This is a genomic window from Saccharopolyspora sp. NFXS83, assembly GCF_026241095.1.
In the GTDB taxonomy this organism is placed as follows: domain Bacteria; phylum Actinomycetota; class Actinomycetes; order Mycobacteriales; family Pseudonocardiaceae; genus Saccharopolyspora_C.
In genome coordinates this window covers 2,097-89,685 of record NZ_JAPFGB010000025.1, presented here as the reverse complement: position 1 = coordinate 89,685, position 87,589 = coordinate 2,097, and the positions used below count along the sequence as shown (strand labels likewise).

Below are 87,589 nucleotides of genomic sequence, written 5' to 3'. Positions count from 1 at the left end.
TCTTTTTCCCGAGTGGCTCCGCCACGAGGGAAAAAGCTGTCCTCGCGAGGAAGCCGCTGAGAACCCGCGGGTGGGCGCTTTTCGACGTGGGCTATGCGCTGGCGCGCATCCAGGCACGGCCTTCGGCCGCGAGGCAGGCGTGGCTTCGCCGTCTACTGCACGGCCTTCGGCCGCGAGGCGCGGCTTCGCCGTCTACTGCACGGCCTTCGGCCGCGAGGCAGGCGCGGCTTCGCCGCTTACTGCGCGGCTTCGCCGCAGAGCACGGCTTCGGCGTGAGGCAGGTGGGCGTCGCGTCCTTGCGGCTTCGCTGCTTGCTGCACGGCCTTTGGGCGCGGGGTGGGCGCGGCGTCGTTGGGCGCGCAGGTGGTCTGCGGTCTTCTTGGCTGCTCAGCGGGGGTCCAGGACCCAGGTTCCGGAGATGCCGAAGTCGACTCCGCCTTCGGCGCCCGCGGTGAGGACGGCCGAGTACTGCTGGACTTCGACGTGTTCCAGGCGGGTGCCGTCCTCGGGGACGCGCAGGGTGTAGGAGTGCCGCGTGTCCGGGGTGAACACGGGGGTGCGGCCGTCGATCTCCTCGCCGTTGGCGCCGCGGTAGATGTAGGCGACCTGCCACGGCGTTGCGGCCACGTCGCCGGGCACCGAGATCTGCAGCGGTGCCCTCTCGGGCACGCGCAGTTCGCCCACGGGGTCGGCGGGCGGCGGGGAGCACTGCTCGCCCGTCGCGTCGCAGAACCGGGCGGGGGCGACCTCGACCGCGTCGCCATGCGAGTAGAAGGTGACCTGCGGGTCGGCCGGCGCCGAGCATCCGGCCAGCGCGGCGATGCCCAGCGGAGCCGCGAGCAGCAGCGACTTCAGTCCACGATGCACACCGTGAGCCTACGGCCCGGCCGGAACCCGTTCGGTGCCCGGTCGGGGGGTGTGGCCGCGGCGCGGTCGCGGAACGAGGCTGCCGCCGCGCCCCACGATGATCGTCTGGGTGAGCACGAGCGCGAGGATCGCGGCGGTCGCGGTGAACCCGATCCACCACACCGGCGGCAGCAGCACGCCGAGCGCGCCGCCGAACACCCAGCTCAGCTGCAAGATCGTCTCGGAGCGGCCGAAGGCGGAGGCCCGCGCCCGCTCGGCCACGTCGCGCTGCACCACCGCGTCCAGGCACACCTTGGCCAGCGCGCTCGCCGTCGCCCCGACGAGGCCGACCGCGACCGCCACCGGCACGCCCGCCAGCACCGCCGCGCACACCGTGATCGCGAGCGCGGCGCCCAGGCAGCTCACGATCAGCCGGTCCGGGGCGCTGAACCGCATCCGGGCACCGGCGGCGTTGCCGATGAAGCTGCCCAGCCCGGCCGCGCCGCCGACCGCGCCGAGCAGCACCAGCTGCAGGAACGGGTCCTGCCGGGCGCCTTCCTTGATCACGAACGCGGCGAACAGGGTCAGGAACCCGGTGAGCACCCGGATGCCGCCGTTGCCCCACATCGCGACGACCACGTGCGGGCTCAGCGGGGCGCGCTTGCGCTTCCCGGCCACGTCCCGCTCACCCGCCGAGCTCTCCACCTGAGGCGTGACGCGCAGGCACAGCCAGGCGCCGAACGCGGCGAGGGCAGCCATGAACCACAGCGCCCCCGGCGACCCCAGCAGCCACGCGAATCCGGAGGCCGCGGCGCCGAAGACGCCTCCGGCGGCCAGGCCGAACGTGGTGAGCCGCGAGTTCGCCGTGGTCAGGTTGATCGCCCGCGGCAGCACCCGAGGCGTCATCGCCGCCTTGAGCACGCCGAACGATTTGGACAGCACCATGCAGCCCAGCGCCGCCGGGTACAGCAGCCAGCCGTCGAAGTTCAGCGCCATCACGACCGCCAGCAGCACGCGCACGCCGAAGGACACCGCGAGCGCGGTGCGCCTGCCCTGGCGCAGCCGGTCCAGCGCTGGTCCGATCACCGGGGCGATCACGGCGAACGGGGCCACGGTGATCAGCAGGTACAGCGCCACCTTGTCCTTGCTCTCGCCGGTGGCGGCGGAGAAGAACAGCGTGTTGGCGAGCGCCACCGCCATCGCGGCGTCGACCGCGTAGTTCAGCATCACGGCGTAGGTGAAGCGGGCGAGGCCGGATTCGGCGGCGCCGTCGGCGTGCGCGGCGGAGAAGAACAGCCGCATCGCCCGCCGGGTCAGCTCGCGTCCGCGCCAAGCGGCGACGCGCGTGATGGTGAGCTTGCGCGGCGGGGCGGGGGAGTCCCACCGGCCGCGGGCGGAGCCGGTGTCCTCGGGGTGGTCGCGCGGCGCGGAGTCCTCGGAGGTCCGCTCGCGGGGCTCGTCGCGCACCGCGTGCTCGGTGGTGCCGGTGTGCTCGGCGCTCGCGGCACGTCCGGTGCCGCTCGGCTCGTCGTCGGCCGGGGGGCCGGGCTCGCCGGGGCGAGCCGAGGTTCCGGTGCCCGCAGCGCCGGCCGGGCGGCGAAGAGCGTCCGCGTGATCGTCCGCCCGTCCGTCGCGTGGCCGCTCGACGCCGAAGTCGTGCGGGATCCGGGCGCGCCTGCCGCGGCGTCCGGCTCCCCAGCCGGGCCGTCCGGCCGGTTCCTCGTCGGCGTGCCCGTTGCGTCGGAGCCCCATGTGCTCATCCTGCCCTAGGCGAAACCTCGATCGCGCCCGTTGCTGCGCTGCTCAGCCCACCGGTGGAGAGCGCGGCGTCCGACACGCCGACCGGAGTTGTCCACAGCGAACCCCGCCCTGTGGACAACCTCCGTGATCACGCGAGTTCTCCACAGCTGAGGCGTCGTCACGTCCCCACCGGAACGAGGGTGTGGAGAAGTCCGGCGATTGGTGTGGACCGATCACTCGGGTGTGAAGCGCACCCGGTACGCGTGCGGCCACAACTTGCCGGTGAGCAGGAATTCGTCGGTGCCGGGCACGGCGGCGATGCCGTTGAGCACGTCCGTCCCGGACCGCTCGGTCCACGGCAGCAGCCCCGAAGCGTCCACCACCGCGCCGACCCGACCGGACGCCGGGTCGATGCGCACGAGCCGCTCGCTTCCCCACACGTTCGCCCACACCTGCCCGCCGACGCATTCGAGCTCGTTGAGCTCCGGCACCGGCCGCCCTTCGAGGGTGACGTCGACCGAGCCGGTCGGGGCGAACGTGGCCGGGTCGCGGAACGTGAGCCGCGAGCCGCCGTCGCTCATGATCAGCCGCGTCCCGTCGTGGCAGAGTCCCCAGCCCTCGCCGTCGTAGTCCACTCGGCGCAGTTCCCGCAGGCTCTCCCGATCACGTTCCAGCGCAACCCCTTCCTGCCAGGTGATCTGCCAGATACGGTCTCCGACGACGGTGATGCCCTCGCCGAAGAGCTCCGAGGGGAGACGTTGCTCCCCCAGCACGCGGCCGGTGTCCGGGTCCAGCGCCCGGAGCGCCGAACGCCCGTACTGACCGGTGCCCTCGTAGAGCGTCCCGCCGGACAGTTCGAGGCCCTGGGTGAACGAGGAGCGGTCGTGCGGGAGCACGCGGGTCACCATCGCTCGAAGGTGTGGCACGCTGCGCGCGTGCCCAATGCTCTGATCGGTGTGCTCGCGGTCGTCCTGGCCCTCGTGCTGGGTTGGTACGTCCGTCGCGCACGCAGCCAACCCCAGGCCGCCCAGCAGGCTCGCGATGATCACGCCTGTGGACAGACGGTTGCCCAGCACAGTTCTCCTGGGGAGATCTCCGGTTCGCACCCCGAAAGCCTGACACGGGCGGCGACCGCACCGACCCCGTACGGCACAATCGAGCACGTGACGCCTATGCCTGCTCCGACCACCGACCCGGACGCTCCGCTCGGAGTTCCTGGGGAGCCGAGCGGCGAGTCCACGGGGACCCAGCCTGAACCGGCCCGGCTCGACCCGACGCTGGCCGCGGCCGTCGACACGGCCCGCGCCGCAGCGGAGGGCGAGGCCGGTCCCGCGACCGATCCGAGCGGTTCACCGGTGCTGACGGTGGATTCCGACGACGCCCCGGTCGGGGCGCACGCCGGTGTTGAACCGGAAGGCCCGGACGCGGCCACGCACTACTTCGAGTCGAACTACCCGGGTTACGTCGGCTGGCGCTGGGCGGTGACGGTCGCCATCGCCGGTCCGGGTGAACCCGTCACGGTCAGCGAGGTCGTGCTGCTGCCCGGACAGGACGCGTTGACGGCTCCCGCGTGGGTGCCGTGGAACGAGCGGGTGCGAGCGGGTGATCTCGGCGCGGGCGATCTGCTGCCCAGCGCCCCGGACGATCCGCGGCTGGCGCCCGGCTACCTCTCCGATGACCCGACCGTGGAGTCGGTGGCGTACGAGGTCGGTCTGGGCCGCAAGCGGGTGCTGAGCTTCGAGGGCCGGGTCGCGGCAGCGGAGCGCTGGCACGGCGGCGACTTCGGTCCGGGCAGCGACATCGCGAAGCTCGCCCCCGGCGCGTGCGGCACGTGCGGTTTCTTCCTGCCGCTGGCGGGGTCGATGCAGGCCGCGTTCGGCGTGTGCGGCAACGAGATCGCCCCGGCCGACGGCCGGGTGGTGCACGTGGAGTTCGGCTGCGGCGCGCACTCGGAGGCCGAGGTGGACACCTCGTCGACGGTGCCGATCGCCGAGGTCGTCTACGACGACACCACGCTGGACTTCGAGTCGCGCGGGTGACCGCGAACGACGTGTTCGGGACGGCCGAGCTGCGGCGGGCCGTACTTCAGTCCTGGGAGTCCTCGCCGACGAGGTTCCGGGAGGACGCGAACGCCGAGGAGGACCTGCGCCTCGGCGGGTACCGCGACCGGTTGCTGGTGGAGCTCGCGCAGAACGCCGCGGACGCCGCCGGTGCGGACGGGGTGCTGCGGGTCGGGTTCGAGGACGGTGAGCTGCGGCTCGCGAACACCGGTGCGCCGCTGACCGCGGAGGGCGTGGAGGCGTTGGCCTCGCTGCGCGCTTCGGCGAAGCGCGACGGCGCCACGGTCGGCCGGTTCGGCGTGGGCTTCTCCGCGGTGCTGGCGGTCACGGATCGTCCGCGAGTGGTGTCGACGTCGGGTGCCGTGGAGTTCTCCGCGGAGCGCACCCGCGCGGAGGCCGCGGAACTTCCCGGCCCGGCGAAGGAGATCGAGTCCCGCGAGGGCGGCGTCCCGGTGCTGCGCTTGGCGTGGCCCGCCGAGGAGACCCCGCCGGAGGGCTTCAGCACGGAGGTCCGACTCCCCGTTCTGTCCGATGTGGACGGTGACGCGCTGCTGGCGGGTTTCGCCGAGCACGCGTCGGACCTGCTGCTGGCGCTGCCCGCGCTGCGCGAGATCCGGGTGGGCGCGCAGTCGTGGCGCCGGGAGGACCAGGGCGCGTCGCGGTCCGTCGTGCACGGCCCGCACCGCAGCGATCGCTGGCTGCTGCACCGGGTTTCCGGCCGCTTGGGCGAGTTCGCCCTGGAAGGCCTGGGATCCGAGGCGCGCCAGGGCGCCGAGTGGTGGGCGTGCTGGGCGGTGCCGCTGGACCCCGACGACGTGCCGATCCCGCTGGCCGAGGACATCCTGCACGCCCCGACTCCCACCGAGGAGCGGTTGTCGCTGCCCGCGCGGCTGCTGGCGGGCCTGCCGGTGGAGGCGGACCGCCGCCGGGTGACGAGTTCCCCCGCGGTCGATTCGGTGCTGACGTTCGCCGCCGAGAGTTACCCGGACCTGGTCGCGAAGGTCTCGGCGGAGCACCGCACCGCACTGGTCCCGCTGCCCGGCTTCCCGCTGTCCGATGTTGACGGGAAGCTGCGGCAGGGCGTGCTGGACCGGTTGCGCGTGACGGAGTGGCTGCCCGGCGGCGCGGGCGGTTCCGTCGCCCCGCACGGCGCGGCGGTGCTCGACTACTACTCGCCGGAACTGGTGTCGTTGCTGGCGGACGTGGTGCCCGGCCTGCTGGCCGCGGACCTGTCGGATGCCCGGCAGCGGCGCGCGCTGAGCACGCTGGAGGTGCGGCGGCTCGGTTCGGCGGATCTGGTGCAGGCGGTGTCCGGGCTGGAGCGCCCGGCCTCGTGGTGGCACCGGTTGTACGACGCGCTGGCGCCGATCCAGCGCACCGACCTGCGCGCCCGCGAGGAGTTCGCGGCGCTGCCGGTGCCGCTGGCCGACGGCCGCACCATCACCGGCGTCCGCGACGTGCTGCTCGCCGACGGCGACGGCGATTCCGGCCCCGCCGCGGTGCTGTCCACGCTGGACATCTCAGGCCTGCGCATCGCGCATCCCGACGCGGCGCACCCGCTGCTGGAGCAGCTGGGCGCGCACCGCGCGGGACCGGCGGAGCTGCTGGACGCCCCGCCGTTGGCGGAGGCGGTCCGCGGCAGCGTCGCCGACGCCCAGGCCGGGGCGGACGTGCTCCCGCTGACGGAGTCGGTGCTCGGTCTGGTGCGCGATTCCCACGCGCACGACTGGCTGAGCGCGCTGGCGCTGCCGGACCGCGACGGCGAGATGCGCCGCGCGGACGAGCTGCTGCTGCCCGATGCCGCGCTGCTGTCCGTGCTCGACCCGGACGAGATCGGCCCCGACGCGTCGCTCGGCGTGCTGGACGCGGCGTTCGCCGCCCGCTGGCCGCGTGATCTGCTGCGCTCCATCGGGGTGCTCGACGGTTTCGCCCTGCACGTCGAGGACGACCCCGTCGACCCCGACGACCGGTTCGCCGACAGCGAGCAGTGGTGGCGCGAGCAGGAACTCGCCGCAGACGGCGCCTGGCCGCCGGCCCGGTTCACCGCCGTGCGCGATCTCGACCTGGTCGCCGACGAGGCGTGGCCCGCGGCGATCCGCTTGCTCAGCGCCTCCACCGGCATCGCGCAGGCGCTCGACGACCCGCACGGCCACCCGGCGTGGTGGCTGTCGCGCTTCGCGCTGCTCGCCGGGCACCCGCCGCGTTCCTGGCGGCTGCCGGGCGCGGAGGAGATCGCCGGGATCTACGACCCGGTGCCCGACGTCGGCTTGAGCGAACCGCAGCTGCGGCTCGCGGGCGTGCGCGGCGAACTGCGCGTCGACGACCCCGACGACGCGGCGGACCTGGTCGCCAGGCTCGGAGACCCCGACCGCGCCGTCCGCGCCGGCACGGCGCTGCGCGCCCACCGGGAACTCGCGAACGCGGTCGCCGACGGCGTGATCAGCCCCGGATTCACCGGCCCGCCCGAGTCGGTGCGGTCCATCTCCGGAGCCGTCGTCAGCGCCGAACGGGCCGTGGTGCTCGACGAACCGTGGATGCTGGGAGTGCTCGAAGCGCCCCTGGTCATCGCGGGCGGAGGCCCCGACCAGTTCGACGCCGAAGCCCTCGCGGAACTGCTCGACCTCCCGCTTGCCTCCGAGGAGAGCACCATGCGGGTGCTGGGGGAGGGCCGCGCCCAGAAGTGGGCCGAAGTCGGCCGGGTCCCCGGATCCTGCGAACTGCTGGGAATCGCCGTCCCGCGCGGCGAAGTCACCCTGCACGACGGTCTCCGCGTGAGCACTCGCTCCGGGGAGCAGCGCGTGCACTGGTGGGTCGACGAAGCGGGCGCCGTGCACGCCGAACGCACCCCCGACGGCCTCGCCCGCGCCCTCGCCTGGGCGGCGGGCACCTGGGACACCCGCTTCGCCCTGGCGGCTCTGCTGGCGGACCCGGAAGCGGTCACGCTGCTGCGCTGACGTGGTGAGCGGACCGTTCGCCCAACCCCGTTGGACGAACGGTCCGCTCGCTTCAGCCTCGTAGCGAGCGGATGAAGCGGCGCCATGCTTGGCGCTCAAACACCAACATCCCGCCGTCCCGATCCTTGGTGTCCCGCACGCCGACGACCTCGGGAGAGCCGCCGACCTCGACGCAGCTCCCAGCCTGCCCGCTGTAGCTGGACTTCTTGAAGCCGACTTCCACGCAGTTGCCCTGTCCTGCACTTCGGGTCGACTTCCGGAAGTTCACTTCGAGGCAGCTACCGTTCGCCGCCGAGTAGCTCGACTTGCGCCAGCCGACCTCCACGCAGTTGCCCTGGGGGCCGCTGTAGCTGGACGTCCGCCAATCGACTAACCCGGCAGTCATGTCGCCTCGCTCTCGTACTTGTGTATGTACTTCGCAAGTATCTCGGCTGAGCCGGTTGGCGAGAAGGCCAGCTGTTCGACTCTGGCGACGGCATCGGTGAACAACGCGACGTCATCCGGTTCGTCGATGAACGCACCGGAACTTCGGGCTTCCAGGTAGATCACGTCGCGCGACTTGACGAACTCCAGCAGGACGAAGGTGCCCGCCAAGCCCGCGTGCGCGCCGAGTTCGAGTGGGAGAACTTGAACGGAGATGTTCGGCTCTCGGCCCGCAGCGACGATTCTCCGAAGTTGTTCAGCCATCACTCGTGGCCCACCTATCGGGCGAATCAGGGCTGATTCGTCGATCAAGCAGCGCAACGTGGTCGGATCGCTGCTGCTCAAGATTCCTTGGCGAACTTGGCGTACCGAGATCAGCGCGTCGGCCTCATCCGCTGACATACCGCTGGATTCCATGACTGCGCGCGTGTAAGCACGCGTTTGGAGCAGCCCCGGCACCAGGTTGAGCGTTACGTCGGTGATGCGGACGGCCCGCTGTTCGGCGTCGATCAGCGCGGTCAGCTGTTCAGGCAGTGAGCGCCCGAGCTCCCACCAAGCCGGTTGATCGATTTCCCGCGCCATCTTGAGCAGCCGTTCCCGGTCGACTCCGGTGACCCGCAGGACGGCGAGCATCGCGGACACGTCCGCTTCCTTGATGCCCTGTTTGGCGTTCTCGACGCGACTGACCTTCGCTTCGGACCAACCGAGCTGCTGACCGACGAGTTTCATCGACAGGCCGACATCTTGTCGCGCTGCCCGAAGCTCTTTGGCGAGCGCTCTGGCTCTGGACGTGTTCGACACTTGCACAGCTTATGTGAGCTCAACTCACTGTCCGATTCCCCCAATCGTGGATCTTGCAAGACTTGCAGATTCTGTAACAGACTTACGTTGATCGCATCGGAAGATCCAACGGGAAGGAGCGGACATGTTGGCGAACGGGGCGAAGGTGGGGCTGTGGCAGCCGGTGGGCGGTGGTCGGCACGCCTTCGACCTGGCCGCGCGCAGCTCCGAACCGGGTGAGCTCGTGAAGGCGCTGTGCGGCGTCGTGGTGAGCACCGACGAGTTGCAGCGCATCGCCGACGAGCTCGCGTGGATCCAGGAAGCGACCTGCATGGACTGCTGGCGCGAGCTGGCGAACCGTCCGCGCTGAGCGCGGACCCCTGACGCGGCCCGGTCGTGGTGACCCCCGACTCCACGCCGGTCCGTTCGGGTGGCCGGGCGGGTCCACCTCCCCTCCCGCTCGGCCACCCTCTCAACTCGAGGAGATCCCCGGATGGCAGCAGAGATCGAACAGCCCGAAGGTTGCTGGGCGGCCTTCGGCTACCAGAACCACGTGATCCCGGTCGGCGTGGTCCAAGCCGTCGGCTTGTGCGGAGTGATGGCCGACCCGGCCGACGTCGTTCCCCGCGACGACCGCCCGACCTGCTCGGTCTGCTCCGCCGAAGCCCGCAGTGGTGATCACCGCATCGTCCCGTTCCCGAGTGACGAATGAGTGTTAATAGCGAACCGTCCCGAGGGCGAATGCCCGCGAAATCGGGCATTCGCCCTCGGCAGAGCCTCGCCGCGTGCTGAGCTGATCGACGATCGCCACATCGGAGAATCGGACCCCGCGAGATGACACCGCCTCACCCGCCGAACGGGAACCGGCCGCTACCCGGCCCGCCGCAGAACGGCTGGCCGCCACCCGGCCCGCAATCGCCGCCGAGCTGGCAGCAGCAGAACTGGCAGCAACAGCCCCCGCCCTCCGCGCAACAACCCCGCCGCACGAGCAAAGCGCCGCTGATCATCTCAGTCGCCGCAGGCGCGGTCCTGGTGCTGCTGCTCGGGTTGGGCATGTTCGCCTTCCGCGGTGGAGGCGGTACGGAGGCGGCAGGGGAGGAGCGGGGCGGTGAGCGGTTCCTCCAGCTGACCCCGGGCGGGCCTGCGGCGCGGTACGGGGCGACGCCCGCGTACGACGCTTGCGCGACCGTTCCTCCGGCCGTCCTCGAACAGATCGGTCTGAAGCTCGCGCTGGACCGCCAGCTCGAACACTCCTACGCCAAGGACGACGAGCTCCCGGAGCGTGCGATCGAGGACAGCGAGATGAGCGGCTGCGACTACTTGATCGATTCGACCGCCAGTCCCACGGATCTGGTCTCGCTGAAGGTCTACCAGCAGCCGCGTTCCTCCGAGACCGAACTGGAACTGGTCGCCGAAAGCCCCGCGAGCCAGGACGTTCCAGTCAGCACCAGCACCGACCGTGGATTTCAGGTCGGCTACTGGCAGGACCCGGATCAGCGGGGCGGCTGGCGTGCGACCGTCGCACGGCCTGACGTGGCAGTCGACGTGCTGATCACCTTGAGCGACCCCGAATACGGCGGCCGTCCCGTGGACCAGGTGGTCGGGGAGTTGACCACCCGCATCGTGGACGGTCTCGCGGCGGGCCCGGCGGCGCTGGACATCAGCTACACCGGTCGTTATGCGGACACTCCGAACCCCTGCGACGTGTTGAACGGGGCCGCGCTGGAAGCGTCCTTCCCGGTCCAGGCGAGCAACTGGGTGCGCGACTACTACTTGCCCGGAGAGCTGCGCATGGCTGAGGCCGACGGATATCGAGTCGACACCGGCTGCACCCGCACCGCCGCCGTGGACGGCGACATCTTCGGCCCGGACCCCGACAGCATCAGCGCGGACTTCATGAACTGGGAAGACGTCGAGGTCGGCCGGAAGTACGTCGCCAACAAGTGCGACCACCCCATCCTCGGAAAACCGCCGGTCCGGACCGAGGTTCAGATCGGTGACGGCACGACCTGCCTGACCGACCTCAACGGCGACTGGCGGCTGGAATTCCAGTCGGGGAGGACAACGGTCACCTTGGGAAGTTCGAGCGCGTCGCAGGATCCGCAGGAAGTGGCGCGGATGCTGGAACCGGCCGCGCGGGAAGTCATCCGCAACCTGGGCTGACCACCGGAGAAGAATCGGCCGCGCACCGGAATCCGGTGCGCGGCCGACCTGTCAGCTCACTGCTGCGCTAGCTCACTCCCCGAAGACCGGGGGAGCGGTGCGCGGCATGTCGTTGAGCCAGACGTCGTCCTGCTCCTCGAGCCAGCTCGGGTGCTCGTGCTCGTCGTCCTCGCCGCCCTGGCCACCGCGACCGGCACCAGCGCCGCCGCCCATGCCCATGCCGCCACGACCACCGGCCCCGGCGCCCTTCGCGCCGGCGCCACCGGCACCGGCCATGCCGCCGCCCGGAGTCCCGACGCCCGAACGGCCACCGGCACCAGGCTGGTTCGCGGCACCCGCACCGGCGCCGGCGCGACCACCGGCACCCATGCCGCCCGCACCGGCGCGACCGCCCGCACCGGCACCCGCGCCGCCCGCGCCCATGCCGCCAGGCATCATCCCGAGCCCGGCACCGCCACCGGCGCCAGCACCGCCGCCCGCACCGATCGCACCCGGAGCCGGAGCGGGAGCGGGCATCGTCGAACCGCCACCAGGAGCCCACGACGAGCCGCTGCCAGAAGGCGTGTCCGGGAAGTTCGAGCCACCAGAGCCGAACCCTGAACCGCTGCCAACGCCGCCGATCCCACCGGAACCACCACCGGCACCAGGACTACCGCCCGATCCGACACCCATCGGCGAGTTGATGGCGCCACTGCGGTCGAAGGAGCTCTGCCCCTGATCCCCGCTCTGGTTCGGCGGCGGATCGAACCGCGGCGGGTTCTGAACCTCGGGGCGGATCGTGTTGTCGTAGGTCGAGTAGGTCTGCTTCGCGGCTTGCGCGGCTTCGGTCGCCTCCCGCTCCTGCTGCTGCAGATCCGTTTCACCGCCGACGAGCCAGGCTCCGCCCTTTTCGGCCAGGCTGTCGGTGGCATCGACCTTCTTCGGTTCCGGCATCGAGTTCCGGACCGTGAGGAAGCCGTCCACTTGCCGGTCGACCGAGTCACCGGCGGCCTGAGACGTGGACTGCGCGTTGGTCAGGAAGCTCGTCATCGGCTTCGTCGAGTTCCCGAACTGCTCGGCGGCCTTGCCCTCCCAAGCGACGTTCGCATCGCGGTTCGCCGTTTCGAGTAGCTCTTGCGCTTTCCCGAAGTGGGTCTGGATCGCGCCTTTCAGGTCCTCGGCAGCCTTGGTCATCTCTTCGTGACCGGCGCCTTCGTGGATCTGCTTGTACTTCTCGGGGTGGTTGAAACCCACCTTCTGCATGATGTCGTCAAGGCTGCCGCTGTCCGATGGGCCGAGCACCGCACCGCCGACGACGACCGCGCCGGCGGCTATAAGAGGAACGGGCATTGAAGTCTCCCCAGTGTTCGATGGTCAACCGGCGCAGGAGATCATGCGCTCGGGATGTTCTTGATCACTTCGGTGGTGATCTTCTTGGCGTACCCGCAAGCGTCGTCCATCTCGGGCGTGCCACCTGCGTTCTTCGCGTAGAAAACTTCGATGGACTGGTCATCGGCGATACCGGCGGCCACTGTGCACACGCTGCTGTCAGCGTTGATCTGAGCGGCAGGGTAGCCGGACACTTCGGTCGGGGCGAAGTTGTCGAAGTTGTCCTTTCGCGCGTTGGCTGCCGTCATTCCACCGTTCTTCGTGTTGATGTCAACGGTGATGTCGAAGGCGTCGTTGGAGATGTTGCACGTGGGCTCTTTGTATTGATCGTTGATGGAGGGCTTCAACTCCGAGCCGCTTGCGCCGAGTGCGGAAAGTTGCTCGGAGGTGAGCAACTGGCAGGAGTCGGAGATGCCAGCAAGATTCTTGGGGTTTTTTACCTTCAGCGCGGGGTCGACCGCTTCCGACGCGGGCGGCGCGGGTTGCTGGCCACCTCCGCTTTCTCCTACGGAGCACGCGGAGGCTGCGGTGAGCGTGAGGAGGGAGGCGGTGATCACGCTGGCGCGTCGTAGCACAGAAATATTCCTTACGATTGAGTTGGCGTAGCCGCTTCATCGGCAGATCGGTAGTCCTTCTGGGCAGCCTTTAGCTGATCGATCTGCTCCTGAAGGTGTTCCCTGGCGTCGGTGACGACTTTGGTGATCCCTTGGTCGCTTCCTCCCATGAGATCACCGATCGCCTTGGCTGCGGCCTTGCTGACCTCGTCATTGCCGGGCGGTTTGAGCATCCCCGAACGCCTCGTCAAGTTGAGGATCTCCCCCAGTTGTTCCCGAGCATCCTCGTATTTCGCGATCATCCCCGGAATGGCGTCCGTGTCGACGGAGAACGACGCCCCCGAAGAGGTGCCCCCGTTGTTCACAGTCGTGTTGATGGTGGCCATGTGGTCTTACCCCCTAGTGTCACGTTGATCCGTGATCGGGCCTCAGCTTGCCAGATCACGCCTGTGCAGTGCACCGATACGACGTCACAACGCCGCATCTCGTTCCCGCGCGCGGGCCCGGATCACGCGTTCGGCCCAGCGCGCGGAAGATCACCAGACGGAGCGGCGTTGCGCGGCGGTGGTGAGGTCGCCGAGGACGCGGCGGAAGGTGCCGATGTCGGCTCCGGCGACCATGCGCTGGTTGCCGGAGTTGTAGATGGACACCCGGCCGCCTTCGACGTCGACGACCTGCACGGTGTGGTCGCCGCGGAACTCCTTGCGCTGCGCGTTCCACGCGGTGACACCGATCTGGCCCGCGCCGAGCTTGGTGCCGTCGAGCAGTTCGGTGGCCTTCCGGAAGCTCGTCACGTCGACGCCGCGGCTGCGCAATCCCTGTTCGATGGCGCGCGGGTCGGTGAGGCCTTTCTTCTCCACGTCGGCCATCACGGCGCGCATCTCGGCGAGGTCGATGTTGACCGGCTTCATCTTCACCGGCGGGTGCTCGGGCAGCACCGAGATCAGCGCGGGCACGGCGTCTTCGACGCGGACGCGTTCCAGGACGTAGCGGTCGCCGTGCATGACGGTCCGGACGGCGACCTGCCCGGATTGCGATACGGCGGCCCGCAGCTCGGTGCCTTTCTGCGCGGAGAATCGCAGGTCGTATTCGATGGCGGTGCTGGGGTAGACCGCGAGCAGGTCCCACACCTCGTCGCTGACCTGGTTCGCGCGATTGACCAGCCCCCGCTGGCGGCATCGCGCGTCCGCTGCTTCCAACTCGTTGTCCATGTCCTGGACGGGCGTCCCGTAATGGCTGTACTGGACGACCGGCGGTAACCGCTTCAGACCTGCCCAGCCCGCGAGGATGACGAATTCCAGGCGGTCGACATCAAGCTTCGACGGCACGGCGTGTACTCCCCCAGTTGTCGGTACTTCGCGAGCAGCAGACTAGCGAACGGCCCAGCACCGGAGGAGGGGTTTCCCCTATCGCACTATCCGTCCAGACCGGACAAACCCTTCCACGCCCCTCGGGAGCCGCGGCGCGACGCGTTGCGCTGCCAGCGGAACACCCCGTAGCCGGTCAGGCCCAGGACGAACCCGGCCACGCAGGTCCAGAACTCGAAGCCGCCGGGGGCGGTGACGGCGAACAGCACGAGGCCCGCGAGCCAGAGCCCCGTCCCCGCCAGCACGACCGGCGTGGGCTGGGCCAGCCTGCGTGGCAGCGCGGGCACGGTGCGTGGCGCCTCGGCGGTCGTCGTCGCTGGTGAGGCGGGGGTGCGTGCGCTGTCTTCGGCCACGTCGGGCAGGCTACCCCGGTAGTCGTCAGCAGGGTGAGGTAGTGATGGCGGACAGGAATCCGGACGATCCGCGCACCGGGTCGGACAGCGGCTCCGAGCAACCGGGGGAACGTTCCGGTAAACCCGACGCGCAGCCGGTTGCGGGATCGGATCGCGGTCTCGAAGATCCACGCATGGCGAGTGGGAACGAATCGGAACCGGTGGCCGCTCGCGGCGGAACCGGTGTGCTGGACCGGTACTTCAAGATCACCGAGCGTGGTTCGACGCTGAGCCGGGAACTGCGCGGCGGGCTCGTCACGTTCGTCACCGTCGCCTACATCATCGTGCTCAACCCGCTGATCCTCGGCAGCTACTCGGCGGACTCGCCGACGGCGAAGCGCGACGTGCTCGGGAACATCCTCACCGTGCCGCAGGTCGCGGCGAGCACCGCGCTCGTGGCGGGCGTCATGACACTGCTGTTCGGGCTCGTCGCGAACTACCCGTTCGCCATCGCCGCCGGGCTGGGCATCAACACGCTGCTGGCCGTCACCATCGCCCAGCAGGTGAGCTGGCCGGAGGCGATGGGCCTGGTCGTCGTCGACGGCATCATCATCCTGATCCTCGTCGCCACCGGGTTCCGCACCGCCGTGTTCAACGCCGTGCCGCCCGAGCTGAAAGCGGCCATCGCGGTCGGCATCGGCCTGTTCATCAGCTTCGTCGGCCTCGTCGACGCCGGGTTCGTGCGCCGGTTGCCGGACGCCGCGAACACCACCGTGCCCGTCGGGCTGGGCATCGACGGTTCCATCGCGTCCTGGCCCACCGCGGTGTTCGCGTTCGGCCTGGTGCTCACCTCGATCCTGGTGGCGCGGAAGGTGCGCGGCGGCATCCTGATCGCCATCGTGGTCAACACCCTGGTCGCGATCGCCGTGGAGGCCCTGGTGCACGCGGGACCCTCGGAGGGCACCGACCCGCAGGGCTGGAACCTCGGTTACCCGGCGCCGCCGGAGCAGATCTTCGGCTTCCCCGACCTGTCGCTCGTCGGCGACATCTCCTTCGGCGCGTGGACGCGGCTGCCCGCGCTGGCCGCGGCGATGCTGGTGTTCACGCTGGTCCTGGCGAACTTCTTCGACGCCATGGGCACCATGACCGGCCTCGGCAAGGAAGGCGGGCTCGCCGACCGCAAGGGCAACCTGCCCGGCATCGGCAAGGCGCTGGCCGTCGAAGGCGTCGGCGCCGTCGCGGGCGGTGTCGGCTCGGCGAGCTCCAACACGGTGTTCGTGGAATCGGCCTCCGGCATCGCGGAGGGCGCCCGCACCGGGCTCGCGAACGTGGTCACCGGACTGCTGTTCCTCGCCGCCATGTTCCTCACCCCGCTCTACAGCGTGATCCCCGTCGAAGCCGCCGCGCCCGCGCTGGTCGTGGTGGGCGCGATGATGCTGGCCCAGATCCGCGACATCGACCTGTCCGACTTCACCATCGCGCTGCCCGCGTTCCTGACGATCGTGGTCATGCCGTTCACCTACTCCATCGCGAACGGCATCGGAGTCGGCTTCATCAGCTACGTGCTGATCCAGTCGGCGACGGGGCGGGTGCGGTCCGTGCACCCGCTGATGTGGGTCGTGTCGGCCGCGTTCGTGCTGTACTTCGTCGCCGACCCGGTCTCCGCGCTGTTCTCCGGCTGACGATCGGGTACGAATCGGCCACCTCGGGTGATCGTCGGACGTCGGGTCCCCTAAGCTCCGCGCATCGCGCCCGACCATGGGTCGATCGTCCGATTTGTCGTCAAATAGTTTGGTAGACTAACGACGTGTCCGAGATCGCTGAACGTGAGCGCACGCTGGCCACTCGGCTGCGGATGGCCTCCGTCCGACTCAACCGCAGGTTGCGGGCGCAGAGCACCGACTCCGTCGTCACGCTCTCCCAGTTGTCCGCGCTGTCCTGCCTGCACAAGGCCGGAGCCATGACACCGGGTGTGCTCGCCGCGAAGGAAGGCGTGCAGCCGCCCTCGATGACCAGGGTCATCGCCGCCCTCGAAGGCCTCGGCCTGGTGGTGCGCACTCCGCACCCGACCGACGGGCGGCAGGCCGTCGTCGACCTCACCGACGCGGGCCGGGCCCGCATCGACGAGGAGATCTCCGCTCGGGAGCGCTGGCTCGACATCCAGCTCGCCGAGCTGACCAAGGAAGAACGCGCGGCGCTGAGCCGCGCCGCCGAGATCATGGAACGGATCTCGGAGCGCTAGAGGGGAGCTGAGCACGTCGGCGGTGCCAGGTGAATCGCTGCACCCGTCAGGGCACGACCCGGACGGTGCGAATCGCACATCCACCACCGGCGGGATCGCCGCTCCGCCAGGCCGGGAGGGCTCCGGAAGCGGCGGCATGTTCGGCTCGCTGCGGGTGCGCAACTACCGCTACTACGCCTCCGGCCAGGTCGTCTCGCTCACCGGCACCTGGATGCAGCGGGCCGCGCAGGACTGGCTGGTGCTGGAGCTCTCCGGCGGCAGCGCCGGCGCGCTCGGCGTGGCGGTGGCGCTGCAGTTCCTGCCGACGCTGCTGCTCACGCTGTGGGCGGGCACCGCGGCCGACCGGTTCGACAAGCGGCGCCTGCTGATCGCGACGCAGATCGCGCTGGGAGCCTGCGGGCTGCTGCTCGGCCTGCTCGACGTCTCCGGGGTCGTGCGGCTCTGGCACGTGTACGCGTTGTGCGCCGTGCTCGGCGCGTTCGCGGCGATCGACGCCCCGGTGCGCCAGTCGTTCGTGGTGGAGATGGTGGGGCCTTCGCAGCTCACCAATGCCGTCGCGCTGAACTCGATGACCTTCAACCTGGCGCGGATCGTGGGTCCCGCCATCGCGGGCGTGCTCATCACCGCCGTCGGCACCGGCTGGGTGTTCCTCGCCAACGGCATCAGCTCCGCCGCCGTGGTGGGCGGGCTGCTGCTGATGGACGTGGCGCTGCTGCACCGCCCGGACCGGGTGCCGAAGGAGCGCGGCCAGGTGCGCGCCGGGCTGCGCTACGTGCGGCGGCGGCCCGACCTGGTCGCGGTGATGGTGCTGGTGTTCTGCGTGGGCACCTTCGGCATGAACTTCGAGAGCACCTTCGCGGTCATCGCCCGCAACGTGTTCGGTCGCGACGCCGACGGCTACGGGCTGCTGATCACGATGCTCGCCGTCGGGACGCTGTCCGGCGCCACCCTCGCCGCTCGCCGCAGCGGCAAGGCTGGTTCGCGGCTGCGGCTGATGGTGCTCGGCGCCGCCGCGTTCGGGCTGCTGGAGGCGGTGGGCGCGCTGATGCCGGGCTACTGGTCGTTCGCGGTGATGCTGATCCCGGTCGGGGTGGCGGTGATGACGTTCACGACCAGCGCGAACTCGACCGTGCAGCTGGGTGTCGATCCGTCGATGCGCGGGCGCGTGATGGGCCTGTACATGCTGCTGTTCCTGGGCGGGAAACCGCTGGGCGGGCTGGCCTCGGGCTGGCTCGCGGAGGTGCTGGGCCCGCGGTCGCCGGTGCTGCTGGGCGGGCTCGCCTCGTTGCTGGCCGCGGTGGGCTGCGGACTGCTGCTGTGGCGGGCGCGGAGATCGGGGTTGCAGAGCCTGGGAGGTTAGGCTAACCTAATACATGTCCGCTTCGTGGTGGGAGCGGCAGTCAGTTCGGGAACAGAGCGAACCCCGCTTCCTCCGGGAGGCGGGGTTCGCTCGCGTTCGGACCCGCGTCCGCCGGAGCACTACGCGCGGTGCTCCGGCACCACCCCGGACAGCACTTCGGGGCCTTCCCGCAGGAAGGCCCCGAAGTGTCGAGCGTCCGCGATCGCGCCGGTCGTCCGGCGCGGCGGGATCAAGCGGTGGGCAGACGCAGGCCGTTGTACCCCGCGCGAGCGTCGGCGAAGCGCTTGCCGACCTCGTCCCAGTTCACGACGTTCCACAGCTGCTTGACGTAGTCCGCCTTCACGTTCTTGTACTGCAGGTAGTACGCGTGCTCCCAGATGTCGAACACCAGCAGCGGCGTCGTGGCGATCGACAGGTTCGAGTGGTGGTCGCGCAGCTGCTGCGTGATCAACCGCTGACCCACCGGGTCCCACGCCAGCACGCCCCAGCCGTTGCCCTGGATCGTGGTCGACACCGCCTCCATCTGAGCGCGGAACTTGTCGAACGAACCGAAGTCCTGATCGATCGCCGCCGCCAGCTCACCGGTCGGCTTGTCGCCCCCGTTCGGCGAGAGGATCTTCCACCACACCAAGTGCAGCGAGTGCCCCGCCAGGTTGAACGCCAGAGTCGTCTCCAACCCCACGATCGACCCGAAGTCGCCCTTGTCCCGCGCCTCCGCGATCTTCTCGATCGTGTCGTTGGCGCCCTTCACGTAAGTCGCGTGGTGCTTGCTGTGGTGCAGCTCGTTGATCTCACCCGAGATCGCGGGCTCCAGCGCCGCGTAGTCGTAATCCAACTCGGGCAGCACGTACTGAGCCATTGAGCGTCTCCCTGTGCGCGTATCGCTGACAGTCCCTAGCAATGGCAATCTAGTAGCAACTGTCCGGCCGCCGCAGTCCGGGCGGGGTTGATCTCAGTCACCGGGACCTCAGGCCCGCGCACAGGGGTTTCCGCGCCTCACTCCACGGGCCAGCCGTGCACCGGTTCGCCGGAGTCGGTGAGCTCCACGTAGCGCCGCAGCATCCCGGTCAGCGCCGCCCGCCGGTCGTGGCCGCGCTGCTCCAGCCGCGCCACCACGTCCCGCTGCCACGACGAGCCGGTCTGCTTGCGCAGGCAGCGCGCTTCGATGATGCCGAGCGTGCGTTCCCGCGCGGCATCGGACACCCCGCACAGCCGCAGGCCCTCGTGCGCCATCGGCAGCAGGCGGCGCAGGACCAGCTCATCGGGGGTGATCCAGCCCGCCCCCGGCCAGTACAGGTGCGAGTCCATGCCGTGCCGGGCACCGGTGTAGAAGTTCTCCTCCGCCGCGGCGAACGACATTTGAGTCCACACTGGACGGTCCTGTTCGGTCAGCGCGCGCTGCACGCCGTAGAAGAACGCGGCGTTCGCCATCACGTCCGGCACGCTCGGTCCCGACGGGAGCACCCGGTTCTCCACCCGCAGGTGCGGAACGCCGTCCACCAGGTCGTACACCGGGCGGTTCCACCGCCAGATGGTGCCGTTGTGCAGCCGCAGCTCCGCCAGCGTCGGTGCCCGCCCGGCCTGCAGCGCGGCCACCGGGTCCTCCTCCTCGGGTTCCGGCAGCAGGGCGGGGAAGTAGCGGACGTTCTCCTCGAACAGGTCGAAGATCGAGGTGATCCAGCGTTCCCCGAACCACACCCGCGGGCGCACGCCCTGGTTCTTGAGCTCCTGCGGCCGGGTGTCGGTGGCCTGCTGGAACAACGGCACCCGCGTCTCGTGCCAGAGCGCTTTGCCGAGCAGGAACGGGGAGTTCGCGCCGATCGCCAGCTGCACGCCGGCCAGGCATTGCGCGGCGTTCCAGTGCGCGGCGAAGTCCTCGGGCGCCACTTGCAGGTGTAGTTGCACTGATGTGCACGCGGATTCGGGAACGATGGAGTCCGCGTAGCACCGGAGCTGTTCCGGGCCGCCGTCGCCGAGCGGGGCGCCCTCCATGTCCAGCAGCATCTCCTCGCCCTTGGCGGTGAAGATCTGCTCGTTGAGCTGCGAGTACCGCGGGTTGTGCGAGAGCCAGGCCGGGTCGAAGTGCCCGCGCTGCAAGGTGGGCAGCGTGCCGATCAGCACCAGCTTCGCGTTCGCGTCCTGCGCCTTGCCGTCCGCGCGCAGCAACGCCTTGCGCAGCTCGCGCTCCAGCTCCAGCGCGCCGTCCCCGGCGAGCGCGCGGGGCAGCACGTTGAGCTCGATGTTGTGCTGGCCCAACTCGGTGGTGAAGGAGGGATCGTTGATCTTCTCCAGCACCACCGAGTTCGACATCGACGGCTCCATCCGCTCGTCGACGAGGCTCAGCTCCATTTCCAGCCCCATCTGCTGGTGCGGGAAGGAGAAGTTGCCCTCGGCGAGCATCCGGGCCAACGCGTCGAGACCGCGCTGCATCTTGTCTCGATAGCGTTGCCGGTCCACAGGAGTGAAAGCCCGACTGGTCACGTGCTTTCCCATGCCGTCTCCCCGCTCGGTCGGCCAGCACGCCGGCTAGGTGGACACCAACCGTGACACATCGGTACCCGGCGGACCAGCGTCCAAAACGGTGTTCGAGCGGGCACTCGAATACCGCATTTGACCAGCGGGAAAAGTGACTTTCCGGACCTCAGCCGGAGGCCGTGGTGAGCCGTTCCAGCTCCGCTCCGGTCAGCTCCAGCTCGGCCGCTACCAGCAGCGCCGCGAGCTGATCGGTGTTGCGGGCGCTGGCGATCGGGGCCGCGACCGACGGGCGGGCGCGCAACCAGGCCAGCGCCACCGATGCCTCCGGCACTCCACGCAGCGTTGCGATCTCCTCCAATGCGGTGAGGATCTTGACCCCCCGCTCGTCCAGGTAACTACGCGCGGCATCCGCGCGCGGGCTGTCGGAGAACGTGTCGCCCGGCCGGTACTTGCCGGTGAGGAATCCCCGCGCCAGCGCGAAGTACGGCAGCACCGGCAGCTTCTCCCGCGCCACCAGCTCGGCCAGGTCGGTTTCGTACCCGGCGCGCTCGACGAGGTTGTAGTGCGGCTGCACCGCCCGGTAGCGGGCGAGGCCCTCGCGGTCGGAGGTCGCCAGCGCCGACGCGAGCCGGTCGCCGGTGAAGTTGGAGGCCGCGAGGTGGCGCACCTTGCCTTCGCGCACCAACCCGTCGAACGCCGCCAGCGCCTCGGCCTGCGGCACCGACTCGTCGTCCTCGTGCGCGTAGTACAGGTCGATGTGGTCGACGCCGAGGCGGCGCAGCGAATCCTCGGCTGCGGCGCGGATGTTGCCGGGGGACAGGCCGCGGCGACCCGGCAGCTTCGCGACCTTGGTGGCGATGACGACCTGGTCGCGGTTGCCGCGAGCCCGCAGCCACTCGCCGATGATCGTCTCGGACTCGCCGCCGGAATTGCCGGGAGCGGAGGCCATGTAGAGGTCGGCGGTGTCGATGAAGTTGCCGCCCGCGGCGACGTACGCGTCAAGCACGGCGAACGAGTCGTCGCGGTCGGCGGTCCAGCCGAAGACGTTGCCGCCCAGGCAGATCGGGTGGACGTCGAGGTCGGTGGTGCCCAGTGGGGCCATGGAAACCCTGCCTTCGGTCGTCGTGTCCTCGCCGGGAGCGCCCGGCGCTCACCCGGCCCGGAGCTCGCCGGGGCGGGGTGCGGCGTGCGGTCGGAGTTCAGCGGCGCGAGCCGCCCGGTCCCGAGCCGGGCGTGAACGCGACTCCGAGCCGCACGATATTTCCTCGTCCGCGCGCGTCGTCCACCTGAGTGCGGTGCACGACGCGCGCGGAGCGGACGAGGAGGTCAGCGACCGGAACCGGTCCGGCCGGGCTCCGCGGGGGCCTCGACCGGAGTGCTCCGGCGCACCTCGGCGGAGCTGGCGACGACCTCCGGGCGCTTCAGCCCGCGCCGCCCCAGCGTCAGGAACATGACGGTCGCGGCCACCACGACGCCGAACATCACCATCGTCATCGGCACCGCGGACCCGGTGCCGCCCAGCCCGACCAGCGGAGCGGCCAGCGCGCCGACGATGAACTGGCACACGCCCAGCAGCGCCGAAGCGCTCCCGGAGACCTCGCGGTTGTCGGCCAGCGCCAGCATCGTCGTGTTCGGCATGACGAAGCCCAGCGCCGAGACCATCACGAACAGCGGTCCCAGCAGGAACGGCAGCGGCAGGTTCAGCAGCGCCGCCGTCAGCAGCACCGCGCCCGCCACCGAGGAGGTCAGCAGCGCGCCGACCAGCAGCTGGGCCTCCGAGGCCACCCGGCCGACCAGCCGCGCGTTGATCTGCCCGGCCAGCACCAGGCCGATCGCGTTCGCCCCGAACGCGATGCTGTAGGTCTGCGGCGACATCGCGTAGATGTTCTGCAGCACGAACGACGAACCGGAGATGTAGGCGAACATCGCCGCCATGCCCAGGCCGCCGGTCAGCGCGTTGCCCAGGAACGACGGCGCCGACAGCAGCGCGCCGAACGTCCGGAACGTGCTGCCCAGGTGCGCGGGCTGGCGCCACTGCTTCGGCTTCGTCTCCGGCAGCAGGAACGCCGCCACCAGCAGCAGCACCGTGCCGAACGCGGTCAGCACGACGAACACGCCGCGCCAAGTGGTGTGCGCCAGGACCTGCCCGCCCACGACCGGCGCCAAGATCGGCGCCAGCCCGGTCACCAGCATCAGCGACGAGAAGAACCGGGCGGCCTCCACGCCGGAGTACAGGTCGCGGACCGCCGCGCGGGCGATCACCATGCCCGCCGCGGCCCCCGCGCCCTGCAGCAGGCGCAGGCCCGCCAGCGCGTAGATCGACCCGGACAGCGCGCACAGCACCGACGCGACGATGTACACGGTGAGCCCGACCAGCAGCGGGCGCCGCCTGCCGACGGAGTCGCTGATCGGCCCGGCGAGCAGCTGGCCCAGCGCGAGGCCCAGCAGGACCGCCGTCAGCGTCAGCTGCGCCTGCGACTCGGTGGCCCCCAGCTCCGTGGTCAGCTGCGGCAGCGCGGGCAGGTACATGTCGATGGACAGCGGCCCGAAAGCCGTCATCCCACCGAGGATGAGGGCGAATTTGGTCTTGCTCCCCAACCTGCGTTGGGCCCCATCGATCGTGGTGTCCTCGGGGGTGGACATGGGTCTCCTCATCGGGTTGCCGCCGGACGTGCTCCTGTCCGGCGGAATCGGTGTGAGTGCGGTCGGTGGTGCCCCCCTGGCACGCCACCCGCGGACCGCCTCAGCGCGTCGCGACCGCCGCTCGCGGGCGGACCGCGCGAACCGGGCGCCTCGGAATTCCGGCGTCCAGGCTCTGGTCGTCCGAGTCCCTGGAGCGCGGTGGGCGACGACGACAGTTTGCTCTCTGCAACTAACAACCCAGGAGTCCCCGTTATGCCCAGCGCGCACACCCGGTCGTTGTGAGGTCGATCATCACGGGCGCCGCGGGCCCGGCAAGATCGCGACACCGTTCCGGCCGGGGCGATGCGGAATGCGAAAATGCACGCGTGGCACGCGTGCACGAGGTGACCGACGTCGGCGACCCGAGGGTCGACGACTTCCGGGATCTCGCCACCGCCGACCGCCGCCCGGACCGCCCCGGCGGTCGCGGCCTGGTCATCGCCGAAGGCACCGTGGTCGTCGAACGGCTGCTCGACTCCCCGTACCCGGTGCGCGCGCTGCTCGGCGTCCGCAAGCGCCTCGACGCGCTCGCCGACCGGCTCGCCGGCGTCGACGTGCCCGCGTACGAGGTGTCCGCGGACGTGATGAGCCAGATCGTCGGCTTCCACCTCAACCGGGGTGTGCTCGCCGTCGCCGACCGCGCGCACACCGTCGACGCGGACGAGCTGATCAGCGGCTCCCGCAGGCTCGCGGTGCTGGAAGGGGTCGGCGACCACGAGAACCTGGGCGCGCTGTTCCGCAACGCCGCCGCGCTCGGCATCGACGGGATCCTGCTCGGCGGGGGCTGCGCGGACCCGCTGTACCGGCGCAGCATCCGGGTGTCCATGGGCCACGTGCTGCGCGTCCCGTTCGCGCACCTCGACGCTTGGCCCGACGGGCTGCGGACGCTCACCGCGCACGGCTACCGGATCGCCGCGCTGACCCCGCGCGCCACGGCCTCCTCGCTGCGGGACGCCGGGCTCGACCGAGGGCGCGTCGCGGTGCTGCTCGGCTCGGAAGGGCCCGGCCTGGCGGAGGACACCATCTCCGCCGCGGACCTGCCGGTGCGCATCCCGATGAACCCCGAAGTGGACTCGCTCAACGTCGCCACCGCCGGTGCGATCGTGTTCCACGCGATGAGCGGAGCACGATGACCCGAGCAGCGCAGCGCTCGCGGTGGGAACTGCGGGTGCGTCGAGGACGCGCCGTGCTCGTCAACCGCGCCGACCCCGCCGACCAGGAACGGCGAGCCGTCCACGAGTACGACCCGGCGCGGCTCGCGCTGCCCTCGACGCTGGTCGAGGACCTGCACGAGTGGGCGCACGTGGTGCACACGGTGCCGCCGGACCAGGACATCTCCGGGGAGACCTCCGCGGTCCTGATGTCGCGCCGCGGCCGTCAGCTCGCGGCGCGGCTCGCCGCCGAGACGGGCGGCGAGGTCGGCTACTGGGACCCTTCCCGCGGCCGGATGAGCCGGGTCCGCCGGGCCTCGCCCGCGGACGGGCCTCCGGAACCGGCGCCGTGGGCCACCGGGATCACGATCAGCGTGGTGATCGCCGCGATCGTGACGGTTTCGCTGGTGGTGGTGAGCCGCGGCCTGGCCGAGGTGAGCCTGGTGCTGGCGTTGCTGGTCAACGCGGTGGTGGTCGGCGGATTCGCCCCGTCGATCTGGCTGGGCAGGCGAGTTCCCGTCTGGCGCTGGGTCGCGTTCGGCGTGGCAGGCGGAGTCGCCCTCGCCTGGCTGGCGTTGTTGCTCTCGCTGCTCGGCTGATCGAGATCGGATCTTCGACTCGGCTTGCTAGGTGGGTCGGGTGGCGGAACCTCACCGGTTTCCTCGCTGCGGGATCTTTTTCCCTGGTGGCTCCGCCACGAAGGAAAAAGCTGTCCTCGCGAGGAAACCGCTGCGAACCCGCCGGTGGTCGACCTGCGCAGGTGGTCGATGCTCAGCGGCTTCGCCGCCGACAGGACACGGATCAAGAACGCTGCTCGGCTGGAACGACGAGACCAAGGGCAGGCTCCCGGGCCGGGAGGCCCTGACGGCTCACCGCAGCGGGATGTCCCGGCCGTGCTGATCGGCTGGGCGCGGGCCGAACCAGCGGCGTTCGTCCGCGCTGATGCGGACGTCGTTGATGCTGGCTTCGCGGCGGTGCATCAGGCCCGTGTCGGTGAACTCCCACAGCTCGTTGCCGTAGCTGCGCCACCACTGGCCGTCGTGATCGCGGCACTCGTACTGGAACCGGACCGCGATGCGATCGCCGCGGAAGCTCCACAGGCTCTTGCGCAGCGCGTAGTCCAGCTCGCGCTCCCACTTGGCGGTGAGGAACGCGACGATCTCCTCGCGGCCGGTGACGAAGGTGTCCCGGTTCCGCCAGGCGGAGTCGGCCGTGTACGCGAGGCTGACCCGGTGCGGATCGCGGGTGTTCCAGGCGTCCTCCGCGGCCTGGACCTTCCGCAGCGCCGCCTCCTCGTCGAAGGGCGGGAACGGCGGGCGAGGTTCGGACAAGGCGATCTCCTCCAGGTCGTCGCGCCGGTCGAGCATTCGCGGCGCACGCGAAAGGCCCCTTCGGACGGCACGCCGCCGGTGAAGGGGCCTTTCACACGTGCGTCGAGGTCAGCGGTGGGAGCGCACTCCCAGCAGGACGTCCTCCCAGGACGGGACCATCGGGTGGTTCTTGCGCCGCCGTGCCGGTTCGGTCTTGCGCGCGGCCTCGTCCTCCACCGCTTCCAGGTCGTCCTCACCGGCCTGCTCGGCCAGCGGCGCCGACTGCGACTGCTCCGGCTCCGGTTCGGGCGCGGCGGGGGTCGGTTCCAGGTCCAAGGACGGGATCACCGGGCTCGCCTGCTTCGGCGGCGCGGGCGGAGGCGGGGTGGTGGCCTCGTCCTCGACCGCGTCCTCCTCGGACTCGTCCAGTTCCAGGGCCTCGCGGGCCAGCGCCGTCACCGGCCGGACCGTCCGCAGCGGGCGGTTCGGCGACGGGTCCAGCAGGTCCACCGCGTGGTCGTCGAGCGGAGCGACGGTGCCGCCGTGCGCACCCGGGTGGAACACCCAGTGCGCGTGGTTCTCGGAACGACCGGCCTGCCAGTGCAGCCGGACGACCCACTTGCCGTCCTCGCCGCGCCACGCGTCCCAGTTCGCGTCGGTGAAGTCGTGCCCGCGCATCCCGAAGGTGTGCGCGACTACCTCGCCGAGGGTCTGCACGTCGGGACCGTCCTCGCGGACGGGGTGGGCGCGCTGCGAGCGCTCGGCGATCTGCGCGCGCTCGAGCAGCACCGGGTAGGCGTAGCGCTCCACCCGCTGCTCGGGGATTCCGGCGGCGGTGGCGACGTCCTCGACCGAGGCGCCCGCGCGCACCCGGGCCTGGATCTCGCGGGGGCGCATCTGCGCCTCCATCTCGATCTGCACCTGGCCGAGACGGGTCAGGTCACCGCGCGCGGCGGCACGTAGCCGTTCGTCGGCGGGCACCGAAAAACGGTCGCCGTTCTCGGGGTCCTCGCAGATGACGGTCTCACCGTCCTCATCAAGCCCGACAACCCGCAGCGCGCGCATACGCCAGCCTCCCCGGTCGTTGTCACCAAGCTGTGACCGTAACCCGGCGTGCCCTCTTGACGGAGGAGCCACGCCGGGTTCGGTGTCGCTTCGTGACCATCCTCTCCCTACCCGATCTTGCCTGAATAGCGGTCGACATGCGAACACTTGGCGAAATCCGACCACTATTCCGATCACAGCAAGTGATCAACAGCCAGTTCGGGTGACACGGATGTGTCGGTCGCCATGGTGAGGGGGCGACCTCGTGAGACAGGCGCGCCGCGCTCAGGAAAGCTGCGAGACCACCCAGTCGATGGACTTCGTCAGCGCCGTGACGTCGTCCGGCTCGATCGCGGGGAAGGTGCCGACCCGCAGCTGGTTGCGGCCCAGCTTGCGGTACGGCTCGGTGTCCACGATGCCGTTCGCGCGCAGCGCCTTGGCGATCGCGGCGGCGTCGATCGAGTCGTCGAAGTCGAGCGTGACCACGACCTGCGAGCGCTTCGCCGGGTCCTGCACGAACGGCGTGGCGTAGCTGGAGGCCTCCGCCCACTGGTACAGCCGCTGCGAGGACTCGCGGGTCCGCGCCGAGCACCAGTCCAGGCCGCCCTGGGAGTTCATCCAGTCGATCTGGTCGGCGAGCAGGAACAGCGTCGCCACCGAGGGCGTGTTGTAGGTCTGGTCCTTGCGGGAGTTGTCCAGCGCGGTCGGCAGCGACAGGAACTCCGGGACCCAGCGGTCCGAGGCGCCGATCTCGCCGATCCGCTCGATGGCGGCCGGGCTCATCGCGGCCAGCCACAGCCCGCCGTCGGAGGCGAAGGACTTCTGCGGCGCGAAGTAGTAGACGTCCACGTCGGCGGCGTTGAACGGCAGCCCGCCCGCGCCCGAGGTCGCGTCGACCGCGATCAGCGCCTGCTCCGAGCCCGCGGGGCGGGTCGGCGGCACCATCACGCCAGTGGAGGTCTCGTTGTGCGCCCAGCCGATCAGGTCGACGCTCGGGTCGGAGACCGGAGCCGGGGCGTCACCGGGGTCGGCGGACACGACGATCGGGTCGGCCAGGAACGGCGCGCCCTTGGTGGCCTTGGCGAACTTCTGGGAGAACTCGCCGTAGGTCAGGTGCAGCGACTTCTCCCGCACCAGGCCGAACGTCGCGGCGTCCCAGAACGCGGTGGTGCCGCCGACGCCGAGCACGACCTCGTAGCCCTCGGGCAGCGAGAACAGCTGGCCCAAGCCTTCGCGGACCCGCCCGACCAGCGCCTTGACCGGCTTCTGCCGGTGCGAGGTGCCCATCACGGCGGCGCCGTCGGAGGCGAGCCGGGCGAGCTGCTCGTCGCGGACCTTCGACGGGCCGCAGCCGAAGCGGCCGTCGGACGGGCTGAGCTCGCTGGGCAGCTTCAAGGTGGTCGGGTCGGTTTCGGCCTGCGTCATTCCGGCGCCTCCGGGTGTTGTCGAGTCGGCTTGTCGCACGGGTGCCCCGTTTACGGGGAACGCCTGCGTGGGGACGATGGGGTTCGGCGGACCCCCGGTCGCCTCGGTGACCGGCGCCGTTGCCGGTTCAGGGCTCGGTGCGTGTTGCGGCTACGGGTCGGAAAGGTGAATTTCCGGGTGCGCCGCAGGTGCCTGAGCCGCTTGGCAACTTACTGCGCGGGAGGCGCTTTGGCCAGCAACCGGACCTTCAGGTGATCGAACCTAGGCCGTGTGACCAGGCACTTCAGGCATCGGTACGGCCGGGTGCGCCGCAGCACTTCTTGTACTTGCGCTCCGATCCGCACCAGCACGGCGCGTTGCGCTCCGGTGGCCAGCTGCGCCATTCGCCGCGCAGCAGCAGATCGGTCCGGTACTGCTCCAGGGAGCCCGCGTCGCCGTTGGGCAGGTCGACCTCGGCGCAGAACGCGGCGTAGCCGTCGGCGGAGCCCGTCACGACGGTCGTGCGCTTGCCGTCGCGGTCGGCGAGCAGCATCTCGCGCTGCAGCTCCAGCCGGTGCGCGCCGTGGTCCCGGTCGAGGGGCAGCTCCGGTTCGCGGCGGCGGAGTTCGGCGAGGTCGCCCGCCGGCCAGTGCAGCACGACCACGTCGTGCCGGTTCGCCACCTCCTCGGAGAACGCCTCGGAGAGGCCCCGGTCGAAAGCCGCGTCGGAGATCATGTCCAGCGCGCGGTCGAGGTCGTCCGGCTGCTCGCCGAGGTCGGTGCGGATCTCGCGCCGCACACGCAGCAGCTCCACGCCCTTGTCGTCGACGGTGAACTCGGAATCGGGATCGGCCGCGTCCGGGATCAGGCGGCCGATGCCGACGTCGAGCCAGCGCAACGCCGCCGCCGTGTTTCCGGCGTGCTGGTAGGCGGCGGAGGCGGCGATGTAGGTGTGCTCGCGGGCGTCGAGGTCGCCCATGAGCTCGTCGAGCAGCTCGTCCGCCGCGGTGCGTTCCCCGCGCCGCATGAGCATCTCGGCGTAGGTGGCGCGCGGGTCGAACAGCGACTCGCCGGTGTCGGCGTCGATCGCGGCCAGCAGCGCGGCGCGTTCCCGTTCCGGTTCGTGCGCGTTGCGCCAGTAGCTCGCGGCTTCGACCAGGTCGTCGGTGCGTTCACCGCTGTGCTCGGCGTCCGCTTCGAGTTCCTCGGCCCGCGCGATGGCGGCCTCGCGGCTGCTGTCCCCGCTCATGCCGCCACTGTACCGAGATCGACACCCGCGGTGACGAGGCGTCGACGTTGCGTCACGACTCGTTCCCGTCGGGCGCGGCTCGGGCGCGAACAGGCTCGTGCGGAGATCGAACTCCGCACGAGCCTCCCGCGGCGGAAGGCGAGGTCAGACCGCCACCGGCAGGGACTTGACCGAGTTCCAGCCCTGGACCTGCTGCGGCGAGCGCGGTTCCGGGCCGACGTACTGCGCGGACGGGCGCACCAGGCGGCCGGTGCGCTGCTGCTCCAGCACGTGCGCGGACCAGCCCGCGGTGCGGGCGCAGGTGAACATCGCGGGCATCATCTCGGTCGGCACCTGGGCGAAGTCCAGGATCACCGCCGCCCAGAACTCCACGTTCGTCTCGATCGGCCGGTCCGGGCGCCGCTCGCGCAGCACCGACAGCGCGGCGCGCTCCAGCTCGGCGGCGGCCTCGTAGCGCGGGGCGGAGAGCTGCTCGCAGGTGTTGCGCAGCACCCGCGCCCGCGGGTCCTCCGCGCGGTACACGCGGTGGCCGAAGCCCATCAGCCGCTCGCCGCGGTCCAAGATGGACTCGACGACCTTGCGGGCGTCTCCGGTGCGCTCGGCCTCGGCCAGCATCGGCAGCACCCGCGCCGGCGCCCCGCCGTGCAGCGGGCCGGACATGGCGCCGACCGCGCCGGACAGGCTGGCCGCCACGTCGGCGCCGGTGGAGGCGATGACGCGGGCGGTGAAGGTGGAGGCGTTGAGGCCGTGCTCGGCCGCCGACACCCAGTAGGCGTCCAGCGCCTGCACGTGGGCCGGGTCCGGTTCGCCGCGCCACCGGGTGAGGAACGCTTCGGTGAGGGTCGCGGCCTCGGCGACGCGTTCCGCCGGGACGGCGGGCAGGTCGGTGCCACGAGCGGACTGGGCCACGTAGGACAGTCCGAGCGTCGTGGTGAGCGCGAGCTGGTCGCGGGCGGTGTCCTCGGTGATGTCCAGCAGCGGCTCGAACCCGTGCGCGGGCGCGAGCATCGCGATCGCGGCCTGCGCGTCGGCGCGCACGTCGCCAGTGCGCACCGGCAGCTCGGCGGTACCGGCGTCCGGCAGGCCCCGGCCGAAGCGGCCGTCGACCAGCAGCTGCCACACGTCGCCGAAGGAGACCTTGCCCGCCAGGTCCTCGATGTCGACGCCGCGGTAGCGCAGCGCGCCGCCGTCCCGATCCGGTTCGGCGATCTCGGTCTGGAACGCGACGACGCCTTCCAGGCCGGGGCGGAAGTCGGAGCCGCCTGTGCTGGTGCCCATGATTGCCTCGTCTCCTCGTTGAGTCGTTCAGGTGGCCGGGCGCTCGGGAGCGCTCGGCGGGACGTGGCGGGGTGCATGAGCACGAATGCGATCGGTCGCAGCCTGTGCCGTGCCGGTAACACTGCACCCGGCGTGCGGGCGGAGGCAATCGGTGCGGACGGTCCCGATGGCGAAGATCACACGGCCTCCGGTGCGGGGCGGTTGTGACAATCCCGCGAAAAGGGTGTTAACCAGGATCAATTCCGGTGCCGGTCGGTCGTCGGCGATCGGGTCACCGTGCTACAGAGATGTCATGCACCTTGCCCCGCACGAGCGAGACAAGCTCCTCGTCCACGTGGCCGCGCGGCTCGCGCGGGAACGCCTGGACCGGGGGTTGCGGCTGAACCACCCGGAAGCCGTCGCGCTGATCACCGATCACGTCGTGGAGGGCGCGCGGGACGGGCGCGGCGTCGCCGAGCTGATGCGGTCCGGCCGCGACGTGCTCCGCGCCGACCAGGTGCTCGACGGGATTCCGGAGATGCTGCTCGACGTGCAGGTCGAGGCCACCTTCCCCGACGGCACCAAGCTGGTCACCGTCCACGACCCGATCTCCTAGGCCATGTCGGATCCCGTGATTCCGGGCGAGGTGCTCCCCGGTGCCGAGCCGGTGCCGCTGCATCCCGGCCGTCCGCGCGTGCGGCTGATCGTGGTGAACACCGCGGACCGGGCCGTGCAGGTCGGCTCGCACTACCACTTCGCCGCGGTCAACTCCGCTTTGGCGTTCGACCGGGAGGCCGCGTGGGGGCACCGGCTGGACGTGCCCGCGGGCACCGCCGTGCGGTTCGAGCCCGGCGTCGACCGGGAGGTCGACCTGGTGCCGATCGGTGGCGCGCGGGTCGTGCGCGGGCTGCGCAAGGAGTACGCGGGGGAGTTGGACGCGCGGGACGCCGCGCCCGGTGCACCCGGCTACGGCGGCGTCGGGGAGGGGAACGCATGAGCACTCCGTCCGTGGATCGCGCCCGGTACGTGGAGCTGTTCGGGCCCACCACCGGCGACCGGATCCGGCTCGCCGACACGAACCTGCTGGTGGAGGTCACCGAAGACCGCAGCACGGGTCCCGGCGGATCCGGCGAGGAAGCCGTGTTCGGCGGCGGCAAGGTGATCCGCGAGTCGATGGGCCAATCCGCGGCCACCCGAGCCGAAGGCACCCCGGACCTGGTGATCACCGGAGTCGTGGTGCTGGACCACTGGGGCGTGGTCAAGGCCGACGTGGGCGTGCGCGACGGGCGCATCGTCGGCATCGGCAAAGCGGGCAACCCGGACGTCACCGACGGGGTGGATCCGGCGCTGGTCATCGGACCGTCCACGGAGATCGTGGGCGGCGGCGGCAAGATCCTCACCGCCGGTGGGGTGGACTGCCACGTGCACTTCATCTGCCCGCAGGAGATCGACACCGCCATCGCCTCCGGGCTGACCACGCTCATCGGCGGCGGCACCGGGCCGGTCGAGGGCAGCAAGGCCACCACGGTCACGCCGGGCTCGTGGAACCTCGGCCGGATGCTCACCGCGCTGGAGCAGGCGCCGGTGAACCTGCTGCTGCTCGGCAAGGGCAACACCGTGCGCGGCGAAGCCCTCGACGAGCAGCTGCGCGCCGGGGCGGGCGGGCTGAAGCTGCACGAGGACTGGGGCTGCACGCCCGCGGTGATCGATGCCGCGCTGCGCTGCGCCGAACGCTCCGGGGTGCAGGTGGCGATCCACACCGACACGCTCAACGAGACCGGGTTCCTGGAGTCCACGCTGGCCGCGATCAACGGCCGCTCCATCAACGCCTACCACGCCGAAGGCGCCGGTGGCGGGCACGCGCCGGACATCATCGAGGTCGCCGCCGCGGCGAACGTGCTGCCGTCCTCGACGAATCCGACCCGGCCGCACACGGTGAACACCATCGACGAGCACCTGGACATGCTGATGGTGTGCCACCACCTGAACCCGGCGGTGCCCGAGGACCTGGCGTTCGCGGAGAGCCGGATCCGGCCGAGCACCATCGCCGCCGAGGACGTGCTGCACGACCTCGGCGCCATCTCCATGATCAGTTCGGACGCGCAGGCGATGGGCCGCGTCGGCGAAGTGATCACGCGGACCTGGCAGACGGCGCACGTGATGAAGGACCGGCGCGGCGCGCTGCCCGGCGACGGCGCGGCCGACAACCTGCGCGCCCGCCGCTACCTCGCGAAGTACACGATCAACCCGGCGCGGGCGCACGGCATCGACCACCTGGTGGGTTCGGTGGAAGTGGGCAAGCTCGCCGACCTCGTGCTGTGGGAGCCGAAGTTCTTCGGCGTCCGGCCGGACGTGGTGTTCAAAGGCGGATTCCCCGCATGGGCGCAGCTGGGCGACGCGAACGCGTCGATCCCCACGCCGCAGCCCGTGCTCGGGCGGCCCATGTTCGGAGCGGCGGGGCGGGCCGCGGCTCGCGGTGGCGTGCACTTCGTGGCGCCGGAGGCGGTGGACGCCGGGCTCGGTGACCGGCTCGGGCTGGAGCGGGAGCTCGTCGCGGTGCGCGGCACGCGGCAGGTGGCGAAGGCGTCGATGCTGCTCAACGACGCCACTCCGCACATCGAGGTGGACCCGGACAGCTTCGCGGTGCGCATCGACGGTGACCTCGTGGAACCGCAGCCGGTGCGCGAACTCCCCATGGCCCAGCGGTACTTCCTGTTCTGACCTGATCGGAGGCGGCGGATGACGGGGCTCGCGGTGCTGGCGCTCGCCGACGCGCGGTTCCCCGGTGGCGGCCACGTGCACTCCGGCGGCGTGGAGGAGGCCGCCGCGCGCGGACTGCTCACCGATGTGGCGAGCCTGCGCGAGTTCCTGTTCGGCAGGCTGCGCGGCGCGGGCGCGGTGCAGGCGGTGTTCGCCGCGGCCGCGGCCCACGCCGCGCGCCGGACCGCCCGTTGTGGACATTGGGCGGAGCTGGACGCGGAGCTCGACGCGCGCACCCCCTCGCCCGCGCAGCGCGCGGCCTCCCGCGCGCAGGGGCGGGGCACGGTGCGGTCCGGGAAGGTGGCGTGGCCGTCAGCGGCCCTCGACGACCTGATCGCCACGACACCGCGCCCGCACCACCCGATCGTGCTGGGCGTGCTGGCGGCCACCGCCGGAGCCGCGCCCCGCGAGGCGGCGCTGACCGCCGGGTACCTCGCCATCAGCGGACCGTCCTCGGCGGCCGTGCGGCTGCTGGGCCTGGACCCGATGGCCGTGAACGCCGTCGTCGCCGACTTCGCCGCCGATCTCGGCGAGATCGCCGACACCGCGGCGTCGACCGCCGGCGCAGACCCGGCCGACCTGCCCGCGCCGGGCGCGCCCGCGCTGGACCTGCTCGCCGAATCGCACGACCGCCACCACCAGGAAGAGGTGCGTCTCTTTGCCACCTGACCACGGCCACGGGCACACCCACGAGGTCAACTTCGACCCGGCCGCCGCCGAACCCGACCCGCACGCCGCGGTGAGCCGCCTCGGCAGGCCGTTCCGGCTCGGCATCGGCGGACCCGTCGGCAGCGGCAAGACCGCGCTGACCGCCGCGCTGTGCCGGGCCCTCGGCGCCGAAGTGCGGCTCGCGGTGGTCACCAACGACATCTACACCACCGAGGACGCCGACTTCCTGCGCGCCGCCGGAGTGCTCGACCCGGACCGCATCGAGGCCGTGCAGACCGGGGCGTGCCCCCACACCGCGATCCGCGACGACATCACCGCGAACCTGGACGCGGTGGAACGCCTGGAAGAACGGCATCCGGGGCTGGAACTGGTCATCGTGGAAAGCGGCGGGGACAACCTCACCGCCGTGTTCAGCAGGGGGCTCGCCGACGACCAGATCTTCGTCGTGGACGTCGCGGGCGGGGACAAGGTGCCGCGCAAGGGCGGACCCGGCGTCACCACCGCCGACCTGCTCGTGATCAACAAGGTGGACCTGGCCGAGCGGGTCGGCGCGGACATGGCGGTGATGCTCGCCGACGCGCACCGGATGCGCGGCGAGCTGCCGGTGATCGCGCAATCGCTCACCGAAACCCCGAACGCCCCGGACGTCTCCGCCTGGGTGCGGGCGCGGCTCGGCAGCCCGGAGGCCGCGGCGCCGGACCCGGGCTCCCGGTGATGCGGGCCCGGCGATGAAGGCCTCGGCGGTGCTGCGAGTGGAGCTCGACGCGCACGGCCGCAGCGTCGTGCGGGAACTCCGCTGCGCGGCTCCGCTGACGCTGGTGCACCGGCGCGCGGCGGTCGCAGGCGCGGGCGGAGCGATCGTGCACCTGGTGAGCTCGGCGGCCACCCCGCTCGGCGGCGACGAACTGCGGCTGCGCGTCCACATCGGACCCGGCGCGCGGCTGCTGCTGCGCGGCACCGCCGCGACCGTCGCGCTGCCGGGGCAGCGCGGAGGGACCGGCCGCACCACGGTGCGGATGGAGATCGGCCCCGGAGGCAGCGTGGACTACCGGCCCGAAGCGACCGTCGTGACGGCCCGCGCCGAGCACCGCTCCGAATTCCACGCCGACCTCGCCGCCGACGCCCGGCTGCGCTGCCGGGAAGTGCTGGTGCTCGGCAGGCACGGCGAACCGCCAGGAACGCTGCGCACCACCACCGACCTGGTGCGCGACGGCGTGCCGCTGCTGCGCCAGCACCTCGACCTCGGGCCGGGACGGCTCGCGGCCGGCGCCAGCCACCTCGCGGGCGCCCGCGTGCTCGGCACCGAAACCCTGGTCGGCGGCACCGATCCGGCCGCCCCGAGCAGCGGCCCGTGGTGGTCCCTGGTGCCGCTGGCGGCAGGGGGAGCGCTCGCCACCGCGCTCGCCGCCGACGTCGTCACCGCGCAGCGCAGACTCAGCCGAGCGCTCCAACACCACCCGGAAGCAGCAGTGCAACCCCCGGAAGCGTCGGATGACAACCCGGACGGCGACACCGCGGGCAGCGCACCCGGACGGAACCGGACGAACCGGCCCTGAACCTGCTGCCATTCGAGTGTGCTCGCCGTCACTGCATCGTTTGCGGGATCGATCGTGACGTTTCGGCCGGTTCGGCGTGCGTTCCCAAGCCGTTTACCGTCATAGCGGTGCCCGTGGCGCACCGCGGTTGCCGCGCCGACCGGTTCGGCTCGTATCCTCCGGCGCCGCCGATCAACAGGCACACCAGTCGGGTCAGGGAGGAAATGACGGATGTCCGAAAGCACCGTGAGCACCGGCACTTTGTCGTCCATGCGGGTGTCCTACGAGGCGGGCTCCCTGCAGGAGGGCCTGCTCGCCGACACCTGGCACGAGCAGCTGCGGATCTGGTTCGACGAGGCCGTCCGGGCGGAGGTGCCGGAGCCCAACGCGATGGTGCTGGCGACGGCGGACGCCGACGGATTCCCCTCCTCGCGCACCGTGCTGTGCAAGGGATTCGACGAGCGCGGAATCGTCTTCTTCACCAACTACACCTCGTCGAAGAGCCACGACCTCACCGCGACCCGCGTCGCCGCCGCGACCTTCCCCTGGCTCTCGCTGCAACGCCAGGTCAACGTGCGCGGCACCGTGGAAAAGGTCAGCAGCGACGAGACCGCGGAGTACTGGGCGGTGCGCCCGCGAGGGTCCCAGCTCGGCGCGTGGGCCTCGCCGCAGTCCCGCGTGGTGACCGGGCGGGAGGCGTTGCAGTCCTCGCTCAACGGCATCGAACGCCGCTTCGCCGACGCGGAGAAGGTGCCGGTGCCGCCGCACTGGGGCGGCTGGCGGATCCGGCCCGAAGCCGTGGAATTCTGGCAGGGACGGCCCGACCGGTTGCACGACCGACTCCGCTTCCGCCGCAACGACGAGCGCTGGACCGTGGAGCGGCTCGCTCCCTGACGCTGTCGCCGGCTTCGGAGTCGGGTTCGGCTTGTGGTTGCGGGGCTTGGAGTCGGGTTCGGCTTGGCGTGTGGGGTCGGGTTTTAGGGCCTTCCCCGGTTTGGGTGTGTGGTTGCTGTGGTGCGGTGGAAGGTCTTCTTTACTGATTGCTTCCACGGCTCGTGTTGCTTTGGTGGTCGGGTAGCGGAACCTCAGCGGCTTCCTCGCTGCGGGATCTTTTTCCCGAGTGGCTCCGCCACGAGGGAAAAAGCTGTCCTCGCGAGGAAGCCGCTGAGAACCCGCGGGTGGGCGGCTTTTCGACGTGGGTTATGCGCTGGCGCGCATCCAGGCACGGCCTTCGGCCGCAAGGCAGGCGGGCTTCGCCGCCCACTGCACGGCTTCGGCCGCCAAGCACGGCTACGCCGCAAGGCAAGCATCGCTTCGCTCGCCTACTGCACGGCTTCGCCGCGAGGCACGGCTTCGCCGTGAGGCACGGCTTCGCCGTGAGGCACGGCTTCGCCGTGAGGCAGGTGGGCTTTGCCGCCTAGTGCGCGGCCTTCGGTCGCCAGGCATGGCTTTGCCGCCTGCTGCGCGGCCTTTGGCCGCCCGGCACGGGCCTTCGGCTGTCAGGGAGGCTGGTTTCGGCGCCGGAGGCAGGGCTTCGTCGTGGGGTTCGGTGTCGCTGCCGGGGTGAAGGTGGGTGTCGGGGTGTTCACCTGGACGGCGGTGCGGGGGCGTCGGGTGGGTCACAACGAATGGTTTCTTTAGCGAGGCTCATGGCTAGGGTGGCCCTTCGTGGACGACGACAGCGGGCGCGCTACGGAAACCCGGCGATCTTGGCGATCGTTGCTCGGCAAGGTCGTCCTCGACACCCGGCCGCTGAAGTACCCGGCGTACCGGCGGCTGTGGACCTCCAGCATCGTCACCTCCGTCGGGGCGCAGTTCAGCGCCGTCGCGGTGCCCAAGCAGCTCTACGACCTCACCGGCAACTCCGCCTACGTGGGCCTCGCCGGGATCTTCGGCCTGATGCCGCTGCTGGTGTTCGGCCTCTGGGGTGGTGCCGTCGCCGACATCGTGGACCGCCGGAAGCTGCTGCTGGTCACCAACAGCGGGCTCGCCGCGACCGCGATCCTGCTGTGGCTGGTGGCCGCCGGCGGCGTCGGGTCGGTGTGGCTGGTGCTGGTGCTGTTCGCGCTGCAGCAGACCTGCTTCGCGGTGAACATGCCGACGCGCAGCGCCGCCATCGCCCGGATCATCCCGGCCCCGCTGCTGCCCTCGGCGCAGGCGCTGGGCTCCACCGTGTTCCAGCTCGGCTCCGTCGTCGGGCCGCTGCTGGCCGGCGTGCTGCTGCCGCTGCTCGGGCTGTCGGTGCTGTACCTGGTGGACGCGCTCGCGCTCACCGTCGCGGTGTGGGCGGTGTTCCGGCTGCCCGCGCTGCCGCCGCTAGCGGGAGCGCCGACGACGGCCGGGCTGCGCTCCGTCATCGACGGCTTCCGCTACCTCGCCACGCATCCGGTGCTGCTCACGTCGTTCCTGATGGACATCATCGCGATGGTGTTCGGGATGCCGCGCGCCCTGTTCCCCGAACTGGCCGAGCGCGTCTACGGCGACCCGCCGGGCGGCGGCGCGGCGCTGGGCTGGCTGTACGCGGCGATCCCGCTGGGCGCCTTCGTGTTCGGGGTGCTGTCCGGCTGGCTGCACCGCATCCTCCGCCACGGCGTCGGCGTCACCATCGGCGTCCTCGTGTGGGGCGTGGCGATCATCGGCTTCGGGCTGGCGGACTCGCTGTGGCTCGGCGTGCTGTTCCTCGCCATCGGCGGCGGAGCGGACCTGGTGAGCATGGTCTACCGGAGCTCGATGCTGCAGGCGGCGGCGACCGACGAGATGCGCGGTCGCATCCAAGGCGTTTTCACCGTCGTCGTCGCGGGCGGCCCGCGGCTCGCGGACGTGCTGCACGGCAGCGGCGGCGCCGCGATCGGCGCGCAGGCCACCATCGCCGCGGGCGGCGTGCTCGTGGTGGTGTGCGCGCTCGCCGCGGCGCTGCTGACCCCCGCGTTCTGGCGGTACCGGGCGCCGACCGCCTGATCCGCCCCCGGTGCGGTGTCCGTCGCGGAGCGGTCCGCGATCTCACCGGATCGGAGCAGTGAACGCGCGGTGCAGCGGGAGGCGGTGACGGTCCGGTTTCGATCCGGTTGCGGACTCGGCCGATCGGGTCCCCCTCCGGTCACCGCGAGGCGGGAAAAGCGCAGGCCACGACGTGCTGTTGCGGCATTCGGCCGCAGCCGCTGAGCCTGGTGGCGCAGGCGTTCTACCAGGGGTGCCCCAAGATCGTCCCAGGCGAACCGGCACACTCTCCTGCCATGGCCAACGACACGACCATGGACAACGAGGCGCACGACGGTGCGCAGCCCGGCCTGAAGAAGGTCATGGGGCCGAAACTGCTCCTGTTCTTCGTGGTGGGAGACATCCTCGGCACCACGGTGTACTCCCTGACCGGCAAGGTCGCGGGCAAGGTCGGCGGCGCGCTGTGGATCCCGTTCGTGGTCGCATTCGTGGTCGCGTTCCTCACCGCGTGCAGCTACCTGGAGCTGGTGGGCAAGTACCCGAAGGCCGGTGGCGCGCCGCTGTACGTGCACCGCGCGTTCGGCATCCACTTCATCACCTTCATCATCGCGTTCGCCGTGATGTGCTCCGGCATCACCTCCGCGGCCTCCGCGGCGCAGGCGTTCAGCGGCAACTACCTGGAGGAGATCTTCCCCAGCGTGGGTCCGGCCGCGATCGTCGTCGCGCTGGCCTTCCTCGTCGTCCTGGCTCTGATCAACTTCAGGGGCGTGGGCGAGTCGGTGAAGATGAACGTGGTGCTGACCTGCGTGGAGCTCGGCGGGCTGCTGCTGGTCATCCTCTTCGGCGCCTACGCGCTGATCAGCGGCTCCAGCGACCCGACGGTCGCGCCGGATCCGGGCAGGCTGCTGGAGTTCAACCCCGAGTCCAGCCCGCTGCTGGCCGTCACCTCGGCGACCGCGCTGGCGTTCTTCGCGATGGTCGGCTTCGAGGACTCGGTGAACATGGCCGAGGAGACCCGCAACCCGGCGAAGGTCTTCCCGCGCGCGCTGCTGCTGGGACTGTCGATCACCGCCGCCATCTACCTGGTCATCGCGGTGATCACCTCGACGCTGGTGCCCACCGCCGAGCTGGCCGAGACCGACGCGCCGCTGCTGCTGGTCGTCAAGGCCGCCGCGCCGTGGTTCCCGCCGATCCTGTTCTCCATCATCGCGCTGTTCGCGGTCACCAACACCGCCCTGATCAACATGCTGATGGCCAGCCGCCTCGTCTACGGCATGTCGAACGAGCGGATCATCCCGTCGGTGTTCGGCCGCGTGCACCGCTCCCGGCAGACGCCGTGGGTCGCGATCCTGTTCACCAGCATCCTGGCCGTGGTCCTGGTGAGCCTGCTGGAGATCGAAGACCTGGGCAGCACCACCTCGCTGCTGCTGCTGGTCGTGTTCGCCATCGTCAACGTCGCGGTGCTGGTGCTGCGCAAGGACGTCGTGGAGCACAAGCACTTCAAGGCCCCGACCTGGATTCCGGTGCTGGGCGCCGTGCTGTGCCTGTTCTTCGCGAGCCCGCTGTCGGGCCGTCCCGTCGCCGAATACCTGGTCGCCGGGGGCCTGCTGCTCATCGGCGTCGTGTTCTGGGGCGTCAACCGGCTGATCACCGGTCGCGTCGACTTCGACGCGGACAAGCTGGCCAAGTAACCGGTCTCGCCGAAGCCCCGTTCCGCGGTGAAACATCCGCGGGGCGGGGCTTTTTCGCGTCGCCGACGGTCGCGGCGCGCACGTTCTAGAGTGGTCGGTGTGAATGATCCAGTCGCGGCCACCGGCAGGCAGTTCGAGATCGTGCACGGCGCCGCGCGCGCCGTGGTCACCGAGGTCGGCGCCGCGCTGCGCTCCTTCGAAGTGGACGGGGTGGCGTACTCCGAGACCTACGACGCCGACCAGCGCCCGCCGGGCGGCGCCGGTGCGGTGCTGGTGCCGTGGCCGAACCGGGTCGCCGACGGCGCGTGGACCCTGGAGCGGGAGCCGCAGCAGCTGGCGCTCACCGAACCGGAGCGGCACAACGCCATCCACGGCCTGCTCCGGCACACCGCTTGGACGGTGGTGGAGCACGCCGAGTCGACGATCGTGCTGCACGCGATGGTCCCGGTGCAGCCGGGCTGGCCGGTGCCGCTGCTCACCTCCATCGGCTACGCCCTGGACGACTCCGGGCTGACCGTCACGCACACCGTGGAGAACCTGGGCAAGCGCGCGGTCCCGTTCGGCGTGGGCGTGCACCCGTACCCGCGCGCCGGGCTGGCCGAGACCGACGAGTGCACGCTGCGGCTGGCGGCGGCGACGGTGCTGCCGGTGGACCCGGAGCGGCTGCTGCCGGTGCGCCCGCCGCGCGCCCTGGAAGGCGACGAGCAGGACTTCCGCCGCGGTCGCCGGTTGGCGGGCGTGCTGCTGGACACCGCGTTCGGCGGCGCCGCGCCCGATCCCGGCGATTCCCTGGTCCGGCACTCGCTGACCGGCCCTGCGGGGCACGGCGTGGAGCTGTGGGCGGACCCGGTGTTCAAGTGGGTGCAGGTGTACACGAACGACGAGTTCCCCGGCCGCGGCCGAGCCGTCGCCATCGAACCCATGACCTGCCCGCCGGACGCCCTGAACTCCGGCACCGACCTCATCACCCTGGCCCCCGGCGAGGACTGGATCGCCCAATGGGGCCTGCGCCCGTTCTGAGCGGCAGCGCAGCAAGGCGACGTGGTGGCCGCTGAGCTGAATGAGTGCCGCAGGGACGTGCGGGATCGCGGTGCCGGACTCGACCCCGGCGGGGACGAATACTGGACATTGGTCGCCGAAGTCGCAGTGGAAGCGGTGCTGCACGACATCGCGCACCTGGCGAAAGAGGATGGGGCCGTGTTCAGCCGCGACACCTTCTTGATCGCCGAAGACCCGGACGCGTAGTCGCCGGTCGCTCAGCTCTTGTCGAGGGTGCGGGCGATGAGCATGCGCTGGATCTGGTTGGTGCCTTCGAAGATCTGCAGGACCTTGGCCTCGCGCATGTAGCGCTCGGCGGGGAAGTCGCGCGTGTAGCCCGCGCCGCCGAGGACCTGCACCGCGTCGGTGGTCACCTTCATCGCGGCGTCGGTGGCGACCAGCTTCGCCACCGAGGCCTGCATCGCGAACGGCCTGCCCGCGTCGCGCCGCCGCGCCCCGTCCAAGTAGGCGGCGCGGGCGGTCTGCACGGCGGCGGCCATGTCGGCGAGCAGGAACTCGACGCCCTGGAACTCGATGATCGCCTTCCCGAACTGCCTGCGCTGCCGCGCGTAGTCCACGGCGAGGTCCAGCGCGCCCTGGGCGAGCCCGACGGCGCAGGCCGCGATGCCGAGCCGCCCGGAATTCAGCGCGTCCAGCGCGATGGACAGCCCCTGACCAGGCTCGCCGATGAGCCGTTCCGCCGGTACTCGGGCGCCCTCGAACCGCAGCTCCGTGGTGGGGGAGCCGGTGAGGCCCATCTTGCGTTCCGGCGGTGCCGCCGACAGCCCCGGCGTGCCGCCGTCGACAAGCAGGCAGCTGATGCCGCGCGGCCCGTCGTCGGAGGTCCGCGCCATCAGCGCGTAGAAGTCCGCCACACCGCCGTGCGTGATCCACGACTTGCTGCCGGTGACGACGTAGTCGTCGGCGTCGCGCTCGGCGCGGGTGCTCAGCGCGGCGGCGTCGGAACCCGCGTGCGCCTCGGACAGCGCGTAGCCGCCGAGCAGCTCGCCGCCGATCATCTCCGGCAGCCACCGCTCCCGCTGCTCAGCGGTGCCGTGGTGGGCGAGCGGGTAGCAGGACATGGTGTGCACGGACAGGCCGACGCCGACGGTCATCCAGGCGCTGCTGAGCTCTTCGAGCACCTGGAGGTAGACCTCGTAGGGCTGGGCGCCGCCGCCGTGCTCCTCCGCGTAGGGCAGGCCGAGCAGGCCGGACGCGCCGAGCAGCCGGAACGCCTTGCGCGGGAAGTGCGCCTGCTCCTCGGCGCTCGCGGCGGCGGGGGCGAGCTCGTCGCGGGCGATCTCCGCGGTCAGCTCGAGCAGGTCGGTGGCTTCCTGGCTGGGCAAGAGGCGGTCGACGGCCATGGTGGCGCTCCTTGGGCGGAACCGGGGCGGGATCGGGTGCTCGCGAGCCGGGGTGGTGGATCGCGGCGGACGGGTCCACGAGTTCGCGAACGCCGGGACAGATCGACGGTACTGAAATCAGTACTGCAGGACTTGTCAGAGTACTGACGGTGTCCGTTTCGCGCCAGGCCCGGCGGACCACCGAGGTCCCGCGCTGTGGCAGTCTCGTGCGCATGAACGCCCCTGACCCGGCCGTGCGCGCCGACCAGGCGACCGCCGGAGCGGTCCGCCGCGGCACCGTGCGAACCCAGGAGCAACGCCGCGCCGACCTGCTCGACCGGTTGTGCGCGCTGTTCCTGGAGGAGGGGTTCGCCCGCTTCACCCTCGACGACCTGGCCGCCCGCCTGCACTGCTCGAAGTCGACGCTCTACACGCTCGCGGGCAGCAAGGAGCAGCTCGCGGTGCGGGTCGTCGGGCAGTTCTTCAAGAACGCCACCGCCGGGATCGAACGCTCCGTCGCCGAGGTCACCGACGTGCGCGCCCGGATGCGCGCCTACCTCGACGCCGCCGCCGAACAGCTGCGCCCGGCGTCGCGGCGGTTCATCGCCGACATGGCCGCCAACGCGGCCACCAGCGCGACCTACCAGGCCAACGCCCGCGCCGCCGCCGAGAACATGCGCCGCTACATCCGCGACGGCGTCCGCGAAGGCGTGTTCCGCGAGGTCCACGCCGCGTTCGTCGCCGAGATGGTCAGCGGCACCATCGGCGCCATCCAGCGCGGCGAGATCGCCGAACGCACCGGCCTGACCGACGCGGAGGCCTTCGCCGAACTGTCCCAGTTCCTGATGGGCGGCCTGTTCGAACCGGCGGCCGACGATTCACGGATCACCCCACTTGTCGCGGAGCACACTGGTCCGTGACACCCGACCGGCCGGCGGTGATGCCGCGGGCGCGGTGTCCGGCCCCGGCCGGACCGGAAGTTCAGCACGTCAGCATCCAGCACGGAGGAATCGTGATCGTCATCGGTGGAGAGGCCCTCGTCGACCTCGTCCCGGACTCCGCCACGGCAGGCGGCGAACTAGGGCCGTTGCACCCCCGGCTCGGGGGCGGCCCGTACAACGTGGCGATCGCCCTGGGCAGGCTCGACGTGCCCGCCGGTTTCCACGCCACCCTGTCCACCGACCAGTTCGGCGACAAGCTCCTGGAGCGGCTGGTCGACTCCGGGGTGAGCACGGACCTGGTCCGGCGCGGACCGGAGCCGACGACGCTGGCCGTGGTGGGCCTGAGCGAGGACGGATCCGCGCGCTACAGCTTCCACACCGAGGGGACCGCCGCCCGCTTCGTGGCCGACCCCGGACCGCTGTCCGACGAGGTCACCGCGGTCTCGTTCGGCACGCTCGGCATGGTGCTGGAACCGGGCGCGACGACCTACGAGGCGGTGCTGTTCCGGGAGGCCGAGCGCGGCCGGTTTGTGGCGCTGGACCCGAACATCCGCGCCGACCTGATCGCCGACCCGGCCGCCTACCGCAAGCGCTTCGAGAGCTGGCTGCCGTCGGTGCACCTGCTGAAGCTGTCCGTGGAGGACGCGGAGTGGCTGGCGGGGGACGCGGACCTGCGGTCGGCGCTGCGCCGCTGGCAGCAGGCCGGGCCGGCGGGCCTGGTGCTCACCCGGGGTGCTGACGGGCTCGCGGCGCTGGTCGGGGACGGTGAGCTCGTCGAGGTGCCCGGCGTGCGCGCGCAGGTCGCCGACACCATCGGCGCCGGCGACACGGTGCACGCGGCGCTGCTCGCCTGGCTGCACCGCGCCGACGCGCTCTCCCCGGAGGCGGTGCGCGGCCTGACCCACGACCAGTGGCGCGAGGCGCTCGGCTTCGCCGCCCGCGCGGCGGCCATCACCGTCTCCCGCCCCGGAGCCGAACCCCCCACCTCCGCCGAACTCGCCTGACGCTCGCGATCCCGCGACGAATCGTTCGCGGTCGCCCGCGGGTCGCCCCGGCGTTCTCCGAGCGCAACGCGGTTCGCCGTGTGCTCGGGGGCGCCGGGGCCCGCGCACTTCCTCCCGGCGTCGCAGTGGTGACGCTTCGCGCGCCGGTGCTGAGCTGGGGCGGAGTTCATTTCCGGGATGTCGACGTCGCCCGCCTGAAGTGGCGTCGCCCGCGAGGTGCGGGGAGCGGCGCGCAGTTCGGGCATACCGGGCGGAGGAGCAGTGCCGGAGGGCCGGTTGCGGCAGTCGGGTGCCGGGTGCCCGGCGTCCGGGCTGATCGGTGATGTGATCGTGGTCCCACCTGCCCAAAAGGGCTAACACGATTGCTGCGCGAGGGGCCTGGAGCGGTCTAGCGTGGCACGTGACAGGACCCCAACGGGGTGGTGCTGCGGCGGTCCGGAAACCCCGACCGGCGCACGCGCGCGACCGACCACGCTGCCCGAGCACTGCGGTGCCGGGAAGTGCGCAGTCGTCGGCGAAGCGCCGCCCCCATCACGAGCGCGAGAGGTTCCCGAATGCCCGACGACGCGACCGCCAAACGTACCGTCGCGCTGCGCTACGACGGTGGCGAGCACGAAATGCAGGTGACGGAGCCGACCGAAGGCTCCGCCGGTGTTGATCTCGGGAAGCTGCTGTCGCAGACCGGTTTGGTGACGCTCGATCCGGGTTTCGTCAACACCGCGGCCTGCAAGTCCGACATCACCTACATCGACGGTGACGCGGGCATCCTGCGCTACCGCGGCTACCCGATCGAAGAGCTGGCCGCCAAGTCGAACTTCATCGAGGTCAGCTACCTGCTGATCTACGGTGAGCTGCCCACGCAGGCGCAGTACGACGAGTTCGCCGACCGCATCCAGCGGCACACCCTGCTGCACGAGGACCTCAAGCAGTTCTTCGACGGCTTCCCCCGCGACGCGCACCCGATGCCGGTGCTGTCGTCGGCGGTCTCCGCCTTGTCGACCTTCTACCAGGACAGCCTGGACCCGTTCGACCAGAACCAGGTCGAGCTCTCCACGGTGCGCCTGCTGGCGAAGCTGCCCACCATCGCGGCCTACGCCTACAAGAAGTCCGTCGGCCAGCCGTTCCTGTACCCGGACAACTCGCTGGGCCTGGTGGAGAACTTCCTGCGGATGACCTTCGGGTTCCCCGCCGAGCCCTACGAGGTCGACCCGGCGCTGACCCGCGCCCTCGACCTGCTGTTCATCCTGCACGCCGACCACGAGCAGAACTGCTCCACGTCGACGGTGCGCATGGTGGGCTCCTCGGAGGCGAACCTGTTCGCCTCGATCTCCGCGGGCATCAACGCCCTGTTCGGCCCGCTGCACGGCGGTGCGAACAGCGCGGTGCTGGAGATGCTGGAAGGCATCCACGCCAACGGCGGCGACGTCGACTCGTTCGTCGAGCGCGTGAAGAACAAGGAGCCCGGCGTCAAGCTGATGGGCTTCGGGCACCGGGTCTACAAGAACTACGACCCGCGCGCCGCGATCATCAAGAAGACCGCGGACGAGGTGCTGGGCAAGCTCGGCGCGAACGACCCGCTGCTGGAGATCGCGCTCAAGCTGGAGGAGAAGGCGCTGGCCGACGACTACTTCGTCGAGCGCAAGCTCTACCCGAACGTCGACTTCTACACCGGCCTGATCTACAAGGCGATGGGCTTCCCGACGAAGTACTTCACCGTCCTGTTCGCGCTCGGCCGCCTTCCCGGCTGGATCGCGCACTGGCGGGAGATGCTGGAGGACCCGGCCCGCAAGATCAGCCGTCCGCGCCAGGTCTACACGGGTGAGGCGGAACGCTCCTACCGGTCCATCGGCGAGCGCTGAGCCCGCGCCGCCGGAGGCGCGCCCGGTGAGCTGTGCGGGCTCGACGGGACTCGTCTTCGGCGGAGCTGAATCGAAAGCTGAATCGTCCTAGCGGCTCCGGCCGCGGCGGGTATCGGCCCGCTCATCCCGTCCAGGCCCCGGTGCCCGGCTACCCAGCCGGTCCCGGGGCCGACTCGTGCCCGGCCACGTCCCGGTGCGGTGCGTAGGGTCGGAGGGCATGAGCGCACCCGCGATCCTGTGGTTCCGGCGCGACCTGCGCGTCCGCGACCATCCGGCGTTGGCGGCGGCCGGGGACGGCGGTCGCCGGGTGATCGGGGTGTTCGTGCTCGACGAGGCGCTGCTCGCGCCGGCCGGTCCGGTTCGGCGCACCTTCCTGTACCGCTGCCTGCGGGAGCTCGACGCGAGCCTCGGCGGCCGGTTGCTGGTGCTGCGCGGAGATCCGGCGGAGGCGCTGGCGGAGCTGGTCGCGGAGGTCGGCGCCGATTCCGTGCACGTCTCGGCGGACGCCGGGCCCTACGGCAGGGAACGCGACGAGCGGGTCCGGGCCGCGTTGGGGGAGCGGGTCGAGTGGGTCGCGACCGGATCGCCGTACGCGGTCACCCCGGGGCGGATCACCAAGCGGGACGGCACCGCCTACAAGGTGTTCACCCCGTTCCGGCGCGCCTGGGAGGAGCACGGCAGGCCCGCTCCCGCGGAGACCGACGAGTCCACGGCGGACTGGTGGCTGCCGCGGAAGGTGCGCGCCGCCGGGATACCCGAGGACGAGGACCTGGACGGGACCGTGCTGCCGCCGGCGGGGGAGCGGGCCGCGCTGGAGCGTTGGGACGACTTCCGCGACTTCTCGCTCACCGGCTATGACGGGGACCGGGACCGCCCGGACCGCGCGGGCACCAGCCGCATGTCGCCGTACTTGAGGTGGGGCTGCGTGCACCCGCGCACCCTGCTCGCCGACCTGGACGGCGGCACCGGCGACGGCGCGCGCAGTTATCGCAACGAGCTGGTGTTCCGCGAGTTCTACGCCGACGTGCTGTGGCACTGGCCGGACAGCGCCCGGTACAACTTCGACTCCCGGTTCGACCGGATCCGCCTGGACACCGGCGGGGACGCCCGGGAGCGGTTCGAGGACTGGTGCGCGGGCCGCACCGGTTTCCCGATCGTCGACGCGGGGATGCGGCAGCTGCTCGCGGTGGGCTGGATGCACAACCGGGTGCGGATGGTGGTGGCGAGCTTCCTGGTCAAGGACCTGCACCTGCCGTGGTGGTGGGGTGCGCGGCACTTCATGCGGCACCTGGTCGACGGGGACCTCGCGTCGAACCAGCACGGCTGGCAGTGGTCGGCCGGTTCGGGCACCGACGCCTCCCCGTACTTCCGGATCTTCAACCCGATCACGCAGGGAACCAAGTTCGACCCGGACGGCAGCTACGTCCGCGAGCACGTCCCGGAGCTGCGCGGTCTCGGCGCGAAGCAGGCCCACCAGCCGTGGACCCTGCCGGACGGCCCGCCGAACGGATACCCGCCGCCGATGGTCGAGCACGGCGTCGAACGACAGGAAGCCCTCGCCCGCTACGGCGAGATTAAGAACTCGACGCCGACTTCGTGAGGAGCCCCTCGGGACGGCTTGCTCCGCGGGACGGGTAGCGGGACCGCGCCGACAGGGCGCGGAGCACGAGCCGTTTCCCCGCAACGAGAACGGCCCGCGCCTCCGTGGTGGAGGCGCGGGCCGTTCGTGCGGTGCGGAGTCAGTCGCCCCGGCGGATGGGGCCGAGGATCTCGCGTTCCTTGGCGCCGCTGACCAGGGTGATCGGTCGCCACATCATGTCGCCGAGAGCGATCACGCCGTCGTCCGGCAGTTGGGTGAGCTGCTGGATCTGCGCCTGCCGCCGCTGCGGGTCGAAGTACCAGAACCGGGCCGCCAGCTGCGCCTGCTGCAACGGCAACCGCTGCAGCAGGATCAGGTCGGCGGCGTTCACGGCGGTGCCGCTGCCCGCTTGCGGGTGCAGGTAGGGCAGCACGTACATCGTGGTCTGCCACGCGGTCCGCGGTGCGAACATTTCCTGCGGCACCGCGCCGCCGTCGTGGATGACCAGCAGCGGTGCGTCCTCGCTGCCGCGCGGCAGGTCGTAGGGGGCGAGCCTGCGGAAGCTGAACACCGGTGCGGGCTTGCCGTCGGGGGTGCGGCCGGCGGCCTGCTCCACCGCCCGCCACGCCGCGGGCCGCCCCGTCGCCACGTGCACCCAGGCGCCGGCGGCGATCGCGCGCAGCGCGATCTGCCGGGCCAGGTACAGGCCGCCGACGGTGACCAGGCGGGTCGGTTCGGGCCGCAGGATCGAAGTCGTCATCGGCTCGCGGTTCGGGCCCGCACCGATGATCATGCCGCCGCGGTCCCCGGGCGGAGCGACCAGGTCGAGCATGTCGGGCCGCACCAGGAATTCCGGCGCGGTACCCGTGCTGTTGCCCGGAGTGTCGAGCGTGCGCGTCCGGCTCATGCCGCACCTCCCAGCGGAAGCGTTCCGGTCAGCCCGGCCAGCTGCATCCCGCGCAGCGGCGTGAGCGTGAGGTTGAGCTTGTTGCTGATGTTGCGCAGCTGGTGGTCTGCGGTGCTCAGCGCCTCCGGGTTCCGCGCGCTGATGCGGACCAAGCCGCGCAGTCCGACCTCGCCGTCCTCACCGGACGGTGCGATGGACAGCGCGATGCTGGTGGACCGCCCCCGGACGCCGGTGAGCGCGTTGATGCTGTCGCTCATGTGGTTCGGCCAGCCGGTGATCGCGTAGCTGGAGTGGCTGAAGCGGTCCGCGGTGACGCCGCTCCACCGTTCCTTCAGGCCGATGGGGCGCTGGGTGCCGAGCGCGTCCTGCAGCTCGGCCGAGGCGACTCCGGCCTGCAGCAGCTCGTCCGGGTCCAGCGGGCGGGTCACGATGCCCTGCCCCGCGAGCGCGTTGCGCACTCGGGACAGCGCGCCGATCAGAGCCCGGTGCGCGCCGACGATGCCGCCGCCGCGTTCCCCGATCGCCTTCGCGCAGGTCTGCGGGTCCAGCCGCACGGCGACCCAGGTGGTGCGTCGCGCGGCGGCGGACGAATTGCCCATCAACTCCAGGTAGGAGTTCAGCGCGGGTGAGTCGGGCATCAGGGCGGTGCTGCCCGGGTAGCAGTGCCAGATCACCTGGATGGCGTCGAGCACCACGCCCCGGTCCTCCAAGCACGGAGTGAGCACTCCGAGCGGCAGGTTCGGCGCGGAGTTGGCGGGGTTGAGCAGCGGCGGCGTCGGGTCGACCATCAGCACCGCGGTCCACTTGCCGTTGTGCCAGGACAATCCGACGGGATTGCGGTCGTGGTCCTGGCCGCGGGCGACGACGAGGTCCTCCACGAGGATGCGCAGCAGCGCCACCCGGTGGTTCTCATCGGGACCGATGATGCCGTCGCCGTTCTTGTCCTCGGCGAACTCGCTGACGTCGTCCGACGGCGGCACGGAGCGGCGGGTGTGGGTTCGGGTGCGGTAATCCATGACGAGGCCGAACCACTGGGTGAACCAGCGTCCGCGCCTGCGCAGCAGCGCGATGATCAGCGCGAGCGCGGCGACGCCCACGGACACCGGCCACAGCATCTCGTTGAGCAACACGAGGATCAGGCCGAGCGCCAGACCGACCTCGATGACGACGATGTTGGCCACCGGCATCGCCCCGAGGCTGGCCCCGACGGTGCGCCGACGCGCTCGGATGCGCGTGCGAGCACCGCCGGTACCGGAGGCGTTCGGCTGGGCCGGATGTTGCGTACTGACGGACATCCGTTCGGTCTCTTCCCCTCGCAGGTAGTGCGCACGCGGTAGGTGCGCCAACCAGGTCATTCGGCAGCCGTTCTCAGAGAATGCGGAAGGGTTCCATCGAACCGGACCCGTGCGGCGCCTCTCTACGGCTATCCTGCGGAACCGTACCTCGGACGGGAGAGCTGTAGGCGAAGAATGGCATCAACACCCACAACGAAGTCACAGGTTCAGGCGTATCAGTTCGTCCTTCGCCGCATGGAATCGGCGCTGGTGCGCAAAGACGCGGTGATGCTGCACGATCCGATGGGCTCGCATAAGCGCGCGACCGTCGCCGGCGCCATCCTCGCCTGTATCGGGCTGATCGGGTTCCTGGTCTGGGGCCTGTTCGGCGGGAAGGGCTCGGTTCCGGAACCGGGGTCGATCGTCGTCGGCAAGGACAGCGGCAGCGTGTACGTCGTCACCGCCGACGACGCGGCGCAGAAGCGACTGATCCCGATGCTGAACATGGCATCGGCGAAGCTCCTGGTGATGGCGCAAGGCGGCGGCCAAGGCGGCCAGGCCGTGCAGGCGACCACGGTGAAGGAGTCGGCGCTGGCCGACTTCCCGCGCGGTCCCCGCACCGGCATGGTCAACGCCCCCAACTACCTGCCGGATCCCGGCAACATCGCCGAGCCCGCGTGGGCGATCTGCGATGTCGGCCAGGTCCGGGACAACCTCGACGAAGCGCAGACGCAGCGCTCGACCAAGGTGGAGACCACGGTCATCGGCGGCGACGCCAACCACGGCACCGAACTGGCGCCGGACGAGTCGCTGTTCGTGCAGGACGCCAGTTCCGGGCAGGAGTACTTGATCTACCGGGTCGAGAACCTGCCGGGCCGTCCGCACACGAAGGCGGTCAAGGCCCAGGTGGACCGCTCCGAGCAGGCCGTGATGGACATCTACGGCCTCAACGGGCAGACCCCGCGCACGATCAGCACGAACATGCTGAACTCCGTGCCGGACGCGCCCGCGCTGCAGATCCCCGACGCTCCGAGCGGTTCGGTGGACTACATGCAGAACCCGTACGACTCGGGCGACGTGGTCAAGCAGACCGTGGCCGGTGCGCCGGAGAAGTTCTACGCGCTGCTGCCCGAAGGCAAGCAGGAGATCAGCCCTGGTGCGGCGGCGGTGCTGCACGCCAGCAAGCGCGGCAGCCAGGAGATCCCGAACTCGACGGGCACCATCACGCAGGCGCCGACGGCGGAATCGCAGAAGCTCGACATGGACGCGTTCCCGACCGTGGTCCCGAAGCCGCTGAACTTCCAGCAGGCGGCCACGTCCTGCGTGAGCTGGCGCAACATCAACGGGCAGCACCACATCACGGTCACCACGGGCGAGAAGTCGCCCGCGAAGACCGCCCCGGTGAAGCTGGCCCAGCACGACGGGACCGGGCCGAAGGTGGACTACTTCTACATGCCCGCGGGCAAGGCCGCGGTTGTGCGGGGAGCGTCCAACGAGTCCGGGTCCGACTCGGGCCCGCTGTACCTGGTCTCCGACCAGGGCGTGATCTACGGCATCAAGGACGCCGCGACCGCGCAGGGACTCGGCGTGATCAACAGTCCGGTGGGGCTCCAAGCGGGACCGTCGGGAATCCTGCGCACGTTGCCCAAGGGCGACCTGCTCGACCCGGCGCAGGCGAGCTACGTCTACGACTCCGTCCCGGTGCCGCCGGGCGGGGTGAACCGCCCGCCGCCGAATCCTCAGGCCCAGCAGCAGTCCGGGAGTTCCGCGACCGGTGGCTGATTCGTAGAGGGAACCGTTGCGCCTCGGTTCCCGTCCCAGGGATGGTGCGTCCGCCCGCAGGTCCACTCCGGATCTGCGGGCGGACCGCTTTCCGGCCCTCGGGGGCGGGGACGACTTGGCCGAGGACGACTGGGAGGTGCCGGATGGCGGGGATCCGGATCGAGACCGAGGAGCTGGCGCGGCACGCGGAAGCGTTGCGGGCGGCCGGATCCGCGGTCGGGGAAGCAGGACGGGAACGGGGCGCGGCGCCGACCGGTGCCGATTTCGGTGCCTGGGGCGCGGAAGCCGCGGAACCCTACGACCGGTTGGTCGGGGCGCTGCGGCAGCGGATCTTCGGGACCGGGCACGCCGTCGCGGACGCGGGCGACGAGCTCGCCGCGGTGCTCGCGCGGCACGCGGCCGACGACGAGGACCACGCCGCGGAACTGGGCCGCGAGGAGGACTCGTGATGGCGCCGGCGGATTCGGGGGACTCCGGGATGTTGCAGTCGAACGACTTGTGGACGGTTCGCGCGGCGGTGGAACAGACGCCCGCGGTGGAGAACGCGGAAGGCGGCTCCGCGTCGGCGGTTCCGGCCGAGCCGCCGGGCGCTGAAGCCGAGACCGCGACGCCGCCCGCTGAGCCCGCGTTCGAGATCGACCGGCAGGACGTGGTGGTGCAGCTGGAATTCCTGCGCCAGGCCATCGGAATCCTCGAAGTGCCCGATCCGTTCGGCCCCGAGTTCGCCGTCGCCACCGGCTCGGGGGAGGAACTGCGGCCCGCGGCCGAATCCTGGCGCGCGGCGGCGTCCGTCCTGCACCCGAGCATGTCCCTGGTGTCCGATCAGGTCAGCGGCATCGACGGCTGCTGGGACGGGGCGGACTCCGACGCGTTCGTCGCGCAGGTGCGCCGGATCGGCGCGCGCGGCGGCGAGCTGGCGGACGCCGTGACCGCGCTGGCCGACGCGCTGGACGCCACGGCCGAGTCGTTGCGGGTGCTGGGCCGGGAGATGCGGGAGCTCATCGCTTCGGTGGCCGGGCCGGTGCACGTGGCGCTGCGCGAACCGGACTCCGACCTGCCTGCGGCCCGCGAACAGCTCATGCGGATCCGGCGTCCCGCGGCCGGGCTGGCGGAGTCCGTCAACGAGACGATGGCCGCCTTCGGCAGGTTCTGCGCCGAGCAGGAGGAGGCGCTGCCGTCCGCGCCCGGCCTCGCCGCGGTGACAGGTGGTCCTTTGTGGACGGATCTCGCCGGGGCGTCGTCATCCCCCGGGACCTCGGAACCGGTCGCACCGGCGCACTCCGCCCCGGCCGTCGCGGAATCCCGGCCGTCGGTGGAAGCGGTGCCGGACGCTGAAGGGGCTCCCGGCCCCGCCGCCACGACCGCCGCGCAGGCCGACGATCCGGACGCCACGAACGGCGCCGACGCGGTCCCCGCAGCCGGTCCCACGGCGGCGGCCACCGGCGGCGCGATGGCCGGGGGCGGCATGGTCGGCGGCATGATGCCGATGGCGGGCATGGCCGGAGCGGGAGCGGGCGGGCGGCGCCGCCCGAAACGCCCCCGCGCCAAAGCGGACCCGGCCGAACTGTTCGGCGCCCCGGCGCCCGCGGTCGAACCGGTCCTCGGCGACACCAAGAAGAAGCAGCAGGAGTAGCGGCTCGGGTTTCCGCCTGAGCGCGCGAAAAGGCCCGGGGGAGTCCGAGGGGACTCCACCGGGCCTTCGTCGTTCGCGGCCTCAGTCCTCGTCGTCACCCGCGCGGCGAGCGCGGACGGTGCGGACGGCGTTGAGCAGGAACGCGGTGAACAGGACCGCGCCGATGCCGCCGAGCGAGCCGCCGACCGCGATCGTCATCGCGGCCCAGTCGGTCTGCGGGATGGCGTCCGCGCCGAGCCGGGCCGGTTTCGCCGGCGCGGGCTGCTTGCCGTGCTCGGCGGGCACGATGTCGCTCAGCGCCGCCATCGGATCGATCATGCCGTACCCGACGATGTCGTTGCGCCCGTTCGGGCCGCCGGGGCTCAGCGTGGTCTTCTCGATCCGATCCATGACCTCCTTGGCCGACAGCTCGGGGAACTTCTCCTTGATCAGCACTGCCAGCCCGGACACGTAGGGCGCGGCGAAGCTGGTCCCCTGGATCGGCCCCGGCTCGCCCTGGGGGCCGGTGGCGAGCTGGTTGATCACGCCGCTGCCGCCCCGGCCGGGGTCGAGCGCGGCGAGGTCCTCGCCCGGTGCCGCGACGTCCACCCACGGGCCGGGAACGGTGAACTCCGACGGCTGCCCCTGCTGCCCGATCGAACCGACCGTCAGCACGTACTCGTCGAACCACGCGGGCAGCACGGCCGTCGTCGGGTTGCCGCTGGGGTTCTTCTGGCAGCTGTCCTGCGTGTTGCCCGCCGCCGCGACGATGACGATGTTCTTGTCGTAGGCGTTCTTGACGGCGTTGTACAGCAGGTTGTTGTAGCCACCGCCGTCGGCCATGGCCGCGGCCATCGACTGGCACGACGACTGCGAGATGTTGATGACGTCGACATTCTGATCAGCCGCGTACTGGATGGCCTGCGCCATCGTCCGGGTGTCGCCGATCGTCTTGTTCTGCGCCTTGTCCTGGAACAGCGCCGACGACTGGCGCAGCGACATGATCGCCGACTGCGGGGCCACCCCGACGAAACCGGTGCTGGGATCCTCCGAGGCCGCGATGATCCCGGCCACCACGGTGCCGTGGCCGTCGCAGTCCGAGTTCGCCCCGCCGTCCGGCACGGCGCTGCCGCCTCCGCCGCTGAGGTTGAGCCGAGGATGCGGGTTCACCCCGGTGTCGATCACACCGACCGTCTTGCCCGCGCCGGTCAACCCCTCCTCGTGCGCCTGCTCGAAGCCGAGCACGAGCTGGCTCCACGGCTTCTCCTCGACGGAGGCACCGCTGGTGTTGGCCTGCATGCACCCCTGGGTCGGCTCGAAGTTGCCGCTCACCGACAGCGGTCCGGACGGCGGAGTCGCCGGGGACAGCGGCGGCGGCTGGAACTCCACTTCGTCGGCCAGGGCCGGCTGGGCGGGGCCCAGCGCGGTCAGGCCGAGCACGGAGATCAACGCCAGGCCGCACCGCAGCTTCCCGCCACGCGAGTTGAAGCGCATCGAATTCGCCCTCAGAGAGAGATGTTGAGGTCGCGGATGGTCATGTACAGATCCATGACGCCGAGCGCGAGCGGCAGCACCAATGCGATCAGCACCGCCTCCAGGATGTCCACCATGCGGCGCTGCACCGGGGAGAACCGGCGGTTCGGGAACACCACGCCGAACACCAGCGCCAGCACGCCGAGCAGCACCAGCGGCGGGAACACCCACGCCACGGCGACCGGCACCAGCGCGGTCTGCACCAGCAGCCCGGCGGCGACGCCGACGGCGGCGAGCAGACCGTTGAGCAGCAGTGCCACGGCCTGGCTGCCGTTGGCGTAGTTGCGTCCGCGCAGCAGCAGCACCGCGGCGACGACGATCGCGTACAGCGCGCCCCAGACTCCGCCGCCGGGGACGGTCACGGCGAGGATCGCGCCGAGCGCGGCGGTGAGGCCGCAGCCGATGATCAGGCCGGTCATGTACTGGTGGGCGAGGCCGGTGCGGCGCTCGATCATGCGGTAGTCCGGGAAGCCCTCGTCCTCCTTGAGGTCGTCGGCGTTGCCCGGCACGTGCGGCAGCGGCAGCTTCGCGAGCTGGATGGTCAGCCTGGGCAGCAGCGAGATCCCGGCGAGCCCGACGGCTCCCGCGCCCGCCGCGACACCGGCGGCGCTGGCACCGCTGGGCAGCAGGAGGGTGGCGATGAACGCGAGCACCGCGAACGCCGACACGGTGGCCGCGGCGATGAACGTCACGATGCCGGTGCCGATCACCATCAGCGAGATCGCGGCGAAGATCAGGACCAGCGCGCTGGCCAGCAGCAGCGCCGGGCGCAGGTTGTTGCCGGGGACCGCGTTGAGCCCGGCCACGAAGGCCATCGGCAACGCGCCCGCCCCGGCGATCACGGTGCCGGTCGTCGCGGCGCCGTAGGCGCGCGTCACGACCGAGCCGATGCCGGTGGCGAACACCGCCACCACGACCGCCACGATCGCGGTGACGATGTGGAACAGGATGCCGCCGAACTGACCGGCGAGTCCTAACGAAGCCGCCGCCGCGACGAGCCCGAGCACACCCGCGGTGTGCCCGATCTTGGCCGCGGTCTCCTTCGTCCAAGGCCGGTAGCTGCCCGGCTCGGCCTCCGCGAGCGCGTCCACGACGTCGTCGTACAGCGGCGGGGGCGGATTGTCCGAACGACGCCGCAGCTGGAGCAGATCACCGTCCACGATGCCCAGCGACGCCAGCGTCTGGCTGTTGTCCAACGGCTCGTCGCCGAGCTTCGCCAGGCACCAGCCGCCGTGTCGCGAACCGCCGTCGACGCTGCCCTCGCGGGCCATGTCCAGCAGCATCGGCAGCAAGTCCGCCACCGCGACGTCGGCGGGCAGCGCCAAGTCGATGCGAGTATTCGGCGCCACCACTGTCACGCGGCTGAACACCGTGGTCCCGGTCGCCACTGAGGCCCCCTACTTCCTAGGTCCTTGCATTTGGGTCCTTCTGCGCCTCGATCCGGCCAAGTGCGGCTTTTCTCGCCGAAAGCGGCCCGCCCGGCCGAAGAGCGCCCCTAGTATGGCCGCACCGACCACGCAGGGGTGAAGGGTTTGGTCGAACTCGTGCCATCGGGTTCATATCCGGTTGGTCACGGACGAGCCGGAACGCCCTGGGTCCTGCTGAAGTCAGTGCCGTGGACGGTACAGAATGCCGCCTGCGGCAGTAGGGGCGTCGCTACTGAGCCCGCCGCTCCACATTGCTACGACTTGAAAGGTTGCTGCCTCCGGTGAGCACGCTGCAGTTCAAGCGAACGCCACGCATGGCCGCTCCGAGGCCTCCGGGCGGCGAGGTGCACCTCGAACCGCCACCCGAGATCCCCCGGGTGATTCCGGGCAACATCGTCCAGAAGGTGCTTCCGGGCGTCATGATCGTGGCATCCCTCGGGATGATGGTCTTCATGCTTCAGCGGGCGAAGGACAACCCGATGATGATGATGATGCCGATGATGATGCTCGTGTCGACCTTCGGGATGATCGCGGGCGGCGGCAAGGACGGCGGCCAGAAGAAGGCCGAGATGAACGAGGACCGCAAGGACTACCTGCGCTACCTCGGTCAGATGCGCGACCGCGCCCGCGAAGCGGCCGACGAGCAGCGGCTCGCGCGCGAGTGGGTGCACCCCGACCCGCAGACGCTGTGGTCCGTCGCCAACGGCACGCGGCGGATGTGGGAGCGGCGTCCGAACGACAACGACTTCTGCCAGGTCCGCGTGGGCCGCGGTTCGCAGCGGCTGGAGACGCGCCTGGTGCCGCCGCAGACCGGCCCGGTCGACGAGCTGGAGCCGATCACCACGCTGGCGCTGCGCCGCTTCGTGCGCGCCCACTCGCTGGTGTCGGAACTGCCGATCGCCACCTCGCTGCGCGGTTTCGCCGCCGTCGGCCTGCAGGGGGAGCGCGCGCTCACCCGCGGGCTCGCGCGGGCGATGCTGACCCAGCTGGCCACCTTCCACTCGCCGAACGACGTGATCATCGCGATCGCCTCCAGCGGACGGTCCCGCACCGAGTGGGACTGGGTGAAGTGGCTGCCGCACGCCCAGCACCCCACCGAGACCGACGGCATCGGCCCGATGCGCCTGATGGCCGGTTCGCTGTGGGGCATCGAGGAGATGCTCGCCGAGCAGCTCGCCGAGCGCGCCCGGTTCCAGCGCAACGCGGCCCCGCCGGAGGGCCAGCCGCACATCGTGATCCTGCTGGACGACGCCGAGATCAGCCGCGAGGAGCAGCTGATCGTCGAAGGTGGACTCGCCGGCGTCACGATGATCGACCTGTCCGATGTGCTCGGTCAGATCACCCAGCGCCGCGGCATGCGCATCGTGGTGGAGGCCGACCGCATCGGCGCCCGCGGTCCGGGCAGCGTGGAGTGGTTCGGCGAGCCGGACTCGCTGACCATGGAGGAGGCCACCGCGGTGGCCCGCCTGATGTCGCCGTACCGCATCGCGGCCGGTGCCTCGGCCGTCGAGGACAGCGGAGCCGTCGAGCCGCTGACCACCCAGCTCAACTACATCGAGCAGCTCGGCCTCGCCGGTGACCCGGTCACCTTCGACCTCAACGAGGCCTGGCGCCCGCGGCCGAAGGAGGACCTGTACCGGGTCGCGATCGGCCCCGGCGAGCAGGGCGAGATCGTGCACCTGGACATCAAGGAGACGGCCTCCGACGGCATGGGCCCGCACGGCCTGTGCATCGGTGCGACCGGTTCCGGCAAGTCCGAGTTCCTGCGCACCATCGTGCTGGGCCTGCTGGCCACGCACTCCTCCGAGTCGCTGAACTTCGTGCTCGTCGACTTCAAGGGCGGTGCGACGTTCAACGGTTTCGAGACCGCCCCGCACGTGTCGGCGAGCATCTCGAACCTCGGTGACGACTCCACGCTGGTCGACCGCATGCAGGACGCGCTGGCGGGGGAGACCAACCGCAGGCAGGAAGTGCTGGACAAGGCGAAGGCCAAGAACGTCTGGGACTACCGGAAGCTCTACGAGGCCGGTGACGCCAACGCCCAGGAACCGCTGCCCGCGCTGTTCGTGGTCATCGACGAGTTCGGCGAGCTGCTGCAGGCGAAGCCGGAGTTCGCGGACCTGTTCGCGAAGATCGGTCGTGTGGGTCGTTCGCTGCAGGTCCACCTGCTGCTGGCCTCCCAGCGGCTGGAGGAGGGCAAGCTGCGCGGCCTGGACGCGCACCTGTCCTACCGGATCGGTCTGAAGACGTTCAACGCCTCCGAATCCCGCGCCGCGATCGGCATCCCGGACGCGGCGGACCTGCCCGCCTCCGGTGGGCACGGCTACCTCAAGCACCCGGAGGGCATGGAGCGCTTCCGCGCCTCCTACGTGTCCGGCCACATGCACCAGACCAGCGGTCGGCGCCCGATGGGGCAGGCCGCGTCGCCGGTGACGGGGGAGAAGCGCCCGCGCTTCTTCATCCCGGACTTCGTCGAGAAGCCCCCGGAACCCGAGACGCCGGTGGTCGAGGAGGAGCCGAAGGAGAAGAAGGACGACCTCGCTCCCACCGACTTCCAGCTGGTGATCAAGAAGGTCGAGGGCCAGGGGCCGCCCGCGCACTCGGTGTGGCTGCCGCCGCTGGACGCGCCGCCCACGCTGGACGGTCTGCTGCCGCCGCTGCAGGCCACCGACGACCGCGGTTACACCGCGGCCGGATCGGCGGGCGCCGGCAAGCTGGAGGTGCCGATCGGCCTGGTCGACGTGCCCTACAACCAGCGCCAGGACCACCTGATCCTCAAGTTCGCCAACGGTTCCGAGGGCAACGGGGCCGTCGTCGGCGGGCCGCAGACCGGCAAGTCGAACCTGCTGCGGACCCTGATCACCTCGATGGCGCTCTCGCACACGCCGCAGGAGGTGCAGTTCTACTGCATCGACCTCGGTGGCGGGTCGCTCTCGGCGCTGCGGAACCTGCCGCACGTCGGTGCTTACGGCAACCGTCGTGACCTGGACACGGTGCGTCGCACCATCGCCGAGGTCAAGTCGCTGGTGGCGGCGCGCGAAGGCCGGTTCCAGGAGGCGGGCATCGACTCGATGGCCGACTTCCGCAACCGCAAGCGCCGCGGCGAGATCACCAACGACCCGTACGGCGACGTCTTCCTGATCATCGACGGCTGGGAGGCGTTCCGCGCCGAGTCCGAACTGGAATCGCTGGAGCCGGAGATCAACAACCTGGTCCAGCAGGGCTTGGCGTTCGGCGTCCACGTGTTCCTCGCGGCGAACCGGTGGGCGGGCATCCGCCCCCAGCTCAAGGACGCGCTGGGCACCCGGATGGAGCTGCGGCTCGGTGACCCCGGCGAGTCCGAGTTCGACCGCAAGATCGCCAAGATCGTGCCGGTCGGCCGTCCCGGCCGCGGCCTGCACCCGTCGGGGCTGCACTTCCTCATCGCGCTGCCCCGAGTGGACAGCGAGCAGCTCAGCGAGCGCGTCAAGGCCGAGGCCGCGCGCGTCGAGGAGCACGAGCGCGCCGCCAAGGAAGGACGCCCCGCTGAGGGCTCGCCGACCCCGCGGCCCGCGTGGGAGCTCTACAACGAGGACCTCGCCGACGGCGTCGCCGACCTGGTCAACAGGGTCAAGAGCTCCTGGAAGGGGCGGCCCGCGCCGCAGGTCCGGCTGCTGCCGGAACTGCTGCCCTACGAGCAGCTGCCCGCCAAGGAGCAGCAGCCCCGGCCGCACCTGGTGCCGATCGGCATCAACGAGGACGGGCTCAACCCGGTCTACCTGGACTTCAAGGCGGAGCCGCACTTCTACGCGTTCGGCGAGCGCGAGTCGGGCAAGACCTCGTTGCTGCGCACCATCGTGCAAGGCATCACGACCCGCTACACGCCGCAGGAGGCGATGATCCTCCTGGTCGACGTGCGGCGGACGATGCTGGGCGTCGTGCAGACCCCGCACCTGATGGAGTACGCGGTCAGCGTCGACCAGCTCAAGAACAACGTGCGCGACGTGGGCGCCGCGCTGAAGAAGCGGATGCCCGGCCCGGACGTCACCCAGGACCAGCTGCGCAACCGCTCCTGGTGGAAGGGGCCGGACCTGTTCATCGTGGTCGACGACTACGAGCTCATCTCGCCCCAGGGCAACAACCCGCTGGCGCCGCTGGCGGAGTACGTCGCGCAGGCCTCCGACGTGGGTCTGCACATGGTGATCGCCCGCAACTCGGGCAACGCCAGCCGTGCGCTGTTCGAGCCGATCATCGGCAAGATGCGGGAGGTCTCGGCGCCCGGTCTCGCCATGAGCGCGAACAAGGACGACGGCCAGCTCGTCGGCAACGTCAAGTCGCGGCAGCTGCCGACGGGCCGCGGCATGATGGTCAGCCGCACCTTGCGCGGCGGTCCGCAGTTGATTCAGACGGCGCACATCCAGCCGGAGTGATCGGCGGGTGAACACGTGGAACCTCCCCCATCCGCGCGGTGGGGGAGGTTCTTTGTCGCTCTCGGTGAATGACACGATCGAGCGAAGATCTTCGCCGGTCGTCGCGCCTAGGGTGTGGGCCATGCCGGATACCCCCCGAGCCCGAGCGCTAGGAAAGGAATTGCGCGTCGCCCGCGAACAATCCGGTCTGACCTTGCGCCAGCTCGGCGATCTGATCGGTTGTTCGGAGGCGAAGGTCAGCCGGATGGAGACGGCGCGCCGCCGCCTCGCGCCGAATTCCGTGCGAGCATTCCTGGATGCGGTCGACGTGCGCGGCGCGAACCGGGACCGACTGCTGCGGCTCGCGTACGACATCGACGAGCCGGTGTGGTGGGAATCCGGTATCGGACTGCCCACGCAGCTCACCGAACTCATCGATGCGGAAAAGCGCGCGGTGCGCATCACCGAAGTTTCCGAAGTCCTCATTCCGGGCCTGCTGCAGATTCCCGATTACGCTCGCGCCTTGTTCGCCGCCACCGATGTCGCCGTCGAACAGCTGGACCGCCTCATCGCGGTGCGCCTGTCCCGCCAGCGAATACTGAACCGCGGGGATCCGGTGCGTTACCTGGTTCTGCTGGACGAGGCCGCGCTGTGCCGCGCGGTAGGAGGGCCCGCGGTGATGGGCGCCCAGCTGCGCGCCGTGCTGCACGCCTGCGAAGCACCGAACGTCACCGTGCAGGTGGTGCCGTTCACGGCGGGCGCGCACACCGGGATGGACGGCCCTTTCCTGCTGCTGGAGTTCCTCCGGAGCAGACCGATCGTACATCTGGAACAGCGCCGCTGCGGGGCTTTCCTGGATGACCCGGAAGACGTAACGCCCTTCCAGCACGCTCGTTCTAGGCTGTGCCGGACGGCGCTGAGCCCGAATTGTTCAATAGAGCTCGTCGCGGCTTATGCGCGCAGGTACGAGTGCTGGGAGGGCGCTGCACATGGGGACGGGACGTTGGCGGAAATCGAGCTACAGCGGTAGTCAATCGGCATGCGTAGAGGTGGGGTCCCTCGCGATGCGGGTGGATGTGCGGGATTCGAAGGACCAGACCGAGGTGTTGTGCTTCCGACGCGAGCAATGGCGCACTTTCCTGGCTGAGCTCAAGTATTCCGATTGAGTCCGCGGTAGCGGACGAAGCGCGTCCGGAATTCACCGCGCAGCGCGCGTCCGGACGCGCGAACCGCCTCATCGATGCCGGTCGCAGCGGTTGGTCTCCCGCTCCGACCGGCATCGCCGCCTCCGGCGGCCGGTAGCCTGCGAACCAACCCGACGGCAGGCGAATCCGCGCCGCACCGCTCCGGCGAAAATCGGGGCATCGCGTCAAGAGCCGGTCGCGAAAGCCACCCGATCGAGGGCAGACTGTTGAACCGTGCGCACCCTCGGCCTCTAGGGTGCTCGGTGGATTCGGGATCGGAGCCCGACTCGCGCGAACCGTTCGGGGGAATCTGGGTGCGCGCACGGTTCGTCCCGCCGCGAGAGCGGCCCGGCGAAGACACCGCCACGACCACGCGGCGGTGCGCGAAGGAGTAGTGGGTGTCCCTGCACGTCTCGGTCGACTTCGGCACCTCAAGCACGTGCACCGTGGTCTCCGTCGGCGGTGGTGAACCGCAGGTGGTCGTCGTCGACGGCCAGCCGCTGGTGCCGTCGGCGGTGTTCGCCGCGGCCGACGGCACCCTGTTCGTCGGCCACGAGGCGGAGCGGCAGGCGGCCGTCGACCCGTCCCGGTTCGAACCGCACCCCAAGCGCCGCATCGACGAAGGCGAGCTGCTGCTCGGCAGCAGCGTGCTGCGCGTCGGCGACGTGGTGCGCTCCGTGCTGCGGCGCGCGGTGGGCGAGGCCCGCCGCTTCGCGGGCGGCGCAGGCATCGACCTGCTCGTGCTCACCCATCCCGCCGACTGGGGTGCCGTCCGCGCGGGCGTGCTGCGCCAAGCCGCCGCCGGATTGGCGAAGGAACTGGTGCTGGTCCCCGAACCGGTGGCCGCCGCGGTGTTCCACTCCGCCGGGCACGGCCTGCCCGACGGGGGCGCGCTGGCCGTGCTCGACCTCGGCGGCGGCACCGTCGACGCGAGCGTCGTGTGCAAGCAGGGCCAGGCGTTCCGGGTGCTGGCGACCAAGGGCGACCCGAACTTCGGCGGCGCCGACATCGATCAGGCGTTGCTGGAGCACATCGGAGCCGTCGTGTCCGGAATGGACCCGGCCGCGTGGCACAAGCTCGTCGACGGCAGGGAGATGGCCGACCGGCGCCGGCGTCGCGTGCTGCGCCAGGACGTGCGCGGCGCGAAGGAGACGCTGTCCCGGCACACCTACACCGACGTGCCCATGCCGCCGCCGTTCTCCGATGCGCACGTCACCCGCGCCGACCTGGAACGGCTGGTGGCCGCGCCGCTGGCGAAGGCCGCGGACCTGGTGACGGCCACGCTCCACGACGGGCAGGTGCCGAGGGAGCGGCTCGCGGGCGTGTTCCTCGTCGGCGGCTCCAGCCGGATCCCGCTGGTGGCCAGGCTGATCCACGAACGCACCGGCATCCTGCCGACCACCCTGGACCAACCGGAGACGGTGGTGGCGCGGGGCGCGTTGCGCGCGGTGCGGCTCGACCCGGAGCGCACCGGCGGGCTCGCTCCCGCGGGCGGGCACCGGGGCACGAACATGCCGACCGTGCGCCGCCCCGTGGCGGGCGGGCCGCAGCAGACCTGGGCCCGCCAACCCGCGGCGGCCCCGGCGGACGACTCGCTGAGCCGGGCCTCGACCGTCGTCATCGGCGGCAGCGACCGGACCCGCCCGGTGTTCCACACCCCCGCCCCGCCACCGCGGTCGGCGCGGCCGTGGGTGCTGGCCGGTGGAGCGGTGGTCGCGCTCGCCGTGGTGATCGTGGCGGTGCTGCTGGTCGTCCAGGCCGTCGGCGGGCAGGCCGAGCAGCCGACCCGCCACGTCGCGCAGTACGAGTACGCCTTCGACTACCCCGGCGACTGGCAGCAGACCGGCGGCGATCCGGCGCTGTGGCAGACGGTGATCGCGCCGCCGACCGGGGGCGACGACCTGATCCTGGTGCAGCAGGGCGATCTCGGTTACGACACGGAGGACGGCCGCTCCCGCGCCGTCGCCGATCTGCGCGCCCAGTACGACCGGTTGAACGCGGAGGGCGGCCGGTTCTCGGACTTCGACGAGCGGCTCCCGTACGCGGGCGAGGACGTCGTGTACTACCGGGAGGCGCTGCCGAGGGCGACGGTGGAGTGGTTCGTGCTGCACCGGGGGCACTTCCAGGTCAGCGTCGGGTGCCGCTACACCGGCGCGGGCAAGCAGCAGGTCGAGTCCGCCTGCGAGCAGGTCATCTCTTCGCTCGCCGTCGGAGGCTGAACCCGGCGCGCCGGTGCGTGCCCTTTTCGCGGCGGAGTCCCGCGGGCGGGAAACGAAGAATCGATAGCGGGTGCAAATCGCTTTTGCGAATCGAGTTCGCCGAGCTCGCCCATGCGCGTTGTTCGCGTTCGTTTCGCATTCGCTAATGGCTTTTGACCAGCGAGTTCCGCGATTTTCGTTCACAGGCGCAACCGTTTGCGGAAAAGCCGGGACAGGGCGGAACCGAACGTGGCAATGTCTGCGTCGTAGGTTCATCGATCTTCGAGCAACGAATGAAGGGGGCCACCTATGAGCGGGATGGGTACCGACGCGGACCTGATGGCGAAGGCCGCAGGCCAGGTCGAAGAGGTTCGGGGCAACGTCGAGACCGCGGTGAGCACGCTGGAGGGCCAGATCTCTCCGGTCCTGGGGACCTGGAAGGGCGGCGCGTCCGACGTCTTCCGCCGCCTGATGGACGCGTTCAACGAGAACGCCAAGACCATCAACCAGAAGCTGGGCGAGATCAGCGAGAACATCCAGTCCTCGGGTCAGGCGTACACCCAGAACGAAGAGGAGCAGGCTCAGGAGATCTCCAAGATCGAGGGCATGCTCGGCGGCTGAGCTCGCCTCCGACGTTCTTTCTCCACCTTCTTCCGACCACTTCACGTGAGGGGACTTCACCATGGAAATTCGGGTTGATTTCGGCCAGCTGAGCCAGGCCGCCGACGACCTGGGCGGCGCCGCCACCAAGATCCAGGCCGAGCTGGACGAGCTGGAGAACATGCTCAAGCCGCTGGTCAGCACTTGGGAAGGCCAGGCGCAGGAGGCGTACCGCGCCGCGCAGGAAGAGTGGGACAAGGCCGCCCAGAACATGATCGAGATCGCCGCGAAGATGGGCATGGCCGTCAACGCCGCGAACGAGTCCTACCAGGCCGGTGAGGCGAAGAACGCCGGCCGCTTCGGTGGCTGATCTTCCCGCCGTGCTCGTCGCCGACCCCGTGCGCCTCCGTGGCCCGGGGTCGGTGGTGTTCCGGTGGGCGGGTGTCCGGCGCGTCCGAGGCGCCCGGTAGCATCCACTCGGCGACTAGACACGTCGACGGCGTTTCCCGGCGAGGGGGACCCCGTATCGGTGGGTCTTTTCGCCAGCGAGTACCCTGATTGTTTGTTGTGCGGTGCGCGACTGCGGTGTTGGAGCGGTGACCGGCCCAACGGAACGCCCGGCGAGAGCCGAGGCCGAACCGGGGCCACAGGTCTCTGGTGACACCCAGGACGTGCCGGTTCCCCGGCCAGATCGGGGCTTCCGACCCGGCACGGTTCCGATGGGCTCCCCAGAGGAACACACGGGGTCCGCACCGAGATTCCGACGCGAACGACGACGAGGTAGATCCGTGCGCACGTACAGCCCTAAGGCCGGCGAGGTGACCCGCGCCTGGCATGTCATCGACGCCGAGGACGTGGTGCTCGGTCGGCTGTCCACCCAGGCCGCCCTGCTGCTGCGCGGCAAGCACAAGCCGACTTACGCCCCGCACCTCGACACCGGCGACTTCGTCGTCATCGTCAACGCTGAGAAGGTGGCGCTGACCGGCAAGAAGCGCGACCAGGCGTTCCACTACCGGCACAGCGGCTTCCCGGGCGGTCTGCGCAAGCAGTCCCTGGGGCAGGTTCTGGACTCCCAGCACCCCGAGCGGGTGCTGGAGAAGGCCATCAAGGGCATGCTGCCGAAGACCAAGCTCGGCCGGGCCATGGGCAAGAAGCTCAAGGTCTACGCCGGCCCGGAGCACCCGCACGAGGCCCAGAACCCGCAGCCGTACCAGATCAACGCGAAGGTCGAGAAGTGACCGAGGGACCCGAGGACCAGCCAGTGACCACTCCTGCGCCGGAGGAGACTCCGGTTATCGAGACCGTCGGCGAGGACGTCGTCGAGAACATCGGCGAGAACTTCGCCGAGACCGCTGAGGCGGACGTCGAGACCGCTGAGGCAGACGTCGAGACCGAGGTCGAAGACGCTCCTCAGGAGTTCGCGCCGATCCCGTCCGGCCGCGCCGTGCAGACCGTCGGCCGCCGCAAGGAGGCCATCGTCCGCGTGCGCCTGACCTCCGGCAGCGGTGGGTTCAAGCTCAACGGCAAGGCGCTGGAAGACTACTTCCCGAACAAGGTGCACCAGCAGATCGTGAAGGAACCGCTGGTCCTCGTGGAGCGCGCCGAAGGCTTCGACGTGCACGCGAACCTCAACGGCGGTGGCCCCTCCGGTCAGGCCGGTGCGCTGCGCATGGCCATCGCGCGTGCGCTCATCGAGCTCGACGCCGATGACCGCCCGGCGCTGAAGAAGGCCGGCATGCTCACCCGCGACCCGCGGGAGAAGGAGCGCAAGAAGTACGGCCTCAAGAAGGCCCGCAAGGCTCCGCAGTACAGCAAGCGCTGACCTTTCGTACGATTCACGGGAGCAGCCGTGGCGTCCGCGCGACGCCGGGGCTGCTCCCGTGGTCTTTTTGTATGCCGGGTTCGGGCCTGGCATGGCTCTGCCGTCGATCCAGGAGGATTCGCTGCACATGTCCCGGCTGTTCGGCACCGACGGAGTGCGTGGCCTCGCGAACTCGGACCTGACGCCGGAACTGGCGTTGTCCGTGGCGGCTGCGGCGGCCCGCGTCCTCTACGACCGGGACGACTCGCGTCGCAGGGTGGCGCTGGTGGGCCGCGACCCGCGGGCCAGCGGCGAGATGCTGGAGGCGGCGGTCACGGCGGGCCTGACCTCGGCGGGCATGGACGTGCTGCGGGTCGGCGTGCTGCCCACGCCCGCGGTGGCCTACCTGGTGGGCGAGCTGGGTGCCGACATCGGCGTGATGATCTCCGCCTCGCACAACCCGATGCCCGACAACGGGATCAAGCTGTTCGCCGCCGGTGGTCACAAGCTGCCGGACGCGGTGGAGGACGAGATCGCCGCGCGGCTCCACGAGGACGTGCAGCGGCCCACCGGGTCGCACGTCGGCAGGGTGCGGGACGTGCCGGATTCGGTGCAGCGCTACGTGGACCACCTGCTGGTGGCGACGCCGCAGCGGCTGGACGGCATCCGGGTCGTGGTGGACTGCGCGAACGGCGCGGCCTCCGGCGCCGGTCCGGAGGCGTACCGCAGGGCGGGCGCCGACGTGGTGGCGCTGCACGCCGACCCGGACGGGCTCAACATCAACGACGGCGTGGGATCGACCCACCTCGACAAGGTGCGGGCGGCGGTGCTGGAGCACGGCGCCGACCTGGGCATCGCGCACGACGGCGACGCGGACCGCTGCCTGGCGGTGGACGCGGCGGGCGAGGTCGTCGACGGGGACCAGATCCTGGCGATCCTGGCCGTGGCGATGAAGGAGACCGGTGAGCTCGCCGACGAGACCTTGGTCGCGACGGTGATGAGCAACCTGGGCCTGCACCTGGCGATGCGCGACCACGGCGTGAAGCTGCGCACCACGAAGGTCGGGGACCGCTACGTGCTGGAGGAGCTGCGCGCCGGCGGGTTCTCGCTGGGCGGCGAGCAGTCCGGTCACGTGGTGCTGCCCGGCCACGCCACCACCGGGGACGGCGTGCTCACGGCGCTGCGCCTGATGGGGCGGATGGCCGCGACGGGCGAGACGCTCGCAGCGCTCGCCACCACGATGGTCCGGCTGCCGCAGGTGCTGGTGAACGTGAAGGTCGTGGACCGCTCGCTGGCCGTGGCGGCGCCGGAGGTGTCCGAGGCTGTCGCCGCGGCCGAGGCCGAGCTGGGTGAGCAGGGCCGTGTGCTGCTGCGCCCGTCCGGTACCGAGCAGCTGGTGCGGGTGATGGTGGAGGCGCCCAGCGAAGAGGTCGCCGACGCCACGGCGCGGCGTCTGGCCGAAGTCGTTGCTGCCATCCGGTGATCTTGTGATCTGAATCTCCCTTGATCGGCCAAAGTGTGAGACGGTGCTCACATGGGTGCCATCGTTGTCGCCGTTCTCGTCGGGCTTGTCGCCATCGGCCTGGTCGCTGCCGTCCTCGTGCTCTCCGCTCTCGGCATAGCCGGGACGAAGGCCCTCAACGCCGTGCACGACGGCGGCCAGTGGTGGGTCAACCGCCGTTCCCGCAGGCACGGCTGAGCGGGGGCCGGAGATGCGCGGGGAGCGGTTCGCGGATCTGTTCGTCATCGTGCTGCTGCCGCTGGCCGGGATGGCGCTGGCGGTGATCCTCACGATGCTGATCATCTCGATCTGAGCCGGAACCTCCTGCCACCGGCGATTCCGCGGGTCCTGAGCTCGCGTTGAGCCGCCGGTGGTCCGTGTGCGCCCTCCGATACGTTGTGCGCGGCGAAGGCGGGGACTCATGAACGTGTTCACGTTGCTGGCGAGCCTGCTCGTCGGTGGGGTGCCGGCGCTGTGACCGCCGCGCTGGTCGTCAAGGTCAAGCTCGGCGGAGCCGCCGCGCAGTACGGGCCGCCGCCCGGATATCCGCGGGGGCCGGGCGGTCCGCCGTTCCCGCAGCAGCAGATGCCGCAGCCCTACCCGCCGCAGGGCCCGTATCGGCCGCGCTGAACCTTCGCGTATGCAAGGAGATCATCGGATTCGGCCCGTTCGCCGCGCTCAGCTGCCAGGGTGAGGAACCTGGCGTTGCCACCTGACGTCGCAACGTTGCGATCCGGTGGGGGCGTGTAGTGCGCGAGGAGGGGCAACGATGGCAGGTTTCGGGACGAACTCGGGGGAGTTGGTCGCCGCCGCGAGCAGCATCAGGGGTACGGCGGATCCGGTCCGCGACGAGCACGCCAAGAAGATCGCCGACCTGGGCTTGGGGGCCGGGGACTTCGGCCGGGTGCACCAGCAGGCGTTCGGCGGGTACCAGGACGCGATGGCCAAGCTGGCGAAGTGCGTGACGTCGATGGCCGACGCGATGGACGACTTCTCGCAGAAGCTGGAGCAGACCGGTCAGGGCTATGACTGGTCCGACGCGGACGCCGCCGACACCGTCGGCAAGTCGGGGAGCAACTGATGGCGGACGAGAAGGTTCCGTCGGTCGACGAGGTCAAGGCCATCATGGCCAACGGCGACGTCTCCGACGAGGCGAAGCGCAACCTGATGTTGATCTACCGCCAGCGCGGGCACGACCCGGACGGCGAACTTGACCAGTACATGGACAAGTACGACGACAGCGGCTGGCGCGTCGCCGGTGAAGGCTTCACCGCGTGGGACATGGATGATCACCTCACCGAGTCCTACGAGGAAGCGAAGAAGCAGGCCGACGCCGCTGGGGAGAAGGATCGCAAGCACGACGAGGCGATCAAGGGCGGTCAGGCCACGATCGACGGCACCCAGCGCGCAGCCGACAACGGCGAGAAGGGCGGCGCGGGCGCCGACTCCTCGGATGAGCTGCTGGACGCGGGCAACGCCGGGTTGCGCTTCTTCCGCGATCTGCTGCCGGTGTACCACCGGATCGGGGCGATCAAGAACGACAAAGCCGGGGTCGGCCAGGTCGAACAAGCCGAAGATCGCTTCCACGAGCAGCGCGGCATCCAGTTCGCGAAGTTCGCCCGGGGCACCGAGGACCTCAACGCCGCCGAGCAGGGCATGCGCAAGGCGCACGAGGAGATGTCGACGCGCCTCGGTCAGCTGTGGGGCGGCTGGAGCGGGGCGGCATCGGACAGCTCACAGCAGTTCTTCGCGGGCAAGTTCACCCCCACGGTCAACGAGCGCGTGATCAACAAGGTGAGCACGGCGGCGCAGAGCACCACCGCGGCGATGAAGGGCCTCGGCGACCTCTGCCGGGAGAAGTCCCGCTACGTGCTGGAGCTGGAGAAGCGGCGCGAGCAGGTCACCTGCGGCAAGAGCACCAAGGACTGGGACACCACGATCGACCTGGCCAACGGCAACCAGGACGACGAAGTGCTGCGCAAGGTCGCCGCCATCTGGGGAATCGAGATCGGCGAGTGCAACTGGGGTGACGTCGACGATCGCACCAAGAAGGAAGCGATCGCCAAGGCGCAGGAGATGACCGATTCCTTCGCCGAGGCGATGGAGGCGGAGTGGGAGAACTTCGACAAGAAGTGCACCGACACCAAGACCGCGGTCGATGAGACCTGGAAGAAGCTGAACGAGGAACTCGGCAAGGCCGAGGAGAACCCGTTCAGCAACCCCGGACCGGCGCAGGACGGGGCCGGGCCGCAGGGGCCGGGCCAGCAAGGTCCTGGTCAGCAGGGTCCTGGAGGCGCTCCGTCCGGCGGCTCACCGGGAGGTTCTCCGGGTGGCTCGCCCGGTGGTTCTCCGGGGGGCTCCCCTGGCGGTTCTCCCGGTGGGCCGCCGGGTGGGGCGGCGGCGATGCCGGAAACCCCGGCAATGCCGGAAGCGCCGAAGATGCCCGAAGCCCCCGAGATGCCCGAGGTACCGGGGATGCCGCAACCCGGCATGGCCGGTCCCGGCGCGCCGGAGATCGAGACGATCGGCGACGGCCAGGACGCCGTTCAGATCCAGGAGCCGGACCAGCAGGGCACCTCGCAGGTCACGGTCATCGGCGAGGACGGCAAGCCCAAGACCTACGACGTGCGGTTCGGTCCGGAAGGCGGAATGCCGGGTGTCGGGGCGAACCCGACGCCGGGTGCGGTGCCGGGCCAGCCGGGAATGCCGGGTGTCGGGACGAACCCGGCGCCGGGTGCGGTGCCGGGCCAGCCGGGAATGCCGGGTGTCGGGGCGAACCCGACGCCGGGTGCGATGCCCGGTCAGGAGGGGGCCCCGCTCGGTCCGGGCGCCGCGGTCCCGGGAGGTCAGCCCCCGCAGCCGGGCATCCCGGTGGTGCCGGGCGAGGACGGCAAGGCCGTGATCCACGAGGGCGACCGCACGATCACCCTGGAGCGCGCTCCGGACGGTTCGATCAAGGTCGACGTGGACAACGGCGGTGGTCGGCCGCCGATCCAGGAGACCGTGGAGTTCGGCTCGGACGACCGGCCCGGAGCCGACGCCCGCCCCGCCGCTCCCGGTGCCGTGCCGGGCGCTCCGCTCGCACCGCACGCGATGCCCGGCGCGGAGCCGATCGGTCAGGACGCCGTGGGGGCTCCGGTCGGACGCGACCCCGGCGCGATCTTCGATCCGTCCGCGCCGGTGGGAACTCCGCCGCAGGTCGGCGGGTTCGACGCCCCGGCGTCGGGCGGCACCGAGCCGGTGTTTCCGGCGGCGTCGGCGATGAGCGCCCCGGAGGTCGCCGAGGTTCCCGACGGCCCGGCACCGACGAGCTCGCAGTCGGCGGGCTTGGCGAGCGCGTTCACCAGCGAGGGCGTGTCCGGCTCGTTCGCGAGCATGTCCGGGCAGCTGTTCGCCGGTGACCTCGGCGCCGAACCTCCCGCGCAGCACCCGTCACCGTTCGGCGGCCCGCCGCCGCAGGCGGGCGCGACGGGGCTGGCCAGCGCGGACGACGCGGCCTCGGGCAGCCCGCAGGGCGCGACCGGGATGGGCACGATGTCCGACCCGGCCGCAGCGCAGGGCGGTCAGCAGCAGTCCGGTGGCGGCGCCATGGGCGGCGGCATGATGGGTGGCATGGGAGCCACGGGCGGCGGCCAGCAGGGCGGTGGCGGTGAGCAGGAGCGGACGAACTCCAGCCCGTGGCGCACCCAGGGCCAGCTGTTCGACGACGTGGTGGACGACTCCGGCGCCCGGCATCGGGCGGTGCTCGGTGAGGACCGGCAGGGATGAGCGTGACGCGGGGAAGGACCGTCTGAGATGAGCACCGAGACGCCGGAGGCACGCGCGTTCCGGGAGTCGATGAACCGGCTGGTCAGCGACGACGTGAACCGCAGCCACGAGCTCACCAAGAGCTCCAGGGAGAGCGCGGAGAAGGCCACGGCCTCCATCGAGAGCACGGTCGCCACGGCGAAGAAGATGGCCGAGCGGATCCGGGAGCGGACCGAGAAGGAGAACGCCGAGCGCAACCGGGTCGCGGAGATCGACGTCGGCATCGAGGACGACGAGGAGGAGTACACCGACCCGCCACCCCGAGCCGTGCCTGCGGGCAGGCCGGAACCGGTCGCGGAGACCAGGCCGGAACCGCCGCAGCAGAGCCGTCCGGAACCGCCGCAGCAGGGCTGGCAGCAGCCGCCGCCGCGTCCCGCTCCGCGCCCGGCGGCCCGGCGGCGGCCGGTCCTCGACGACGATGACGACGACTTCTCGAACCGCACCTGGCTGAGGTGAGCCGCCCGCCGCGTCAGCGGTACTGCGGCGGGTAGCCCTGCGGCATCGGCGGTCGCGCGGCGGGACCGCCGTTGAACGCGGGGACGAACGAGAGGCCCGCGATGATCGAGCCGAGCACCAGGACGATCACGAATCGCGTGTCGACGATGTCGTCGAAGTTGAACCGCAGGTGCGTCGTCGCGACGGTGTGCAGCTCGTAGCAGGCGTTGAGCAGGAAGCCGAGCACCGTCGCGCCGCCCGCGATCACGGCGAACACCCGGGCGGCGCGTGCCCGGGCGAAGTAGAGGATCGCCGCCGTGAGCGCGAACGCACCCGCGAGCACGATCCCGGCGCCGCGCAGGACCGACAGCGCGATGTTCAAACCGACCTGCGTCTGCCCGTCGAGGACGATGCTCGACGCGGCGGCGCTGCCCAGGATCGACGCGATCCCCTCTTCGGCGAAGAAGAGCGCGAGCACGCAGAGCACGACGGCGAAGGTGATGCGCGGGCCGTTCGACGCGGGTTTCGCCGGTCCGCCAAGCTGCTGCGGCGCCGGGAACCCGGGCTGCTGCGGGGAGGTCCACTGCTGGTGCCCCGGAGCCTGCGGAAATCCCGGCTGCGACGGGTACCCGTGCGGCGGGTGGCCCTGCGGGGGCGGGGCGGCGTGCGGGGAACCGTGGGGTCCGGGCTGCGGTGGTGGTTGCGGCGCGCTCATGCCGGTGATTGTGGCCGACATGATCGCCGCGCAGGGCGGCTTTGCCGCGCCCGTGCGAAATTCGACCGGAGCCGCCGCCCGGTCAGGCCGTGAGCTGCTTCGCCGTTCGGCTGTGCTCCTGGTCGATGGCGGCGCCGGAGACGTCCCCGTCGAGCAGCGCGTCCCACCGCTTGTCGGCGTTGAGGTGGCGCAGCAGGAACGCGGTGATCAAGGCGCGGGTGGTGCGCTGGGTGCGGTACTCGGCCTTGCCGTGCAGCACCAGTTCCGTCCAGTGCCTGCCTTCGGTGATCCCGAGGTGGCTGGCCTTGGGCAGGTCGCGCAGCTGCACCGGTCCGCCCCACGCCGCGGCGATCGGTTCGGCGTTCGCGACGGACGGGGCCAGCAGGTCCTTCCCGCCGGTGAGGTGCAGTCCGGGTGCCGTGACGCGGTGCGCGGCGGCCAGCGCCGACGGCATCGTCTCGGTCACCGCGAACGTCGCCACGGCGCGGACCCGCGGGTCGTCGGCGGCGGCGAGCACGGCGCTCCCGCCGCCCAGCGCGTGCCCCGCGACGCCCAGCTTGCCCTGGTCCACGCTGATGTCGCCCTGCCCGAGGCGCACGCCGGTGCAGATGTCGAGGGCGGTGCGCAGGTCGGAGGCCAGCATCCGGTGCGAGGCCAGCGGGCCGCGCTGGGTGCCGGGAGCGGCGGCGACGATGCCCCAGGACGCGAGGTGCCGCAGCAACCCGGTGTACCGGCGGGCCGATTGCAACCACCCGTGGCCGAACGCGACGGCGGGCAGCCCGCGACCGCTGCGCGGCGTGCACACGATGCCGGGCAGGCCGACCAGCGCGAGGTCGCCGTGCAGCACCTCGTGCGGTCCGCGGTGGGACAGTTCTTCCAACGCCTTCTTGGCATTCCGCGCCATGGTGGGTCACGGTAGCCGACGCGGCAGTGGGCTCGCCCACGCGAGGCGGACCGCCCGTGACGTGGCGGACGCCTCGGGTGAGATTCACCGGTGGTTCCGGGCCGCCGGACCGTCCTCGTTCGGGTACCGGTGCGGTGATCGATCCGCCGCGCTCACCACGTCGAATCCCGCCTCGATCCGCTGACCAGCGCCGATGATCGCGCGAGGACGATCGCTGCGCACCGGGGGCGCCGGGTCGCACCGTCAGGTGCGGGCGCCGTGCCCGTTCTGAGGGGTTCGGCGGCGGTGGCTACGCTGACTCGGGTGTGCGGCATCGTGGGTTACGTAGGACATCGTCAGGCGCTGGACGTGGTGCTGGACGGGCTCAGGCGGCTGGAGTACCGGGGATATGACTCGGCGGGCGTCGCGATGCTCGACGGCGCCGGTGGTCTCGCGGTCGAACGCGCCGCGGGCGCGCTGTCGAACCTGGAGGGCAAGCTCGCCGGGCAGGACGGCTCCCGGTTCACGGCGACCAGCGGCATGGGCCACACCAGGTGGGCCACGCACGGCGCGCCGACCGACCGCAACGCGCACCCGCACCGGGACGCGGCGGGCAAGGTCGCGGTCGTGCACAACGGCATCATCGAGAACTTCGCCGCGCTGCGCGCCGAGCTGGAGACCTCCGGTGTCGAGATGGCCAGCGAGACCGACACCGAGACCGCGGCGCACCTGGTGGCCGCGGCCTACGCCTCCGGTCCGACCGCGGGCGAGCTGACCGCGAGCGTGTGCGCCGTGGCGCGTCGCCTGGAAGGCGCGTTCACGCTGCTGGTCACGCACGCCGACGAACCCGACAAGATCGTCGCCGCGCGCCGGTCCTCCCCGCTGGTGGTGGGCGTCGGCGACGGCGAGAACTTCCTCGCCTCCGACGTCGCGGCGTTCATCGAGCACACCCGCGACGCAGTGGAGCTCGGCCAGGACCAGGTCGTCACGATCGACCGCGGCGGCTACCGGGTCACCGACTTCGACGGCGCCGAGGTGCAGGCGAAGCCGTTCACCGTGGACTGGGACCTCTCGGCCGCCGAGAAGGGCGGCCACGACTACTTCATGCTCAAGGAGATCGAAGAGCAGCCCGAGGCGCTGGAGAACACGCTGCGCGGGCACTTCGTCAACGGCGGCATCGTCCTCGACGAGCAGCGGATGACCGAGCAGGACCTGCGCGACATCGACAAGGTCTTCGTGGTCGCCTGCGGCACCGCCTACCACTCGGGCCTGCTCGCGAAGTACGCCATCGAGCACTGGTGCCGCATCCCCGTCGAGGTCGAGCTGGCCAGCGAGTTCCGCTACCGCGACCCGGTGCTGGGCCGCGACACGCTGGTCGTGGCGATCTCGCAGTCCGGGGAGACCGCGGACACCCTGGAGGCGGTGCGGCACGCGCGCACCCAGCGGGCCAGGGTGCTGGCGATCTGCAACACCAACGGCGCGCAGATCCCGCGCGAGTCCGACGCGGTGCTCTACACGCACGCGGGCCCCGAGATCGGGGTGGCGGCGACGAAGACGTTCCTGGCGCAGATCACCGCGAACTACCTGGTGGGACTGGCCTTGGCGCAGGCGCGGGGCACGAAGTACTCCGACGAGGTGGCGCGCGAGTTCGAGGAGCTCGCCGCGATGCCGCAGGCGGTGCGCCAAACGCTGTCCACCGTGGATCAGGTGCGCACGCTCGGGCGCGAGCTCGCCGATTCGAAGGCGGTGCTGTTCCTGGGGCGCCACGTGGGCTACCCGGTGGCGCTGGAGGGCGCGCTCAAGCTCAAGGAGCTCGCCTACATGCACGCGGAGGGCTTCGCCGCGGGCGAGCTCAAGCACGGGCCGATCGCGCTGATCGAGGACCGGTTGCCGGTCGTCGTGGTGATGCCGTCGGCGAAGGGCCGGGCGCTGCTGCACTCGAAGATGCTGTCCAACATCCGCGAGATCCAGGCGCGCGGTGCCCGCACCGTCGTCATCGCGGAGGAGGGCGACGAGGCGGTGCGCCCGTTCGCGGACGAGCTGATCGAGATCCCGGCGGTCGCCACGCTGTTGCAGCCGCTGGTGTCGACGGTGCCGCTGCAGGTGCTCGCCGCGGAGATCGCCCGCGCCCGCGGCTACGACGTGGACAAGCCTCGCAACCTGGCCAAATCCGTCACGGTGGAGTGATCACCGCCGCTGCACCGCACCTCTGAACGGGCCGTTCGACCACCGCGTCGAACGGCCCGTTCTCTCATGCGGAGCCGAGGGAACCCGCCCCGGGTGAACGCCCCGTTCGTCCAACGGGATTGGGCGAACGGTCCGTTGACGCGGAATCACTGCGCTCTCCGGATGGAGTGAGCGGCCTGTTCGTCCAACGGGATTGGGTGAACGGTCCGTTCACTCGGAAACGGTGTCGCTCCGTTCGGTGCGGTGGGTGGCGCGACAGGGGCGCGGTGATCGGGTATGACGGCAGCAACCGCGAGTGGGAGGTCTCCGTGCAGGGAGTGTGGACGCCGGATCAGATCCGGGCCGCCGAGCGCAGCGTGTTCGCCCGGACCCCGGAGCCGGTGGTGATGCGCCGCGCAGCGTTCGCCGTCGCCGCGCACGGCGCGCGGCTGCTGGCCGAGACGACGGGCGCGACCGCGGGCCAGCACGTGACGTTGCTGGTCGGCGCGGGCAACAACGGCGGGGACGCGCTGTGGGCCGGTGCCGAGCTGCGCCGCCGAGGAGCCGGGGTCACCGCGATCCTGCTGGCTCCGGACAAGGCGCATCCGGCCGGGCTGGCGGCGTTGCGCCGCGCGGGCGGCCGGGTCGTGGAGGCATCGGGGCCGGGTGCGGACACCGCCGGCATCGGGGCCGCGGCGACGGACGCGGTGCAGCGCGCGGACCTGGTGATCGACGGCATCATCGGTCTCTCGGCGCGGGGGAGCCTGCGTCCGGTGGCTGCCGAGCTGGTGGCTCGGGTCGATGCGCCGATCGTGGCGGTCGACCTGCCCAGCGGCGTCGACCCGATCACGGGTGCGGTGGACGGGCCCGCGGTCGACGCGGATCTGACGGTCACCTTCGGCGGGCGCAAACCGTGCCACGTGCTGGGGGCGGGCGCGGTGCTGTCGGGTTCGGTCGTGGTGGCCGACATCGGCCTGGGCGATGATCTTCCGGAGCCTGATCTGCTCGTGCTGGAGCCGGCGGACGTCGGTGCGGGGTGGCCGGTGCCGGGGGCGTCGGACGACAAGTACTCGCAGGGCGTCGCGGGCGTCGCGGCGGGGTCGGCGACGTATCCGGGCGCGGCGGTGCTGGCCGCGGGCTCGGCTGTGCAGGCGACGTCGGGCATGGTCCGCTACGCCGGGCCCGCCGCGGACGTGGTGCGGTCCCGATGGCCGGAGGTGGTGGCGACCGGGTCCGTCGCCGATGCGGGACGGGTGCAGTCCTGGGCGGTCGGGCCGGGCATCGGCACCGGGGCGAGCGGGCGCGAGGTGCTGCGGCACGTGCTGGAGTCGGGGCGCCCGGTGTGCGCCGACGCGGACTCGATCACGTTGTTCGCCCAGGATCCGACGCTGTGGGACGCGCGGGATCCGGACGCGGCGGTGGTGCTGACGCCGCACGCCGGTGAGTTCGAGCGGCTCGCGGGCGAGGTCGGCCCGGACCGGGTCGCCGCGGCGCGCGAGGTGGCGCGGCGGAACGACGCGGTGCTGCTGCTGAAGGGCAACACCACGGTGATCGCCGCTCCGGACGGCCGGGTGCTGGTCAACCCGTCGACGCACGCGTGGCCTGCGACAGCAGGGTCGGGCGATGTGCTCACCGGGCTGATCGGGGCGCTGTTGGCCACGGGGATGGATCCGTGGCTGGCCTGCGGTTTCGCCGCGCACGCGCACTCCCTCGCCGCCGAGCTCGCCGCCCTCGGGGGTGCAGGGGAGGAGACCGAGGCCGGTGCGCCGATCGGGGCTTCCGCGCTGCTCGCGGCGCTCCCGGCGGCGATCCGCACCCTCCGCTCGACCTGATCGCACCGCCCGCGCTTCGCGGCATCGCCCCACGGCGCCGCTGGAACGGAGTGAGCGGACCGCTTGTCCAACGGGTTTGGGCGAACGGTCCGTTCACTCGGAACCTGAGCCGGCGCAAGCCGGGGTGCTGTGGTGCCTCGTGGACACGAAGCGTGATCGGTTGATCTCGAAGGGTGGTATACAAGGAACGTGATGAGGGGTCTGCTTCACAACCAGGCGGTGATCGGCAATGCGTGTGCGACGATGTCGGCGCCATGACTGAGCAGCCCGCGCACCGCGCCGACCTGCGCATTGACGTCGATGCGCTCCGCCACAACGTCGCCTTGCTGGCTGAACGGGCTCAGCGCTCGGGCGCCCGCACGATGGTGGTGGTGAAGTCCGACGGTTATGGCCACGGTGCCGAGGTGGTGGCCCGCGCCGCGCTGGACGCGGGTGCCTCCGCCTTGGGCGTGGCGGCCATCGGTGAGGCCTTGCGGCTGCGGGCTGCGGGCATCGCGGCGCCGCTGCTGTGCTGGCTGCACGTTCCGGGCGACGACTTCGCCGCGGCCGTCGAGGCCGATGTGGAGCTCGCCGCGTCGTCGGCCGCCGAGCTGGACGCCATCGCGACCGCCGCGCACGCCCGGTCCCAGGTCGCCAAGGTGCACCTCAAGATCGACACCGGGTTGAGCCGCAACGGCTGCCCGCCGGAGCTGTGGCCGGCGCTGGTGGAGCGCGCGGCGAAGGCGCAGGCGTCGGGTGTGCTGGAGGTCGTCGCGGTCTGGTCGCACCTGGCGTGCGCGGACGAGCCGGGCCACCCGTCGATCGACGCGCAGGCCGCCCGCTTCCAGGACGCCTACGAGCAGGCGCGCGCGGCCGGGCTCACCCCGATCCGGCACCTGGCGAATTCGGCGGCGCTGCTGACCCGCCCCGACCTGCACTTCGAACTGGTCCGCCCGGGGATCGCCGCCTACGGGCTGGACCCGGTGCCGCACGCGGGCGACCACGGGCTGATCCCGGCCATGACGTTCCGCTCCGAGGTGGTCCTGACCAAGCGCGTCGGCCCCGGCGAGAGCGTGTCCTACGGCCACCTGTGGACGGCCGACCGCGAGTGCACGTTGGCGCTGGTGCCGGTGGGCTACGCCGACGGCGTGCCGCGCAGCCTGTCCGGCCGGATGGACGTGTGGCTGGCCGGGCGCCGCAGGCCCGTCGTGGGCCGGGTGTGCATGGATCAGCTGGTGGTGTGCTGCGACGACGATCCGGTCGCGGTGGGCGATGAGGTCGTCCTGTTCGGCCCTGGTGAGCAGGGTGCGCCGACCGCCGCGGAGTGGGCGGACAAGCTGGGCACGATCCACTACGAGATCGTCACCGGCATGTTCCGGCCGCGGGTGACGCGCACCCCTACGGAGGTGGCGACATGAGACCGGTGTGGCAGGCGCTCGCCTGGACCAGCGGGGTGCTGGGCGCGGCGGTGACGGGTGCGGCCGTCGGCGTCGCCGCGCACAGCTCTCGGATCGCCACCCGGCGCCACGACGAGGACGACCTGTACGCGCAGGAGAGCCTGGGGCGGCTGCGTCCTGATCGGCAGTCCACGGTGGCCGCGGACGACGGCGTGCCGCTGGCGGTGCAGGAGATCAAGCCCGCCGACGGCGGTCACGCCGATCTCACGGTGGTGCTGGTGCACGGCTATGCGCTGGATTCGCGATGTTGGCACTTCCAGCGCCGCGACCTGCCGTCGATGACGGATCCGCGGGTGCGGGTGGTGCAGTACGACCAGCGCAGCCACGGCCGGTCCGGGCATTCGTCGCGGCGCAACAGCACGATCGAGCAGCTCGGCAAGGATTTGGACGCGGTGGTGCGGGCGACCGCGCGGCGCGGGCCGGTGGTGCTGGTGGGGCATTCGATGGGCGGCATGGCGATCATGGCGCTGGCCGAGCAGCAGCCGAAGTTGTTCCGCGACCGGGTGTGCGCGGTCGCGTTCATGAGCACCTCGGCGGGGGAGATCGGCGCGTCCGGCCTGCCGAAGCCGTGGCTGGCCCGCAACAACCCGCTCACCCGCGGCCTGGGCGTGCTGGCGGGCCTGCAGCCGGAGCTGGTGGAGCGGGTGCGCCGCACCGGCGGGCAGCTGACGTGGAGCATCGTGCGGGCGCTGTCGTTCGGTGATCGCGAGGTCAGCCCGTCGCTGGTGGACCTGATGAACAAGATGATCTCCGCGACGACGGTCGAGGTCGTCACGGATTTCCTGGAGACGCTCGGGTCGCACGACCGCAAGGCCGCGCTCGCCGGGCTGCGCCACACCGAGGTGCTGGTGCTCAGCGGTGATCTGGACCGGATGACGCCGTTCTCGCACTCCGAGGTGATCGCCGGCGAGTTGCCGGAGGCGGAGCTGGTGCGGGTCGAGGGCGCCGGGCACATGGCGATGCTGGAGCAGCACGAGCTGGTCACCGGGCACCTGGTGGGCCTGGTGGAGCGCGCGGCGCAGCGGATTTCGGGCGGGGAGAAGAAAGTGAGCGGCCGGTCATGAGCGCGGATGTGGCGTCCACCGCCGAGTTGGCGACTCCGGAGGAGGCGCTGGACTTCGGCCGCCGCCTGGGCTCCGGGCTGCGAGCCGGTGATCTGGTCGTGCTGGACGGCCCGCTGGGGGCGGGCAAGACGGTGCTGGCGAAGGGGATCGCCGCGGGCATGGGCGTGACGGGTCAGGTCACGTCGCCGACGTTCGTCATCGCCAGGGTGCACCGCCCGACGGGGGACGGTCCGGCGCTGGTGCACGTCGACGCGTACCGGCTGGGCGGGCTGGAGGACATCGACGACCTGGACTTGGACACCGATCTCACCGACGCGGTCGTGGTCGTGGAGTGGGGTGCCGAGGTCGCGGCGCGGTTGGCCGACGAGTACCTGATGGTCCGGTTGCACCGCCGGGCCGATGACGTGCGCGAGGTCGTCTTGGAGCCCCACGGCGAGCGCTGGCACGCCTGGTCCCGCTCCTAAGCCGCGTTCACCCTCCCGAGGTACCCCCGAGCAGCCGGGGACGAACTCCCCACCTACGGGCGATTCGCGCGATCTCGCGGGGAAGTGCGAGCCCTCGAAGTGACTGCTTCACCAGCTACTTGGCTTGACCTGGGGTCATTGCCGGGTTCCGGGTTGCTGTGGGGGCTCGATTTCTCGCGCGATTCCGGGGTGGCTGTGGGTGGTGAGGTCGCTCGTTCGGGGTGGGGCGGACTGGCCTCGTGGGCGGGGTGTGGTGACCGCCGGTAATCCTGGGGTCATGATCCGGCCGTACGCTGAGCACGCACATCGCTCGTGGCGCGGAAGGGCACATCGGTGATCGAGTTCTTGTCGGGGTTGCCGGTGCACGGGCTGTTCGTGGTGGCCGTGGTGGTGCTGGCGATGGAGTCCGGTTCGCCGATCGGCCTGTTCCTGCCCGGTTCGCCGACGCTGCTCGCGCTGGGGCTGCTGTCGCGGCAGGGCGTCACGAACCCGTGGGCGGCGGTGCTGGTGGCGGGCGCGGCTTCGGCGCTGGGCTGCCAGTGGGGTTTCCTGCGAGCCCGTCGGCTCCGGTTGCTGGACCGGGAGGCGGGTTCGGCGGATCTGCTCGACCCGCCGAACCGCTTGGAGCGCAAGCTGATCCGGCGCATCGGGACGGAACGGGTGCGCCGGTTGCTGACGTTCCTGGATCGACGTGCGGCGGCGACCGTGGTGTCCGGCCAGTTCTTCAGCGTGGTGCGCACCCTGATGCCCCGCCTGGCCGGGCGGGCGGGCGTCTCGCACCGCAGGTTCAGCTTCGTGAACGTCCCGGCGGCGTTCGTCTGGGCCGCGTTGCTGGTCACGCTCGGCCGGATCGCGGGCGCCGCGTTCGACCAGGTCTCGTCCGCGGTCGGGTTGGCCGGGCTGCCGGTGGTGCTGGTCGCCGCGGTGGTCGGGTCGATCGTGCTCGTGGTGCGGCGGCGCCGGTCCCGCGCGGACGCGCGGCCCGGCGCGGAGACCTCACGCGCTGTGTGAGGTGGTCCGCAGCTCGGCGCTGAGGTCCTTGGCGAGCCGCCGCATCAGCGGGATGATCGTGTCCGTCGCGATCCGCGTCATGCGCCCTTCGGGCCCGCTGATCGAGATGCCCGCTCCGGCGGGGGCGCCGGGCACCGCCACGGCGTAGCAGCGCACGCCCACTTCCTGCTCGCCGTCGTCGATGGCGAAGCCCTGTTCGCGCACCCGCCCCAGCTCGTCCTGCATGGCGTTGACGGTGGTGATGGTGCGTTCGGTCTGCGCCCGCATCCCGGACCGGCCGAGCAGTTGCGCGACGGTGTCGGTGGCCAAGTCGGCCAGCACGGCCTTGCCGACGGCGGTGGCGTGCACGTCGACCCGGCGGCCGACCTCGGTGAACATCCGCATCGAGTGCTGCGACGGGACCTGCGCGACGTAGACGATCTGGTCGCCGTCGAGCACCGCCATGTTCGAGGTCTCGCCGGTGGCTTCGGTGAGTTCCGCCAGGTAGGGCCGCGCCCAGGAGCCGAGGGAGCGACTCGCGGTCTCGCCGAGCCGGATGAGCCGCGGCCCGAGCGAGTACCGCCGCGATGGCTGCTGCCGGGCGTATCCGCTGGTCACAAGGGTTCGCATGATGCGGTGGATGGTCGGCAGCGGCAGCCCGGAGGCTTCGGCGAGTTCGGAGAGCGCGACTTCGCCACCCGCGTCCGCCATCAGTTCCAGCAGGTCGAAGGCGCGCTCGATGGACTGCACCCCTCCGCCTTGGTTGGCACGGCGTGGCCCGGTCATCGCTGCGGTCCCTTCGTCGGCCTCGGAGGTCGGCCTGGTGATCGATTCTAGTCGGCGGTGCCCGAGCTCATGTTGCCTCGGGCCATACGTGGAAACTAACATCCACGATGCAGAAAAGCACTGAAGCGTTGTGGCGCTGCCGGGCGTGACCCGGCGCGGCGGCGAGCGCAGGTACCCGAGAGAAGGTGGGCTTCCATGTCCGACACGACCCCAGCGACGAGCGTGCAGGTGCTCGGCGGCTCCGTGGAGCGGGGCGACGAGATCCTCACGAAGGAGGCTCTCGACTTCGTCGCCGGTCTGCAGCGGAAGTTTGGCGCTCGCCGGGACGAGCTGCTGGCCCGCCGCGTGCAGCGCCGGGACGAGGCCACCCGCAACGGCCGCCTCGACTTCCTGCCGGAGACCGAGGAGATCCGCGAGTCCGACTGGCAGGTCGCCACGCCCCCGGCCGACATCGCCGACCGGCGCGTGGAGATCACCGGACCGACCGACCGCAAGATGTCGGTGAACGCGCTCAACTCCGGTGCCCGCATCTGGCTGGCCGACCTGGAGGACGCGAACACCCCGCACTGGGAGAACGTGGTCAGCGGCCAGGTCAACCTCTACGACGTGGTGCGCAAGCAGGTCGAGCTCACCACCCCGGAGGGCAAGCAGTACAAGCTGCGCGACGACGTGCAGCACGCGGTGCCGCTGGTGCGCCCGCGCGGCTGGCACTTCGACGACAAGCACGTGCTGGTCGACGGCACGCCGATCGTCGGTGCGCTGCTGGACTTCGGGCTGTACTTCTTCCACAACGCCCAGGAGCTGGTGAACCGGGGCAGCGGCCCGTACTTCTACCTGCCGAAGATGGAGAGCCACCTCGAGGCGCGGTTGTGGAACGACGTGTTCACCCACGCCCAGCAGGAGCTCGGCATCCCGCACGGCACGATCCGCGGCACGGTGCTGATCGAGACCTTCCCGGCGGCGTTCGAGATGGAGGAGATCCTCTACGAGCTGCGCGACCACTCCGCTGGCCTCAACGCGGGTCGCTGGGACTACCTGTTCAGCGTCATCAAGACCTTCCGCGACTCCGACAAGTACATCCTGCCGGACCGCAACACGGTCGGGATGACGGCGCCGTTCATGCGCGCCTACACCGAGCTGCTGGTGCGCACCTGCCACAAGCGCGGCGCGTTCGCGATCGGCGGCATGGCCGCGTTCATCCCGAACAAGAAGGACCCGGAGGCCAACGACAAGGCGATGGCCAAGGTCCACGACGACAAGAACCGCGAGGCCGGCGACGGTTTCGACGGTTCCTGGGTCGCGCACCCCGGCCTGGTGGAGATCTGCTTCGAGGAGTTCGACGGCGTCCTCGGCGACAAGCCGAACCAGATCGACCGCAAGCGCGAGGACGTCTCGGTCACCGCCGACGACCTGCTGGCCGTGAACCAGACCCCGGGTGAGAAGACCATCCAGGGCCTGCGCGCGGCGGTGGACGTCGGCGTCCGCTACATCGTGTCCTGGCTGGGCGGCAACGGTGCCGCGGCGATCCACAACCTGATGGAGGACGCCGCGACCGCCGAGATCTCGCGTTCGCAGATCTGGCAGTGGCTGCACAACGACGTGGTCCTCGCCGGTGGCGAGCAGGTCACGGTCGACCTGGTGCGCCAGGTGCTGGCCGACACGGAGAAGGCGCTGCGCGCCGAGAACGGCTTCCCGACGGACAACCTGGGCCCGGCCGTCGAGCTGTTCGAGCAGGTCGCGGTCGCGGACGAGTTCGTGGACTTCCTGACGCTGCCCGCGTACGAGCGGATCTGATCCAGTTCTTCCCAGAGGGGGCGGTGCGTCGTGCCGCCCCCTCTTCCTTCTCACCGGAGGTGCGTGTGCGGACGTCGTTGGACGCTGAGCAGGTCGGAGCGCGGTTGGCCCGGTTGTCGGCTGTGGACGAGGACATGGCGCGGCGGTATCCGGGGGCCGGTGCCGCGCGGCAACCGGTGCACACCTGCTACGTGCCCGCGGGTGCGGTCGACGCCGGCACTTCGCGGCACTGGGCGGACGCGGCGCTGAGCACGTTCGACGAGCACCTGCCCGAGCCCGCCTCGCTGACGTTCCTGCTGGGGCTGGACGGTCCGGTGGCCGACGCGGTGCATCCGCGGGTGCGGCAGAAGCTGGCCGGGGCGGCCGTGGAGGACCTGCGGATCGACTTCGAGGACGGCTACGGCGCACCTGGTGACGAGGCGGAGGACGCCGACGCCGAGCGCACGGCGGGTGTCGTCGCGGGCTGGTTGCGCGACGGGCAGCAGCCCGCGGCCTTCGGGCTCCGCGTGAAGTCCTTCGACGACCCGCAGTTGCGCGCGCGTTCGGTGCGCACCCTGGACGTGTTCCTGACGTCGTTGTTGCAGCGGTGGGGGAGCCTGCCGAGCGGGTTCGTGCTGACCTTCCCGAAGGTCGTCGACGTCGCGCAGGTGGAGGTGTTCGTCGAGCTGCTGGAGCTGTTCGAGCAGCAGCTGGGCTTGGCGGCGGGATCGCTGCGCTTCGAGATCCAGGTGGAGACCACTCAGTCCATCGTGGACGGTGGGGGCCGGTTCGCGTTGCCGCGCTTCATCGAGGCCGGTTCCGGGCGGGTCAGCGGCCTGCACTTCGGCACCTACGACTACACCGCGAGCTGCGGCCTCACCGCGACCCACCAGCACTTGGCGCACGGTGCCTGCGATTTCGCCCGGCACGCCATGCAGGTGGCGGCGGCGGGCACCGGGATCTTCCTGTCCGACGGGTCGACGAACGTGCTGCCCGTCGGCGACCAGCGGGACTACGGCTGGCGCAACCATTACGAGCTCGTGCGGCGTTCGCTGGCGCACGGCTTCTACCAGGGCTGGGACCTGCATCCGGCGCAGCTGGTGAGCCGGTACGCGGCGGTGTTCGCCGCGTTCCGCGAGACCGCGCCCGCGCAGGCGGAGCGGCTCGCCGCCTACGTCGGTTCCGGCAACGGCGCGGTCCTGGACGAGCCCGCCACTGCCCGCGCGATGGCGTCGGCGTTCGTCCGCGCGCTGGACAACGGGGCCATCGACGCCGCCGAGGCGCAGGTGATGACCACGATCGACGAACCCGGTCTCCGGGCTCTCGCCCGCCTCTGACCTGACGCGACCTGGCGGGCGGATCGTTCGCCGGGGCGGAGGCCGACTCCGCTCGTTCCGGTGCGCTGTTGCGCCGGGCGGGCGGATTTTTTGCGCGTCCTGCCCGGATCGGCGCCTGTTTGACGAAGCGGAACACTGCTCCGTATATTTAACGGAACAGTGATCCGCTTTGGTGTGCTGAAGCGGCCGGCGCCGACCCGCGAAGCGGGGCGCGGCGGCCATCGAAGGGACAACGCGCACCATGAACGACTCGACCCACGCGGCCGACGCCGCCACGCCCGTCCTCTCGGTCCGCCCGGTGGTGCTGCCCGTACCGGGCCGCGCAGTGGACCTGGAAGTGCGGGTCTCCGCGCCCGTCACCGGAACCGGCCTGCCGGTGATCCTCCTGTCGCACGGGCAGGGCCACTCCCACCACCTCTCCTCGCTCGACGGCTACGCGCCGCTCGTCGACCACTGGGCCGCGCACGGCTTCGTCGTGATCCAGCCGACCCACCTGAGCTCGGCGACGCTGCGGTTGAACTCCGACGCCCCCGACGCGCCGCTGCACTGGAGGTCGCGGGTGCTGGACGTGAAGGCCGTCCTCGACCGGTTCGACGAGATCGAAGCGGCCGTCCCGCAGCTGAGCGGACGGCTGGACCGGACCAAGGTCACCGTGGCCGGGCACTCGATGGGCGGGCACACCGCGAGCATGCTGCTGGGTTCGCGGCTGACCGACCCGGACGACGGCGCGGTGATCGACCTGGCGGACTCGCGGATCAAGGCGGGCGTGCTGCTCGCCGCGCCCGGTCGGGGCGGCCAGGCCGTGACCGAGTTCGTGGCCGAGCACTACTCGTTCTTCCTGGGGAGCGACTTCGCCGAGATGACCACGCCCGCGCTGGTGGTCGCCGGGGACGCGGACGCCTCCGAGCACCTGACCGTTCGAGGCCCGGAGTGGCACGCCGACCCGTACTTCCTCGCGCCAGGCCCGAAATCGCTGCTCACCCTGTTCGGCGCCGGGCACGGGCTCGGCGGTGTCTCCGGGTACGACGTCGCCGAGACCACCGACGAGAACCCCGAGCGGGTGGAGGCGGTGCGGCGGCTCACCACGGCGTACCTCCGCTCGGCGCTGCACCCCGGCGACTCCTCCTGGCAGGAGGCGTGCGCCGAACTGGCCACCGCCCCGAACCCGCTCGGCCGAGTCGAGACGAAGTAGCCCGAACGCCCGCACCCGAGGGGAGTGAGCGGACCGTTTGCCCAATGGGTTGGACGAACGGTCCGTTCGCTCGGACTGGAAGTGCGCGTCGGGGGTCGTGGGTGGGGTGAGCGGACCGTTTGCCCAATGGGTTTGGACGAACGGTCCGTTCGCTCGGACTCGGAGCCCGCGTCGGGGCGGCCGTGTGCGGAGTGAGCGGCCTGTTTGACCAATGGGATTGGATGAACGGTCCGTTCGTGCGGACTGGAAGTGCGCGTCGGTGCGGGCGGTGTGTGGGGTGAGCGGCCTGTTTGACCAACGGGGTTGGTCGAACGGTCCGTTCGCTCGGACTCGGAGCCCGCGTCGGGGCGGCCGTGTGCGGAGTGAGCGGCCTGTTTGACCAATG

77 protein-coding genes and 1 pseudogene are annotated in these 87,589 nt (G+C 71.1%); 51 read left to right on the top strand and 27 right to left on the bottom strand.

The window, feature by feature from the left end; translation table 11 throughout:
- Positions 1 to 387: 387 nt before the first annotated feature.
- The 3 genes from OOZ19_RS23560 to OOZ19_RS23550 form a co-directional block, all read right to left on the bottom strand.
- Positions 388 to 867: a DUF2771 family protein gene (locus OOZ19_RS23560; RefSeq protein ID WP_266092330.1), complete on the bottom strand. Its 480-nt coding sequence runs from the start codon at positions 865 to 867 to the stop codon at positions 388 to 390.
- 9 nt (positions 868 to 876) lie between these two features.
- Entirely contained in the window at positions 877 to 2,598 is a 1,722-nt protein-coding gene (locus tag OOZ19_RS23555; protein WP_266092329.1) for an MFS transporter, read from the bottom strand.
- Positions 2,599 to 2,819: 221 nt separating this feature from the next.
- Positions 2,820 to 3,659, bottom strand: coding sequence for a glutaminyl-peptide cyclotransferase (locus OOZ19_RS23550; RefSeq protein ID WP_416309488.1), 840 nt, complete (start codon positions 3,657 to 3,659; stop codon positions 2,820 to 2,822).
- A 99-nt stretch (positions 3,660 to 3,758) separates the two neighbouring features.
- Between OOZ19_RS23550 and OOZ19_RS23545 the strand changes: the two genes are divergently transcribed.
- The gene (locus OOZ19_RS23545) at positions 3,759 to 4,625 is read left to right on the top strand and encodes a DUF3027 domain-containing protein (RefSeq protein WP_266092337.1); all 867 of its coding nucleotides are present in this window, start codon (positions 3,759 to 3,761) and stop codon (positions 4,623 to 4,625) included.
- Entirely contained in the window at positions 4,622 to 7,600 is a 2,979-nt protein-coding gene (locus tag OOZ19_RS23540) for a sacsin N-terminal ATP-binding-like domain-containing protein (RefSeq protein ID WP_266092328.1), read from the top strand. The genes OOZ19_RS23545 and OOZ19_RS23540 overlap by 4 nt, the downstream gene beginning before the upstream one ends.
- A gap of 52 nt (positions 7,601 to 7,652) precedes the next feature.
- Here the strand turns inward: OOZ19_RS23540 and OOZ19_RS23535 are convergent, their stop codons facing one another.
- Both OOZ19_RS23535 and OOZ19_RS23530 read right to left on the bottom strand, forming a co-directional pair.
- Complete coding sequence (locus tag OOZ19_RS23535) at positions 7,653 to 7,985, bottom strand: DUF397 domain-containing protein (RefSeq protein ID WP_266092327.1); 333 nt, start codon at positions 7,983 to 7,985, stop codon at positions 7,653 to 7,655.
- Positions 7,982 to 8,824 carry a helix-turn-helix domain-containing protein gene (locus OOZ19_RS23530; RefSeq protein WP_266092326.1) on the bottom strand — a complete coding sequence of 281 codons (843 nt, stop codon included), beginning with the start codon at positions 8,822 to 8,824 and terminating at the stop codon, positions 7,982 to 7,984. The genes OOZ19_RS23535 and OOZ19_RS23530 overlap by 4 nt, the downstream gene beginning before the upstream one ends.
- A 124-nt stretch (positions 8,825 to 8,948) precedes the next feature.
- Here OOZ19_RS23530 and OOZ19_RS23525 point away from each other — a divergent pair, with 124 nt between their 5' ends.
- The 3 genes from OOZ19_RS23525 (at position 8,949) to OOZ19_RS23515 (ending at position 10,966) form a co-directional block, all read left to right on the top strand.
- Positions 8,949 to 9,173 (top strand): HC3 family zinc finger protein, encoded by a 225-nt coding sequence (locus OOZ19_RS23525; protein ID WP_266092325.1) that lies wholly within the window; start codon positions 8,949 to 8,951, stop codon positions 9,171 to 9,173.
- Between the two features lie 123 nt (positions 9,174 to 9,296).
- Entirely contained in the window at positions 9,297 to 9,515 is a 219-nt protein-coding gene (locus OOZ19_RS23520) for a hypothetical protein (protein WP_266092324.1), read from the top strand.
- A gap of 122 nt (positions 9,516 to 9,637) precedes the next feature.
- A complete protein-coding gene (locus tag OOZ19_RS23515) occupies positions 9,638 to 10,966 on the top strand; it encodes a hypothetical protein (protein WP_266092323.1) in 1,329 nt (442 codons plus the stop codon).
- A gap of 72 nt (positions 10,967 to 11,038) precedes the next feature.
- Here OOZ19_RS23515 and OOZ19_RS23510 read toward each other — a convergent pair whose 3' ends face one another.
- From OOZ19_RS23510 to OOZ19_RS23490, 5 genes are all read right to left on the bottom strand, one after another.
- A complete protein-coding gene (locus tag OOZ19_RS23510) occupies positions 11,039 to 12,295 on the bottom strand; it encodes a PPE domain-containing protein (protein WP_266092322.1) in 1,257 nt (418 codons plus the stop codon).
- A 41-nt stretch (positions 12,296 to 12,336) separates the two neighbouring features.
- Positions 12,337 to 12,891, bottom strand: coding sequence for a DUF3558 domain-containing protein (locus OOZ19_RS23505; RefSeq protein ID WP_266092321.1), 555 nt, complete (start codon positions 12,889 to 12,891; stop codon positions 12,337 to 12,339).
- A 29-nt stretch (positions 12,892 to 12,920) separates the two neighbouring features.
- Entirely contained in the window at positions 12,921 to 13,274 is a 354-nt protein-coding gene (locus OOZ19_RS23500) for a PE domain-containing protein (protein ID WP_266092320.1), read from the bottom strand.
- Between the two features lie 150 nt (positions 13,275 to 13,424).
- On the bottom strand, positions 13,425 to 14,216 hold the full coding sequence (locus OOZ19_RS23495; RefSeq protein ID WP_266092319.1) for an ESX secretion-associated protein EspG: 792 nt from the start codon (positions 14,214 to 14,216) through the stop codon (positions 13,425 to 13,427).
- Between the two features lie 86 nt (positions 14,217 to 14,302).
- The gene (locus OOZ19_RS23490) at positions 14,303 to 14,608 is read right to left on the bottom strand and encodes a DUF2530 domain-containing protein (protein WP_323055173.1); all 306 of its coding nucleotides are present in this window, start codon (positions 14,606 to 14,608) and stop codon (positions 14,303 to 14,305) included.
- 173 nt (positions 14,609 to 14,781) lie between these two features.
- Between OOZ19_RS23490 and OOZ19_RS23485 the strand changes: the two genes are divergently transcribed.
- From OOZ19_RS23485 to OOZ19_RS23475, 3 genes are all read left to right on the top strand, one after another.
- Positions 14,782 to 16,269 carry an NCS2 family permease gene (locus tag OOZ19_RS23485; RefSeq protein WP_266092318.1) on the top strand — a complete coding sequence of 496 codons (1,488 nt, stop codon included), beginning with the start codon at positions 14,782 to 14,784 and terminating at the stop codon, positions 16,267 to 16,269.
- Between the two features lie 173 nt (positions 16,270 to 16,442).
- Complete coding sequence (locus tag OOZ19_RS23480; protein ID WP_266092335.1) at positions 16,443 to 16,829, top strand: MarR family winged helix-turn-helix transcriptional regulator; 387 nt, start codon at positions 16,443 to 16,445, stop codon at positions 16,827 to 16,829.
- A 136-nt stretch (positions 16,830 to 16,965) separates the two neighbouring features.
- Positions 16,966 to 18,189, top strand: coding sequence for an MFS transporter (locus OOZ19_RS23475; protein ID WP_266092317.1), 1,224 nt, complete (start codon positions 16,966 to 16,968; stop codon positions 18,187 to 18,189).
- Positions 18,190 to 18,418: 229 nt separating this feature from the next.
- On the opposite strand, the gene OOZ19_RS23470 is transcribed toward OOZ19_RS23475, so the two are convergent.
- The 4 genes from OOZ19_RS23470 to OOZ19_RS23455 all read right to left on the bottom strand — a co-directional run bounded on the left by OOZ19_RS23470 (position 18,419) and on the right by OOZ19_RS23455 (position 23,307).
- Positions 18,419 to 19,048, bottom strand: a complete 630-nt coding sequence (locus OOZ19_RS23470) for a superoxide dismutase (RefSeq protein WP_266092316.1) — start codon at positions 19,046 to 19,048, stop codon at positions 18,419 to 18,421.
- A 137-nt stretch (positions 19,049 to 19,185) separates the two neighbouring features.
- Positions 19,186 to 20,682: a glutamate-cysteine ligase family protein gene (locus OOZ19_RS23465; RefSeq protein ID WP_266092315.1), complete on the bottom strand. Its 1,497-nt coding sequence runs from the start codon at positions 20,680 to 20,682 to the stop codon at positions 19,186 to 19,188.
- 148 nt (positions 20,683 to 20,830) lie between these two features.
- Positions 20,831 to 21,766 carry an aldo/keto reductase gene (locus OOZ19_RS23460; RefSeq protein ID WP_266092314.1) on the bottom strand — a complete coding sequence of 312 codons (936 nt, stop codon included), beginning with the start codon at positions 21,764 to 21,766 and terminating at the stop codon, positions 20,831 to 20,833.
- Positions 21,767 to 21,990: 224 nt separating this feature from the next.
- The gene (locus OOZ19_RS23455; protein ID WP_266092313.1) at positions 21,991 to 23,307 is read right to left on the bottom strand and encodes a multidrug effflux MFS transporter; all 1,317 of its coding nucleotides are present in this window, start codon (positions 23,305 to 23,307) and stop codon (positions 21,991 to 21,993) included.
- A 365-nt stretch (positions 23,308 to 23,672) separates the two neighbouring features.
- Between OOZ19_RS23455 and OOZ19_RS23450 the strand changes: the two genes are divergently transcribed.
- The gene (locus OOZ19_RS23450) at positions 23,673 to 24,479 is read left to right on the top strand and encodes a TrmH family RNA methyltransferase (RefSeq protein WP_266092312.1); all 807 of its coding nucleotides are present in this window, start codon (positions 23,673 to 23,675) and stop codon (positions 24,477 to 24,479) included.
- On the top strand, positions 24,476 to 25,096 hold the full coding sequence (locus tag OOZ19_RS23445) for a DUF2537 domain-containing protein (RefSeq protein ID WP_266092311.1): 621 nt from the start codon (positions 24,476 to 24,478) through the stop codon (positions 25,094 to 25,096). Before OOZ19_RS23450 ends, OOZ19_RS23445 begins: the two co-directional genes overlap by 4 nt.
- 270 nt (positions 25,097 to 25,366) lie before the next feature.
- Here OOZ19_RS23445 and OOZ19_RS23440 read toward each other — a convergent pair whose 3' ends face one another.
- From OOZ19_RS23440 to OOZ19_RS23420, 5 genes are all read right to left on the bottom strand, one after another.
- Positions 25,367 to 25,864: a nuclear transport factor 2 family protein gene (locus OOZ19_RS23440; RefSeq protein WP_266092310.1), complete on the bottom strand. Its 498-nt coding sequence runs from the start codon at positions 25,862 to 25,864 to the stop codon at positions 25,367 to 25,369.
- Between the two features lie 72 nt (positions 25,865 to 25,936).
- On the bottom strand, positions 25,937 to 26,872 hold the full coding sequence (sepH, locus tag OOZ19_RS23435) for a septation protein SepH (RefSeq protein WP_266092309.1): 936 nt from the start codon (positions 26,870 to 26,872) through the stop codon (positions 25,937 to 25,939).
- 264 nt (positions 26,873 to 27,136) lie between these two features.
- A complete protein-coding gene (gene serC, locus OOZ19_RS23430) occupies positions 27,137 to 28,276 on the bottom strand; it encodes a phosphoserine transaminase (RefSeq protein ID WP_266092308.1) in 1,140 nt (379 codons plus the stop codon).
- Between the two features lie 283 nt (positions 28,277 to 28,559).
- The gene (locus tag OOZ19_RS23425) at positions 28,560 to 29,504 is read right to left on the bottom strand and encodes an SEC-C domain-containing protein (protein ID WP_266092307.1); all 945 of its coding nucleotides are present in this window, start codon (positions 29,502 to 29,504) and stop codon (positions 28,560 to 28,562) included.
- 144 nt (positions 29,505 to 29,648) lie between these two features.
- Positions 29,649 to 30,782 (bottom strand): citrate synthase 2, encoded by a 1,134-nt coding sequence (locus OOZ19_RS23420; RefSeq protein WP_266092306.1) that lies wholly within the window; start codon positions 30,780 to 30,782, stop codon positions 29,649 to 29,651.
- A 292-nt stretch (positions 30,783 to 31,074) separates the two neighbouring features.
- Here OOZ19_RS23420 and OOZ19_RS23415 point away from each other — a divergent pair, with 292 nt between their 5' ends.
- The 11 genes and pseudogenes from OOZ19_RS23415 to OOZ19_RS23365 all read left to right on the top strand — a co-directional run bounded on the left by OOZ19_RS23415 (position 31,075) and on the right by OOZ19_RS23365 (position 41,598).
- Positions 31,075 to 31,377 carry an urease subunit gamma gene (locus tag OOZ19_RS23415; protein ID WP_266092305.1) on the top strand — a complete coding sequence of 101 codons (303 nt, stop codon included), beginning with the start codon at positions 31,075 to 31,077 and terminating at the stop codon, positions 31,375 to 31,377.
- 15 nt (positions 31,378 to 31,392) lie between these two features.
- Positions 31,393 to 31,758 (top strand): urease subunit beta, encoded by a 366-nt coding sequence (locus tag OOZ19_RS23410; protein ID WP_266092334.1) that lies wholly within the window; start codon positions 31,393 to 31,395, stop codon positions 31,756 to 31,758.
- Complete coding sequence (locus tag OOZ19_RS23405) at positions 31,755 to 33,482, top strand: urease subunit alpha (RefSeq protein ID WP_266092304.1); 1,728 nt, start codon at positions 31,755 to 31,757, stop codon at positions 33,480 to 33,482. Before OOZ19_RS23410 ends, OOZ19_RS23405 begins: the two co-directional genes overlap by 4 nt.
- Positions 33,483 to 33,500: 18 nt before the next feature.
- On the top strand, positions 33,501 to 34,190 hold the full coding sequence (locus OOZ19_RS23400; RefSeq protein ID WP_266092303.1) for an urease accessory protein UreF: 690 nt from the start codon (positions 33,501 to 33,503) through the stop codon (positions 34,188 to 34,190).
- Positions 34,180 to 34,905 (top strand): urease accessory protein UreG, encoded by a 726-nt coding sequence (ureG, locus tag OOZ19_RS23395; protein ID WP_266092302.1) that lies wholly within the window; start codon positions 34,180 to 34,182, stop codon positions 34,903 to 34,905. The genes OOZ19_RS23400 and ureG overlap by 11 nt, the downstream gene beginning before the upstream one ends.
- 13 nt (positions 34,906 to 34,918) lie before the next feature.
- Positions 34,919 to 35,656: pseudogene (locus OOZ19_RS23390) on the top strand (urease accessory protein UreD); the annotation flags it as partial.
- Between the two features lie 300 nt (positions 35,657 to 35,956).
- Positions 35,957 to 36,619, top strand: coding sequence for a pyridoxamine 5'-phosphate oxidase (gene pdxH, locus OOZ19_RS23385; RefSeq protein WP_266092301.1), 663 nt, complete (start codon positions 35,957 to 35,959; stop codon positions 36,617 to 36,619).
- Positions 36,620 to 37,393: 774 nt separating this feature from the next.
- Positions 37,394 to 38,683, top strand: coding sequence for an MFS transporter (locus OOZ19_RS23380; RefSeq protein WP_266092300.1), 1,290 nt, complete (start codon positions 37,394 to 37,396; stop codon positions 38,681 to 38,683).
- 275 nt (positions 38,684 to 38,958) lie between these two features.
- Positions 38,959 to 40,353 carry an APC family permease gene (locus tag OOZ19_RS23375; RefSeq protein ID WP_266092299.1) on the top strand — a complete coding sequence of 465 codons (1,395 nt, stop codon included), beginning with the start codon at positions 38,959 to 38,961 and terminating at the stop codon, positions 40,351 to 40,353.
- 99 nt (positions 40,354 to 40,452) lie between these two features.
- Positions 40,453 to 41,373: an aldose 1-epimerase family protein gene (locus tag OOZ19_RS23370; RefSeq protein WP_266092298.1), complete on the top strand. Its 921-nt coding sequence runs from the start codon at positions 40,453 to 40,455 to the stop codon at positions 41,371 to 41,373.
- 24 nt (positions 41,374 to 41,397) lie between these two features.
- Positions 41,398 to 41,598: a hypothetical protein gene (locus tag OOZ19_RS23365; protein WP_266092297.1), complete on the top strand. Its 201-nt coding sequence runs from the start codon at positions 41,398 to 41,400 to the stop codon at positions 41,596 to 41,598.
- Between the two features lie 11 nt (positions 41,599 to 41,609).
- Here the strand turns inward: OOZ19_RS23365 and OOZ19_RS23360 are convergent, their stop codons facing one another.
- Positions 41,610 to 42,755, bottom strand: a complete 1,146-nt coding sequence (locus OOZ19_RS23360) for an acyl-CoA dehydrogenase family protein (protein WP_266092296.1) — start codon at positions 42,753 to 42,755, stop codon at positions 41,610 to 41,612.
- Positions 42,756 to 42,967: 212 nt separating this feature from the next.
- Between OOZ19_RS23360 and OOZ19_RS23355 the strand changes: the two genes are divergently transcribed.
- The 4 genes from OOZ19_RS23355 to OOZ19_RS23340 all read left to right on the top strand — a co-directional run bounded on the left by OOZ19_RS23355 (position 42,968) and on the right by OOZ19_RS23340 (position 48,138).
- Complete coding sequence (locus tag OOZ19_RS23355) at positions 42,968 to 43,654, top strand: TetR/AcrR family transcriptional regulator (protein ID WP_266092295.1); 687 nt, start codon at positions 42,968 to 42,970, stop codon at positions 43,652 to 43,654.
- A gap of 92 nt (positions 43,655 to 43,746) precedes the next feature.
- Positions 43,747 to 44,679, top strand: a complete 933-nt coding sequence (locus tag OOZ19_RS23350; protein ID WP_266092294.1) for a carbohydrate kinase family protein — start codon at positions 43,747 to 43,749, stop codon at positions 44,677 to 44,679.
- Between the two features lie 554 nt (positions 44,680 to 45,233).
- A complete protein-coding gene (locus OOZ19_RS23345; protein WP_184483173.1) occupies positions 45,234 to 46,538 on the top strand; it encodes a citrate synthase in 1,305 nt (434 codons plus the stop codon).
- Positions 46,539 to 46,755: 217 nt separating this feature from the next.
- Positions 46,756 to 48,138 (top strand): cryptochrome/photolyase family protein, encoded by a 1,383-nt coding sequence (locus tag OOZ19_RS23340; protein ID WP_266092293.1) that lies wholly within the window; start codon positions 46,756 to 46,758, stop codon positions 48,136 to 48,138.
- A gap of 139 nt (positions 48,139 to 48,277) precedes the next feature.
- On the opposite strand, the gene OOZ19_RS23335 is transcribed toward OOZ19_RS23340, so the two are convergent.
- The gene (locus tag OOZ19_RS23335; RefSeq protein ID WP_266092292.1) at positions 48,278 to 49,024 is read right to left on the bottom strand and encodes a hypothetical protein; all 747 of its coding nucleotides are present in this window, start codon (positions 49,022 to 49,024) and stop codon (positions 48,278 to 48,280) included.
- Positions 49,021 to 50,319: a type VII secretion protein EccE gene (gene eccE / locus OOZ19_RS23330; protein ID WP_266092291.1), complete on the bottom strand. Its 1,299-nt coding sequence runs from the start codon at positions 50,317 to 50,319 to the stop codon at positions 49,021 to 49,023. Before eccE ends, OOZ19_RS23335 begins: the two co-directional genes overlap by 4 nt.
- A gap of 174 nt (positions 50,320 to 50,493) precedes the next feature.
- On the opposite strand from eccE, the gene eccB reads away from it, so the two are divergent.
- The 3 genes from eccB (at position 50,494) to OOZ19_RS23315 (ending at position 53,713) form a co-directional block, all read left to right on the top strand.
- Complete coding sequence (gene eccB, locus OOZ19_RS23325) at positions 50,494 to 52,080, top strand: type VII secretion protein EccB (RefSeq protein WP_266092290.1); 1,587 nt, start codon at positions 50,494 to 50,496, stop codon at positions 52,078 to 52,080.
- A 143-nt stretch (positions 52,081 to 52,223) separates the two neighbouring features.
- Positions 52,224 to 52,529: a hypothetical protein gene (locus OOZ19_RS23320; RefSeq protein ID WP_266092289.1), complete on the top strand. Its 306-nt coding sequence runs from the start codon at positions 52,224 to 52,226 to the stop codon at positions 52,527 to 52,529.
- Positions 52,529 to 53,713, top strand: a complete 1,185-nt coding sequence (locus OOZ19_RS23315; RefSeq protein WP_266092288.1) for a hypothetical protein — start codon at positions 52,529 to 52,531, stop codon at positions 53,711 to 53,713. Before OOZ19_RS23320 ends, OOZ19_RS23315 begins: the two co-directional genes overlap by 1 nt.
- An 81-nt stretch (positions 53,714 to 53,794) precedes the next feature.
- Here the strand turns inward: OOZ19_RS23315 and mycP are convergent, their stop codons facing one another.
- Together mycP and eccD are read right to left on the bottom strand one after the other, a co-directional pair.
- Entirely contained in the window at positions 53,795 to 55,186 is a 1,392-nt protein-coding gene (mycP, locus tag OOZ19_RS23310) for a type VII secretion-associated serine protease mycosin (RefSeq protein WP_266092287.1), read from the bottom strand.
- 11 nt (positions 55,187 to 55,197) lie between these two features.
- Positions 55,198 to 56,613, bottom strand: a complete 1,416-nt coding sequence (gene eccD / locus OOZ19_RS23305) for a type VII secretion integral membrane protein EccD (protein ID WP_266092286.1) — start codon at positions 56,611 to 56,613, stop codon at positions 55,198 to 55,200.
- A gap of 320 nt (positions 56,614 to 56,933) precedes the next feature.
- Here eccD and eccCa point away from each other — a divergent pair, with 320 nt between their 5' ends.
- The 14 genes from eccCa to OOZ19_RS23235 all read left to right on the top strand — a co-directional run bounded on the left by eccCa (position 56,934) and on the right by OOZ19_RS23235 (position 72,587).
- The gene (gene eccCa / locus OOZ19_RS23300) at positions 56,934 to 61,061 is read left to right on the top strand and encodes a type VII secretion protein EccCa (protein WP_266092285.1); all 4,128 of its coding nucleotides are present in this window, start codon (positions 56,934 to 56,936) and stop codon (positions 61,059 to 61,061) included.
- 64 nt (positions 61,062 to 61,125) lie between these two features.
- On the top strand, positions 61,126 to 62,070 hold the full coding sequence (locus OOZ19_RS23295) for a helix-turn-helix domain-containing protein (protein WP_266092284.1): 945 nt from the start codon (positions 61,126 to 61,128) through the stop codon (positions 62,068 to 62,070).
- Positions 61,994 to 62,206 (top strand): DUF397 domain-containing protein, encoded by a 213-nt coding sequence (locus tag OOZ19_RS23290; protein WP_323055172.1) that lies wholly within the window; start codon positions 61,994 to 61,996, stop codon positions 62,204 to 62,206. The genes OOZ19_RS23295 and OOZ19_RS23290 overlap by 77 nt, the downstream gene beginning before the upstream one ends.
- Positions 62,207 to 62,622: 416 nt before the next feature.
- A complete protein-coding gene (locus OOZ19_RS23285; protein WP_266092282.1) occupies positions 62,623 to 64,443 on the top strand; it encodes a type VII secretion-associated protein in 1,821 nt (606 codons plus the stop codon).
- A 288-nt stretch (positions 64,444 to 64,731) separates the two neighbouring features.
- Positions 64,732 to 65,043: a WXG100 family type VII secretion target gene (locus OOZ19_RS23280; protein ID WP_266092281.1), complete on the top strand. Its 312-nt coding sequence runs from the start codon at positions 64,732 to 64,734 to the stop codon at positions 65,041 to 65,043.
- Positions 65,044 to 65,104: 61 nt separating this feature from the next.
- Complete coding sequence (locus OOZ19_RS23275; protein WP_266092280.1) at positions 65,105 to 65,392, top strand: WXG100 family type VII secretion target; 288 nt, start codon at positions 65,105 to 65,107, stop codon at positions 65,390 to 65,392.
- A gap of 418 nt (positions 65,393 to 65,810) precedes the next feature.
- A complete protein-coding gene (gene rplM / locus OOZ19_RS23270; RefSeq protein ID WP_184483143.1) occupies positions 65,811 to 66,260 on the top strand; it encodes a 50S ribosomal protein L13 in 450 nt (149 codons plus the stop codon).
- 89 nt (positions 66,261 to 66,349) lie between these two features.
- Positions 66,350 to 66,844, top strand: a complete 495-nt coding sequence (gene rpsI, locus OOZ19_RS23265; RefSeq protein WP_416309487.1) for a 30S ribosomal protein S9 — start codon at positions 66,350 to 66,352, stop codon at positions 66,842 to 66,844.
- A gap of 127 nt (positions 66,845 to 66,971) precedes the next feature.
- A complete protein-coding gene (gene glmM / locus OOZ19_RS23260; RefSeq protein ID WP_266092333.1) occupies positions 66,972 to 68,306 on the top strand; it encodes a phosphoglucosamine mutase in 1,335 nt (444 codons plus the stop codon).
- Positions 68,307 to 68,357: 51 nt separating this feature from the next.
- Positions 68,358 to 68,522, top strand: a complete 165-nt coding sequence (locus OOZ19_RS23255) for a hypothetical protein (protein WP_184483141.1) — start codon at positions 68,358 to 68,360, stop codon at positions 68,520 to 68,522.
- A 276-nt stretch (positions 68,523 to 68,798) separates the two neighbouring features.
- Positions 68,799 to 68,954, top strand: a complete 156-nt coding sequence (locus OOZ19_RS23250; RefSeq protein WP_266092278.1) for a hypothetical protein — start codon at positions 68,799 to 68,801, stop codon at positions 68,952 to 68,954.
- A gap of 139 nt (positions 68,955 to 69,093) precedes the next feature.
- Complete coding sequence (locus OOZ19_RS23245) at positions 69,094 to 69,405, top strand: type VII secretion target (RefSeq protein ID WP_266092277.1); 312 nt, start codon at positions 69,094 to 69,096, stop codon at positions 69,403 to 69,405.
- Positions 69,405 to 72,092, top strand: coding sequence for a hypothetical protein (locus OOZ19_RS23240; protein WP_266092276.1), 2,688 nt, complete (start codon positions 69,405 to 69,407; stop codon positions 72,090 to 72,092). The genes OOZ19_RS23245 and OOZ19_RS23240 overlap by 1 nt, the downstream gene beginning before the upstream one ends.
- Positions 72,093 to 72,119: 27 nt before the next feature.
- Positions 72,120 to 72,587: a hypothetical protein gene (locus OOZ19_RS23235; RefSeq protein WP_266092275.1), complete on the top strand. Its 468-nt coding sequence runs from the start codon at positions 72,120 to 72,122 to the stop codon at positions 72,585 to 72,587.
- Between the two features lie 13 nt (positions 72,588 to 72,600).
- Here the strand turns inward: OOZ19_RS23235 and OOZ19_RS23230 are convergent, their stop codons facing one another.
- Complete coding sequence (locus OOZ19_RS23230; protein WP_266092274.1) at positions 72,601 to 73,281, bottom strand: hypothetical protein; 681 nt, start codon at positions 73,279 to 73,281, stop codon at positions 72,601 to 72,603.
- An 82-nt stretch (positions 73,282 to 73,363) separates the two neighbouring features.
- Complete coding sequence (locus OOZ19_RS23225; RefSeq protein WP_266092273.1) at positions 73,364 to 74,185, bottom strand: dienelactone hydrolase family protein; 822 nt, start codon at positions 74,183 to 74,185, stop codon at positions 73,364 to 73,366.
- Between the two features lie 303 nt (positions 74,186 to 74,488).
- Here OOZ19_RS23225 and glmS point away from each other — a divergent pair, with 303 nt between their 5' ends.
- The 6 genes from glmS (at position 74,489) to OOZ19_RS23195 (ending at position 82,137) form a co-directional block, all read left to right on the top strand.
- Positions 74,489 to 76,351, top strand: coding sequence for a glutamine--fructose-6-phosphate transaminase (isomerizing) (gene glmS, locus OOZ19_RS23220; protein WP_266092332.1), 1,863 nt, complete (start codon positions 74,489 to 74,491; stop codon positions 76,349 to 76,351).
- Positions 76,352 to 76,659: 308 nt separating this feature from the next.
- Positions 76,660 to 78,162, top strand: a complete 1,503-nt coding sequence (locus tag OOZ19_RS23215) for an NAD(P)H-hydrate dehydratase (RefSeq protein ID WP_266092331.1) — start codon at positions 76,660 to 76,662, stop codon at positions 78,160 to 78,162.
- A gap of 254 nt (positions 78,163 to 78,416) precedes the next feature.
- Positions 78,417 to 79,559, top strand: coding sequence for an alanine racemase (alr, locus tag OOZ19_RS23210; protein WP_266092272.1), 1,143 nt, complete (start codon positions 78,417 to 78,419; stop codon positions 79,557 to 79,559).
- Positions 79,556 to 80,662, top strand: coding sequence for an alpha/beta fold hydrolase (locus OOZ19_RS23205; RefSeq protein WP_266092271.1), 1,107 nt, complete (start codon positions 79,556 to 79,558; stop codon positions 80,660 to 80,662). Before alr ends, OOZ19_RS23205 begins: the two co-directional genes overlap by 4 nt.
- Positions 80,659 to 81,126, top strand: coding sequence for a tRNA (adenosine(37)-N6)-threonylcarbamoyltransferase complex ATPase subunit type 1 TsaE (gene tsaE / locus OOZ19_RS23200; protein ID WP_266092270.1), 468 nt, complete (start codon positions 80,659 to 80,661; stop codon positions 81,124 to 81,126). The genes OOZ19_RS23205 and tsaE overlap by 4 nt, the downstream gene beginning before the upstream one ends.
- A 333-nt stretch (positions 81,127 to 81,459) precedes the next feature.
- On the top strand, positions 81,460 to 82,137 hold the full coding sequence (locus tag OOZ19_RS23195) for a DedA family protein (protein ID WP_266092269.1): 678 nt from the start codon (positions 81,460 to 81,462) through the stop codon (positions 82,135 to 82,137).
- Here the strand turns inward: OOZ19_RS23195 and OOZ19_RS23190 are convergent.
- The gene (locus OOZ19_RS23190) at positions 82,123 to 82,902 is read right to left on the bottom strand and encodes an IclR family transcriptional regulator (protein ID WP_266092268.1); all 780 of its coding nucleotides are present in this window, start codon (positions 82,900 to 82,902) and stop codon (positions 82,123 to 82,125) included. The two genes, OOZ19_RS23195 and OOZ19_RS23190, sit on opposite strands and share 15 nt — an antisense overlap.
- A gap of 195 nt (positions 82,903 to 83,097) precedes the next feature.
- Here OOZ19_RS23190 and aceB point away from each other — a divergent pair, with 195 nt between their 5' ends.
- The 3 genes from aceB to OOZ19_RS23175 all read left to right on the top strand — a co-directional run bounded on the left by aceB (position 83,098) and on the right by OOZ19_RS23175 (position 87,204).
- Positions 83,098 to 84,696: a malate synthase A gene (gene aceB / locus OOZ19_RS23185; protein ID WP_266092267.1), complete on the top strand. Its 1,599-nt coding sequence runs from the start codon at positions 83,098 to 83,100 to the stop codon at positions 84,694 to 84,696.
- A gap of 65 nt (positions 84,697 to 84,761) precedes the next feature.
- Positions 84,762 to 86,012: a DUF6986 family protein gene (locus tag OOZ19_RS23180; RefSeq protein ID WP_266092266.1), complete on the top strand. Its 1,251-nt coding sequence runs from the start codon at positions 84,762 to 84,764 to the stop codon at positions 86,010 to 86,012.
- Positions 86,013 to 86,253: 241 nt separating this feature from the next.
- A complete protein-coding gene (locus tag OOZ19_RS23175) occupies positions 86,254 to 87,204 on the top strand; it encodes an alpha/beta hydrolase family protein (protein ID WP_266092265.1) in 951 nt (316 codons plus the stop codon).
- Positions 87,205 to 87,589 lie beyond the last annotated feature (385 nt).

Bases quoted from the DNA above. Each gene is read 5' to 3' on its own strand.
- OOZ19_RS23455 (WP_266092313.1), bottom strand. From the start codon at position 23,307: ATGTCCACCCCCGAGGACACCACGATCGATGGGGCCCAACGCAGGTTG.
- OOZ19_RS23345 (WP_184483173.1), top strand. From the start codon at position 45,234: ATGCCCGACGACGCGACCGCCAAACGTACCGTCGCGCTGCGCTACGAC.
- OOZ19_RS23405 (WP_266092304.1), top strand. From the start codon at position 31,755: ATGAGCACTCCGTCCGTGGATCGCGCCCGGTACGTGGAGCTGTTCGGG.
- OOZ19_RS23225 (WP_266092273.1), bottom strand. From the start codon at position 74,185: ATGGCGCGGAATGCCAAGAAGGCGTTGGAAGAACTGTCCCACCGCGGA.
- OOZ19_RS23230 (WP_266092274.1), bottom strand. From the start codon at position 73,281: ATGAGCGCGCCGCAACCACCACCGCAGCCCGGACCCCACGGTTCCCCG.
- OOZ19_RS23525 (WP_266092325.1), top strand. From the start codon at position 8,949: ATGTTGGCGAACGGGGCGAAGGTGGGGCTGTGGCAGCCGGTGGGCGGT.
- eccE (WP_266092291.1), bottom strand. From the start codon at position 50,319: ATGTCCGTCAGTACGCAACATCCGGCCCAGCCGAACGCCTCCGGTACC.
- OOZ19_RS23275 (WP_266092280.1), top strand. From the start codon at position 65,105: ATGGAAATTCGGGTTGATTTCGGCCAGCTGAGCCAGGCCGCCGACGAC.
- OOZ19_RS23340 (WP_266092293.1), top strand. From the start codon at position 46,756: ATGAGCGCACCCGCGATCCTGTGGTTCCGGCGCGACCTGCGCGTCCGC.
- OOZ19_RS23475 (WP_266092317.1), top strand. From the start codon at position 16,966: ATGTTCGGCTCGCTGCGGGTGCGCAACTACCGCTACTACGCCTCCGGC.
- OOZ19_RS23415 (WP_266092305.1), top strand. From the start codon at position 31,075: ATGCACCTTGCCCCGCACGAGCGAGACAAGCTCCTCGTCCACGTGGCC.
- OOZ19_RS23500 (WP_266092320.1), bottom strand. From the start codon at position 13,274: ATGGCCACCATCAACACGACTGTGAACAACGGGGGCACCTCTTCGGGG.
- eccB (WP_266092290.1), top strand. From the start codon at position 50,494: ATGGCATCAACACCCACAACGAAGTCACAGGTTCAGGCGTATCAGTTC.
- OOZ19_RS23535 (WP_266092327.1), bottom strand. From the start codon at position 7,985: ATGACTGCCGGGTTAGTCGATTGGCGGACGTCCAGCTACAGCGGCCCC.
- alr (WP_266092272.1), top strand. From the start codon at position 78,417: ATGACTGAGCAGCCCGCGCACCGCGCCGACCTGCGCATTGACGTCGAT.
- OOZ19_RS23480 (WP_266092335.1), top strand. From the start codon at position 16,443: ATGGCCTCCGTCCGACTCAACCGCAGGTTGCGGGCGCAGAGCACCGAC.
- OOZ19_RS23470 (WP_266092316.1), bottom strand. From the start codon at position 19,048: ATGGCTCAGTACGTGCTGCCCGAGTTGGATTACGACTACGCGGCGCTG.
- serC (WP_266092308.1), bottom strand. From the start codon at position 28,276: ATGACGCAGGCCGAAACCGACCCGACCACCTTGAAGCTGCCCAGCGAG.
- OOZ19_RS23425 (WP_266092307.1), bottom strand. From the start codon at position 29,504: ATGAGCGGGGACAGCAGCCGCGAGGCCGCCATCGCGCGGGCCGAGGAA.
- glmM (WP_266092333.1), top strand. From the start codon at position 66,972: ATGTCCCGGCTGTTCGGCACCGACGGAGTGCGTGGCCTCGCGAACTCG.
- OOZ19_RS23190 (WP_266092268.1), bottom strand. From the start codon at position 82,902: ATGACCGGGCCACGCCGTGCCAACCAAGGCGGAGGGGTGCAGTCCATC.
- OOZ19_RS23255 (WP_184483141.1), top strand. From the start codon at position 68,358: ATGGGTGCCATCGTTGTCGCCGTTCTCGTCGGGCTTGTCGCCATCGGC.
- OOZ19_RS23205 (WP_266092271.1), top strand. From the start codon at position 79,556: ATGAGACCGGTGTGGCAGGCGCTCGCCTGGACCAGCGGGGTGCTGGGC.
- OOZ19_RS23515 (WP_266092323.1), top strand. From the start codon at position 9,638: ATGACACCGCCTCACCCGCCGAACGGGAACCGGCCGCTACCCGGCCCG.
- OOZ19_RS23245 (WP_266092277.1), top strand. From the start codon at position 69,094: ATGGCAGGTTTCGGGACGAACTCGGGGGAGTTGGTCGCCGCCGCGAGC.
- OOZ19_RS23445 (WP_266092311.1), top strand. From the start codon at position 24,476: ATGACCCGAGCAGCGCAGCGCTCGCGGTGGGAACTGCGGGTGCGTCGA.
- OOZ19_RS23555 (WP_266092329.1), bottom strand. From the start codon at position 2,598: ATGGGGCTCCGACGCAACGGGCACGCCGACGAGGAACCGGCCGGACGG.
- mycP (WP_266092287.1), bottom strand. From the start codon at position 55,186: ATGCGCTTCAACTCGCGTGGCGGGAAGCTGCGGTGCGGCCTGGCGTTG.
- OOZ19_RS23375 (WP_266092299.1), top strand. From the start codon at position 38,959: ATGGCCAACGACACGACCATGGACAACGAGGCGCACGACGGTGCGCAG.
- OOZ19_RS23520 (WP_266092324.1), top strand. From the start codon at position 9,297: ATGGCAGCAGAGATCGAACAGCCCGAAGGTTGCTGGGCGGCCTTCGGC.
- tsaE (WP_266092270.1), top strand. From the start codon at position 80,659: ATGAGCGCGGATGTGGCGTCCACCGCCGAGTTGGCGACTCCGGAGGAG.
- OOZ19_RS23420 (WP_266092306.1), bottom strand. From the start codon at position 30,782: ATGGGCACCAGCACAGGCGGCTCCGACTTCCGCCCCGGCCTGGAAGGC.
- OOZ19_RS23510 (WP_266092322.1), bottom strand. From the start codon at position 12,295: ATGCCCGTTCCTCTTATAGCCGCCGGCGCGGTCGTCGTCGGCGGTGCG.
- OOZ19_RS23360 (WP_266092296.1), bottom strand. From the start codon at position 42,755: ATGGCCGTCGACCGCCTCTTGCCCAGCCAGGAAGCCACCGACCTGCTC.
- OOZ19_RS23485 (WP_266092318.1), top strand. From the start codon at position 14,782: ATGGCGAGTGGGAACGAATCGGAACCGGTGGCCGCTCGCGGCGGAACC.
- OOZ19_RS23355 (WP_266092295.1), top strand. From the start codon at position 42,968: ATGAACGCCCCTGACCCGGCCGTGCGCGCCGACCAGGCGACCGCCGGA.
- OOZ19_RS23335 (WP_266092292.1), bottom strand. From the start codon at position 49,024: ATGAGCCGGACGCGCACGCTCGACACTCCGGGCAACAGCACGGGTACC.
- OOZ19_RS23280 (WP_266092281.1), top strand. From the start codon at position 64,732: ATGAGCGGGATGGGTACCGACGCGGACCTGATGGCGAAGGCCGCAGGC.
- OOZ19_RS23440 (WP_266092310.1), bottom strand. From the start codon at position 25,864: ATGCTCGACCGGCGCGACGACCTGGAGGAGATCGCCTTGTCCGAACCT.
- OOZ19_RS23400 (WP_266092303.1), top strand. From the start codon at position 33,501: ATGACGGGGCTCGCGGTGCTGGCGCTCGCCGACGCGCGGTTCCCCGGT.
- OOZ19_RS23320 (WP_266092289.1), top strand. From the start codon at position 52,224: ATGGCGGGGATCCGGATCGAGACCGAGGAGCTGGCGCGGCACGCGGAA.
- OOZ19_RS23175 (WP_266092265.1), top strand. From the start codon at position 86,254: ATGAACGACTCGACCCACGCGGCCGACGCCGCCACGCCCGTCCTCTCG.
- OOZ19_RS23465 (WP_266092315.1), bottom strand. From the start codon at position 20,682: ATGGGAAAGCACGTGACCAGTCGGGCTTTCACTCCTGTGGACCGGCAA.
- aceB (WP_266092267.1), top strand. From the start codon at position 83,098: ATGTCCGACACGACCCCAGCGACGAGCGTGCAGGTGCTCGGCGGCTCC.
- sepH (WP_266092309.1), bottom strand. From the start codon at position 26,872: ATGCGCGCGCTGCGGGTTGTCGGGCTTGATGAGGACGGTGAGACCGTC.
- OOZ19_RS23315 (WP_266092288.1), top strand. From the start codon at position 52,529: ATGGCGCCGGCGGATTCGGGGGACTCCGGGATGTTGCAGTCGAACGAC.
- OOZ19_RS23460 (WP_266092314.1), bottom strand. From the start codon at position 21,766: ATGGCCCCACTGGGCACCACCGACCTCGACGTCCACCCGATCTGCCTG.
- OOZ19_RS23545 (WP_266092337.1), top strand. From the start codon at position 3,759: ATGCCTGCTCCGACCACCGACCCGGACGCTCCGCTCGGAGTTCCTGGG.
- OOZ19_RS23240 (WP_266092276.1), top strand. From the start codon at position 69,405: ATGGCGGACGAGAAGGTTCCGTCGGTCGACGAGGTCAAGGCCATCATG.
- pdxH (WP_266092301.1), top strand. From the start codon at position 35,957: ATGTCCGAAAGCACCGTGAGCACCGGCACTTTGTCGTCCATGCGGGTG.
- OOZ19_RS23235 (WP_266092275.1), top strand. From the start codon at position 72,120: ATGAGCACCGAGACGCCGGAGGCACGCGCGTTCCGGGAGTCGATGAAC.
- OOZ19_RS23290 (WP_323055172.1), top strand. From the start codon at position 61,994: ATGCGCGCAGGTACGAGTGCTGGGAGGGCGCTGCACATGGGGACGGGA.